Annotated in this window: 105 protein-coding genes, 2 tRNA genes, 3 pseudogenes and 1 riboswitch (2 of these 111 only partly in view); of the genes and pseudogenes, 37 read left to right on the plus strand and 73 right to left on the minus strand. The window is 72.8% G+C overall.

Translation table 11 applies throughout. The features are described 5' to 3' along the window. Positions 1–440: the 5' portion of a LacI family DNA-binding transcriptional regulator gene (locus tag ABZY33_RS02695; RefSeq protein ID WP_356489625.1), read on the minus strand. 583 nt of this gene lie to the left of the window's left edge; the window shows 440 of its 1,023 coding nt (coding positions 1–440); the start codon lies at positions 438–440; its stop codon lies off the left edge, out of view. A 258-nt stretch (positions 441–698) separates the two neighbouring features. Between ABZY33_RS02695 and ABZY33_RS02700 the strand changes: the two are divergent. Further along, positions 699–869, plus strand: a pseudogene (locus ABZY33_RS02700) (MFS transporter); the annotation flags it as partial. On the opposite strand, the gene ABZY33_RS02705 reads toward ABZY33_RS02700, so the two are convergent. After that, on the minus strand, positions 825–1,586 hold the full coding sequence (locus tag ABZY33_RS02705; protein WP_356489776.1) for a phosphatase PAP2 family protein: 762 nt from the start codon (positions 1,584–1,586) through the stop codon (positions 825–827). The pseudogene ABZY33_RS02700 and the gene ABZY33_RS02705 sit on opposite strands and share 45 nt — an antisense overlap. Before the next feature lie 137 nt (positions 1,587–1,723). Further along, positions 1,724–1,990: pseudogene (locus ABZY33_RS02710) on the minus strand (DedA family protein); the annotation flags it as partial. 43 nt (positions 1,991–2,033) lie between these two features. On the opposite strand from ABZY33_RS02710, the gene ABZY33_RS02715 reads away from it, so the two are divergent. Beyond that, complete coding sequence (locus ABZY33_RS02715; RefSeq protein ID WP_356489626.1) at positions 2,034–2,636, plus strand: SMI1/KNR4 family protein; 603 nt, start codon at positions 2,034–2,036, stop codon at positions 2,634–2,636. On the opposite strand, the gene ABZY33_RS02720 is transcribed toward ABZY33_RS02715, so the two are convergent. The 4 genes from ABZY33_RS02720 to ABZY33_RS02735 form a co-directional block, all read right to left on the minus strand. Beyond that, positions 2,627–2,779, minus strand: a complete 153-nt coding sequence (locus ABZY33_RS02720; protein WP_356489627.1) for a hypothetical protein — start codon at positions 2,777–2,779, stop codon at positions 2,627–2,629. The two genes, ABZY33_RS02715 and ABZY33_RS02720, sit on opposite strands and share 10 nt — an antisense overlap. 334 nt (positions 2,780–3,113) lie before the next feature. Then, the gene (locus tag ABZY33_RS02725) at positions 3,114–4,532 is read right to left on the minus strand and encodes a YncE family protein (protein WP_356489628.1); all 1,419 of its coding nucleotides are present in this window, start codon (positions 4,530–4,532) and stop codon (positions 3,114–3,116) included. 347 nt (positions 4,533–4,879) lie between these two features. Further along, a complete protein-coding gene (locus tag ABZY33_RS02730) occupies positions 4,880–5,521 on the minus strand; it encodes a GNAT family N-acetyltransferase (RefSeq protein WP_356489629.1) in 642 nt (213 codons plus the stop codon). Positions 5,522–5,669: 148 nt separating this feature from the next. Beyond that, on the minus strand, positions 5,670–6,563 hold the full coding sequence (locus ABZY33_RS02735) for an NAD-dependent protein deacetylase (protein ID WP_356489630.1): 894 nt from the start codon (positions 6,561–6,563) through the stop codon (positions 5,670–5,672). A 90-nt stretch (positions 6,564–6,653) separates the two neighbouring features. On the opposite strand from ABZY33_RS02735, the gene ABZY33_RS02740 reads away from it, so the two are divergent. Then, a complete protein-coding gene (locus ABZY33_RS02740) occupies positions 6,654–7,010 on the plus strand; it encodes a PRC-barrel domain containing protein (protein WP_356489631.1) in 357 nt (118 codons plus the stop codon). A 76-nt stretch (positions 7,011–7,086) separates the two neighbouring features. Further along, positions 7,087–7,230 carry a hypothetical protein gene (locus tag ABZY33_RS02745; protein WP_356489632.1) on the plus strand — a complete coding sequence of 48 codons (144 nt, stop codon included), beginning with the start codon at positions 7,087–7,089 and terminating at the stop codon, positions 7,228–7,230. 96 nt (positions 7,231–7,326) lie between these two features. On the opposite strand, the gene ABZY33_RS02750 is transcribed toward ABZY33_RS02745, so the two are convergent. Beyond that, positions 7,327–9,225: an ABC transporter ATP-binding protein gene (locus ABZY33_RS02750; RefSeq protein WP_356489633.1), complete on the minus strand. Its 1,899-nt coding sequence runs from the start codon at positions 9,223–9,225 to the stop codon at positions 7,327–7,329. A gap of 86 nt (positions 9,226–9,311) precedes the next feature. On the opposite strand from ABZY33_RS02750, the gene ABZY33_RS02755 reads away from it, so the two are divergent. Continuing rightward, a complete protein-coding gene (locus ABZY33_RS02755; RefSeq protein ID WP_356489634.1) occupies positions 9,312–10,082 on the plus strand; it encodes a crotonase/enoyl-CoA hydratase family protein in 771 nt (256 codons plus the stop codon). 35 nt (positions 10,083–10,117) lie between these two features. On the opposite strand, the gene ABZY33_RS02760 is transcribed toward ABZY33_RS02755, so the two are convergent. Then, positions 10,118–10,963, minus strand: a complete 846-nt coding sequence (locus ABZY33_RS02760; RefSeq protein WP_356489635.1) for a GNAT family N-acetyltransferase — start codon at positions 10,961–10,963, stop codon at positions 10,118–10,120. 151 nt (positions 10,964–11,114) lie between these two features. Here ABZY33_RS02760 and ABZY33_RS02765 point away from each other — a divergent pair, with 151 nt between their 5' ends. Together ABZY33_RS02765 and ABZY33_RS02770 are read left to right on the plus strand one after the other, a co-directional pair. Further along, positions 11,115–11,924, plus strand: coding sequence for an SAM-dependent methyltransferase (locus ABZY33_RS02765; protein ID WP_356489636.1), 810 nt, complete (start codon positions 11,115–11,117; stop codon positions 11,922–11,924). 91 nt (positions 11,925–12,015) lie between these two features. Then, positions 12,016–12,192, plus strand: coding sequence for a hypothetical protein (locus tag ABZY33_RS02770; RefSeq protein WP_356489637.1), 177 nt, complete (start codon positions 12,016–12,018; stop codon positions 12,190–12,192). A gap of 100 nt (positions 12,193–12,292) precedes the next feature. Here the strand turns inward: ABZY33_RS02770 and ABZY33_RS02775 are convergent, their stop codons facing one another. Together ABZY33_RS02775 and ABZY33_RS02780 are read right to left on the minus strand one after the other, a co-directional pair. Continuing rightward, the gene (locus ABZY33_RS02775; RefSeq protein ID WP_356489638.1) at positions 12,293–12,862 is read right to left on the minus strand and encodes an exonuclease SbcC; all 570 of its coding nucleotides are present in this window, start codon (positions 12,860–12,862) and stop codon (positions 12,293–12,295) included. 56 nt (positions 12,863–12,918) lie between these two features. Further along, positions 12,919–13,830, minus strand: a complete 912-nt coding sequence (locus ABZY33_RS02780) for a YceI family protein (protein WP_356489639.1) — start codon at positions 13,828–13,830, stop codon at positions 12,919–12,921. Positions 13,831–14,145: 315 nt separating this feature from the next. Between ABZY33_RS02780 and ABZY33_RS02785 the strand changes: the two genes are divergently transcribed. The 5 genes from ABZY33_RS02785 to ABZY33_RS02805 all read left to right on the plus strand — a co-directional run bounded on the left by ABZY33_RS02785 (position 14,146) and on the right by ABZY33_RS02805 (position 18,980). Continuing rightward, positions 14,146–15,300 (plus strand): ROK family transcriptional regulator, encoded by a 1,155-nt coding sequence (locus ABZY33_RS02785; RefSeq protein WP_356489640.1) that lies wholly within the window; start codon positions 14,146–14,148, stop codon positions 15,298–15,300. A gap of 41 nt (positions 15,301–15,341) precedes the next feature. Next, positions 15,342–15,563: a hypothetical protein gene (locus ABZY33_RS02790; RefSeq protein ID WP_356489641.1), complete on the plus strand. Its 222-nt coding sequence runs from the start codon at positions 15,342–15,344 to the stop codon at positions 15,561–15,563. A gap of 91 nt (positions 15,564–15,654) precedes the next feature. After that, on the plus strand, positions 15,655–16,671 hold the full coding sequence (locus tag ABZY33_RS02795; RefSeq protein WP_356489642.1) for a Gfo/Idh/MocA family oxidoreductase: 1,017 nt from the start codon (positions 15,655–15,657) through the stop codon (positions 16,669–16,671). Positions 16,672–16,676: 5 nt separating this feature from the next. Continuing rightward, a complete protein-coding gene (locus ABZY33_RS02800) occupies positions 16,677–17,690 on the plus strand; it encodes a Gfo/Idh/MocA family oxidoreductase (RefSeq protein WP_356489777.1) in 1,014 nt (337 codons plus the stop codon). Between the two features lie 195 nt (positions 17,691–17,885). After that, positions 17,886–18,980: a mechanosensitive ion channel family protein gene (locus tag ABZY33_RS02805; protein WP_356489643.1), complete on the plus strand. Its 1,095-nt coding sequence runs from the start codon at positions 17,886–17,888 to the stop codon at positions 18,978–18,980. A 6-nt stretch (positions 18,981–18,986) separates the two neighbouring features. Here ABZY33_RS02805 and ABZY33_RS02810 read toward each other — a convergent pair whose 3' ends face one another. Together ABZY33_RS02810 and ABZY33_RS02815 are read right to left on the minus strand one after the other, a co-directional pair. Then, positions 18,987–19,883: an aminoglycoside phosphotransferase family protein gene (locus tag ABZY33_RS02810; RefSeq protein ID WP_356489644.1), complete on the minus strand. Its 897-nt coding sequence runs from the start codon at positions 19,881–19,883 to the stop codon at positions 18,987–18,989. Between the two features lie 68 nt (positions 19,884–19,951). Continuing rightward, positions 19,952–20,128: a hypothetical protein gene (locus ABZY33_RS02815; RefSeq protein WP_356489645.1), complete on the minus strand. Its 177-nt coding sequence runs from the start codon at positions 20,126–20,128 to the stop codon at positions 19,952–19,954. Between the two features lie 65 nt (positions 20,129–20,193). Here ABZY33_RS02815 and ABZY33_RS02820 point away from each other — a divergent pair, with 65 nt between their 5' ends. Beyond that, a complete protein-coding gene (locus ABZY33_RS02820; RefSeq protein WP_356489646.1) occupies positions 20,194–20,646 on the plus strand; it encodes a hemerythrin domain-containing protein in 453 nt (150 codons plus the stop codon). A gap of 85 nt (positions 20,647–20,731) precedes the next feature. Here ABZY33_RS02820 and ABZY33_RS02825 read toward each other — a convergent pair. Then, a tRNA-Pro gene (locus ABZY33_RS02825) sits at positions 20,732–20,805 on the minus strand. A 119-nt stretch (positions 20,806–20,924) separates the two neighbouring features. On the opposite strand from ABZY33_RS02825, the gene ABZY33_RS02830 reads away from it, so the two are divergent. Beyond that, on the plus strand, positions 20,925–21,419 hold the full coding sequence (locus ABZY33_RS02830; protein ID WP_356489647.1) for a DUF309 domain-containing protein: 495 nt from the start codon (positions 20,925–20,927) through the stop codon (positions 21,417–21,419). A gap of 133 nt (positions 21,420–21,552) precedes the next feature. Continuing rightward, a complete protein-coding gene (locus tag ABZY33_RS02835) occupies positions 21,553–23,637 on the plus strand; it encodes an MDR family MFS transporter (protein ID WP_356489648.1) in 2,085 nt (694 codons plus the stop codon). A 15-nt stretch (positions 23,638–23,652) separates the two neighbouring features. Here ABZY33_RS02835 and ABZY33_RS02840 read toward each other — a convergent pair whose 3' ends face one another. From ABZY33_RS02840 to ABZY33_RS02860, 5 genes are all read right to left on the minus strand, one after another. Then, positions 23,653–24,417, minus strand: a complete 765-nt coding sequence (locus tag ABZY33_RS02840) for a sulfite exporter TauE/SafE family protein (protein WP_356489649.1) — start codon at positions 24,415–24,417, stop codon at positions 23,653–23,655. Positions 24,418–24,479: 62 nt separating this feature from the next. Then, a complete protein-coding gene (locus tag ABZY33_RS02845; RefSeq protein ID WP_356489650.1) occupies positions 24,480–26,009 on the minus strand; it encodes a long-chain fatty acid--CoA ligase in 1,530 nt (509 codons plus the stop codon). Between the two features lie 73 nt (positions 26,010–26,082). Continuing rightward, positions 26,083–27,270, minus strand: coding sequence for an acetyl-CoA C-acyltransferase (locus ABZY33_RS02850; protein WP_356489651.1), 1,188 nt, complete (start codon positions 27,268–27,270; stop codon positions 26,083–26,085). A 340-nt stretch (positions 27,271–27,610) separates the two neighbouring features. Beyond that, positions 27,611–28,249 (minus strand): response regulator transcription factor, encoded by a 639-nt coding sequence (locus ABZY33_RS02855; protein WP_356489778.1) that lies wholly within the window; start codon positions 28,247–28,249, stop codon positions 27,611–27,613. Beyond that, positions 28,246–30,000 carry a histidine kinase gene (locus ABZY33_RS02860; RefSeq protein WP_356489652.1) on the minus strand — a complete coding sequence of 585 codons (1,755 nt, stop codon included), beginning with the start codon at positions 29,998–30,000 and terminating at the stop codon, positions 28,246–28,248. Before ABZY33_RS02860 ends, ABZY33_RS02855 begins: the two co-directional genes overlap by 4 nt. A 308-nt stretch (positions 30,001–30,308) precedes the next feature. On the opposite strand from ABZY33_RS02860, the gene ABZY33_RS02865 reads away from it, so the two are divergent. From ABZY33_RS02865 to ABZY33_RS02880, 4 genes are all read left to right on the plus strand, one after another. Next, on the plus strand, positions 30,309–31,151 hold the full coding sequence (locus tag ABZY33_RS02865; RefSeq protein ID WP_356489653.1) for a TetR/AcrR family transcriptional regulator: 843 nt from the start codon (positions 30,309–30,311) through the stop codon (positions 31,149–31,151). 153 nt (positions 31,152–31,304) lie between these two features. After that, positions 31,305–32,201 carry a 3-keto-5-aminohexanoate cleavage protein gene (locus tag ABZY33_RS02870; protein ID WP_356489654.1) on the plus strand — a complete coding sequence of 299 codons (897 nt, stop codon included), beginning with the start codon at positions 31,305–31,307 and terminating at the stop codon, positions 32,199–32,201. Then, the gene (locus tag ABZY33_RS02875; RefSeq protein ID WP_356489655.1) at positions 32,201–33,196 is read left to right on the plus strand and encodes a 3-hydroxyacyl-CoA dehydrogenase NAD-binding domain-containing protein; all 996 of its coding nucleotides are present in this window, start codon (positions 32,201–32,203) and stop codon (positions 33,194–33,196) included. The genes ABZY33_RS02870 and ABZY33_RS02875 overlap by 1 nt, the downstream gene beginning before the upstream one ends. Then, positions 33,193–33,687, plus strand: a complete 495-nt coding sequence (locus ABZY33_RS02880; RefSeq protein WP_356489656.1) for a thioesterase family protein — start codon at positions 33,193–33,195, stop codon at positions 33,685–33,687. The genes ABZY33_RS02875 and ABZY33_RS02880 overlap by 4 nt, the downstream gene beginning before the upstream one ends. A gap of 47 nt (positions 33,688–33,734) precedes the next feature. Here the strand turns inward: ABZY33_RS02880 and ABZY33_RS02885 are convergent, their stop codons facing one another. Together ABZY33_RS02885 and ABZY33_RS02890 are read right to left on the minus strand one after the other, a co-directional pair. After that, positions 33,735–34,685: a TauD/TfdA family dioxygenase gene (locus tag ABZY33_RS02885; protein WP_356489657.1), complete on the minus strand. Its 951-nt coding sequence runs from the start codon at positions 34,683–34,685 to the stop codon at positions 33,735–33,737. Positions 34,686–34,943: 258 nt separating this feature from the next. Beyond that, complete coding sequence (locus ABZY33_RS02890; protein ID WP_356489658.1) at positions 34,944–35,894, minus strand: alpha/beta hydrolase; 951 nt, start codon at positions 35,892–35,894, stop codon at positions 34,944–34,946. A gap of 113 nt (positions 35,895–36,007) precedes the next feature. Between ABZY33_RS02890 and ABZY33_RS02895 the strand changes: the two genes are divergently transcribed. After that, positions 36,008–36,607: a TetR/AcrR family transcriptional regulator gene (locus ABZY33_RS02895; RefSeq protein ID WP_356489659.1), complete on the plus strand. Its 600-nt coding sequence runs from the start codon at positions 36,008–36,010 to the stop codon at positions 36,605–36,607. A gap of 52 nt (positions 36,608–36,659) precedes the next feature. Here the strand turns inward: ABZY33_RS02895 and ABZY33_RS02900 are convergent, their stop codons facing one another. Genes ABZY33_RS02900 through ABZY33_RS02910 form a run of 3 tightly spaced genes read right to left on the minus strand, consistent with a single transcriptional unit; the run spans position 36,660 to position 39,964 of the window. Next, on the minus strand, positions 36,660–38,120 hold the full coding sequence (locus ABZY33_RS02900) for a glyceraldehyde-3-phosphate dehydrogenase (protein WP_356489660.1): 1,461 nt from the start codon (positions 38,118–38,120) through the stop codon (positions 36,660–36,662). A 34-nt stretch (positions 38,121–38,154) separates the two neighbouring features. Beyond that, a complete protein-coding gene (locus ABZY33_RS02905; RefSeq protein WP_356489661.1) occupies positions 38,155–39,360 on the minus strand; it encodes a GDSL-type esterase/lipase family protein in 1,206 nt (401 codons plus the stop codon). 4 nt (positions 39,361–39,364) lie between these two features. Next, positions 39,365–39,964, minus strand: coding sequence for a WHG domain-containing protein (locus ABZY33_RS02910; RefSeq protein ID WP_356489662.1), 600 nt, complete (start codon positions 39,962–39,964; stop codon positions 39,365–39,367). A 76-nt stretch (positions 39,965–40,040) separates the two neighbouring features. On the opposite strand from ABZY33_RS02910, the gene ABZY33_RS02915 reads away from it, so the two are divergent. The 3 genes and pseudogenes from ABZY33_RS02915 (at position 40,041) to ABZY33_RS02925 (ending at position 42,481) form a co-directional block, all read left to right on the plus strand. Further along, entirely contained in the window at positions 40,041–40,532 is a 492-nt protein-coding gene (locus tag ABZY33_RS02915) for an FBP domain-containing protein (protein WP_356489663.1), read from the plus strand. A 129-nt stretch (positions 40,533–40,661) separates the two neighbouring features. Beyond that, a pseudogene (locus ABZY33_RS02920) lies at positions 40,662–41,762 on the plus strand (polysaccharide lyase family 1 protein); the annotation flags it as partial. Between the two features lie 113 nt (positions 41,763–41,875). Beyond that, a complete protein-coding gene (locus ABZY33_RS02925; protein ID WP_356489664.1) occupies positions 41,876–42,481 on the plus strand; it encodes a DsbA family protein in 606 nt (201 codons plus the stop codon). 23 nt (positions 42,482–42,504) lie between these two features. Here ABZY33_RS02925 and ABZY33_RS02930 read toward each other — a convergent pair whose 3' ends face one another. Further along, positions 42,505–43,233: an SDR family oxidoreductase gene (locus tag ABZY33_RS02930; RefSeq protein WP_356489665.1), complete on the minus strand. Its 729-nt coding sequence runs from the start codon at positions 43,231–43,233 to the stop codon at positions 42,505–42,507. Positions 43,234–43,417: 184 nt separating this feature from the next. On the opposite strand from ABZY33_RS02930, the gene ABZY33_RS02935 reads away from it, so the two are divergent. Then, complete coding sequence (locus ABZY33_RS02935; protein WP_356489666.1) at positions 43,418–44,326, plus strand: RNA polymerase sigma-70 factor; 909 nt, start codon at positions 43,418–43,420, stop codon at positions 44,324–44,326. A 193-nt stretch (positions 44,327–44,519) separates the two neighbouring features. Beyond that, a complete protein-coding gene (locus ABZY33_RS02940; protein ID WP_356489779.1) occupies positions 44,520–46,439 on the plus strand; it encodes an NAD-binding protein in 1,920 nt (639 codons plus the stop codon). A 68-nt stretch (positions 46,440–46,507) separates the two neighbouring features. Here ABZY33_RS02940 and kdgD read toward each other — a convergent pair whose 3' ends face one another. Then, complete coding sequence (gene kdgD / locus ABZY33_RS02945; protein ID WP_356489667.1) at positions 46,508–47,428, minus strand: 5-dehydro-4-deoxyglucarate dehydratase; 921 nt, start codon at positions 47,426–47,428, stop codon at positions 46,508–46,510. A 390-nt stretch (positions 47,429–47,818) separates the two neighbouring features. Between kdgD and ABZY33_RS02950 the strand changes: the two genes are divergently transcribed. Then, the gene (locus ABZY33_RS02950; protein WP_356489668.1) at positions 47,819–49,156 is read left to right on the plus strand and encodes a gluconate:H+ symporter; all 1,338 of its coding nucleotides are present in this window, start codon (positions 47,819–47,821) and stop codon (positions 49,154–49,156) included. A 68-nt stretch (positions 49,157–49,224) separates the two neighbouring features. Next, positions 49,225–50,559, plus strand: a complete 1,335-nt coding sequence (locus ABZY33_RS02955) for an enolase C-terminal domain-like protein (RefSeq protein WP_356489780.1) — start codon at positions 49,225–49,227, stop codon at positions 50,557–50,559. A gap of 170 nt (positions 50,560–50,729) precedes the next feature. On the opposite strand, the gene ABZY33_RS02960 is transcribed toward ABZY33_RS02955, so the two are convergent. The 15 genes from ABZY33_RS02960 to ABZY33_RS03030 form a co-directional block, all read right to left on the minus strand. After that, a complete protein-coding gene (locus ABZY33_RS02960; RefSeq protein ID WP_356489669.1) occupies positions 50,730–51,485 on the minus strand; it encodes an alpha/beta fold hydrolase in 756 nt (251 codons plus the stop codon). 220 nt (positions 51,486–51,705) lie between these two features. Then, positions 51,706–51,779 (minus strand) — tRNA-Pro (locus ABZY33_RS02965). Between the two features lie 124 nt (positions 51,780–51,903). Next, positions 51,904–53,205, minus strand: a complete 1,302-nt coding sequence (locus tag ABZY33_RS02970; RefSeq protein WP_356489670.1) for an MFS transporter — start codon at positions 53,203–53,205, stop codon at positions 51,904–51,906. A gap of 230 nt (positions 53,206–53,435) precedes the next feature. After that, on the minus strand, positions 53,436–53,795 hold the full coding sequence (locus ABZY33_RS02975) for an MmcQ/YjbR family DNA-binding protein (protein ID WP_356489671.1): 360 nt from the start codon (positions 53,793–53,795) through the stop codon (positions 53,436–53,438). Positions 53,796–53,841: 46 nt separating this feature from the next. After that, positions 53,842–54,792 carry an alpha/beta hydrolase gene (locus ABZY33_RS02980; protein WP_356489672.1) on the minus strand — a complete coding sequence of 317 codons (951 nt, stop codon included), beginning with the start codon at positions 54,790–54,792 and terminating at the stop codon, positions 53,842–53,844. Between the two features lie 64 nt (positions 54,793–54,856). Next, positions 54,857–55,417, minus strand: a complete 561-nt coding sequence (locus ABZY33_RS02985) for a GNAT family N-acetyltransferase (protein WP_356489673.1) — start codon at positions 55,415–55,417, stop codon at positions 54,857–54,859. Then, positions 55,414–56,028 carry a helix-turn-helix domain-containing protein gene (locus ABZY33_RS02990; RefSeq protein WP_356489674.1) on the minus strand — a complete coding sequence of 205 codons (615 nt, stop codon included), beginning with the start codon at positions 56,026–56,028 and terminating at the stop codon, positions 55,414–55,416. The genes ABZY33_RS02985 and ABZY33_RS02990 overlap by 4 nt, the downstream gene beginning before the upstream one ends. Before the next feature lie 63 nt (positions 56,029–56,091). Beyond that, a complete protein-coding gene (locus ABZY33_RS02995) occupies positions 56,092–56,994 on the minus strand; it encodes a LysR family transcriptional regulator (protein WP_356489675.1) in 903 nt (300 codons plus the stop codon). A gap of 88 nt (positions 56,995–57,082) precedes the next feature. Continuing rightward, positions 57,083–58,273: a glycine C-acetyltransferase gene (locus ABZY33_RS03000; RefSeq protein ID WP_356489676.1), complete on the minus strand. Its 1,191-nt coding sequence runs from the start codon at positions 58,271–58,273 to the stop codon at positions 57,083–57,085. Between the two features lie 28 nt (positions 58,274–58,301). Next, positions 58,302–59,330: an L-threonine 3-dehydrogenase gene (tdh, locus tag ABZY33_RS03005; RefSeq protein ID WP_356489677.1), complete on the minus strand. Its 1,029-nt coding sequence runs from the start codon at positions 59,328–59,330 to the stop codon at positions 58,302–58,304. Positions 59,331–59,511: 181 nt separating this feature from the next. Further along, entirely contained in the window at positions 59,512–60,081 is a 570-nt protein-coding gene (locus ABZY33_RS03010) for a GAF domain-containing protein (RefSeq protein WP_356489678.1), read from the minus strand. Between the two features lie 25 nt (positions 60,082–60,106). Further along, positions 60,107–60,706, minus strand: coding sequence for an ATP/GTP-binding protein (locus ABZY33_RS03015; protein WP_356489679.1), 600 nt, complete (start codon positions 60,704–60,706; stop codon positions 60,107–60,109). After that, positions 60,684–61,055, minus strand: coding sequence for a DUF742 domain-containing protein (locus ABZY33_RS03020; protein WP_356489680.1), 372 nt, complete (start codon positions 61,053–61,055; stop codon positions 60,684–60,686). The genes ABZY33_RS03015 and ABZY33_RS03020 overlap by 23 nt, the downstream gene beginning before the upstream one ends. A gap of 2 nt (positions 61,056–61,057) precedes the next feature. Further along, positions 61,058–61,492 (minus strand): roadblock/LC7 domain-containing protein, encoded by a 435-nt coding sequence (locus ABZY33_RS03025; protein ID WP_356489781.1) that lies wholly within the window; start codon positions 61,490–61,492, stop codon positions 61,058–61,060. Between the two features lie 113 nt (positions 61,493–61,605). Then, the gene (locus ABZY33_RS03030; protein WP_356489681.1) at positions 61,606–63,606 is read right to left on the minus strand and encodes an ATP-binding protein; all 2,001 of its coding nucleotides are present in this window, start codon (positions 63,604–63,606) and stop codon (positions 61,606–61,608) included. Positions 63,607–63,840: 234 nt separating this feature from the next. On the opposite strand from ABZY33_RS03030, the gene ABZY33_RS03035 reads away from it, so the two are divergent. Then, positions 63,841–64,503, plus strand: coding sequence for a hypothetical protein (locus ABZY33_RS03035; protein ID WP_356489682.1), 663 nt, complete (start codon positions 63,841–63,843; stop codon positions 64,501–64,503). 59 nt (positions 64,504–64,562) lie between these two features. Here the strand turns inward: ABZY33_RS03035 and ABZY33_RS03040 are convergent, their stop codons facing one another. The 4 genes from ABZY33_RS03040 to ABZY33_RS03055 form a co-directional block, all read right to left on the minus strand. After that, complete coding sequence (locus ABZY33_RS03040; RefSeq protein ID WP_356489683.1) at positions 64,563–65,753, minus strand: MBL fold metallo-hydrolase; 1,191 nt, start codon at positions 65,751–65,753, stop codon at positions 64,563–64,565. A 97-nt stretch (positions 65,754–65,850) separates the two neighbouring features. Then, positions 65,851–66,612 carry an SIMPL domain-containing protein gene (locus tag ABZY33_RS03045; RefSeq protein WP_356489684.1) on the minus strand — a complete coding sequence of 254 codons (762 nt, stop codon included), beginning with the start codon at positions 66,610–66,612 and terminating at the stop codon, positions 65,851–65,853. Positions 66,613–66,793: 181 nt separating this feature from the next. Further along, positions 66,794–67,612, minus strand: coding sequence for an SGNH/GDSL hydrolase family protein (locus ABZY33_RS03050; RefSeq protein ID WP_356489685.1), 819 nt, complete (start codon positions 67,610–67,612; stop codon positions 66,794–66,796). Between the two features lie 122 nt (positions 67,613–67,734). Next, positions 67,735–68,484 (minus strand): LysM peptidoglycan-binding domain-containing M23 family metallopeptidase, encoded by a 750-nt coding sequence (locus tag ABZY33_RS03055; protein ID WP_356489686.1) that lies wholly within the window; start codon positions 68,482–68,484, stop codon positions 67,735–67,737. Positions 68,485–68,489: 5 nt separating this feature from the next. Then, a riboswitch (cyclic di-AMP (ydaO/yuaA leader) is annotated at positions 68,490–68,655 on the minus strand. A gap of 384 nt (positions 68,656–69,039) precedes the next feature. Here ABZY33_RS03055 and ABZY33_RS03060 point away from each other — a divergent pair. After that, entirely contained in the window at positions 69,040–69,837 is a 798-nt protein-coding gene (locus ABZY33_RS03060) for a tyrosine-protein phosphatase (protein ID WP_356489687.1), read from the plus strand. A 7-nt stretch (positions 69,838–69,844) separates the two neighbouring features. On the opposite strand, the gene ABZY33_RS03065 is transcribed toward ABZY33_RS03060, so the two are convergent. From ABZY33_RS03065 to ABZY33_RS03150, 18 genes are all read right to left on the minus strand, one after another. Further along, entirely contained in the window at positions 69,845–70,009 is a 165-nt protein-coding gene (locus ABZY33_RS03065; protein ID WP_356489688.1) for a DUF6126 family protein, read from the minus strand. Between the two features lie 3 nt (positions 70,010–70,012). Further along, positions 70,013–70,639, minus strand: a complete 627-nt coding sequence (locus tag ABZY33_RS03070; RefSeq protein ID WP_356489689.1) for an XRE family transcriptional regulator — start codon at positions 70,637–70,639, stop codon at positions 70,013–70,015. Positions 70,640–70,711: 72 nt separating this feature from the next. Further along, a complete protein-coding gene (locus ABZY33_RS03075) occupies positions 70,712–72,097 on the minus strand; it encodes an aspartate aminotransferase family protein (protein ID WP_356489690.1) in 1,386 nt (461 codons plus the stop codon). Next, the gene (gene dxs / locus ABZY33_RS03080) at positions 72,094–74,001 is read right to left on the minus strand and encodes a 1-deoxy-D-xylulose-5-phosphate synthase (RefSeq protein ID WP_356489691.1); all 1,908 of its coding nucleotides are present in this window, start codon (positions 73,999–74,001) and stop codon (positions 72,094–72,096) included. The genes ABZY33_RS03075 and dxs overlap by 4 nt, the downstream gene beginning before the upstream one ends. Positions 74,002–74,132: 131 nt before the next feature. After that, a complete protein-coding gene (hpnH, locus tag ABZY33_RS03085) occupies positions 74,133–75,155 on the minus strand; it encodes an adenosyl-hopene transferase HpnH (RefSeq protein WP_356489692.1) in 1,023 nt (340 codons plus the stop codon). 5 nt (positions 75,156–75,160) lie between these two features. Further along, positions 75,161–75,820, minus strand: coding sequence for a 1-hydroxy-2-methyl-2-butenyl 4-diphosphate reductase (locus ABZY33_RS03090; protein WP_356489693.1), 660 nt, complete (start codon positions 75,818–75,820; stop codon positions 75,161–75,163). Next, positions 75,820–77,829 carry a squalene--hopene cyclase gene (gene shc / locus ABZY33_RS03095; RefSeq protein ID WP_356489694.1) on the minus strand — a complete coding sequence of 670 codons (2,010 nt, stop codon included), beginning with the start codon at positions 77,827–77,829 and terminating at the stop codon, positions 75,820–75,822. The genes ABZY33_RS03090 and shc overlap by 1 nt, the downstream gene beginning before the upstream one ends. Before the next feature lie 102 nt (positions 77,830–77,931). Next, the gene (locus ABZY33_RS03100; RefSeq protein ID WP_356489782.1) at positions 77,932–78,990 is read right to left on the minus strand and encodes a polyprenyl synthetase family protein; all 1,059 of its coding nucleotides are present in this window, start codon (positions 78,988–78,990) and stop codon (positions 77,932–77,934) included. 62 nt (positions 78,991–79,052) lie between these two features. Then, positions 79,053–80,486, minus strand: coding sequence for a hydroxysqualene dehydroxylase HpnE (gene hpnE, locus ABZY33_RS03105; protein ID WP_356489695.1), 1,434 nt, complete (start codon positions 80,484–80,486; stop codon positions 79,053–79,055). A gap of 175 nt (positions 80,487–80,661) precedes the next feature. Continuing rightward, positions 80,662–81,612 (minus strand): presqualene diphosphate synthase HpnD, encoded by a 951-nt coding sequence (gene hpnD / locus ABZY33_RS03110; RefSeq protein ID WP_356489696.1) that lies wholly within the window; start codon positions 81,610–81,612, stop codon positions 80,662–80,664. Beyond that, positions 81,609–82,520: a squalene synthase HpnC gene (gene hpnC, locus ABZY33_RS03115; RefSeq protein WP_356489697.1), complete on the minus strand. Its 912-nt coding sequence runs from the start codon at positions 82,518–82,520 to the stop codon at positions 81,609–81,611. The genes hpnD and hpnC overlap by 4 nt, the downstream gene beginning before the upstream one ends. 429 nt (positions 82,521–82,949) lie before the next feature. After that, positions 82,950–83,735, minus strand: a complete 786-nt coding sequence (locus ABZY33_RS03120; RefSeq protein ID WP_356489698.1) for an ABC transporter ATP-binding protein — start codon at positions 83,733–83,735, stop codon at positions 82,950–82,952. Next, positions 83,728–84,657: an ABC transporter permease gene (locus ABZY33_RS03125; RefSeq protein WP_356489699.1), complete on the minus strand. Its 930-nt coding sequence runs from the start codon at positions 84,655–84,657 to the stop codon at positions 83,728–83,730. The genes ABZY33_RS03120 and ABZY33_RS03125 overlap by 8 nt, the downstream gene beginning before the upstream one ends. A gap of 93 nt (positions 84,658–84,750) precedes the next feature. Continuing rightward, complete coding sequence (locus ABZY33_RS03130) at positions 84,751–85,596, minus strand: glycosyltransferase (RefSeq protein WP_356489783.1); 846 nt, start codon at positions 85,594–85,596, stop codon at positions 84,751–84,753. A gap of 44 nt (positions 85,597–85,640) precedes the next feature. Further along, on the minus strand, positions 85,641–86,420 hold the full coding sequence (locus tag ABZY33_RS03135; protein WP_356489700.1) for a CDP-alcohol phosphatidyltransferase family protein: 780 nt from the start codon (positions 86,418–86,420) through the stop codon (positions 85,641–85,643). Continuing rightward, positions 86,398–87,465: an iron-containing alcohol dehydrogenase family protein gene (locus ABZY33_RS03140; protein ID WP_356489701.1), complete on the minus strand. Its 1,068-nt coding sequence runs from the start codon at positions 87,463–87,465 to the stop codon at positions 86,398–86,400. Before ABZY33_RS03140 ends, ABZY33_RS03135 begins: the two co-directional genes overlap by 23 nt. Continuing rightward, entirely contained in the window at positions 87,453–88,205 is a 753-nt protein-coding gene (locus ABZY33_RS03145; RefSeq protein WP_356489702.1) for a phosphocholine cytidylyltransferase family protein, read from the minus strand. Before ABZY33_RS03145 ends, ABZY33_RS03140 begins: the two co-directional genes overlap by 13 nt. Next, complete coding sequence (locus ABZY33_RS03150; RefSeq protein ID WP_356489784.1) at positions 88,202–89,974, minus strand: DUF5941 domain-containing protein; 1,773 nt, start codon at positions 89,972–89,974, stop codon at positions 88,202–88,204. The genes ABZY33_RS03145 and ABZY33_RS03150 overlap by 4 nt, the downstream gene beginning before the upstream one ends. Before the next feature lie 269 nt (positions 89,975–90,243). Here ABZY33_RS03150 and galE point away from each other — a divergent pair, with 269 nt between their 5' ends. From galE to idi, 3 genes are all read left to right on the plus strand, one after another. Beyond that, entirely contained in the window at positions 90,244–91,227 is a 984-nt protein-coding gene (galE, locus tag ABZY33_RS03155; RefSeq protein ID WP_356489703.1) for a UDP-glucose 4-epimerase GalE, read from the plus strand. Between the two features lie 179 nt (positions 91,228–91,406). Next, the gene (locus ABZY33_RS03160; RefSeq protein WP_356489704.1) at positions 91,407–92,342 is read left to right on the plus strand and encodes a cation diffusion facilitator family transporter; all 936 of its coding nucleotides are present in this window, start codon (positions 91,407–91,409) and stop codon (positions 92,340–92,342) included. A 195-nt stretch (positions 92,343–92,537) separates the two neighbouring features. Next, positions 92,538–93,131 carry an isopentenyl-diphosphate Delta-isomerase gene (gene idi, locus ABZY33_RS03165; protein ID WP_356489705.1) on the plus strand — a complete coding sequence of 198 codons (594 nt, stop codon included), beginning with the start codon at positions 92,538–92,540 and terminating at the stop codon, positions 93,129–93,131. 22 nt (positions 93,132–93,153) lie between these two features. Here idi and ABZY33_RS03170 read toward each other — a convergent pair whose 3' ends face one another. Then, on the minus strand, positions 93,154–93,693 hold the full coding sequence (locus ABZY33_RS03170; RefSeq protein WP_356489706.1) for an ATP-binding protein: 540 nt from the start codon (positions 93,691–93,693) through the stop codon (positions 93,154–93,156). 209 nt (positions 93,694–93,902) lie between these two features. Between ABZY33_RS03170 and ABZY33_RS03175 the strand changes: the two genes are divergently transcribed. Next, positions 93,903–94,673 carry an enoyl-CoA hydratase/isomerase family protein gene (locus ABZY33_RS03175; protein WP_356489707.1) on the plus strand — a complete coding sequence of 257 codons (771 nt, stop codon included), beginning with the start codon at positions 93,903–93,905 and terminating at the stop codon, positions 94,671–94,673. Here the strand turns inward: ABZY33_RS03175 and ABZY33_RS03180 are convergent. Further along, positions 94,660–95,295, minus strand: coding sequence for a DJ-1/PfpI family protein (locus ABZY33_RS03180; RefSeq protein WP_356489708.1), 636 nt, complete (start codon positions 95,293–95,295; stop codon positions 94,660–94,662). The two genes, ABZY33_RS03175 and ABZY33_RS03180, sit on opposite strands and share 14 nt — an antisense overlap. A gap of 14 nt (positions 95,296–95,309) precedes the next feature. Further along, on the minus strand, positions 95,310–96,308 hold the full coding sequence (locus ABZY33_RS03185) for a GlxA family transcriptional regulator (RefSeq protein WP_356489709.1): 999 nt from the start codon (positions 96,306–96,308) through the stop codon (positions 95,310–95,312). Positions 96,309–96,424: 116 nt separating this feature from the next. Between ABZY33_RS03185 and ABZY33_RS03190 the strand changes: the two genes are divergently transcribed. Both ABZY33_RS03190 and ABZY33_RS03195 read left to right on the plus strand, forming a co-directional pair. Then, positions 96,425–97,300, plus strand: a complete 876-nt coding sequence (locus ABZY33_RS03190; protein ID WP_356489710.1) for a hypothetical protein — start codon at positions 96,425–96,427, stop codon at positions 97,298–97,300. 92 nt (positions 97,301–97,392) lie between these two features. Continuing rightward, the gene (locus ABZY33_RS03195; RefSeq protein ID WP_356489711.1) at positions 97,393–99,801 is read left to right on the plus strand and encodes a Tex family protein; all 2,409 of its coding nucleotides are present in this window, start codon (positions 97,393–97,395) and stop codon (positions 99,799–99,801) included. Positions 99,802–99,871: 70 nt separating this feature from the next. Here ABZY33_RS03195 and ABZY33_RS03200 read toward each other — a convergent pair whose 3' ends face one another. From ABZY33_RS03200 to ABZY33_RS03215, 4 genes are all read right to left on the minus strand, one after another. Next, the gene (locus ABZY33_RS03200; protein ID WP_356489712.1) at positions 99,872–101,509 is read right to left on the minus strand and encodes an ABC-F family ATP-binding cassette domain-containing protein; all 1,638 of its coding nucleotides are present in this window, start codon (positions 101,507–101,509) and stop codon (positions 99,872–99,874) included. A gap of 60 nt (positions 101,510–101,569) precedes the next feature. Further along, positions 101,570–103,189: a BCCT family transporter gene (locus ABZY33_RS03205; protein WP_356489785.1), complete on the minus strand. Its 1,620-nt coding sequence runs from the start codon at positions 103,187–103,189 to the stop codon at positions 101,570–101,572. A gap of 126 nt (positions 103,190–103,315) precedes the next feature. Next, positions 103,316–104,602 carry a M14 family metallocarboxypeptidase gene (locus ABZY33_RS03210; protein WP_356489713.1) on the minus strand — a complete coding sequence of 429 codons (1,287 nt, stop codon included), beginning with the start codon at positions 104,600–104,602 and terminating at the stop codon, positions 103,316–103,318. Beyond that, on the minus strand, positions 104,599–106,569 hold the full coding sequence (locus tag ABZY33_RS03215) for a Xaa-Pro dipeptidyl-peptidase (RefSeq protein WP_356489714.1): 1,971 nt from the start codon (positions 106,567–106,569) through the stop codon (positions 104,599–104,601). The genes ABZY33_RS03210 and ABZY33_RS03215 overlap by 4 nt, the downstream gene beginning before the upstream one ends. Positions 106,570–106,770: 201 nt before the next feature. Here ABZY33_RS03215 and ABZY33_RS03220 point away from each other — a divergent pair, with 201 nt between their 5' ends. Continuing rightward, positions 106,771–108,246, plus strand: a complete 1,476-nt coding sequence (locus tag ABZY33_RS03220; protein WP_356489715.1) for a M1 family metallopeptidase — start codon at positions 106,771–106,773, stop codon at positions 108,244–108,246. Positions 108,247–108,528: 282 nt separating this feature from the next. Here the strand turns inward: ABZY33_RS03220 and ABZY33_RS03225 are convergent, their stop codons facing one another. The 3 genes from ABZY33_RS03225 to ABZY33_RS03235 all read right to left on the minus strand — a co-directional run bounded on the left by ABZY33_RS03225 (position 108,529) and on the right by ABZY33_RS03235 (position 111,267). Then, entirely contained in the window at positions 108,529–109,368 is an 840-nt protein-coding gene (locus tag ABZY33_RS03225) for an oxygenase MpaB family protein (RefSeq protein ID WP_356489716.1), read from the minus strand. Between the two features lie 88 nt (positions 109,369–109,456). Continuing rightward, positions 109,457–109,732: a hypothetical protein gene (locus ABZY33_RS03230; RefSeq protein WP_356489717.1), complete on the minus strand. Its 276-nt coding sequence runs from the start codon at positions 109,730–109,732 to the stop codon at positions 109,457–109,459. A 62-nt stretch (positions 109,733–109,794) separates the two neighbouring features. Beyond that, on the minus strand, positions 109,795–111,267 hold the full coding sequence (locus ABZY33_RS03235; protein ID WP_356489718.1) for an amino acid permease: 1,473 nt from the start codon (positions 111,265–111,267) through the stop codon (positions 109,795–109,797). A 245-nt stretch (positions 111,268–111,512) separates the two neighbouring features. Here ABZY33_RS03235 and ABZY33_RS03240 point away from each other — a divergent pair, with 245 nt between their 5' ends. Beyond that, positions 111,513–111,929, plus strand: partial view of a MerR family transcriptional regulator gene (locus ABZY33_RS03240; protein ID WP_356489719.1) — the 5' portion only. Its footprint extends 354 nt past the window's final position; the window shows 417 of its 771 coding nt (coding positions 1–417); it begins with the start codon at positions 111,513–111,515; the stop codon falls past the right edge of the window.

Genomic DNA, 111,929 nt, shown 5'->3' on the forward strand with positions numbered 1-111,929 from the left:
TCCCCCAGCATGTCGGGCAGCCGGTCATCGGCGCGCAAGGACATCAACAGGGTGCCGTCCACCCGGCCACCGCGCGCGTACTCGACGAACCTGCGCCGCTCGACGTCCGTGCGCACCAGCGTGAGCAGCAGTTGCATCCCGGTGTCCGCCAGGGAATCGCTGACGGCCCGTACGGTCTCCGCGAAGAACGGTTCCCCGAACAGCCGCCAGTGCCGCTCCGTCATGACCAGGGCTACCGCGTCGGCGCGCCGCCCCGCGAGCGAACGCGCCGCCAGGTTGGGCACGTAGCCGAGTTCGGCGATGGCGCGCTGCACGGCCCGGCGTGTGGAGTCCCGCACGCCCGCCGCGTTGTTGACGACGCGCGAGACGGTGCCCCGCCCCACACCGGCAAGAGCGGCCACCTCCTCCAGCGTCGGACTGTCGAGACGTTGCCTGCCCACGACCAACCCCACCTCTCCCTCCCCAGGCCCGCGCCGAACCTGCCGCCCGAGCGGGGCCGGGCCCACCGGGTGCGCCCGACGATATGAGATCACGGGGGAGTTGCGGGGCCGGGACGGGCGAGCGGCGTGGGTACGCTGGTAGTTGACGTGCCGTCATCTACGGGTCATGTCGCGGGCGGCGGCCACCACCCTCCGCGGTCATCGCCAGGGCCCCGACACCGGGGGCCGTCAACTCGCGGCCCCGGCCTCGGCACCGCAGGGCTGCCCTGTGTGCTGATCGCGGCTCTCACGGCGGTCCAGCGCGAGTCCCCGGACCATCTCCCGGGCAGAGCGGCGGCCACCGCCGACCCCCTTCTCTACGCCCCCGACGCGTTGACGCCGGCGTCAGGAGCGGGGGCGCTCGCGCTCGTGGACCATCGCGTCCTGCTGATCACCGCCGGAAGTACTGCGGCCGTCGCGGGCGGGCAGCCTCCTTCTTGGCGGCCGCCCCGGGCACATGCGGCCGCGACGGGGCCGGCAGAAGCCGCGCGTGCCGTGTTCATCGCGGATCAGGAGACGTCCTCCCCCGCCGTTTCGACGCCCTACAACGACTCGCACGACCCGGCCGCCGGACCCGGGGTTCTCGTGGCGACCGCCCAGGCCCGCGCAGCACCCCTGAAGGACGTCCGGCGATGCCGGGCCGGCACCCGCGTTCTCATGGCGCCAGGATCTCCGGGGCGGCGGCGCGGCCGTGGGAACGGCGGGTCGTGCAGCGCACGACGACGGCGGCCGCACGCCGGCGACGGCCGCGCCCAGGAGGAGGTCGGCGATCACGTCGTGCGGATAGTGGGCGCCGACCCAGACGCGGGAGAAGGCCATCAGCACGGCGGCGGGCAGGGCGATCAGCGCGATGCGCCGGTCGGTGAACCACGGGGCCCCGGCCGTCGCGGCGGCGACGGCCGCATGGTTGCTGGGGAAGGACCGGTCCCCCACGCCCGGGCACGCCTGCAAGGGGATCGTGTGGAGCACCTGACAGGGCCGCACCTCGTGCAGCAGGCTCTTGACGGCATCGTTGGCGAGGAAGGCCACCGCGACGATCACCGGGGCGGCGAGCGGCGGGAGTTGCGGCCGGCCGGCGGCCCGCGCACGGAGCCAGGCCCAGATCATCAGGACGGCGAACAGGCCCAGGCCCCAGCCGGACCAGAGCGTGATGAGGCTGTTCACCGCGGCCGGGGTGTGGTCGGTCAGCCGGGCGATGCGGGTGTAGAGGGAGTCGTCGGCATGGGTGGCGGTGGTGGTGGCGGTCACGGGCGGTCTCCGGCGTCGGGGGCGGGCGCCGGTGCGGTGGCGCGGCGGCGGTTCTTGCGGTCCTTGCGGAGCTCCCGGCCCAGCGGGACGAGGGAGAGGGCCACGATGGCGGCGACCATGGGCAGCAGGTAGCGGTCGACGTCGGGCACCGAGGAGCCGAGCGCGTATCCGGCCAGGACGAGTCCCACGGTCCACAGGGCACCGCCGACGGCCTGCCACAGTGCGAAGGTGCGCGCCGGGACGTCGAGGGCGCCGGCCGGCGGACGCGCCGACGGAGCCTGCACGGCGTCTCCTTAAGCTCGCCCCATGCCCCAATCACCCCTCACCGAAGCCGACATCGTCGAGGCCGAACGGGAACTCGGTCTCCCCTTCCCCGGTGAGTACCGGGCGTACCTGCGCGAGGTGAGCGCCGGCGGGGCGCTTCTCCCCCTTGAGCGGACCGGGTGTGGCTGGTGGTGGGCCGGGAACGACGAGGTCCGGCGCGCGCTGCTGACCACTCCCTTTCCGCATCCCGACTCCTATGCCGACGCGGATGCCGAACTGATGGCGCGGGAGCCACGGCCCGGGGCGTTCGAGGACGACGCCGCGTACCAGGAGGCCCGGGGCGCCTGGGAGGACGAGGCCGACAGGTTCGAGGACGTGAAGACGGCCGGTGCGGTCGTCATCCAGGAGCACGGCTGCGGTTTCTCCACCGTGCTGGCCCTGACCGGCCCCCTGGCCGGCACGGTCTGGTGGGATGGACGGGCCACCTGCGACCTGATCGTCCCGCTGTCCCTGGACCATGCCGGTGGCGCCCAGCCCGTTCGCTTCGGGCAGTGGCTGGATCACGGTTCCTGGGCACTCCTGCCGCCGGGCTGGGGACCGTCCGTCGACGAGACAGGCGCTGGCCGCCGGGCGGCTCAGCCCTGAGCGGTGGGGCGTACCACGATGTCCGCTACGTCGACGCCCTCGGGCTGCTCGATGGCGAACGCGATGGCGCGGACCACCGCGTCCGGCGCCGGCCCCATCCGCTCCGTCTCCCCGACGATCCGGTCCCGCAGCGCCGGGAGCATGGAGTCCGCGAGTCCGTGCGGACGAACCCCGGGGAGACGACGGTGCCCTGCAGGTTCTCCCCGGCCTGCCGGCCGCCATGCCCCCGGACGCGGCCCTGCGCGCATGGACGCGGCACTTCATGGACTACGTGACCGCCTAGTTCGGAACGATCCGTGCAACGCGAGCCAGCAGATGATCCAGGCCGACCTTGCCTCCCTGAAGGAGGCCGGTGCCACGGCCGGTGTGATCCGCTCCGGCATCGGCCGGACCGCGGCCCGGCCGGCTCCCGGTCAGAGAGAACCGGCCGGTCGGAACCGGCCGCTCGACGACGGCGGATTCACCGCGTGTCCGGCCTCACGGACAGGTGACCAGGACCACGGAGAGGGCGTTGCACGTGACGGAGGCCTTGTCGTTGGCGGGGTTGGGATCGCTGGGGCTGGAAGCGGTGCGCTGGCCGGTGACCTTGATCGGGCCGAGGCTCAGCAGGTGGAGCGGGACACGGAACGTCTTGTGTGCGCTCGCGTTCTGGGCGATGGCCCCGTAGACGCAGGTCACCGTGGTGCCGGCGGCGGTGCATCCGGGGGCGAGCGCCGTGGCGGAGGCGCCCGGCGGGAGCTTCGCGGTGACGGTCGCGGAGCTGACTGCGCCGGGGCCGGTGTGGCGGGCGGTGAGGGTGTAGCTCAGGTAGGGCACCAGGAGGCTCAGGTGCGGTTGCGCCGCGAGGTCGACGTCGACGTCCGCGGGCACCTGCGACGGCGGGGAGACGAACGCGATGCCGTAGGGGCCGCTGAACCCGCCGATCGTGGCCGTGACGGTGTTCGACGAGGTGTCGATCACCGAGACGGTGCCGTCCACCACGTTGGAGACGTAGGCGGCGGTGCCGGCCGGGTCGACCTCGACCTTGGCCGGGTCGGCGCCGACCGGGACGGTGGCCGTCACGGCGTGGGTCGCCGTGTCGATCACCCGCACGTCGTCGCCGCCGCGGTCGGTGACGTAGGCCGTCGCGCCGGACGGGGCGAACGAGACGCCGTGCGGACCGGTGCCGACCGGGATGGTCGCGGTCACCGCGCGGGTCGCCGTGTCGATCACGGAGACGGAGTCGTCGCTGCTGTTGTTGGCGACGTAGGCGACAGCGCCCGAGGGGCTGACGGCCACGCCGGAGGGGGCGTTGCCGACCGGGACGGTGGCGGTCACGGCGTCGGTCGCGGTGTCGATGACCGAGACCGTGCTCCCGTAGTTGTTGGTCACGTAGACGGTGGCACCCGACGGGCTCACCGCCACGCTGTTCGGTGAGCCGCCGACCTCGACGGTGGCGGTCACCGTGTCCGTGGCGGTGTCGATGACCGAGACGGTCTCCTCGCCGCTGTTCGCGACGTACGCGCGGGCCCCGGACGGGGTGAACGCCACGCCGAGGGGGTTGCGGCCGACGCCGATGGTGCGGGTGACCGCGTCGGTCGCCGTGTCGATCACCGAGACGGTCTCGTCGTCGTAGTTCGTGACGTAGGCGTGCGTGTCAGCGGGGTCGACGGCCACGCCGGCGGGGCTGTTGCCGACCTCGATGGTGCGGCTGACCGTGTTCGTGCTCGTGTCGACGACCGTGACGGCGTCGGCGTAGAAGTTGGCGACATAGGCGAACGTGCCCTGCGCCGCGTGGGCCGGGGCGGTGAGCGCCACCACTCCGGTCAGCGTCAGCGCGCCGGCGGCGGCGCCGGATGCCAGCCGCCGCTCCCAGCGGGACGCGGCCCGGCGTGGTCGTGCGGAGTTCGAAGCCAACTGACTCCCCCTTCGTCGAGCCCGCACCCCGGCGGCGGATCCGAAGGACCCGAGGACCGGCGGCGGCGCGGTCACGCAAGTCCCGTCACCGGCGGTCGACCTGACCCCCCGGGCGACAGGCCCCCTCCCTACGTGCCGCGCACCGTCCCGGCGCCGGCCGGAACCGCGACAGCGGCCCCCCGCCGCACACCCGTGGCACCGGATCCGGCGGAGTCAGCAGCATCATCACGCGCCCCCGGCCGGCCCGGGGCGCAATCACCGCAGTTGTCTTCATACGATCAAAAACTGGCCATCCGGCGACTTGACCTTGCAGGCTCCGCCCCGGGCGGGGCGGGGCGCGGCCCGGATCACGCGTCGTCCGCACCCGGCGTGGCCTGCGTCGACCGTCCGAGGTACCAGACGGGGCCGGGATCGGACACCGGCAGGAGGCGGAAACCCAGCCGCTCGTAGAAGGTCCGGGCCCCGGTGTTCGCCCGCACCATGCACAGGTGCACGGCGGGGACGCCGTCCCGGCGCAGGGCGGCCAGGAGCGTGCGGATCAGGGCGCGGCCGTGGCCCCGGCCCTGCCAGGGCGGCAGCAGGTCGATGTGCAGGTGCGCGGGGTACGCGGCCAGCTCCGGCCGGACCATCCGCTCCGGGGTGTGCAGCAACCCCGCCATCTCCTCCGCCGGCGTGCGCGCCTCCCTCGCCGGGGCCGGGTAGCGAGCCGCCACCCGTGGCAGCCACTCCGTACGGAACCGCCGGGCGAACGTGGCGGTGTCCGGCGCCGCCAGGACGTACCCGGCCGCGCGGCCGGCACCGTCGTCGAGGACGAAGGCGAACTGCGGCGCCAGCTCCACGTAGGGATAGGCGAAGATCGACGGCATCAGCTCCGGGTCCGGGTAGCGGGACGAGGAGTCCCCGCCCTCGTGGGCCGTGCGGACGCAGACGTGGGCGAGGGCGGCGCGGTCGGACGGACGGTAGGGACGCACGAAGGGGGTCGGTTCCATGCCGGTCACGATGGCAGCATGGGAGCGCTCCCGCGCGCGGTTTCCGGGGACGCCGAAGGCGCGGCCGACTCGGGGCCACCAAGGCCCACCGAGGACAGCGGCCCGCTCTGGGTCCCCGTACACGCCGCGGGCCCCGGCCCGCTCGCGGTCAGAGCCCCAGGCGGGCCACCACGTCGGAGAGCGCCTGCCCGAGGGGCAGGCCGACGCGGTGCGCGGCGAGGGGGTCGCCGCGGCCCGGCCCCTGGTTGACGATCAGGACCGGTGTGCCCGCCTGCGCCGCCTGCCGTACGAAACGCAGCCCCGACATGACCGTCAGCGAGGAGCCGAGCACCAGCAGGCTCGTCGCCTCCGTCACCAGGCGGCGACAGGTCGCGACCCGCTCGGGCGGGACGGTCTCCCCGAAGAAGACCACGTCCGGCTTGAGCACTCCCCCGCACACCTGGCAGGGCACGAGCCGGAACCGCTCCACCGCCGCGTCGGGGAGTTCCACGTCGCCGTCCGGGTTGACGCGGGCCGCCGCCGCGTGGCGCTCGGCCGCGGCCTCGAACTCCGGGTTGGCCTGGCGCAACCGCTCGTCGAGCGTGGTGCGCGCGCTCAGGTCGCCGCAGTCCAGGCAGACCACCCGGCGCAGGCTGCCGTGGAGTTCGACGACGTCGTCCAGGCCCGCGGCCTGCTGCAGCCCGTCGACGTTCTGCGTGATCACCCCGGCGAGCAGGCCGGCGCCGGCCAGGGCGGCCACGGCCCGGTGGCCGCCGTTCGGCCGCGCCCGGGCCATGGCGCGCCAGCCGACCTGGCTGCGCGCCCAGTACCGGCGCCGCGCCCAGGCGTCGCCGGTGAACTCCTGGTACGTCATCGGGGTGTGCCGGCGCAGGGAGCCGTGCTCCCCGCGGTAGTCCGGGATGCCTGATTCGGTGGAGAGCCCGGCGCCGCTCAGCACGAGGGCGCCGCCCGCCCGCACGGCGTCGACGACCGGCGCCAGGTCGGTCGAGGCCGGGGGCAGGCCGGCCACGGGTTCCCAGGTCAACGTGGGGCGCGTACGCATGCCTGCCAGCTTACGCACCGGACCGGCCCACGTGATCGGCGCGAGAGCGGGTACCCAGAGGACAGACGCCGCGAAGAAAGAAGGTCAGGCATGATCGCCGCTGAGAACATCCGGGACTGGCGCGGGCACGACGTGGTGGACCCCGACGGGCACCGGATCGGCACGCTCGAGTCCATCTACGTCGACACCGTCTCCGACACCCCGTTCTTCTGCACCATCATCGTCGGACTGCCGACCAGACGGCGGCTCGTGTTCGCGCCGCTCATGGGGGCGTCGGTCGGCCCGGAGTACCTGAAGATCCATTACTCGAAGGACCTGGTCAAGGACGCTCCGTCGATCGATACGGACGGCGAGCTCCTCGCCGATCAGGAGTGGTCCGTCTTCGACCACTACAAGCTGCCCTTCGAGCCCGGGGCGCGCGGCGAACGCAGGCTCGCCCGGCGCTGATAGAGCGGCCGTCCGGGGGGTAGCCGGGAGGAGGCACCACGACGCGAACGACCGACCCCGACGTAAGGGAGACGCCATGGCCGGCATCCTCAACCGCATCAAGGAGTACAGCCGCACCCCGCAGGGGCAGCGGACCATCGCCACCGCGCGGCGCACCGCGGCGGATCCGCGCAAGCGGGCCCAGGCCCGCGAGTGGCTGGGACGGCTGCGCCGGCGCTGACCGGCGGGTCGCGTGGTGATCCGGCCGGCCGGGACCTCTCCCGGGCGGCCGGATCACCACGCGACCGTGGCGGCAGCCCCCGCAAGCCCCGCCCCCTCAGGCCGCTTCCCGGTCGCCGTCCGGCTCGTCCGGTGCGAACTGCGTGCGGTAGAGCTCCGCGTAGCGGCCGGGCGTGGCCAACAGGGCGGTGTGGGTGCCGCGTTCGACGATGCGGCCGTCCTCCACCACGAGGATCTGGTCGGCGGAGCGGATCGTGGAGAGGCGGTGGGCGATGACGATGGCCGTGCGCTCGGCGAGGGCCTCGGCCAGCGCCTCCTGCACCGCCGCCTCCGAGGTGTTGTCGAGGTGGGCGGTGGCCTCGTCGAGGATGACCACGCGCTGGCGGGCCAGGAGCAGCCGGGCGATCGTCATGCGCTGGCGTTCGCCGCCGGAGAGCCGGTAGCCGCGCTCGCCGACGACGGTGTCGAGTCCGTCCGGCAGCTCCCGCACGAGTGTCTCGAGGCGGGCCCGGCGCAGCACGTCCCACAGCTCGGTCTCGCTCGCCCCCGGCCGGGCCAGGAGCAGGTTGGCGCGGACCGAGTCGTGGAAGAGGTGGCCGTCCTGGGTGACCATGCCCAGGGTGGCCCGCAGCGACGGCGCGCTCAGGTCGCGTACGTCGACGCCGCCGATCCGCACGGCGCCGGCGTCGGTGTCGTAGAGGCGGGGCAGGAGCTGGGCGATGGTGGACTTGCCCGCGCCGGAGGAGCCGACCAGCGCGACGGTCTGGCCGGGTTCGGCGCGGAAGCTCACGCCGTGCAGGACCTCGGCTCCGCCGCGGGTGTCGAGCGAGGCCACCTCTTCGAGGGAGGCGAGGGAGACCTTGTCGGCGGCCGGATAGCCGAAGCGGACGTCGTCGAACTCGACCGCGACCGACCCGTCCGGGACGGCACGGGCGTCCGGCTTCTCCTCGATCAGTGGCTTGAGGTCGAGCACCTCGAAGACCCGCTCGAAGCTGACCAGCGCGCTCATGACCTCGACGCGGGCTCCGGCGAGCGAGGTCAGCGGCGCGTACAGGCGGGTGAGGAGCAGGGCGAGCGAGACGACCGTGCCGGCCCTCAGGGCGCCGTCGAGCGCGTAGTAGCCGCCCAGGCCGTAGACGAGTGCCAGGGCCAGGGCCGAGACCAGGGTGAGGGCCGTGATGAACGCGGACTGGGCCATCGCCGTGCGGACGCCGATGTCCCGGACCCGGCGCGCCCGCGCGGCGAACTCGGCCGACTCCTCCTCGGGCCGCCCGAACAGCTTGACGAGGGTGGCGCCCGGCGCGGAGAACCGCTCGGTCATCCGGGTCCCCATGGCCGCGTTGTGGGCGGCGGCCTCGCGCTGGAGCCGGGCCATCCGCCGGCCGGTGCGGCGCGCGGGCAGCACGAAGACGGGGAGCAGGACGAGGGCGAGCAGCGTGATCTGCCAGGACAGGGTGAGCATGACGGCCAGGGTCAGGACCAGGGTGACCACGTTGCCGACCACACCGGACAGGGTGTTGCTGAAGGCGCGCTGGGCGCCGATGACGTCGTTGTTGAGGCGGGAGACGAGCGCGCCGGTGCGGGTGCGGGTGAAGAACGCGACGGGCATCCGCTGGACGTGGTCGAAGACGGCGGTGCGCAGGTCCAGGATGAGACCTTCGCCGAGGTTGGCGGAGAGCCAGCGCGCGAGCAGCCCGAGCCCCGCCTCGGCGAGGGCGATGACCGCGATGAGCACGGCGAGCCGGACCACGACGCCCTTGTCGTCGCCGCGGTTGATCGCGTCGATGACGTGACCGGCGAGGAGCGGCGTCGCCACCGCGAGCAGCGCGCCGAGCACGCTCAGGATCACGAACTGGATGATCCGGCGCCGGTGCGGCCGGGCGAAGGCGGCGATCCGGCGCAGGGTCGCGCGGGCGAAGGGGCGGTGACGCGGGCCGCCGTTCTGGGCGTTCATGACGCTGTGCAGCTGCGTCCAGGCTGTCGTTTCCATGCTCATAGCGATGACAGTAGGACCTCGACCAATGTTGAGGTCAACGCTTTGCGGGCGGAAGTCCGCGGACCGGGGCGTGCGAGGATGCGGCCATGCCGTCCGTCCGTGTCACCCGCGCAGGCCACGTCACCACGGTCGCCCTCGCCCGCCCGGAGGCCCGCAACGCGGTCGACGGGCCGACCGCCACGCAACTCGCCGCCGCGTTCCGCGCGTTCGAGGCGGACGGCACTGCGCGGGTCGCGGTGCTCTGCGGCGAGGGCGGCACGTTCTGCGCGGGCGCCGACCTCAAGGCGGCCGGTACACCGCGCGGCAACCGCGTGGCGCCCGACGGTGACGGGCCGATGGGGCCGACGCGGCTGCGCCTGACGAAGCCGGTGATCGCGGCGGTCAGCGGCCATGCGGTGGCGGGCGGCCTCGAACTTGCTCTCTGGTGCGATCTGCGCGTCGCCGAGGAGGACGCGGTGTTCGGCGTCTTCTGCCGCCGCTGGGGAGTCCCGCTGATCGACGGCGGTACGGTACGGCTGCCGCGCCTCATCGGGGAGAGCCGCGCCATGGACCTGATCCTGACCGGGCGCCCGGTCCCGGCGCCCGAGGCGTACGAGATGGGGCTGGTCAACCGCCTCGTCCCGCCGGGCGGGGCGCGGGCCGCCGCCGAGGAGCTGGCCGCCCGCATCGCCGCGTTCCCGCAGGCGTGCCTGCGCAGCGACCGGGCGTCGGTGCGCGAACAGGGCGGCCTGGCGGAGGCCCCGGCCATGCGGGCCGAACTCCGCCATGGAGCGGCCGTGCTGGCGCAGGGCCTGGAGGGTGCGCGGCGGTTCGCGGGCGGAGCGGGACGGCACGGGGCGTTCGACGGCGACGCGTGACCGGAGAGCGCCCCTCGCTCAACCGCCGTCGCCCGTCAGCCGAGTTCGAGGGTGGTGACGCCGTAGACGCGGTCCTGGGCGTACGGGCGGACCGGCCCCGTGTACATCCGGGCGGTCTCGAACCCGGCCGTCAGACCGCGTGCCTCCACGAGGGCGACGGCCTCGGTGTTCGTCGCCGGTACGTCGATGCCGACCGGGCCGCCGCCGGACGCGAGGGCGTCGAAGAGGGCGCGGGCGTCGTCGGCGGTGTCCGCGAAGAGCGGGCCGATGCGCCGGCCCTCGTGCGCGGGGCGCACGACGCCGTACCCGGTGACGCGGCCGTCGACGACGCGGGCGAGCGCCGTGTGGCCCTCGGCGGCGAGCCAGGCCGCCAGGAAGCGGGGCCGGTCGGCGGGGTGGCAGGCGCTGTCGTAGGCGAGGACGGCGGCGGGTTCGGCCGCGGCCGGCACGATCCCGGCCGCGGGCGCGGCCCGGTGGGCGGCCAGACCGGTGAAGCGGATGGTGCGGTGGGCCGGGGCGAAACCGGAAGCGCGGTAGTTGTGCTGCTGCGCGACGACGCCGTCGAGTCCGACGGTGCGCTCCCCCGCGTGCCGGAGCCCGGCGCGCCAGGTGGCGAGGCCGTGGCCGCGGCCCCGCAGGTCGGGCCGGACGAGGTAGCAGCCCAGGAAGGCGTACGCGGGGCCGTAGGTGACGACGGAGACCGCCGAGACGGGCTCCCCGTCGATCCGCCCGAGGAAGAACCCGTCGGGGTCCTGCGCGAAGAAGCAGGCGCCGTCCCCAAGTCCCGGGTTCCACCCCTCGTCGGCGGCCCAGCCCTGGATCACGGGCCAGTCGGCGAACGCGGCCCGGGAGATGTCGAGACGCCGGTGGTCCTCACGCATGGGCGCGGCTCCTGACTACGCGTACGGCTGCACCGCCCGGCCGGGTCCGGTACGGGCCCATCCTTCCCGATCGCGCCCCACACGTCACACGCGTACGGCAGGATGATCGGACGTACGCGCGAACCGACGACGCAGACACCGGAGTTGACCCATGACGGAGGCGTCCCCCGCCACGCCCGCCATCGACACCAGCAAGCCGCACCCGGCCCGGGTGTACGACTGGTTCCTCGGCGGCAAGGACAACTATCCGGTGGACGAGGCGCTCGGGCGGCAGATCACGACGATGGAGCCTTCGGCCCGGTACGGGGCGCGGCACAACCGGTGGTTCATGCAGCGCGCGACGCGGATGCTCGCGGCGCGGCGCGGCGTACGCCAGTTCCTCGACATCGGGACGGGCATACCGACGGAGCCGAACCTGCACCGCATCGCGCAGGCCGCGGCGCCCGAGGCGAGCGTCGTCTACGTCGACAACGACCCGATCGTGCTGGCGCACGCCGCGGCGCTGCTGCGCGGCACGCCGGAGGGCGTGACCCGCTATCTCCAGGCGGACGCCCGCGCACCGCGGACGATCCTCGAACTGGCCGGGGAGATTCTGGATCTCGACCGCCCGGTCGCCCTCTCGCTCATCGCGCTCCTGCACTTCATCCCCGACGAGCAGGGCGCGGACGACATCATCCGCACGCTCGTGGACGCGCTCCCGTCGGGGAGTTACCTGGTCCTGTCCCAACTGGCGTCCGACCACGACCCGGAGCGCACCCGGGCCGCCGTCGACATGTACGCGGCCGGCGGGGTCACGCTGGTGCCGCGCTCACGCGCGCGGATGACGGAGTTCTTCACGGGACTGGAACTGCTGGATCCGGGCGTGGTCTGGCTGCCGGAGTGGCATCCGGAGCTGGCCGTCGACGAGGAGCGGGACGGGACCCCGGTGCCGCTGTACGCGGGTGTCGCGCGTAAACCGTGAAGGGTTGCCTGGGATGGCGAACATCACACATGGCGATACACACGTCACGGACCGGAGCACAGAGCCGCACCGATCCCCTACTCTCGTTCACATGTCCTCCATCCCCACTCCGCGCTCCGCGCGTTCCGCCGATGTCGTCAACGAGCAGATCCGTGATCTGTGGGCCCGTACGGGCGGTCAGTTGACCGCCCAGGACCGGGCGGAGTACGAGGCGCTCGTCACGGAGTGGGCGTCGGTGGCCGGTGAAGGACTCGTGCAGAGGGCATAACGCTCTCACGGTCGTGACCTGCGAATATGGCGTCCCGCAGGCTGTTGGCGGATGGTGATCGCTTCCGCGCGCGCCGTCATCACGGAAGCGGCGGGACCTCTCACCGGCGCAGGGCGGCGTCGAGTTCCCGGGTGAACTCCCCCGCACGGCCGCCGCCGGACGGCGCGGCCGGCAGCCGGCGCAGCACCGCCGTGACGGCTGCGGGCGCGTGCCCGCGCGCCCACTCCACGATCCCCGCGCCGCTGCCCGGCTCCGCCAGTTCCTGAGCGCACGCGGCATGGGCCGCGGCGCCCAGCACGTGTTTCACCTGGTGGGCGCTGGCCTTCGGGTGCAGGAACGCGGCGGCGGCCGCATGGCTGGCCGCCCGCGCGGCGTCGGCCGCGACAGGTGCACCGGCCTCGTCCGCCGCCTGGGCGGCCTTGTACGCGGCCCAGGCGGACTGCCGCAGGGCCGCCGTGCGGCGGCCGCCCCCGGCGAAGACCTCCGCCGCGGCCACGGCCTCGCGCGGGCGCGTGTCCGGCGCACCGCCGCCGCCGGGCACTGCGGAGGAGCCCGTGAGCGGACCCTCGTCGCAGAGCGGCAGCACCCGGCGGGCGCAGCGCGCCGCGAAACCCGCGATCTCGCGGAGTTCCGCCATGCTCAGCTCGATACCGTTCGCGTCGTTCGCCACGGCTCGATCCTCCCGCGAAACGGCCCCGGACTGGGCGCCCCTCAGGGCCGGGGGGCCTACTCGGGCGGCGTGGGCGTGTCGTGGCTGCGGTACATCGCCTGGATGTCGAGTTCGAGCTTGACGGTGGGGCCGACCACGGCGATCCCGCGGGCCAGCATCGTCCGCCAGTTCAGCGTGTAGTCCTCCCGGTGCAGCTCCGCCGTGGCGAGGGCGGCGCAGCGCAGCTCCTCCGCGTAGCCGCCGTTGACGACACCGAGGTAGTTCGTGTCCAGCTCGACGGTGCGGCTGACGCCGTGCATCGTCAGGGCGCCCTGGAGGGACCACCTGGAGCCGCCCCGGTAGAGGAAGCGGTCCGAGGAGAAGTGGATGTGGGGGTAGCGCTCCACGTCGAGGAAGTCGGCCGACCGCAGGTGGTTGTCGCGGGTGTTGTTGCCCGTGTCGATCGACGACGCGTCGATACGGACCTCCACCCGCGAGTCCGCCATGTCGGGTGCGACGTGGATGCCGCCCTCGAACCGGGTGAAACGGCCGTGCACATGGGCCATGCCGACGTGTTTGGCGATGAACCGGATCGCGGTGTGCGGCGGGTCGAAGAGCCAGGTGCCGGGGCCGGGCAGCTCCGGCGCGCGGCCGGGGTGGAGCTGCACCGAGGTGAGGGGGACCGTGGTGTCGGGGAGCACGTCGATCGTCTGCTGGTGCGGCTGCAGGCCCTCCGCGGCGATCAGCACGCCGTACCGGCCCGGTTGCAGCGTGAGGAAGACGAGCCCGTACGGGTCGGTCGTGGCCTTCGCGGCGACGCGGCCCGCGCCCGTGTCCGTGACGGTCACCTCGGCGCCCGGCATCGGCTGCCCGACGGGGTCGGTGACCTGGCAGTGGAAGGCGCCCGCGCCGGACGGCACGGGGTGCGCGAGGCCGGCTCCCCGGGCCGCGGAACCGGCCCGCTTCCGGCGGAACAGGGCGAGAGGCATGAGGTCGAACCTTTCCGGGGCAATTGACGTTCGGTGATCACCTTGCCACGGGCGGCGCGGTGCAATTACCGCGGAGTCTCGCATTCCGCTGTCCGCCATCAGGGGTTTCACAGGATCCACACAAATGGGGACGGTGGCGGATCGTTCGGGAGCGGCGACAGGTGTGCCGGTCCCCGGCCCGTCCTCGGCGCACCTCGTCCACGGCGATAGGCAGGAGTTCTGCGCAATATCGGTGCGCGCGGGCTTGCCACGTCACCGTGGTTCTGCAAGAGTCCTGCACAATCCGGCCGAGCGGTGTGCGGAGGCGATCGGGTCATGACGGTGCACCACGGCGTACGCGGGCACGACCTCGCGGCGCTGCGCGGCCTCAACACCTCTGTGGTGCTGCGGGAGTTGCGGCGGGAGAGCCCGCAGACCGTGGGCGGGCTCGCCGCCTCGACGGGGCTGTCCCGGCCGACGGTCGAGGCCCTGGTGGAGGAGCTGGCGGCGCGGGGATGGATCGCGGAGGCCGGTGTTCCGGCGGCCGGGCGGTCGCCGGGGCGGCCCGCGCGCCGGGTCCGGTTCCGGGCCGAGGCCGGACACGTGATCGGAGTGGACCTCGGGCGCAAGAGGCTCGTGCTGCTCCTGTCCCGGCTCGACGGCGAGATCGTGGCCCGTCACCGCGAGGAGTTCCCCGCCCGCTCCACGGGCGCCGAGCGCATCGCGCTGCTCCGCGGCCGGCTGCGCCGCTTCCTCGCGGACCAGGCGCTCGGCCCCGACGACGTGTGGGCGGTGGGGATCGGCGTGCCGGGCATGGTCGACGCCACCGGGCGGATCGTCTCGGTGGTGGTCCCGGAGTGGACCGACCTGGATCTGCCGCGCCGGCTCGCGGCGGACCTGCCCTGCCGGGTCCTGGTGGAGAACGACGTGAACCTCGCCGTGCTGGCCGAGCACTGGCGGGGCGCCGCGGTGCTGGCCGACGACGTGGCGTGCGTGCTCGTGGGGCGGCGCATCTCGTGCGGCCTGATGATCGACGGGCGGCTGCACCGGGGGCGGCGCGGCGGCGCGGGCGAGCTGGGCATCCTGCCGCAGCTGGGTCTGGAGGAGGCGGCGCGGGCGCTGGAGTGGGACGGGCAGCGGCGGGCGGGCGAGTCCGGCACCGACGCGCTCGCCCGGGCCGTGCGCGAGGGGGACCCCGGCGCCCTCGGCGTCCTCGACCGGTACCTGACCACGGTCGCCCCCGGCATCGCGGCGCTCGTCCTCGCCCTCGACCCCGAACTGCTCGTGCTGTCCGGCGCGTTGGCGCCCGTCGGGGCGCCGCTCGGACCGCTGCTCACCGACCGGCTGCGCCCCCTGACCCTGCACGTGCCGCGGATCGCGGTCAGCACGCTCGGCCGCGAGGGCGTGGCACTGGGAGCGGTGCGCCGCGCCCTGGACGCGGTGGACGCCGAACTTCCGCACGGTCCGCTCCCCGCACGGATGCGGCCCTAGCGCCTCAACTCCCGTCCCCCTTCCGACAACCGGAGACGCTCATGCACAGGAGAACGCTCATCGGTGGCGCGCTCGCGGCGGTGGTCCCGCTCGCCGCCGGGTGCGGCCGCGCCGGGGCCCCGGACGCCGCCTCGTCACGCGGGCGCACCGCCGTCTCGTACGGCATCTGGGACGTCGTCCAGGCACCCGTGCTTCAGCAAGGCCGCCCGGGGCTTCTTCTGGTCGGTCATGCTGCCGCTGATCCGGCCCGCCCTGGCGGGTGATGGTGGCGGGTTCGTTGATCGCGAGCCGGCCGCTCGTGCAGGGCAGGCTGACTCCCCCACCCCCTGGACCCTCCCGCAGGAAAGGACTTCCATGGCACGCCTCGACGTGGGACTGATCGGCGCCGGCGGTATCGCGCGCGCTCATCTGCCCGCCTGGACGGAGCTGGGCGCACGCGTCACGGTCCTGTCCGCCGACGGCCGCGCGGAGCAATTGGCCGCCCGGTACGCGCGGTTCGGTGTCACGGCCGCGCACAGCCTCGCCGAGCTGCTCGACCGCGCCGCGGTCGTGGACGTGTGCACCCCGACCTTCACCCACCGCCGCCTCGTGCTCGACGCGATCGCCGCGGGCCGGCACGTCGTCTGCGAGAAGCCGCTCGCGCTCACCGTGGAGGATGCCCGGGAGATGGCGGCCGCGGCCGAGCGCGCGGGGGTGCTGCTGTTCCCGGCGCACGTCGTGCGCTACTTCCCCGCGTACGCGGCGCTCGCGCGGTCGGTGGCGGCGGGCCGGATCGGCGCCCCTGCCGTCCTGCGCTTCACGCGCTCGGGCCGCTACCCGGTGTGGGCCCCCTGGTTCAGCGATCCCGCGCTCTCCGGCGGCATCGTGGTCGACCAGATGATCCACGACCTCGACTTCGCGCGGCTGCTCGCGGGCGAGGTCGTCCGCGTCCACGCGCGGGTCCGCGGGCGGCAGGAACCGGGCGCCGGCGACGGATCCGTGGCGGCCGGCACCGCCGTGCTCACCCACGCCTCCGGCGCGATCAGCCATGTCCTGGGCGTCTGGGGCCTGCCGGACCTGCCGTTCCGCACCACGTACCGGGTGGCGGGCCCCGGCGGCGTCCTGGAGCACGACTCGACCGCCCACACCGGGTTCCGGGTCCTCGCCCAGGGCGCCCGGACGCCCGGCGAGGGCATCCCCGGCAGCCCGATGACGGAGAGCCCGTACCTGAGCGAGCTGCGCGAGTTCGCGGCCGCCACCGCCGGCGGCCCGGCGCCCCGGGTCTCGGCGCGCGACGGCGTGGAGGCGCTCCGCATCGCCGTCGCCGCCGCCGAGTCCGCCCGCACCGGGGAAGCCGTAGAAGTGAAGCCGACCGAGGAGGCCGGGCTGTGACGGACATGAAGGTCGGCATAGCGTCGTTCGCGCACATCCACGCGGGCGGGTTCGCGCGGCTGCTCGCCGCCATGGACGGGGTGACGGTGCTGGCCGCCGACCCCGAGACGGAGCTGGCGGCGCCGGGCGAGGTCCGCGGCAAGGACTTCGCGGCCCAGCTGGGCGTGGAGTACGTGGACAGCTACGAGGAGTTGTTCGCGTGGGCGCCGGACAAGGTGGTGGTCTGCGCGGAGAACGCCCGGCACCGCCCCTTGGTCGAACTGGCCGCCGCGCACGGCGTCGACGTGCTGTGCGAGAAGCCGCTCGCCACCACACCCGAGGACGGCGCGGCGATGGTCGCGGCGTGCCGGGCGGCCGGGGTGCGGCTCGCGGTGGCGCACCCGGTGCGGTTCAGCCCCGCCTATCTCGCGGTGCGGGACGCGGTGCGCGCGGGCACGACGGGCGCGGTCCTCGCGGTGGCCGGCGCCAACAACGGCTATATGCCGGGGGCCCGGCGCCGCTGGTTCACCGACCCCGAACTGGCGGGCGGCGGCGCGTTGACGGACCACACGGTGCACCTCGCGGACCTGCTCGACGACCTCTTCGAGGGCTCCCCCGTGACATCCGTCTACGCGCAGACCAACAACGTCCTGTACGAGGGCGAGGTCCCGGTCGAGACGGCGGGGCTGCTCACGCTCACGTACGGGAACGGCGCCGTGGCCACGATCGACTGCAGCTGGAGCCAGCCGCAGCACCATCCGGCGTGGGGCGGCCTGGCGATGCAGGTGATCGGCGAGCGGGCCACCGTGGAGATGGACGCCTTCGACCAGAAGGTGCACGGCTTCAGCGAGACCTCCCGCGCCGGCATCGAACTCCCCTACGGCGTCGACCTGGACGCGCTGATGCTGCGCGCGTTCCTCTACGGGCAGGGGGACGGCCCGGTCGCCGTGCCGGACGGCGAGGCGGGGCTGCGGGCGTTGCGGGTGGTGGCGGCGGCGTACGAGTCGGCGCGGCTGGGGCGCACGGTGAGCGTGGGGTAGCGGGGACGAGCGGGCGGGGAACAGGAGGTCAAGGGGGTGCCATCGCGGCCACGGGGTGGGTCCGCGTACGGCAAAATGGGTCGGCGTGCGGCGCCCCGACCGCCACGCGGGCCCCCTATTCCCCACCGAGCAGGTACACGTGACGATTCATCACATTCCGGTCCTCTTTACCGAGGCGAGCGCGGGAGGTGCCCGGTGACCCGCGGACTCCAGCCCCATGACCTGATCATCGCGGGCGTCGCCCTCCTCACGGGGCTGCTGGCCGGGCTCCTGCTGCGGCTCGTGCTGCGCTGGCTCGGCGAGCGGGCCAGCCGGACCCGGTGGGGCGGCGACGACCTGCTCGTCGACACGGTGCGCACCCTCGTGCCCTGGGCCGCCGTCGCCGCCGGCGCCGCGGTGGGAGCCGAGGCGCTGCCGCTGACCGCCCGCACGGGACACACCGTGAACATGGCGCTGACCGCGTTCGTCATCCTGGCCGGCACGCTCACCGCGGCCCGGGTGATCACCGGCGTCGTCCGGGCGGTGGCGCAGTCCCGTGCCGCCGTGGCCGGTTCGGCGACGATCTTCGTGAACATCACCCGGGTCGTGGTCCTCGCGCTGGGCTTCCTGATCGTCCTGCAGACACTCGGCATCTCCATAGCTCCCCTGCTCACCGCCCTGGGCGTCGGCGGTCTGGCGGTGGCGCTCGCCTTGCAGGACACCCTCGCCAACCTCTTCGCGGGCGTGCACATCCTCGCCTCGAAGACCGTGCAGCCCGGCGACTACATCCGGCTCAGCAGCGGTGAGGAGGGCTACGTCGTCGACATCAACTGGCGCAACACCGTGGTGCGCCAGCTCTCCAACAACCTCGTGATCATCCCGAACACCCAGCTCTCCGGCACGAACATGACCAACTACAGCCGCCCCGAGCAGGAGATGACCCTGCTCGTCCAGGCGGGTGTGGGCTACGACAGCGACCTGGAGCACGTCGAGCGCGTGACCGTCGAGGTCGTCACGGAGACCATGCGGGACGTCGAGGGCGCGATGCCCGAGCACGAACCGGCCGTGCGCTTCCACACGTTCGGCGACTCCCGGATCGGCTTCACCGTCATCCTCGGCGTCGGGGAGTTCAGCGACCAGTACCGGATCAAGCACGAGTTCATCAAGCGGCTGCACCGGCGCTTTCGCGAGGAGGGCATCCGCATCCCCGCGCCGACCCGGACGGTGGCGCTGACGCCGGGCAGCGCGCCGCTGGTCATACCGCACCAGCGGGACGGGGCCGACACCCCGGTGATCACGCCCCCGGTATAGGGCCGGTCAGTCGCGGCCCTCGGCGAGCACCTCCCTGATGACGCGCTCGGCGGTGCCGGCCATGAACGGATTCGACTCGCGGTAGTACGCCAGCTCGTGGGCCGCGACGGTCAGGGCCCAGCCGCGGCCGCGCGTCCAGCTCTGCGCGTCGAGCCCGGCGGCGGCGCGGAAGATCCGGCGGGCCGGGGCGTCGAGTACGTACCAGGCGACGAGGAGGTCGACGGCCGGGTCGCCCACGCCCATGCACGCGAAGTCGATGACGGCGCTGAGGCGGCCCTGGTCGAGGAGGACGTTGCCGGGCTGCAGATCGGCGTGGAGCCAGACGTCCGGCAGCTCACCGCGCGGCGCCCGCACGGCGGCGTCCCAGACGGCACGGGCCGCGTCGGTGTCGATCTCGCCCGCGAGCCGGTCGAGCACCGCGCGGGTGGCGCTGTCCCGCTCCGCGAGGGGGCGCGCGCCCCGGTAGGCCGCGGGGGCGCCCGCGGTGTCGACGCGGCGCAGGGCGGTGACGAACGCGGCCAGGTCGGCGGCGAGCGCCGCCGGGTCCGCCACCTCCCCGGCGACCGGGATCGCGCCGGGCAGCCAGCGGTGCACGGCCCAGGGATGCGGGTAGCCGTGGCCGGGCCTGCCCTCCGCGACGGGTTCGGGCACGGCGACGGGCAGCCGCGCGGCCAGGAACGGCAGCCAGCGGCGCTCGCCCGCCAGGTCGGGCACCGACCCGCCGCGGCGGGGCAGCCGCAGCACGAACGCGTCGCCGAGCCGGTACAGGACGTGGGAGGTGCCGTGCGCGTCGACGTGCCGCAGCGGCTGCCCCGCCCAGTGCGGGAACTGCTCGTCGACCAGGGCCCGGACGAGGGGCTCGTCGATGTCGGCCTCGTCGGGGTGGAACTTGCGCACGCTCATGGTCACCTCTCCGCGGGAGCGCCGGTGCCGCGCGAGCATAGTCGCCGCTCGGCGACGGGCGCCCGGGGTTATCGCGGCTGCCGGACCGCTGTCCGCGGCACGCTCTCCAGCGCCCAGCCGGTCGTGCGCGGCCCGAGCACGGCGATGTCCACGCAGAGCACGCCAGCAGGACGGCGCATCCGGTGAACAGCCCCGTCGCGCCGGGCGCGGCCGAGGAGGACCTCGTACAGGTCGCACGCTGCCACGAGGGGGGCGCCACACGCCGGTGACCTCCTCGAACTCTCCCCGGGACTGACGTATCACTGACCCCATGTGCCATTACTGCGGCTGCCGGGAGATCCCCCTCATCAAGGAGTTCATCGCGGAGCACGAGCGGGTCACCGACGCCGCCGGCGACGCCCTGCGCGCGCTCGACGCCGGTGATCCGGGGCGGGCCCGCGCCCTCGTCGACGCGATGGCCGGGGAGCTGACGGCGCACTGGCGCGGGGAGGAGGACGGGCTGTTCCGGGTGATGCGCGCCGATCCCGAGTACGCGCCGTACATCGCGGCTCTGGAGGTGGAGCACCGGGAACTGGACGCACTGCTGCCCGCCTTGGACCTGACGGACCCGGCCGGCGTGCGCACGTTCACCGAGGCGGTGCGGGAGCTGCACCGGCACATCGCCAAGGAGGAGGACGGCCTGTTCCCGGCGTCGCTGACCGCGCTGTCGGGGGACGAATGGGACGCGTCGATGGCGGCCTGGCGCGCGGCGCACCCGCGGTAGCCCGGCCCCGAGGGCGGGCCACAGACGCGTGTGGGGCCGCCGCAGATCTCTCTGCGACGGCCCCACACTCCACGACTCCGTAAAGTCGGGACGACAGGATTTGAACCTGCGACCCCTTGACCCCCAGTCAAGTGCGCTACCAAGCTGCGCCACGTCCCGATGTCGGCTGCCTCGCGCAAGTCCCGTCCGGCGGCGACAGACAGAACGATACCCCAAGCTCACGGGTGGTTTGAAACCGATTCCGCGAGGGTCGGCGGACATGCGCGAGAATCGGCCGCATGAGCACTTCGCACAGCGGCGACCGGGACCGCGACGAGGCGGGGCGGGCCCGCAACGCCCGTCCCCGCGACGGTCTCGGCCGCCCCCTGCCCTACGGCTCCCCCGGCGTCGAGCGCCAGCCCGAGGGCGTCGTACGCACCCCGGCGCGGACCGTCGACGAGGCGCAGGCGCTGCTGGACGCGGGCCGTCCGTTCCACGCGCACGAGGTCTTCGAGGACGCCTGGAAGGCGGGGCCCGACTCCGAGCGCGCCCTGTGGCGGGCCCTGGCCCAGACGGCGGTGGGCCTCACCCACGCGGCCCGCGGCAACGCCAGGGGCGGCGCCCGCCTGCTGCGCCGCGGCGCGGACGGCCTGGCTGCGTGGACGGGCGAGGCCCCGGGCGAGCTGGACACGGAAGGGATCGTCCGGTGGGCGCGCGCCCTCGCGGCCCGGGTGGACCAGGGCGCCCCGGTCTCGGCGGCGGCTTCGGCACCCCGGCTCAGGTCGGCCCTTTAAGGCGCGGGGAACTGCGCGGCCGGCCGCACACGGCCCGCACCCGCCGGCCGAGGCGCACCCCACGGTGCCGGGACGTCACCAGTCCGGCCCCCGCCCACATGCGCGGCCCTCCGCCCCGGCGGACCCTGCAGAGGTGACAGCCACGGATACCCCCCAGCCCACCGCCGGGACCCCGGACCAGCCGTTCCTGGACAAGCGCCGCCGCAACGTCGTCTTCGTCACGATCATGCTGGGCATGCTGCTCGCCGCTCTCGACCAGACGATCGTCGGTACGGCCCTGCCGACGATCGTCTCGGACCTGGGCGGCGCGGCGCACATGTCCTGGGTGGTGACGGCGTACCTGCTGGCGGAGACCGTCGCCACGGTGCTGGTCGGGAAGTTCGGTGACCTGTTCGGGCGCAAGGTGGTCTTCCAGGTCTCGGCGATCGTCTTCATCACCGGTTCGTTCCTGTGCGGCCTCGCGGGCAACATGACGCTGCTGATCGCCTGGCGGGCGATGCAGGGCATCGGCGCGGGCGGTCTGATGGTGACGGCGATGGCGCTGATCGCGGACGTCATCCCGCTGCGTGAGCGCGGCAAGTACCAGGGCGCGATCGGGGCCGTCTTCGGTGTGGCCACGGTCATCGGGCCGCTCCTGGGCGGCCTCTTCACGGACCACCTGACCTGGCGCTGGGCCTTCTATGTCAACGTGCCGATCGCGATCGTCGTGGTGATCGCCGCGGCCCGCACCATCCCGGTGGTGAAGTCCGCGACCCGGCCGGTCATCGACTATCTGGGCATCGCGCTGGTCGCGGTCGGCGCGAGCGCCCTGATCCTCGCGACGAGCTGGGGCGGCAACGAGTACGCGTGGGGCTCGGCCGTCATCATCGGCCTGTTCGTGGGCGGAGTCATCGCGCTCGGCCTGTTCTGCGTCGTGGAGTCGCGCGCGGCCGAACCGATGCTGCCGATGCGCCTCTTCGCCAACCCCGTCTTCACCGTCTGCTCGGTCCTCAGCTTCGTGGTGGGCTTCGCGATGCTGGGCGCGATGACGTTCCTGCCGACGTACCTGCAGTACGTGGACGGGGACTCCGCCACGATCTCGGGCGTGCGGACGCTGCCCATGGTGATCGGCCTGCTGATCGCGTCGGTCTTCTCCGGCAACGTGGTCAGCAAGACCGGAAAGTACCGCTTCTTCCCGATCGTGGGCTCGCTCGTCATGGCGCTCGGCCTGTACCTGCTGTCTCTGATGGGCAGCGATGCGGGGGTCTGGCTGGAGTCGCTCTACATGTTCGTCCTCGGTGCCGGTATCGGGCTGTGCATGCAGGTGCTGACCATCGCCGTGCAGAACACCGTGGACTACGCGGACCTGGGTACGGCGACGTCGGGCGTCACCTTCTTCCGTACGCTCGGCAGCTCCTTCGGGACGGCCGTCTTCGGGACGATCTACGCCAACACGCTCAAGCCCCGGCTCTCCGACGGGGTGGCCGAGGCCGCCCGTGCCGGGACCGGGACCGACGCGGCGGCCCTCGCGAAGGCCGCGCAGAACCCGCAGGGGCTGCACGCGCTGCCTCCGGCCGCGCGGGGCCCGATCGTGGAGGCGTACGCGGACTCGCTGCACACGGTCTTCCTGTGCACGGTGCCGGTGGCGCTGATCGGGTTCGTCGTCGCGCTCTTCCTCAAGCAGGTGCAGCTGCGGGACAGCGCCCGGATGGGCTCCTCGGACATGGGCGAGGGCTTCGCGCAGCCCACCACCGGGGACCCCGCGCACCTGTTGCAGCGGACCGTCGGCTCCATCGTGAAATCAACCGACCTGCGGACCGCGCGGCGCATCCTCGACGAGTCCGACACCCGGCTCGACATCGCCGGGGCGTGGGCGGTGATGCAGGTGGAGTTCTTCACGCGGATGGTCGGGCACGCGAGCCTCGGCATGATCGCGGCGCGCCGCATGCTGCCGCCGGAGGTCCTGGTGCCGGTCTTCCAGCGCATGGTGGACGAGGGCTACCTGTCGCGTACGGGGACGTACTTCTCGCACACGGCTGCGGGGCGCCGGGAGGCCGAGGTGATCAACCACGCGTGGGGCGAGTGGCTGGCCGGGAAGGTCGAGGCGGATCTGGGGCGTCCCGCGGGCGAGGACCTGCGGGCGGCGGTCGACACGATCGCGAAGCGGCTGCTCGCCGAGGACCTGGAGCAGGGGCTGCCGCACCAGCCGGGTTCGGACCGCACGCTCAGCCCTGCGTAGGCGGCCCGCCGGGGGTCAGCGCAGGAGGAGCTGCAGGCCGCCCAGGATCGTGGCCGCGATGACGAGGCGTTCGAAGAGGCGCTGGTTGATGCGGTTCACAGCCCATTTGCCGATCAGCGCGCCGGGTACGACGAAGGCGACGAGGGCGGCGTCCAGAAGCAGGGAGTGCCCGTCGATGAGGCCGAGACCGACGCTGAACGGCACCTTCGCGGAGTTCACGATGAGGAAGAACCAGGCGGAGGTGCCGAGGAAGCCCAGTTTCCGGAAGCCCGCGGAGAGCAGGTAGAGCGACATCACGGGTCCGCCCGCGTTCGCCACCATGGTGGTGAACCCGCCGAGCACCCCGTAGGAGCCGGCTTTGACGCGGGCGGCGCGCGTCCCCGTGTCCGCCGCCTCGGGGGACTCACCCCGGCGGCGCCGCCAGAGGGTGACGCCGGCCATCAGCAGCAGGATCGCGCCGATGGAGGACCGGACGGCGCCGTCGCCCGCGACGGCGAGGAACGCCGTGCCGAGCACCACTCCCGCGGCGACGGCGGGGAACAGCCGCCACAGCGTGGGCCAGTGGGCGTGGCGCCGGTAGGTGAGGACGGCGAGGACGTCGCCGAAGATCAGGATCGGCAGCAGGACGCCGGTGGAGGCGCGGGCGGGCAGGACCGCGGCGAAGACGGCGAGGCTGACCGTGTTGGCGCCGCTGACGGCGGTCTTGGAGAAGCCCACCAGCAGCGCCGCGGCGGCCAGCGCGGCGAACGCCCACGGCGTGATCCCGAAAATGTGGTGCATGGCGGGCCGATGGTAGACCCGCCGGTCCGCGCCGCGTCACCGCCGCCGCATGGTGATACGCGCTACGCGGGCCCGGGGCGGTCCGCATACGTGGCCCGCAGCTCACGCTTGAGGACCTTCATGCTGGGGCCGAGCGGCAGTTGCTCCGTGAACTCGATGCGGCGCGGGTACTTGTGCTTGCCGAGGTGCTCCTTGGACCAGGCGGTGAGTCCGGCCGCGTCCAGGCAGGCGCCGGGCTTCGGGACGACCACCGCGCAGACCTCCTCGCCGTGCACGGCGTCGGGCAGGCCGATGACCGCCGCGTTGGCGACGCCGGGGTGGCGCATGAGGACCTCCTCGACCTCGCGCGGGTACACGTTGTAGCCGCCGCGGATGACGATGTCCTTCTTGCGGTCGACGATGCGCAGGTAGCCGTCCGCGTCCTTGGTGCCGAGGTCGCCGGTGCGGAACCAGCCGTCGACGAGGGCCTCCGCGGTCGCCTCGGGGCGGCCCAGGTAGCCGGTGAAGACGCAGTGGCCGCGCACGACGACCTCGCCGAGTTCGCCCGTCGGCAGCAGCTCGACGCGGTCCTCGGTCTCGGCGCGCGCGATCTCCACGTCGACGCCCCACAGCGGCTGGCCGATGGTGCCCGGGCGGGCGCCGAAGACGGGCTGGTTGGCGGCGGCGGCCGGGGAGGTCTCGGAGAGGCCGTACCCCTCGTAGACGGTGGCACCGAAGGCCTGCTCGAAGCCCTCCAGGACGGCTACGGGGAGCGAGGCGCCGCCCGAGATGCACAGGCTCAGCCGCGGCAGCTGTTCCGCCTCGGGCGCCGCCGCGAGCAGGTTCACGTACATCGTGGGGACGCCGTGGAACGTGTTGACGTTCTCGGCGACCATCAGCTCCAGTGCGCGAGCCGCATGGAAGCGGGGCAGCAGGACGAGCGTCGCGCCCGCGCGCCAGGTCGCGTTCATCGAGACGGTCTGGCCGAACGCGTGGAAGAGCGGCAGCGCGCCGAGCGCGACGTCGTCGGCGTGCACGTCGTTGGCGTCGAAGGCGCTGACCGTCGCGTTCATCACGAGGTTGAAGTGGCTCAGCTCGGCGCCCTTGGGGACGCCGGTGGTGCCGCTGGTGTAGAAGACGACGGCCGGGTCGTCCGCGTCGCGGGTGACGTAGGCCGGCAGCGGTTCGCTCGCCGCGGTGAGCTGTTCCAGCTCGCCCCCCGCGCCCAGGGTCACCATGCGCACCCCCGCGGCCCGCGCCGCGGCCGCGCCGGTCTCGGCCTGCGCCGGGTGGCACAGCAGCAGGGTCGCGCCGCTGTCCGTCAGGACGTGCCGCACCTCTTCGGCCGACAGGAGCAGGTGGACGGGGACGACGACCCCGCCCGCGGCGAGCGTCGCGTAGTAGGCGCGCGGGAACTCGGCGGTGTTGGGCGCCATCAGGGCGATCCGGTCCCCCGGCCGGACGCCGAGGCCGGTCAGGGCCGCGGCCTGCTTGCGGGCCTGGAGCCACAACTGCGCGAAGGTGAGGCGCAGTTCGCCCTCCACCAGGCCCACCTTGTGGGGGCGGCGGCGGGCGGACTCGGCGAGGATCGCGGCGAGGGAAAGGGTTGCCATGAGGGGTGGTGCTCCGTTCGGTACTGACTGCTGGTGCGGCTCCGGGCCGGGCGGCTCTGTCTGCTGCCGGGGTTCAGGCGCGCTCGACGAGCACGGCGCTGCCCTGCCCGACGCCGACGCACATGGTGGCGAGGCCCCGGGCGGCACCGGTGCGGCGCAGCCGGTGCAGCAGCGTGGTGAGGATGCGGGCGCCGGAACAGCCGAGCGGGTGGCCGAGGGCGATGGCGCCGCCGGTCGGGTTGACGAGGTCGGGGTCGATGCCGAGGGTGTCGACGCAGGCGAGCGCCTGCGCGGCGAAGGCCTCGTTGAACTCGGCCTCCTCGACGGTGTCGAGGGACCAGCCCACGCGGTCGAGCGCCTTGCGCGTGGCGGGCACCGGGCCGATGCCCATGACGTCGGGGTGGACACCGGCCGAGGCCCCGGCGACGTAGCGGCCGAGGGAGTGCAGCCCCAGGTCGTTCAGGGCCTCCTCGGAGACGAGGAGCAGGCCGGCCGCACCGTCATTCATCGGGGACGCGTTGCCCGCCGTGACCGTGCCGCCCGCGCGGAACACGGGCTTGAGGCCGCCCAGCTTCTCCAGGGAGGTGTCCGGGCGGATGCACTCGTCGGCATCGACGACGACCCCGTCGGGCCGTGTGACCGGGAGGAGTTCGGCGTCGAAGAGGCCGCTCTCGCGGGCGGCGGCGGCCCGCTGGTGGCTGCGGAGTGCGAACGCGTCCTGCCGCTCGCGCGCGACCCCGTACCGGTCCGCGACCTCCTCGGCGGTCTCCCCCATCGCGAGGACGCCGTGCAGCTTCTGCATCGCGGGGTTGACCAGCCGCCAGCCCAGGCGTGTGTCGTAGGTCTGCATCGTGTGCGGCAGCGCGTCGTCCGGGCGGGGCAGCACGAAGGGGGCGCGGCTCATGGACTCGGAGCCGCCGGCGAGCACGATGTCGGCCTCACCGGCGGCAATGGTGCGCGCGGCGGTGGTGACGGCCTCCAGGCCGGAGGCGCAGAGCCGGTTCACGGTCGCGCCCGGCACCGTCTCGGGCAGGCCCGCGAGGAGGGCCGCCATCCGGGCGACGTTGCGGTTGTCCTCGCCGGCCTGGTTGGCGGCGCCCCAGTAGATGTCGTCGACGCGGGCCGGGTCGAGCGTGGGCGCGTCCGCCAGCAGGCCCCGCATCACCGTCGCCGCGAGGTCGTCGGGGCGGATGCCGGACAGGGCCCCGCGGAGCTTCCCGATCGGGGTGCGGCGGGCGGCGGCGAAGTGAACGGGGCGCACGGTCAGCTCCAAGGACAGCGGTTAATTAGCACTGCTAGTTTTGGACTATAGACCTGGGCCCCGGCAGCTGGGAAGGGGCGCCCGGCGAAATCACCCGGGCCCCGGAGCGCGAGCCCCCCGGCAGGTTTGCGGCGATCAAATGGGGACATGCGGCGATCGAAGAGAGAGCCGCGGCTCCACATCTCAGGGCTGACCCTGATGTCCCGCCCCCCGCGCCCTGCCTACATTGGGGGTCCGGCACCGCTCCGCAGACGATGTACGGGGGACCACGGGGGAAAACGGGGGACGACGTCGTCTCCGGAGCGGACAGCCGGAACCTCTTGCGCGTACCGCGGGAGCTTCACCCGCGCAGATACGTGAGTACGGCCATGACCCGCCGGTGCTCCAGCAGGTCGGGCTCCAGGCGCAGTTTGCCGAAGATGTTGCGCACATGCGTCTCGACGGTCTTGCCGCCGATGACGAGGCGCTGGGCGATGGCCTCGTTCGAGTGGCCCTCGGCCATGAGCGTGAGAACGTCGCGCTCCCTGCCGGTCAGCTCGTCCAGCGGACCCGCCGCCCGCGGCGCGTCCATCAGCCGGGCCACCACCAGCGGGTCGAGCACGGTCTCCCCCGCGGCCACCCGCTTGAGGGCGGCGTGCAGCTCGTCGATGTCGGCGACGCGTTCCTTGAGGAGGTAGCCGAACCCCTCCGGCCGCTCGGCCAGGGCCCGCACCGTGTCCGACGTCTCCACGTACTGGGAGAGCAGCAGGACACCGGTCCCCGGATGGGCGGCGCGGATCGCGGCCGCCGCGACCAGCCCCTCGTCGGTGTGGGTGGGCGGCATCCGGATGTCCAGCAGCACGGCGTCCGGCGCGTGCCGGGCGACGAGCGCGAGCAGCGGCGCGGTGTCCGCGCACTCGGCGACCACCTCGATGCCCTCGTCGGTGAGGAGCCGCACGATGCCCTGTCGCAGCAGTGCCGAGTCCTCGGCCACGATCACCCGCACGGAAGCTCCGCCCTGATCCGGGTCCCGCCACCGGCGGGACTGTGTATGTGCAGTACGCCGTCGACGGCGGCGAGCCGGTCGGCGAGGCCGCGCAGCCCCGTGCCGCGGGCGGTGTCGGCGCCGCCGACCCCGTCGTCGACGGTCTCGATGACGAGCCGGCCGTCCTGGTGGCGCGCCGAGACGCTGACGGCGCGGGCCCCGGCGTGCTTGGCCGCGTTGGACAGCGCCTCGCAGACGGTGAAGTAGGCGGTGGTCTCGACGAGCGTGTCGTAGCGCCGGGTCTCGGCCGCGACGACGACCGGCAGCGCGGCCTCCCGCGCCAGCGCGGTGAGCGCGGGCCCGAGCCCCTCCCGGGTGAGCACGGCCGGATGGATGCCGTGGGCGATGCCGCGCAGCTCCGCGATGGCCAGGCGCAGGCTCGACTCGGCCTCCTCCGCCGCGCCGCGCAGCCGCTCGTCGGGGTGGTCGGCGAGGCCCCGCTGGACTCGCCGGACGGCCATGAGGGCGAAGACCAGGCGGGCCTGTGCCCCGTCGTGCAGGTTCCGTTCGAGCCGGCCGCGTTCGGCGTCGGCGGCCTGGACGATGCGGGTGGCGACGTCCTTGGCGCGGGTGCGCAGCCAGACGTTCTCCAGGGCGAGCCGCAGCGCCGCGGCGACGGCCTCCAGCAGCTCGGGGTCCTCGAGGAGGGCCGGGTCGTGGTGGAGCAGGGCCAGCGGGCGGCCGTCGGCGGCGTGCACCCGGGTCCGGCCGGGCCCCTCGGGGCTGACCTCGCGGCCCGCTCCGTCGATGTAGGCGCGGCGCTCCTCGCGCCACAGGCCGAGCCGCAGCGTCGGGTCGCCGAGGACGCGCACCAGCGCCTCGCGGACCCGGGACGGGTCGGGGTCCGTGCCGACGTCGATGACGAGGCCACTGACCTCGGCCCGCTGCAGACGCATGCGGAGCAGGCCGAAGAGGAAGGCGAAGGGGACGCCGACCTGGGCGAGGTCGGCGCAGAGGTACACGGCCTGTTCGCCGAGCGAGCCGACCTCGCCGAACCACGGAACGACGTAGAACAGCATGTCCCCCATCAGGAAGACGACAGCGACGCCGATGCCGATCCAGGCGGGAAGCAGTGCGCGTCTGCGCGCGGCCGACGCGTGCCGCCAGCGCAGCACGATCGCGCCGGCGGCGACCACGGAGACCGCCCATCCGGTGCCGTGGTAGACGGCGTCGAAGGTGTCGAACAGGCCGTGCCAGGCCGGGACGTAGAAGAGGTTGGGACCGCAGGCGGCACAGTCCAGGTAGGTCGCTCCGGTGTCGGTCGCCGGATCGAAGAGGAAGGTGCGCAGCAGACCGCCGACGGCGACGAGCCCGTAGGCGAACTGTGTCAGCCGCCGGGTGAGGACCGTGGTGAGGCGTCCTTCGGGGAAGGAGAGGACGAGGTGCAGGAGGACGGCCATGTTCAGCGCCTCCCACCAGGCACCGACCGTGAACAGCACCGGGATCGCGGTGCCTTGCAGGTTCCCGAGGAACCAGGTGATGCCGCAGAACACCATGAGGCGGCCGGTGTGGTTGGCGGGCCTGCGCCGCCACGCCATCAGCCCGGCGACCACGAACGCCCAGCCGACGGCGAGATCGCGCACCAGCTCGTCCGCGGACGCGCCCGCTCGCGCGTACGCCCATGAGCCCGTCGCGCCCGACACCACGGCGGCAGCGGCGGCCCCGGTCAGGCGCAGCCGAACCGCCCGCTTCCCCTGACTGTCCACCCGCCACACCGTAAGCCATTCGGGGGACCGCGGGGTACGGCGGTGGGGCCGCGGTGAGTTCGGTGCGCTCCGGGCGCGCGGGAGCCGGCGCCCCCTCGGGACGGGCTCGATGCCGTGGTCGGCCACGGCAGTCGGGGCTCCTACGGCGTTCGTGCAGCGGTCCGCGTGCCGGGAGGTACCGGAGAGGTGGGCGGGACGGGTGTTGCGCTCCTGACTGATGAGCAAGTCAGGAGCACAACAGCCCTCTGAGCAAGGAGTTGTGCGGTGCAGTGTTGAGTTCTTCTCAATGCGTGGTTAGGGTCGGGGCCGTGGAAACCGACGACGTCCCCGGCGCCCCGAGCGCCGACACCGCCGCCCGCGTCCGTGAGGTCATCGCGGCCGCGGGGGTCAGCCAGCGCGAGTTCGCGCGCCGCATCGTCATGGATCCCTCGAAGCTCTCGCGTTCGCTGAGCGGCACCCGCCGGTTCACGGCCGCCGAGCTGGCGCGGATCGCCGACGAGGGGCGGGTCGACGTCGGACGGCTGCTCGGGGCGCGGCCCCGCGAGCAGCCGCCGGCCGTCGCCGCCCCCGTCGAGGGCGGGCGTCCACTGCAGATCGTCCGGGAGACGGTCCGGCTCATCGCCGAGCACGGTTTCCACGCCGTGCGGGTCGCCGACATCGCCCGCGCCTGCGCCACCAGCTCCGCCGCGATCCACTACCACTTCCCGGGCCGCGCCGACCTGTTGGAGGCGGCGGTGCGCTGGTGCATGGACGAGGACACCGCGCGCCGCGCCGCCCTGCTCGCCTCGGCGGACGACGCGGTCGCGGAGCTGGACCAGCTCATCGCCTTGCAGACGCCGCGCACCGAACAGCAGCGCCGCCAGTGGGCGGTCTGGCTCGACCTGTGGGCCGAGGCCGCGCGCTCCACCACGGTGGGGCGGCTGCACGCCGAGTACTACCGGCAGTGGCGGGAGACCGTCGCCGACGTCGTCCGCAGAGGCGTCGCGCAGGGCGTGTTCCGCGCGAGCGCCGACCCGCAGGCGCAGGCGCTGACCCTGACGGCGCTGATCGACGGCCTGGCCACACAGGTGCTGGCGTCGGGCACCGACGCCGACGCCATGCGGTCCGCCCTGGCCGCGCACGTGCGCACCACGCTCCTGACCTCCCCGTAGGACCGTCTTCCGCGCGGACCGCGGGCGCGGTCAGCCCGCGACGAGAGACCCGCACCGCACCACCCACCACCCCACCCCCACCGGCGCGAGGGCCGCGGGGCTCCGCTCCGGACCCCGCTCGTCACCGCCGGAGGGCCGATTCCGGGAGGCTCCATGCCCTTCACCGAGAACGTCATCATCACCTGCGCCCTGACCGGCGCCGGAGACACCGTGCGCAAGAGTCCGCACGTCCCCGTGGCGCCGGAGCAGATAGCCCGCAGCGCCGTGCAGGCCGCGCAGGCGGGCGCGGCCGTCGTCCACATCCACGTCCGCGACCCCGAGTCCGGCGCGCCGTCGCGCGATCCGCGGCTCTACCGCGAGGTCGTCGAACGGGTCAAGGAGACCGGGACCGACGTCGTCATCAACCTCACCGCCGGGATGGGCGGCGACCTCGTCCTCGACCCGGACGAGCCGCTGACCCACCTGCCCGGCACCGATCTGGTCGGCGGCCTCGACCGCCTCCCGCACGTCGAGGAGTTGCTCCCCGACATCTGCACGCTCGACTGCGGCTCCCTGAACTTCGGTGACGGCTCGAACCTGTACGTCTCCACGCCGGACATGCTGCGCGCGGGCGCCCGCCGCATCCAGCAGCTCGGTGTGCGGCCCGAGTTGGAGATCTTCGACACCGGCCAGCTCTGGTTCGCCAAGCAGCTGCTGGCCGAGGGACTGCTCGACGACCCGACCGTCTTCCAGCTCTGCATGGGCATCCCCTGGGGCGCTCCAGCCGATCCCGGCGTCCTCCAGTCGATGGTCAACATGCTGCCCGACGGCGCTCGTTGGGCGAGTTTCTCGCTCGGCCGGATGCAGATGCCGTGGGTGGCGCAGTCGATCCTGCTGGGCGGCCACGTCCGGGTGGGCCTGGAGGACAATCTGTACCTCGGCAAGGGCAACAAGGTGACCAACGCCCAGCTCGTCGAGCGGGCCGTCACCATCACCGAGTCGATCGGCGCCCGCGTCGCGACCCCGGACGAGGCACGCGAGTTGCTCGGCCTGCGGAAGGCGGACCGCTGATGACCTCCTCCGCACCCGACCCGGCCCCCCTGCCCGCTTTCACCCCCGCCGTCTCCCCCGAGGACGTCCGCCGCGTGGCCTGCGTCGGCGCCGGTGTCATCGGGGGCGGCTGGGTCGCCCACTTCCTGGCCCGCGGCTACGACGTGACGGCGTGGGACCCGGCGCCCGGCGCCGAGGCGAAGCTGCGCCGCCTGGTCGACGCGGCCTGGCCCGCGCTCACCTCGCTGGGGCTCGCCGCCGGCGCGTCCCGCGACCGCCTCACGGTGACGCCGACACTGGGACTGGCCGTGGCCGACGCCCAGTTCGTGCAGGAGAGCGCTCCGGAGAAGCTCGATCTCAAGCGCGACCTGCTGGCCCGCCTGGACGCGGCGACGCCGCCGGGCACGGTCATCGCCTCGTCGACGTCCGGTTACCCGATGACGGACATGCAGACGACGGCCGTGGACCCGGCGCGTCTGGTCGTCGGGCACCCGTTCAACCCGCCGTACCTGATCCCGCTGGTCGAGGTCGTCGGCGGCGAGCACACGGCAGGGGCGGCCACCGCGTGGGCGGCCCGTTTCTACGAGGTCGCGGGCAAGTCGGTCATCACCATGGACCGCGAGGTGCCGGGCTTCATCGCGAACCGGCTCCAAGAGGCCCTGTGGCGCGAGGCGTTGCACATGGTCGCCCACGGCGAGGCGACGGTGAAGGACATCGACGCCTCGATCACCGACGGGCCCGGGCTGCGCTGGGCGGTCATGGGTCCGATGCTCACCTTCGCGCTCGCGGGCGGCGAGGGCGGCATGGCGCACATGCTGGACCACTTCGGTCCGTCCCTGAAGGCGCCCTGGACCCGCCTCGAAGCACCCGAACTGGACCGGGAGTTGTACGACGCGGTGGTCGCCGGATGCGACGAGGCGGCGGACGGGCGCACCATCGCCGAGCTGGTGGCCGAACGCGACCAGGGGGTCATCGACGTCCTGCGCGCCACGGGCCGGCTGGGAGACGGGAAATGACCGGGATCGCGCTGCTGCACCGCAGCGTCCGCCCCGAGTGGATCGACTACAACGGCCATATGAGCGAGGCGTTCTACGTGCTGGCCTTCGGGCACGCCACCGACGCCCTGATGATCGAGGTGGGGCTGGACTCCGGCTACCGCGAGGCGTCGGGCTGCTCGCTCTACACCGTGGAGTCCCACATCCGGTATCTGCGTGATGTGCCCGAGGGGGCCCATCTGGCGCTGCGGACCCGGGTGTTGGGCGCCGCCTCGAAGAAGGCCCGGTTCACGCACGAGATGTACGTGGTCCCCGACGAGGCCGCCGAGCCGGGCCCGGACGCGGCGCCGGTGGCGACGACCGAGCTGCTCGCCGTGCACGTCGACCAGCAGGCGGGCCGGGCGGCCGCCTTCCCGGACGCGGTCCGGGCCCGCCTGCGCGACCTCACGGAAGCGGCCCCGGAGTGGGCGGGACGCTCGATCGCCGCGGTGGGCCGAGGGTACGTCCCGTAGGGATCCCGGCCGCCGCCGGCCGGGGCCCGCCCGCTCGCGCCGGCACCTCAGTACGGCCGGTCCCCCGCGATGGCGACGCGCTCCGCGACCCGGCGGGCGTCGCCGTAGTCGGCCACGGCGTAGTGCTGCGTGGCGCGGTTGTCCCAGAACGCGACGTCGCCGGCCTGCCAGCGGAAGCGGACCTGGAACTCGGGCACATGCGCCTGCTGGAACAGCAGCCGCAGCAGCCGGTCACTCTCGGCCTGCTCCAGGCCGACGATACGGGTGGTGAACGAGGTGTTGACGAAGAGCATGCGCCGCCCGGTCTCGGGGTGCCGGCGCACGACCGGATGGGTCACCGGCGGGAACGCGTCCTGGAGTCCGGCGAGCCGCTCGGGAGCGTAGAACCGGCGGAAGCCGGGCAGGAAGTCGTGCTCGGCGACGGCGCCGTCGATCCGGGCCCGCACCGCGTGCGGCAGGTTGTCGTACGCGGCCGCCATGTCGGCCCACATGGTGTCGCCGCCGAACGGCGGGATCTCGCGCAGTTGCAGCACGGCGCCCATGGCCGGGCGCTCGCGGAAGGTGACGTCGGTGTGCCACACGTTCTCGAAGGACGGCGGGGCCCCGGCGCCCTTGTCGAACCGCACGACCTCGTCGCTGTCACCGCGCTCCAGGAGCGGGTTGGTCTCCAACTCGCCCCAGTTGCGGGCGAAGTCACGCTGATGCGCGCTGCTGAGGTGCTGGCCGCGGAAGAACAGCACCTTCCACTCCAGCAGGGCCCGGTTCAGCTCCTCGCGCACCGCGGCACGGAGCGGCCGGGCGAGGTCGACGCCGCGGACCTCGGCGCCGATGGTGGCGGCCTGCGGGACGATCTCGACGTGCTCGTAGGGCCGCTCCTGCCAGCCGTCGGGGGTGCGTCGCAGCAGCCGGTGCCCCTCGTAGAGGCCGTCGGCGGGGATGCGGGCGAGGCGCAGCTGAACGGTCGGGGCGGTGGAGGGGGACGTTTCCGTCACGGACATATGGACTCTCCGAAGGGCGCGCGGTGATCGCGGTCGGGGGACCGCGAGGGTGAGCCCGTACGCGCGCGGGCCACGGCAGGGGCCGGTGCGGCGACGTACGGGAAAGAAGCGACGAGGGACGCGGGTCCGCTACAAGCCGCTGCGCGCGCAACCACATCGGTCCGGCACGGTGGCCGACCCGAATGCGTGGACGCGATGCGTGAACATACCCACATCCTGCGCCGTCGGAGATCACCTGGTCAAGGTGGCCGCTTCTCGTCAACGGGTGCGAGGGCTCCCGGTTCCCGGCGCGCGGCGCGCATGGTCCTGGACGAACGCGGTCAGCGCGGCGGCGACGGCGGCGGGCTGCTCGTCAGGGATGAAGTGGCCGGAGTCGGGCACGACGACGCCGGAGACGTCGTCGGCCCAGGGGCCGAGGGAGGCCGCCATGTCCGGGACGGAGCCGTGGCCGGCGGAGATGCCGAGGACGGGCAGGGTGAGGCGCCGGCGCCGGAGCGCCTCGTGGTTCTTGCGCGCCGACTCGGCGGCGTCCCGGTAGTAGGCGAGACAGGCGCGCAGGCCGCCGTCGGCGGCGACGGCGGCCGCGTAGTGGTCGAGTTCGGCGTCCTGGAAGGTGTCGGGAGAGAGGGCCTTCGCCTTCAGGAACCAGCCGACGTACTCCCGCTCCCGGCCGGTAAGCAGCGTCTCGGGCAGCTCGGCCACGAGGTGGAAGGCGAAGTGCCAGGTCTTCCAGGCGCGTTCCGGGTCGGTGGGGATCGCGTCGGGGAGGGTGATGCCGGGGATCCCGGCGTCGAGCAGGGCGAGCCCGTGCAGGTCGCTCTCGTGGCGCAGCGCGAGGGAGAAGGCGACCCAGGCGCCGATGTCGTGGGCGGCCAGCCAGTAGGCGGGTACTCCGAGCGCCCGTACGGCGGCGTGCACCTGCTCGGCGACCGTGTGCGTGTCGTAGCCGCGCTCCGGGCGCGCGGAGTGGCCCTGGCCCGGCAGGTCGACCGCGACGACGCGGAACCGCTCGGCGAGGACAGGCATGACCGTGCGCCACGCCCACCAGCTCTGCGGGAACCCGGCGAGCAGGACGACGGCCGGGCCGTCCGGCCGGCCGCCGTCGACCGTGTGCAGGCGGACGCCACCGGCGTCGACCCAGTGGTGCGTGAAGCCCGCCAGGTCGTGCAGCGGTAGTTCGGGGACGGGGTTGCTCCGGGACATGGCCATACGGGGACGGTAACACTTCTTGAACTGAATGGTTCAAGATGGGGGTGCGGCACCGCACGGCTCGGCAGGGATCATCGGCATGGAACATCGACGCAGCGGCAAGGAAGTGCCCCGTGGCAGGCAAGAAGCAGTTCGACATGGACGCGGCACTGGACGCCGCGATGATCCAGTTCTGGCGCGCCGGTTACGCCGACACCTCGCTGGACGATCTGTCCCGGGCGACCGGTCTCAACCGCAGTTCCATCTACGCCTCGCTCGGCGACAAGGACACGCTCTTCCTGCGCTGCCTGGACCGCTACGCGGCGCGCTACGGCGACAAGTACGCGGAGGCCCTGTCGGGTGCGGGCGCGGATCCGCACGCCGCCGTCCGCGCGTTCTTCGACGTCACCCTCGCGCGCATCGCCGATCCCGAGCTGCCGGACGGCTGTCTGGTCGCCCAGTCGGCCATGGCCATCCCGGTGCTGAGTGCGGCCGTCGCGGCCCGCGCGAAGGAGGCGCTGGGGTTCCAGTGCTCGCGGCTGCGCGCCGCGCTGGCGGCGGGCGGGCTGGCCGGGCAGGAGGCCGGGGCCTTCGCCGACCACGTGGCCGCCGTGAACCAGTCCCTCGCCGTCATGAGCCGGGCCGGGGCGGGCCCGGCGCGGCTGCGGGCCGTCGTGGGGGTGACCCTCGACGCGCTCTCCCGGGCGGCGGGCCCGCCCCAGCACCGCGGGTGAGCCGTCGGCGGCTGCCGCGGCCCGGGCGGGGGCTCCCGTCCGGGCCGCTCGGTCAGGCGACCGGGACCGGGACCGGGAAGGTCGGGTACTCCACCCCGGAGACGTGCTGGACGACGCGGATGACCTGGCACGAGTAGCCGAACTCGTTGTCGTACCAGAGGTAGAGGATCGCGTTGTCGCCGTCGACCTTGGTGGCGCCCGCGTCGACGATCGAGGCGTGCCGGGAGCCGATGAAGTCGCTGGAGACGGCGTCGGGCGCGCTGATGAAGTCGATCTGGCGCTTGAGCGGCGAGGTGAGCGACACGTCGCGCAGGTGGTCCAGGACCTCCTCGCGGGTGGCTTCCCGGCCCAGGCGCAGGCTGAGGATCGCGATGGAGACGTCGGGGACCGGGACGCGGATCGAGCTGCCGGTGATGGGCGCCTTCAGGTCGGGCAGCGCCTTGGCGACGGCCGAAGCGGCGCCGGTCTCGGTGATGACCATGTTGAGCGGCGCGGAGCGGCCGCGCCGGTCGGCCGGGTGGTAATTGTCCAGCAGGTTCTGGTCGTTGGTGAACGAGTGGACCGTCTCGACGTGCCCGCGCAGCACCCCGTACTCGTCGGCCATCGCCTTCAGCGGCGGCACGATCGCGTTCGTGGTGCAGGAGGCGCAGGAGATGATCTGCTCGTCCGGCTTGATCGTGTCGTGGTTGACGCCGTGCACGATGTTGGGCACGTCGCCCTTGCCGGGGGCGGTCAGGACGACCTTGTCGATGCCCGGGCGCAGGTGCTGGGAGAGGCCCGCGCGGTCGCGCCACTTGCCGGTGTTGTCGATGAGGATCGCGTCGGCGATGCCGTACGCGGTGTAGTCGATCTCCGACGGGTCGTTCGCGTAGATCACCTTGATGGCGTTGCCGTTGGCGACGATGGTGCTGTTCGCCTCGTCGACGGTGATCGTGCCCTGGAACGGGCCGTGGATGGAGTCGCGTCGCAGCAGCGAGGCCCGCTTGACGATGTCCTCGGCGGCTCGTTCGCCGCCGCCGCGGACGACGACGGCGCGCAGCCGCAGGCCGTTGCCGGAACCGGCCTTCTCGATGAGCAGCCGGGCGACGAGCCGGCCGATGCGGCCGAAGCCGTACAGGACGACGTCGCGTCCGGCGCTCCGCTCGACCTTGGCGGCGCCCATGGCACCGGCGACGGCCTCGGCGGTGAACTCCTCGACGCCCAGGCCGCGTCCGTCGGTGCGGTAGGTCGCGGCGAGCATGCCGATATCGATCTGGGAGGGGCCGAGGTCGAGCGTGCTCAGGGCCCGCAGGAACGGCATCGTCTCGGTGACCGAGAGCTCGGCGCCGGCTATCTGCCGGGCGAATCGGTGAGTCTTGAGAATGCTGACCACCGACTTGTTCACCAAGGAGCGGCTGTGCAGCAGGACGTTCACGTCCCGCTCCCGGTGCAGCTTCCCGATGATCGGGATCATCGACTCCGCGGTCTCCTCGCGGTGCTTCCAATTGGTGAACGAGTCGTCATTGACAGTCACGTGCGTCTCTTTCGAGCTAGGCGGCGCTCATATGCTAACCCGCCCGCTCCGTCGCCCGACGTCGGGCTGGCGCGAAGGGCCGGCCGGACCCGAAGGCGAGGTCCGCGAAGCGTGCGCCGATCCGCTGATGGGCGGCGGCGTCGGGGTGGATGTCGTCGGGGAGCGGCAGCTCCGCGAAGTCGGCCTCGCCGTACAGCTCGCGGCCGTCGAGGTAGTGCAGGTGCGGGTCGTCGGCGGCGCGCTCGGCCACGATCCGGGCCAGCTCCGCGCGGATCACGTTCAGCGTGAGCTTGCCGTACGCCCGCTCCGCGGGATCGCCCATCGCCCGGAACTTCAGCTGCCCCTCGGCGAGGGTGGCGAGGTCGGGCGCTCCGGGACCCGGGGTGTCCTCGTGGATCGGGCACAGGATCGGCGAGACGACGAGCAGCGGAGCCGTCGGGTGGCCCTCGCGCAGGGTGTCGAGGAAGCCGTGGACGGCGGGGCCGAAGGCGCGCAGCCGCATCGCGTCGTAGTTGACGATGTTGATGCCGATCTTGACGCTGAGCAGGTCGGCCGGGGTGTCGCGCATCGCCCGCGCGGTGAACGGGTCGAGCAGGGCGCCGCCGCCGAACCCCAGGTTGATCAGCTCGGCGCCGCCCAGCGCGGCGGCGCGCGCGGGCCAGATGGTCGTCGGGCTCGCGGCGGCGGAGCCGTGGCTGATGGAGCTGCCGTGGTGCAGCCAGATGGGGCGGCCGTGGTCGGCGGCGGGCTCGACGGGCGCGTCGGCGCGCAGGGCGAGGAGTTCGGTGGTCTCGTCGTGCGGGAGCCAGATCTCCACGTCCTTCATGGCGCCGGGCAGGTCGGCGAAGCGCAGGGTGCCCGGGGCGCCGGGGGTGCGGTCGAAGCTCCCGGAGGCCATGTCGATGGTCAGGACGTCGCCGCCGGACACGCTGCCCTGCCGCACGAGCACCCCGTCGACCAGCAGGTCGTACGTCCCGTCGGACCTGTCCGGCACGCCCGCGTAGGCGCGCTTGGTCGGCAGGGTGTCCAGCTCCACGACGGTCGCCCGGGTGCGGAACGCGAGCCGTACGCCGGAGGGCTGGGCCTCGACCATGGCCAGCTGCCCGTCGCTGTTCTGGGCGCGGGCCCGGGCGGGGAGCCGGTGGGGCAGCAGGCCGCGTTCGGTGCGCTCGACGTCGAGGGCACCGCGCAGCAGGCCGGGGGTGAGGGGCGTGGAGATCCAGGTGTGTTCGGTGGTCATGACCTCAGCCTGTCGATCGGTCGGTGGTGGGGGCGTCCGGCCCGGGCCAGTTCCGCAGCAGCGCGTCCAGCGCCTCCAGCGTGCGCCGCCACGTCTCGTCCGAGTCGGGGGCGCTGTGGCTGAAGCCGCCGCCCATCTCCAGGCTCACGTAGCCGTGGAAGACGCTGCCGAGGAGGCGGACGGCGTGGGTCTGGTCGGGCTCGGTCAGGTCGTAGCCGCGCAGCAGGGCGCGGGTCATCTGGGAGTGCCGGACCCCGGCGCTGGCCGCGGCCGTCTCCGGGTCGAGGCGGAACTGGGCCGCGGCGTAGCGGCCGGGGTGCTCGCGGGCGTAGTCCCGGTAGACATTGCCCAGCGCGGCCAGGGCGTCCTTGCCCGCCCGGCCGGCCAGCGCCTCGGCGGCCCGGTCGGCCATCTCGGCCAGCGCGAGCTGAGCGATGCGGACCTTGAGATCGTGCGAGTTCTTCACGTGCGAGTACAGGCTCGCGACCTTGACGTCGAAACGCCGGGCGAGCGCCGAGACGGTGACGTGCTCGAAGCCGACCTCGTCGGCCAGCTCCGCCCCCGCCCGCGCCAGGCGCTCCGCGTTCAGTCCCACTCGCACCATCACCGTATGACCTCCCAGTCGACCGTCAACCATTATGCGTTTGCCTAAAACCTTTAGGCAAATTAGCCTCGCTGTTATGAAGCCACTGACCGAACGGGAGATCCGTTCCGCATTCGTGAACTGCACCAAGGGTGAGGCGAAGCGGATGCACGTACCGCACGACCTGGCCGAGCGTCCCTGGGACGACCTGGACTTCTTCGGCTGGCGGGACCCGCAGGCCCCGGACCGCGCCTACTTGGTCGCCGAGATCGACGGGCAGCTCCAGGGGGTCGCGCTGCGCTCCTCGCACTCCGCCGCCTCCCAGACGCGGCGCAGCATGTGTTCGCTGTGCGTGACCACGCACACCGGGGGCGTCGCCCTGATGGTCGCCCCGAAGGCGGGCAAGGCCGGCAAGCAGGGGAACTCGGTGGGCGCGTACATGTGCAGCGATCTCGCCTGCTCGCTGTATGTGCGCGGCAAGAAGGACGCGGGGATGGGCGCGCGGCTGCACGAGACGCTCACGACCGAGGAGAAGGTCGGGCGGACCCTGGCGAACGTCGCGACGTTCCTCGCGAAGGTCACCGCGTGAGCCTGCGCCGGCCACCTCCGCGCGAAGGGCGCCGCGTGCGCGCCTGACCCGGCAACCCATCGCGCCGTCGCGACCACTAGGGGCTGGACCGGCCCCCGCCGGCCCGCGACGACGAACTGGGAGACCAGGATGAGACGACCCATGGCACTGCGCCTGTCCGCGACGCTGACCGCGGCGGCCCTCGCCGCCGGACTCGGCACGGCCCTGTCGATGCCGCAGGCGTCCGCCGCGGCCGCCGGAGCCACCGGCTACGCGAGCCAGAACGGCGGGACCACCGGCGGCGCGGGCGGCAGGACCGTACGGGCCACCACGGGCACCCAGATCCATCAGGCCCTGTGCGAGCGCGCCGCCGACGACACCCCGATCGTCATTCAGGTCGAGGGCACGATCAACCACGGCAACACCGCCAAGGTCTCCGGCGACAGTTGCAGCACCGCCGCCGGCGTGATCGAGCTCAAGCAGATCAGCAACGTCACGCTCGTCGGCGTCGGCAGCGGCGCCGTCTTCGACCAACTGGGCATCCACATCCGCGAGTCGAGCAACATCATCATCCAGAACGTGACGGTCAAGAACGTCAAGAAGTCCGGCTCGCCCACCTCGAACGGCGGTGACGCCATCGGCATGGAGAAGAACGTCCGCAACGTCTGGGTGGACCACGTCTCCCTCGCGGCGTCCGGCGGTGAGTCCGAGGGCTACGACGGCCTGTTCGACATGAAGAACAACACCCAGTACGTGACCCTGTCCTACAGCACGCTGCGCAACTCCGGGCGCGGTGGCCTGATCGGCTCCAGCGAGAGCGACCGGTCCAACGGCTACGTCACGTTCCACCACAACCTGTACGAGAACCTGGACTCGCGCGCGCCCCTGCTGCGCGGCGGCATCGCGCACATCTACAACAACTCGTACGTCCACCTGAACGAGTCCGGCATCAACTCCCGCGCCGGCGCCAAGGCGAAGGTGGAGAACAACTACTTCAAGGACTCCAAGGACGTCCTCGGCACCTTCTACACCGACGAGGCCGGGTACTGGCAGGTCAGCGGCAACACCTTCGACAACGTGACCTGGTCCGAGCGGGGGGACGAGAACAACCCGGCGGGCCCGGCCGTCACGTCCACCACCAGCGTCTCGATCCCGTACGCCTACACGCTCGACAAGGCGAGCTGCGTACCGGCCGTCGTCAGCCGCACGGCCGGGGCGGGCACGGGCCTGAAGGTGTCGGACGGCAGCTGCTGACAGCGGCTCCCGCGTCCGGCCCGGCCGGGCCGGACGCGGCTGTAATGGCCCAATCGACAGGAAGCCGATTGGCCCGGGGAGGCGGGCCAATGGCTGCCTAGGTTGGAGCCATGACCACGACCCGAGTCGACTACTACTCCGATCCCGCCTGCCCGTTCGCCTGGATCACCTCACGCTGGATCCTGGAGGTCGAACCGCTGCGCGACCTTGACGTCCACTTCCACGTCATGAGCCTCTACCTGCACAACAAGGGCAACGAACTGCCCGCCTGGTACCGCGATCTCGTCGACCGCTCGCTCGGCCTGGTCCGCGTCGCCGTCGCGGCGGAGCAGCACTCCCCCGGCGTGCTGCGTGACCTCTACACCGCCCTCGGCACCCGCGTCCACCTGCGCGGTGAGCAGGACTTCGACGCCGTCGCCGCCGCCGCCCTCGCCGAGCTGGGGCTGCCGGCGGAGCTGGCGGGCGCCGCGGGTTCGGCCGACCACGACGCCGCGCTGCGGCGCAGCCACGACGCGGGCGGGGACCCGGCGTCGGGCGGTTACGTCGGCACGCCCACCCTGCACCTCGACGGCACGGCCTTCTTCGGGCCGGTGCTCAACAGCATCCCCCGGGGTGAGGAGGCGGCCCGCCTCTTCGACGCCGTCCGCACCCTCGCCGGGCACCCGGACTTCTTCGAGTTCAAGCGGGAGCGGACCGGGAGCCTGCGCTTCGACTGACCCGGCCGCCGCCGGGTGCGCTGTCAGGCCAGCCAGTCCGCGTAGCGGGTGGGGGCGAGATGTGCACTCCGGTCGGTGAGGACATCGCCCTCGACGGCCCCGAACATGCCGGCGGTGGGGTCGGTGACCACGGTGCGGGAGTCACCCTTGCGGGACAGGATCAACCGGCCCAGCTCGTCGAGGGTGAAGACCTCGGGACCGCCGATGTCGCGGACCCCGTTCAGCGGGGAGCCCACTGCGACCCCGGCCACCTCGGCGGCCACGTCCTTGGCGGCGATCGGCTGGATCGGCGTGGCCGGCAGCCGGACGCTGTCGTCGTCCGCGGTCCAGGAGAGCACGGAGTCCATGAACTCCATGAACTGTGTGGCCCGGACGATCGAGTACGGGACCGGGCCGGCCTTCAGGATCTCCTCCTGGAGGACCTTGGCGCGGTAGTAGTCCAGCTGCGGCACCCGGTCCACGCCGACGATCGAGAGGATGACGAAGTGCCCGGCGCCGGCCTGGTGCGCGGCGGCCAGGAGGTTGTCCATCGAGGTCCGGAAGAACGCCGGGGAGGCGTCGTCGAAGGTCGGGGAGTTGGTCAGGTTGACCACGACGTCGGCCCCGGCGACCGCCTCGTCGAGCCCCTGCCCGCTGATGACGTCGACTCCGGTGGACTGGGAGTGCGGTACGGCCTCGTGGCCGGCGGCGTCCAGGTTCCGGACGACCTGTGAGCCGATCAGTCCGGTGCCGCCGATGACTGCGATCTTCATGACACGCCTTTCCTCGGAGAGTGGGTCGGGAGGAGGGTGCCGAGCGGTCGCCCGCCACCCTCACGTCAGTGCTGACCGAACATGTCGTTCCTTTGTGACACGTACGGGTGCGCGGGTCAGGTGGCGGGCCGGGGAGCACGCCCCGCTTGTAGCATGTGGCGCACGCCGCCTGAAGGGATGATCCATGCGCGCAGGCGCCGGCGCCGGCTCGGACGCCGACGACCTCGGCCGAGCGGCTGACACCTTCCTCGCGGTGCGTTCACAGCTGTTCGGCATCGCCTACCGCGTCCTGGGCAGCGCGACCGAGGCCGAAGACGTCGTCCAGGACGCCTGGCTGCGCTGGCAGAACACGGACCGTTCGAAGGTCCTCGAACCCGCCGCCTTCCTGACCACGGTCGTCACCCGGCTGGCGCTCAACCTGGCCCAGTCCGCCCGGGTGCGCCGGGAGTCGTACGTGGGGCCCTGGCTTCCCGAGCCCGTCGACACCGCGCCGGACCCGCAGCTCGGCGCGGAGCGGGCCGAGGCGCTGGAGATGGCGGTGCTGCTGCTCCTGGAGAAGCTGAACCCCGTCGAGCGCACGGCCTACGTGCTCCGGGAAGCGTTCGACTACCCCTACGGGCGCATCGCCGAGATCCTGGAGACGAGCCAGGCCAACGCCCGTCAGCTGGTGAGCCGCGGCCGCCGGCACCTGGCAGCCGAGCGCAAGGAGCGCGTCACGCCGGCGGCACACCGGCGGTTGCTGGAGGTGTTCCTCGCCGCGGCCCGGACGGGTGACCTCGCGGTCCTGGAGGAGTTGCTCAGCGCCGACGTCGTCAGTTACTCGGACGGTGGCGGGATCCGGGGCGCGTCCAGGATCCCGGTGGTCGGACGCCCGCACGTCTCGCGGTACCTCGTGGCGTTCGCCCCGCGGTTCTGGCCGCGCTCGCAGGTCCGGTGGGTCGAGGCGAACGGCCTTCCGGCCGTCCTGGTCTTCGCCGGCGGAAAGGCGGTCGCCCTGCTCTGCGCCGACGCCTCGCCGGACGGCATCGACCGTCTCATGTGGGTGATGAACCCGGCCAAGCTGGCGCCCTACGTGGCTTCTCTGGAGGACTGAGCGGTCCGGCGGGGCCGCGGCCGAACAGCCGCGCAGAGTACGGGGGTTCGGGGCGCCCCCGAAAGAGGGGCCGGCTCCGCCCCGGTCCCGTCCCGGGCGACCCGTCCGCGCTGGACGCGGCCCCCCGCGAACCCGCACCATGACCCACGTGCCACTCCCTCACCAGGCCTCCCACCCCGCCCTGCCCCGCCACATGGTCGTCTGCGGCGACGACGCCCTGGCCGAACGGCTCGCCGCCGAGCTGCGCGTGCTGTACCGCACCCAGGTCACCATCGTCGTACCGGCCGTGCGCCCGGCCGGTACGGCCCGGCCGGACACGGGGGGCCGGATCCGCGCCGCCGCCCTGATCAGCCGCGTACAGGCCGCGATGAACCGGGCCGCCCCGGCGGTGGCCGACTCCCTGGCCGGTACGGCACCCCGCGTCATGGAAGCGCCGGTGCTCGACGAGGAGGCCCTCACCGAGGCGGGAGTGACCCGGGCCGACGCGCTGGCCCTCGTGCACGACGACGACGAGACCAACATCCGCGCCGCGCTCGCCGCCCGCCGGCTCAACCCGCGCCTGCGCCTGGTGATCCGCCTCTACGACCGCAAGCTCGGCCAGCACCTCGCGCAACTCCTGGACCAGGCGGCTGCGTTGGCGCAGCCGGGCCTGGATCCCGACGCGCTGGACACCTCCACCACCGTGCTGTCCGACGCGGACACCGCCGCCCCTGCCCTCGCCGCGACCGCCGTCGCGGGGACCAGCAAGGTCGTCCAGGCCGACGGGCTGCTGCTGCGCGCGGCGGAGCGCACCCCGCCGGGCCGGGGTGAGGTCGCCGACCCGGGTCTGTGCACGCTCGCCCTGCTGTCCGCCACCTACAACGACCCGGCGGGCACCGAGGGTTCGGACGCGTCGGGGCAGGACGGGCCCCTGCTGCTGCCCGACGACGCCACGGTCACCGCCGCCACCGGCCGCGGCACGGTGGTCCTGGACACGGTCACGCACGCGGGCCCGCACCCGGCGCCCCGGCGCCTGGCCGGCCGCGGACTGCCGCTCCGCTCGCTGTTCTCGCGCCGCCTGCGCTGGTCGCTCGCCGGTCTCGTGCTCTGCGTCCTGGGGCTCGCCCTCGCCACCTGGGCCACGACCGAGCGCCATCCGCTCAGTGCCGCGTACCTCACGCTGCTCGATCTGTTCGCCATCGACGACCCGGCGATCGGTGAGCCCGCCTCCCGCCAGGTCCTCCAACTGCTCACCGGGCTCGCGGGGTTGCTGCTCCTGCCCGTGCTGCTCGCCGCGGCCCTGGAGGCCTTCGGCACCTTCCGCACCGCCTCCGCGCTGCGCCGCCCGCCACGCGGCCTGTCCGGTCACGTCGTGCTGCTCGGACTCGGCAAGGTCGGCAGCCGTGTCCTGGCCCGGCTGCACGAACTCGGCATCCCCGTCGTGTGTGTGGAGGAGAATCCGGAGGCCCGCGGCATCCCCCTCGCCCGGCGCCTGCGGGTGCCCACCCTCATCGGCGACGTACGCGACGAAGGGGTCCTGGAGGCCGCCAAGATCCGCCGCGCCCACGCCCTGCTGGCGCTCACCAGCCACGACACCACGAACCTGGAGGCGGCGCTGTACGCGCGCTCCCTCAAGCCGGATCTGCGGGTCTCGCTGCGTCTGTACGACGACGCGTTCGCCACCGCCGTCTACCGCACCCTGCGCGCCGCCCACCCGCGCGCCCTGACCCGTAGCCGCAGCGTCTCCACGCTGGCCGCGCCCTCGTTCGCCGGGGCGATGATGGGGCGGCAGATCCTGGGCGCGATCCCCGTCGAACGCAAGGTGCTGCTGTTCGCCGCCCTGGATGTGGCCGGCCACCCCCAGCTGGAGGGACGCACCGTCACCGAGTCCTTCAGGCCCGGGGCCTGGCGGGTGCTGGCCATCGACTCGACCGCGCCGGGCGACCGCAGGCCCGACCTCGCGGCCTCCCCGGACGAGGACGCTCCCGCCGCGCCTCCCGGCCTGGTCTGGAACCTGCATCCGGGGTACGTCCTGCGCCCCAGTGACCGCGTCGTCCTCGCCGCCACGCGCCACGGGCTGGCCGAACTCCTCGCCCCGAGGCCGCGCACCGACAGCGGGGCCGCGACGCCGTGACGACGTAGCCGGGTCCCGGCGAACCGGGCCGGTCGCGCGGGCGCGCACCGGCGGTGGCAGGGCGCGGCTCAGGCGCCGGACACGCCGGCGACCAGGGCCGCCAGCTCGTCGCGCTCCCGCGCGGTGAGGTCGGTGAGCGGCGGCCGGACCGGTCCTGCGCTCCGGCCGGTCACGGTCAGCCCCGCCTTGACGATGCTGACCGCGTAGCCGGCCCGCCGGTCGCGCAGCGCGGTGTACGGCAGGACGAAGTCCGAGAGCATCGCGGTGACGTCGGCCTGGCGCTGCTCACGCACGGCGGCGTAGAAGGCGAGGGCGAACTCCGGCAGGAAGTTGAAGATGGCCGAGGAGTAGGTGGTCACGCCGAGTTGGAGGTAGGGCAGGGCGTAGGTCTCCGCGGTGGGGAGCCCGCCGATATAGGTGAGGCGGTCGCCGAGGCGGGCGTGGATGCGGGTGACGGTGTCGATGTCGCCGACGCCGTCCTTGTACCCGATGAGGTTGGGGCAGCTCTCGGCAAGGCGGGCGACGGTGTCGGCGCGGTAGACGGCGTTCGCGCGGCTGTAGAGGACGACGCCGAGCGAGGTGGCCCGGCAGACCGCCTCGACGTGCTCGGCGAGACCGTCCTGGCAGGCGTCGGTGAGGTAGGGCGGGAAGAGGAGAAGGCCGTCGGCGCCCGCGCGTTCGGCCGCGGCGGCGAACTCGGTCGCGGTGGCGGTGCCGTACCCGGCCGGGGCGAGGATCGGGGTGCCGTCCGGGGCGCTGTCGGCCGCTGCGCTCACCACCCGCTCGACCTCGGTGGGGGTCAGGGAGAAGAACTCGCCCGTGCCCCCGGCCGCGAAGAGGCCGCCGACGTCGTACTTGGACAGCCGGGCGACGTGCTCGCGGTAGGCCTCCTCGTCGAAGGAGAGGTCGTCGCGGAAGTGGGTCACCGGGAAGGACAGCAGGCCGGAGCCGATGCGGCGGCCCAGTTCTGCGGGAGAGAAAGACGTCATCGCGGCACTCCTGGAAGTCGGGGAACGGTGCGGCGCGGTGGTGCGGCGAGCCGCTGTCCTGCTACCGGTGACGCTACGGACGGCGACGATTCCCGTCCAACACAAGTTTTGGATTCGGTAATACCTGCAGGGCATCAATAGCACCGCCCGGGTCGGGCCGCGACGGGTTCCATACCGGCAGGGTATGGCAGCCAACAAAATTCGACTTAGACGTGCATCGCAACCGTCTCTACGGTCAACTCAGCCACCCGTTCCGCGGTTCTGCCGCCGTATGCGGCCCGGAGCGGACCGCCGGGCCCCGCGCTCCGGACACCCTGGCCCACCCGCCCGCCTGCGCTCGCGTCTGCGTCAGGGCGGTTGCTCCAGCCCACAGTTCAAAGAGGAGCTGACATGCCACTCGTCGTCGTCGGGATCAGTGTTCTGGTTCTGCTGTTGCTCATGACCAGGCTGAAACTGAACGGCTTCGCGGCCCTGTTGCTGGTGGCGGTCGGCGTCGGCGTCGTCCAGGGCATCCCGGTGGCGGACATCCCGGACGTCCTCGCGGAGGGCATCGGCGGCCAGATCGGCGACACGATGCTCACCATCGGGCTCGGCGCCATGGTCGGCCGCGTGCTGGGGGACTCCGGCGCGGCCCAGCGCATAGCCGGCAAGCTCCTCGACGCCTTCGGCCCCCGCGGGGTCCAGGTCGCCATGGTGGTCACGTCGATGCTGATCGGCGTGACCATGTTCTACGAGGTCGCCTTCATCATCATCGTGCCGATCGCGTTCACGCTGGTGCGGGTGACCGGCGCGAAGCTGCTGTGGGTCGGGCTGCCGATGTCGATCGCCCTGTCCACGATGCACAGCTTCCTGCCCCCGCACCCCGGCCCCACCGCCGTCGCGGCGACGTTCCACGCCTCCGTCGGACTGACCCTGTTCTACGGCCTGTTCATCGCGATCCCGGTCGGCGCGTTCATCGCGCTGCTGTGGCCGCGGCTGCCGTTCGTGCGGGCGATGAACCCGGCCATCCCCGCGGGCCTGGTGACCGAACGCGAGTTCACCGACGAGGAGATGCCCGGCCTCGGCTGGTCGCTGTCGGTGGCGCTCTTCCCCGTGGTGCTGATCGCCGGTGCCGCGGTGGTCGACATGGCGGCTTCCGGCGAGAGCCCGCTCCTGCACACCGTCGCGTTCCTCGGCTCGGCGCCGGTCGCGCTGCTGCTGACGCTGCTCCTCGCGGTCTGGGCGTTCGGACCGCGCATCGGGCGCAGCCTCGCCGAGGTCAGCTCGTCCTGCACGTCCGCGGCGCAGGCCATGGCGATGATCCTGCTGGTGATCGGCGCGGGCGGCGCCTTCAAGAACGTCCTCGTCGAGGGCGGCATCGCCGACTACATCAAGGACGTCACCCACTCCTGGTCCATCTCCCCGCTCATCCTCGCCTGGCTCATCGCGGTGATCCTGCGGATCGCCCTCGGCTCGGCCACCGTCGCCGTCGTCACCGCCTCCGGTGTGGTGCTGCCGCTGCTCGCGGGCAGCGGCGTGAGCCCCGAGATGATGGTGCTCGCCGTCTCCTGCGGTTCGATCGCGTTCTCCCACGTCAACGACCCGGGTTTCTGGCTCTTCAAGGAGTACTTCAACCTCTCGGTCACCCAGGCGATCAAGGTCCGTACGACCTACACCACGGTGCTCGCCGTCCTCGGGCTCGGCGGGGTCCTCCTCGGCGAATGGGCCGTCACTACGCTCGGGCTGTGACACCGGCGCCCGCCGCCTTTGCCTCCCTCGTCCCTCCGCACGCCGTCCAGAAGGAAACCGACCGGATCATGCGCAGCAACCAGCCCACCGTCACCGCCCTCGCCGTCTACCCCGTGGCGGGCCGCGACTGCATGGAACTGAACCTCTCCGGCGCCCACGGCCCCTACTTCACCCGCAACATCGTGGTCCTGACCGACTCCGAGGGCCGCACCGGGCTCGGCGAGGTGCCCGGCGGGGAGAAGATCACGCAGACCCTGCGCGACGCCGAGCCGCTCGTCGTCGGCGCGAAGGTCGGTGACTACCAGCGCGTCCTGCGCGAGATACAGCACCGCTTCGCCGACCGCGACACCGGCGGGCGTGGCGCCCAGACCTTCGACCTGCGCACCACGGTGCACGCCGTCACCGCCGTCGAGTCGGCGCTCCTCGACCTCCTGGGCCAGCACCTCGACGTGCCGGTCGCCGCCCTGCTCGGCGACGGACAGCAGCGCGACGCCGTACGCGTCCTCGGCTACCTCTTCTACGTCGGTGACCCCGGCCGCACGGACCTGGAGTACGTCCGGGCCCCCGACGCGACCGTCGACTGGTACCGCATCCGCCACGAGGAGGCCCTCACCCCCGAGGCGATCGTCCGCCAGGCCGAGGCCACGTACGAGTTGTACGGGTTCCGTGACTTCAAGCTCAAGGGCGGCGTGCTGGCGGGCGAGGAGGAGGTCAAGGCGGTGCGCGCGCTCAAGGAGCGGTTCCCGCAGGCCCGGATCACCCTCGACCCCAACGGCGCGTGGTCGCTGCGCGAGGCCGTCGAACTGTGCGCGCCGCTGGTCGGGACGCTCGCCTACGCCGAGGACCCCTGCGGGGCGGAGGGCGGCTACTCCGGGCGCGAGGTGCTCGCCGAGTTCCGCCGCGCCACCGGGCTGCCCACGGCGACGAACATGATCGCCACCGACTGGCGTCAGCTGACCCACGCCATCGCCCTGCAGTCGGTCTCCATCCCCCTCGCCGACCCGCACTTCTGGACCATGCAGGGCTCGGTGCGGGTGGCGCAGCTGTGCAACGCGATGGGGCTGACCTGGGGCTGCCACTCCAACAACCACTTCGACATCTCGCTGGCCATGGTCACGCACTGCGGAGCCGCGGCGCCGGGCGACTACAACGCGCTGGACACGCACTGGATCTGGCAGGAGGGCCTGGAACAGCTCACGGTCGCCCCGCCCCGCATCGAGGACGGCCAGATCGCCGTCCCCGACGCCCCGGGCCTGGGCGTCCGACTCGACATGGACCGCCTGCTCGCGGCGCACGAGCTGTACCGCTCGAAGGCCCTGGGCGCCCGCGACGACGCGGCGGCCATGCGGTACCTGGTCCCGGGGTGGGAGTTCGATGGGAAGCGGCCTTGTCTGGTGCGGTAGGGACAGCGGGGCCGGGTGCGGAGTTGTCCGGACCGCGCGGGCCGATCCCGGCCCGGGGCCCCGGCCGCACCGGCCCCTTCGGCGACTGAGGCCCTGCCGCCGGCAGCGAGACGCGACTGCCGGCGGCGGGACTGCCGCACAGTGGGCCGGGCGGCCCGCAAGGATGTCGGTCAGGACGCGACGAAGCGGGCGATCTGGCCGAGGACGGCGGTGTCGGTCAGGTACCCGATGTGGGTCTGGCAGGCCACGTTGTTGTTGGTCGCTCCGGTGAGCCGGGTGCTCGTGTAGGGGAGGATGACGCCGTCGCAGGCCGAGTACCAGGTGGCGTACTTGGTGGAGCCGGGCGTCTCGTCGCCGGAGGAGATCTGGGAGATGAACGAGGAGCCCGGGTACATCTGCTGGCAGGTCGTGTAGATCAGGCAGGCGCCGGCGGAGGTGGTGCCGTGGTTGGCGCCGGCGATCGAGGCGAGGTGGCTGACGCTGGTGTCGCCGCCCAGCACCTTCAGGTAGTACTGGCTGACCAGCCCGCCCATGGAGTGGTTGACGATCGCGACCTTGCTCGCTCCGGTCCGCGCCTTCACGGTGTTGACGTAGGTGGCGAGGCCCTGGGCGTTGGCGATGTTGTTGCCGTACGAGTTGTACTCGTAGGCGAAGAGGTTGGAACTGGACCAGCCGCTCGCGCGGAAGACGCTCATGGCGGTGACCCAGTTCGAGGCGTTGCCGGTGTAGCCGTGGACGAAGACGACCGGGGTGCTGGTGGACAGCGGCTGTGCGGCGGTGGCCTGACCGGCCGTGGTGCGCGCGGCGGCGGCGGGGGCATCCGCTGCGCCGGCCGTCGTGGCCGAGGAGAAGAGGGTGAGCGCGGCGGCGCCGGCGACGAGTACGCCGAGCAGCCGGCGCGGGGAGCGACGCGAGGTGGAGCCCATGGAGCCCTCCTGAGGGGGGATGCGGGTACGTGGTCCGACCAGGGTGGCGGGGCCGGGCTCTGGCGCCATCGGCTAAATCACCGGTGCGGGCGGGGAATTCGGGTCGCTGTCACGGAGTCGTGAGACCGCTGCCGCCGGAGGTGCGGGCGTTGGGCGGGAAACAGAAAAAGGGCCGTTCGAAAACGGCCCTTCACCTGCGACGTTCGAATGTTCGAACTTGTCGGGACGACAGGATTTGAACCTGCGACCCCTTGACCCCCAGTCAAGTGCGCTACCAAGCTGCGCCACGTCCCGGCACCCGCTGACCTGGGCTTTCCCCTGGCCGAACGTGCACCGAAACCATACCGCATTCAGGGCCGTGGTCGCGCATCCCTTACGGGGCCGGCGGTGTCAGGCAGGGGCTAGGCCCGCACCCGCTTCACCCCGCCCCCGGCCGCGCCGCCACCCCGTCGCCCTCCCGCTCCCGCTCCGGCAGCGGCGCGCCCCGGACCGGGGGCACATCCGCCCGCACCAAGCCGCGGATCGCCGGTACGGACAGCAGAGCCGCCGCGCAGGCGACCGTGACGACTCCGCCCGCGAGGAGCACATGGCGGGTGCCGAACGCCTCCGCCGCGGGACCCGCCAGTGCCTGGCCGACCGGGGCCATGGCGAGCGAGCCCGCGACGTCGTAGGCGTGGATGCGGTTGAGGACGTCGCGCGGTACCTGGGTCTGCACGCTCGTCGCCCACATCACGCCCCAGAACGACATGCCCGCGCCCGCGACGGCGCAGCCCGCCATCATGCCGGGCACGCCCAGCCCCGCGCCGACCACGGCCGGGAACAGGGCGAACGCGAACAGGGCGACGGAACCGGCGCGGAGCATGCGGCGCGGGCGCAGCCGCAGGGCGATCACGCCGCCGATGACGGTGCCCGCGCCGAGTGCGGAGTTGACCAGGCCGTAGGCGCGCGGGCCGTACTCCTGGGTGACCTGCGTCGCGATGAGGGGCAGGGCGGGGCCCGACGCGCCGATCATCAGGACGCACCAGATGGCGATCACGCCCCAGAGCCAGGTGCGCGCGCGGAACTCCCGCCAGCCCTGGCCGAGGTCCGTGCGGAACCGCTGGCGGGAAGGGCCGCTGCCGGGCGGCATCGGCGGCAGGCGCAGGAGGAGCAGGCACAGGGCGCTCAGGGCGTACGTTCCGGCGTGCGCGGCGAAGACGAGGCCCGGGGAGGCGAACGCCACGAGCAGGCCCGCGACCGCGGGGCCCGCGAGCTGGGAGCCGGACTCGGCGACGCGGATCGCGCCGTTCGCGGCCTGGACGTCGTCGGCGAGGCGGGGCACGGTGCTGGCGACGCCGGGCTGGAAGAGGGCGGAGGCCGCGCCGTTGACGGCGCCGATGACGCAGATCTGCCAGAGCACGACGTGCCCGGTGAAGAACATGACGGCGGCGAGGGACTGGGACAGCAGGCGCGTGGCATCGGCGCCGATCATCAGCCACCGGGTGCTGAAGCGGTCCGCGAAGACCCCGCCGAAGATGACGAGCCCGGCGAAGCAGCCGACGGACGCGGCCATCGCGAGGCCGACGGCGCCCGCGCCGTACCCGTACTGGAGCAGGCCCGCGGCGAGGGCGACGGGCAGCATGGTGTCGCCGAGTTTGGCGACGGCCCGCGCCGTGAAGAACAGTCCGAAGTCCCGCGACCAGATGCCCCGCGGCCGGGGCGAGGCGCCGCCGCCACTCACCTCACCCGGACGGGGCCGCCCGCCCCGGCGCCGACCCGCCCCACCCGGACGGAGCCCGGCGCCGGCCGCCCCCTCCCCCGGAACCGGAGCAGGGGGCCGGGTCCCCGGGCCCTCCCGCGAGCAACCGCTTTCCGTCCCGTCCCCGCCCATACCCGCCCCGTCTCCCTCGCACCGCGTCCACCCCGACGGGCGGATCATGCCACGCGGGCCCGGGCGGGTCCCACGGAGGTTCAGTCCGCGGGCCCCTGGGCCAACTCCGGGTGGGCGTCGAGCAGTCGGGGCGGGGCCGCCTGGCGCCAGGAGTCGGTGAGGACGGCGCGCAGCTCGTCCGTGTCGTCGAGTGCGGCGAGCCGGGCGCGGACCCACGCGAAGGACGCCTCGTGCCGGGCGATCCAGAACTTCCGCGGCTCGGCGAGGACCAGTTCGTCGCGCTCCTCCTTGGGGCAGCGCACGGCGATCGAGGTCTCCTCCTCGGGCAGCGTGGCGAACATCTTCCCCGCGACCCGGAAGGTCGGCATGGACCAGGCGGTCTTCTCCGTCGTCTCCGGCAGGGACAGGGCGATGGCGCGTACATCCTCGGCGTCCGGCATGGAAGGAACCGTAGCCAAGGGCACTGACAACCGCGCCCGGGGCCGGTCAGGGCACGCGCTTGTCCAGCCAGGCGAGAAGGTCGGCCTGGACCTCGTCGCGGTTGGTCTCGTTGAGGATCTCGTGGCGCGCCCCCTCGTAGCCCCGCCAGGTCAGGTCGGTGACACCGGCGTAGCGGAAGTCCTCCAGGAGTTCGTGGACCAGGGTCATGCGCTGGTTGCAGGGGTCCTCGGTGCCGGCCGCCACGTGGATGGGCAGGTCGGCGGGGACGCGGGCGAGGTTCGCCGGGTCGTTGATGCGGCGCACGGCCCGGACCCAGTCCAGGGCGAGGCCCGCCGAGAACGGGAAGCCGCAGCGTTCGTCGGCCACGTACGCGTCGACCTCGGCCTCGTCCCGGGAGAGCCATTCGAAGCCGGTGCGGTGCGGGTAGGGGTCGTTGAAGGAGGCGAAGAGGTCGGGGACGTAGGAGGAGAGCGCGGCCCGGCCGGAGCGGGCGATCTCCGCCTCCAGGGCGGCGATGGACCCCTCGGTGTCGGCGCCGGGCAGCGAGCGGAACGTGCCGGAGAGGATGAGGCCGACCAGGTCGTCCGCGTGCCGTTGGACGTAGTCGCGTGCCAGCAGCGAGCCGAGGCTGTGGCCGAGCAGCACGAAGGGGACGTCCGGGTACAGGGCGCGCGCCTGGTCGCCGATTGCCTTGATGTCCTCGACGACGGCGATCCAGGCGTCGACGGTGTCCGGTTCGGCGTCGTCGGTGACGCCGTAGCCGCCGGTGGTCACGGCGGTGGCGCCGTGGCCGCGGTGGTCGGAGGCGATGACACCGTAGCCATGGGCGACGAGGTGGCGGGCGAAGCGGTCGTAGCGCAGCGCGTGCTCGGCCGCGCCGTGCGCGATCTGGACGAAGGCGCGGGGCCTGCCGCCGTCGGGCAGCCAGGTGTACGTGGCCACGGCCGCGCCGTCGCCGGTGCTGAGGGCGCTGGTGGTGTAGGCGGGGTCGGTCATGGTGGGGCTCCTGATCGCCGGTGCGGTGTACGGGTCCTCTGCACCTCCCCTGCCCCGTCGGCGCTCATACCTGCTGACCGGCCGCAAGGGGCCGCGCGAGCCGCTTGTAGAACAGCGTCGTGGGCCGCGGGGTCCCGGCCGGGTCGGTCGCGTAGTCGGGGATGACGCCGGCCCGCGCCCAGCCCGCGGCGGCGTAGAGGGTCTCGGCGGGGCTGCCGGTCTCGGTGTCGAGGACGAGGAGGGTGCGGCCCGCGTCGGCGGCGGCCCGTTCGGCGGCGGCGAGGAGCGCGCGGCCGTATCCGCGGCCGCGGGCCGAGTGGTGCACCATCAGCTTGGCGATCTCGGCCCGGTGGCGGCCGTTGGCCATGTCGCCGACGGCGAGGGAGACCGTGCCGGTGCACCGGCCGGAGGCTTCGTCCAGGATCACCCAGACGGCGAGGGCGCCGCTCTCCACGGCCGGGGTGCGGGTGCGCCACCAGTCGGCGGCGGCCCGGGCGGTCAGCCCGCGCAGAAAGCCGAGGGAGTTGCCGCCGTCGACCACGTCGGCGAGCAGCTCCCCCAATGCCCCGGCGTGCGCGGCGAACTGAGCGGGTGTCAGGCGCTGGACGGGGTGCGGGGGTGTCATGGGCGGACCACCACCAGTGCGTAGCGCACGGCCTCGGGGCCCGGGCAGTGGAAGTGCGTCGGGCCCCACACCCGGAAGCGCAGGCAGTCGCCGGTCGTGAGGGTGTGCGTGGTGCCCTGGACGGTGAGCGCGAGGCGGCCGTCCAGCACCCAGATGTGCTGTTCCAGGCCGGGAAGGGGCGGCCGGTCGTAGGCGATGTCGGCGTACGGTTCGAGCCTGCCCTCGACCAGTTCGGCGCGCAGGCCCGGCAGCGGGGGCGAGACCGAGCGCCGGACGAAGCCGCTGGCGTCGTCGCGCCACACGGACTGTTCCGGGGCGCGGACGACCTGGGCCGGGGCGGACTCGACCTCGCTGAGGAGCTGGGACATGGTGCGCCCGTAGACGGCGCAGAGCCGGTTGAGGAGGGCGGCGGTCGGGCTGATCTCGGCCCGCTCGGCACGGGAGAGGGTGGAGCGGCTCACGCCGCTGCGGTCCGCCAGGTCGCCCAGGGACCAGCCGTGTTCGGCGCGCAACTCGGCCAGGCGGGCGCCGAGCCGGGCGTCGACCGGGTCGGGTCCGGTCTCGACGGCGGTGCCGGGCTCTCGTGGTGGCACATCACTCTCACGTCTCATATCCGGCACGTTATCCCGGATGTGAGACGGATGGGGTACGAAATCCGGAGGCGCCCGACCGGCTCAGCCGCGGGCCGCCTCGCCGAGCGCGTCCAGGACCGGACGAATGAGCGGGTGCGCCTCGGCCCCGTGCCGGACGGCCGCGAAGACCTTGCGGGTGGGCGCGACGCCCTCGATCGGGCGGACGACGACCTCGGAGAGGTCCATGCCGACCAGGGCCGAGCGCGGGACGAGGGCCACGCCCGCGCCCGCCGAGGCGAGGGCGACGACCGCGCGGAAGTCGTCGGAGGAGTGCTCGAACCGCGGGGAGAACCCCGCGTGTTCGCAGGCCAGGACGACCACGTCATGGCACGGATTGCCCGGGTAGGGGCCCATCCAGGTGTCCTTGGCGAGGTCGGCCACCGGTACCCGCCCGGCCTCCGCGAGCCGGTGGGCGACGGGCAGCACCGCGTCGAAGGGCTCCGCGTAGAGCGCGACCCGGGTGATCCGGTCGTCGTCCGCGTCCGGGGCGCCCCGGTACTCGACGGCGACCGCGACATCGATGCGGCGGTCGAGGAGCATCGGCAGGCTGGCGTCGCCCTCGGCGTCCTGGACCCGGACCCGGATGCCGGGCGCGGTCCCCGCGAGGCGCGCCAGGGCCGGACCGACCACCAGGCCGATGCCGGTGGCGAACGAGGCCAGCGTCACCGTGCCGGCCTCCCCCGCGCTGTACGCCGCCAGCTCCGCCTCGGCCTGTTCGAGGCGGGCCAGGACGGCGTTCGTGTGGGTGAGCAGGATCTCGCCCGCGGGGGTGAGCCGCACGCCGCGGGCGCCGCGCTCGACCAGCTTGTGGCCCGTCTCCTGTTCCAGCGCGGTCAGCTGCTGGGAGACCGCGGACGGGGTGAGGTACAGCGCGGCGGCAGCCGCCGTGACCGTACGGTGGTCGGCCACCGCCCGGAGGATGTGCAGCCGCCGCGCTTCGATCATGCCGCCGATTCTCCCAAACCCGCCGGCCGGATACGCACACCGGGTGCGAAGGCCCGCAAACCGGGCCGCATCGCCCCGGGAACCGCGGTCAGCCCAGCTCCGCGCGGGCCGCCACGAAGGCGTCCACGGCACGGTTCACGTCCTCGGTGGAGTGCGCGGCCGAGAGCTGGACGCGGATACGCGCCTGGCCCTGCGGCACGACCGGGTAGGAGAAGCCGATCACGTAGACGCCGCGCTCCAGCAGCAGCTCGGCCATCCGGGCCGCCACCGACGCGTCGCCGATCATGACGGGGGCGATCGCGTGGTCACCGGGGAGGATGTCGAAACCCTCTTCGGTCATCCGGCTGCGGAACAACTTGGTGTTGGCGGCGAGACGCTCGCGCAGCTCACCGGCGGTCTCGAGGAGGTCGATGACCTTCAGGGAGGCGGCGGCGATGACCGGGGCGAGGCTGTTGGAGAACAGGTAGGGGCGCGAGCGCTGGCGCAGCAGCGCGACGATCTCGGCGCGGGCCGCGACATAGCCGCCGGAGGCACCGCCGAGGGCCTTGCCGAGGGTGCCGGTGATGATGTCGACGCGGTCCATGACGCCGTGCAGCTCGGGGGTGCCGCGGCCGCCGGGGCCGACGAAGCCGACCGCGTGCGAGTCGTCGACCATGACCATGGCGCCGTGGCGCTCGGCGAGGTCGCAGATGGCGTCGAGCGGGGCCACGTAGCCGTCCATGGAGAAGACGCCGTCGGTGACGATCAGCTTGCGGCGGGCGTCGCCGGCCGCCTTGAGCTGGGTCTCGAGGTCGGCCATGTCGCGGTTGGCGTAGCGGAAACGCTTGGCCTTGCTCAGCCGGATACCGTCGATGATCGAGGCGTGGTTGAGGGCGTCGGAGATCACCGCGTCCTCGGGGCCGAGGAGGGTCTCGAAGACGCCGCCGTTGGCGTCGAAGCAGGAGGAGTAGAGGATCGTGTCCTCCTGGCCGAGGAACGCCGAGAGCCGCGCCTCCAGTTCCTTGTGCACCTCCTGCGTGCCGCAGATGAAGCGGACGGAGGCCATGCCGTAGCCCCAGCGGTCGAGTGCGGCGTGACCGGCGGCGATGACCTCGGGGTGGTCGGCGAGGCCCAGGTAGTTGTTGGCGCAGAAGTTCAGCACCTCACCGGGGCGCCCGCCTCCCGTCACGTCGACGGTGGCGGACTGCGGGGTGCCGATGACCCGCTCGGGCTTGTGCAGGCCCGCGGCGACGATCTCGTCGAGGGTGGCCTGGAACGCGTCGCGTACGTTGTCGAACATGCCGGAAGTCCTTGGGGGTTGAGGGAGGTCAGACGGTCCAGTCGAGGATGACCTTGCCGCCGTGGCCGCTCGCCGCGTCGTCGAAGGCCGCGTCGAAGTCGGTGTACGCGTACCGGCCGGTGATCACCGGGGCGAGGTCGAGTCCGCCTTCCAGGAGGACCGACATGGCGTACCACGTCTCGAACATCTCGCGGCCGTAGATGCCCTTGACGGTGATCATCGAGGTGACGATCCGGGCCCAGTCGACGGCGAACTCCTGTGCGGGCAGGCCGAGCATGGCGATCTTTCCGCCGTGCGTCATGTTGGCGAGCATGTCGCGCATCGCGGCCGGGTTGCCGGACATCTCCAGGCCGATGTCGAAGCCCTCGCGCAGGCCGAGCGCGCGCTGGCCGTCGGCGATGGCGGCGTCGGCGACGTTCAGGGCGAGGCTGACGCCGATCTTGCGGGCCAGGTCCAGGCGCTCCTCGCTGACGTCGGTGATCATCACGTGGCGCGCGCCGGCGTGCCGGGCGACGGCGGCGGCCATCAGGCCGATCGGTCCCGCGCCGGTGATCAGCACGTCCTCGCCGACGAGCGGGAAGGAGAGCGCGGTGTGCACGGCGTTGCCGAACGGGTCGAAGATCGCCGCCACGTCGAGGTCCACGGGGACGCGGTGCACCCAGACGTTCGCCGCGGGCAGCGCGACGTACTCGGCGAACGCGCCGTCGCGGCCCACGCCGAGACCGACCGTCGCCCGGCACAGGTGGCGCCGGCCGGCGAGGCAGTTGCGGCACTTGCCGCAGACGAGGTGGCCCTCGCCGCTGACGGTGGCGCCGACGTCGATGTCGGTGACGTCCCGGCCGGTGGCGACGACCTCGCCGGCGAACTCGTGGCCGACGACCAGCGGTGCGCGGACGGCGGACTGCGCCCAGCCGTCCCAGGCGCGGATGTGCAGATCGGTGCCGCAGATCCCGGTCCGCGCCACCTTGATCAGTACGTCACCGGGGCCGACGGCCGGCTCGGGCACGTCCGTCAGCCACAGTCCCGGTTCGGTCTTCTCCTTGACGAGCGCCTTCAACGGCTCGGCTCCTGTCGTCGCGCACCCGGACAGGGCGAAACCGCCCGGGCACGGGAAGGGTGGAAGAGTGAGGTGGCGGATCCGCCCGCCACCCCGGACTCTTCCCTACTACGGCGCCCGCGGTCCATCGAGGATTTCTTAAGCGGCGTCGCAGCTTTCCTACAGGCGGCCGGGCCCGTGGTCACACCGGCGGGCGCCCGCGCACCACGTCCATCAGCTCTCCGGCCGAGGCCTTGATGGTGGCGAGCCCGGCTCTCCCCCAGGGGCGTGGCGCCGTGTCCACCACGCACACGGTGCCGAGGGCCAGACCTGTCCGGTCGTCGAGCAGGGGTGCGCCCAGGTAGGAGCGGATTCCTATCTCGTCGACCACCGGGTTGCCCGCGAACCGCGGGTAGTCGCAGACGTCTTCCAGGACGAGTGCCTTGCGCCGCACCACTACATGGGGGCAGTACCCGTGGTCGCGCGCCAGGTAGCGGGCCCCCGTGCCGGCGCCGGCGGCCGCCGCGCCGAGGTCGCCGCCGTGGTGGGCGCCGTCAGGTGTGTGCAGCCCCGCGAAGAACTGCCGGTTCTCGTCGATGAAGTTGACCATGGCGTAGGGAGCGCCGGTCACGTGGGCGAGCCGGGCGGCGAACAGGTCGAAGGCCCGTTCCGGACGCAGCCCCAGACCGAGGGCGCGCAGCCGGCGGCCCCGCGCGGGGGCCTCCCGGTCGACGGGGGTCAGCAGCAGCCGTCCGGTCGCGTCGTACGTCATCCGTCCGCTCCCGGGCGGGCGTCCGTCATGTGTGGGCCCCGAACCCGGAGGCCGCCGGGGCGGCGTGCGCCAGCAGATGCCGGACGAGGGTGAGCAGGGTCTGGATGCCGGAGCTGGAGATGCGCGCGTCGCAGCGGACCACGGGCACCTGGGGGTCGAGGTCGATGGCGGCCCGCACCTCCTCCGGTTCGTAGCGGTAGCCGCCGTCGAACTCGTTGACGGCCACGATGAACCCCATGCCGCGCTCCTCGAAGAAGTCGACGGCGGCGAAGCAGTCCTCCAGGCGGCGGGTGTCGGCGAGGATCACCGCGCCGAGGGCGCCCTCGGACAGCTCGTCCCACATGAACCAGAACCGCTCCTGGCCCGGGGTGCCGAAGAGGTACAGCACGTGTTCGGGGTCGAGGGTGATGCGGCCGAAGTCCATGGCGACGGTCGTCTCGACCTTGTTCTCGATGCCGTCGAGGTTGTCGGTCGCGGCGCTGACGGTGGTGAGCAGCTCTTCGGTGCTGAGCGGGGCGATCTCGCTGACCGCACCGACGAACGTCGTCTTGCCGACCCCGAACCCGCCCGCCACCAGGATCTTCAGTGCGGTGGGGAAGGGGTCAGAGCTGTCGTCGTAGTCCATCGAGCACTGCCTCCAGTAGGGACCGGTCAGTGGGGTTGTCGTGGAACGTGGGGGGCTTGGTGGTGAGGGCCCCGCAGTCGACGAGGTCGGACAGGAGAACCTTGGTGACGGCCGCGGGGAGCGCGAGATGCCCGGCGAGCTCCGCGACCGACATGGGGTGCGCGCACAGTTCGAGCGCCTGGCCGTGCTCCGGACCGAGGTAGCCGAGGGGGGTCGTCCCCGTGGCCATCACCAGGGAGAGCAGATCCAGCGACGTACTGGGGCGGGTGCGCCCGTCGCTGATCGTGTACGGACGGACGAGCCGGCCCGCCGCGCCGTCGAGCCAGGGCCCCTCCTGCGGCGCCGACACCCTCAATTCCTCATCGCCGTGGGCTCGGCCGAGGGCTGGCGGGGCGCGGTCACCAAGTAGGGGCGCACGCTCTTGACGAGCATCGCCATCTCGTAGCCGAGCACGGCGGCGTCGGCGTCGCGTCCGGCGAGGACGGCGAGACAGGTGCCGGAGCCCGCGGTCGAGACGAACAGCAGGGTGGAGTCGAGTTCCACCACCACCTGCCGTACGTCGCCGCCGTCACCGAAGCGCACCCCGGCGCTGCGGCCGAGCGAGTAGAGACCGGAGGCGAGGGCCGCCATGTGGTCGGCGCTGTCGGCGTCGAGCCCGTGCACGGACTTGACGAGGCCGTCGCAGGACAGCAGCACGGCACTGTTCGTGTGGGGGACGCGCTGGACCAGGCCGCTCATCAGCCAGTCGAGATCGGACACATGACCCGTCGGCACATTGCTCGCCATGGGGATCGACTCCTTGGTGGACTGCTCGGTGTGGTGCTGGTCGGGGGGACGGGCCGCGGCGGGGCGGGGCCCGCCGGGTATCGCCGCGCGGTGCGGACGCGCCCGGGCAGCCGTCATCCGGCGCTGCCGCTCTCGCCGCCCCCGGGCCCCGGCGTCCCGGGCAGCTCGCGCGGTGCGGCCTCGTCGGTGCGTTCGGCCGCTTCGGCGAGCGTGATGCCGCGCTGGAAGGCGGCCATGAGCCCGGGGTCGTGACCGACCGGCGGCTCGTCGTCCTGCCGGGGCGCGGGGCCGCCGCGCAGTTGCGGGGCGAGATGTTCCTGGGCCCGGCGCCGGGGCAGCCGGGGCCGCTCCATGGTGCCGCGCACCGTGCCGTGCGATGTGCCGTGCGGGGCCGCCTGGTGCTCGGCCGCGCTCTGCCGGTCCTCGGGGCGGATGCCGGGCACGGCGTCGGCGGGGGTGGGCCGCGAGTTGCCCGGGTGGCGCTGGGGCAGGGGCGCGGCACCGGGCGGCTGGTGGAGCCGCAGCTGCGGGGACGGTCCGGTACGGAGCTGATCCGCGCCGGCCCGCTCGGTACGGGCCTGCGCCGTGCGAGTCATGTCCGTGCGAGGCGCATCCGTACGAGACGTGTCCGCGCCGGACGCATCCGTGCGGGCCGCTCCCGGGTGGGCCGGTTCCTGGGGGGATGGTGCCCGGTGGGCCGGTTCGGTGCGGGGGCGCGGGACCCCGGTGATGCCTCCGTGCAGCGGGGCCGGGGCAGCGGGCGTCGCGGGGAGGGCCGCGGGGGGTGTGGCCTCGCCCGGGTGCGGGAGCGCGCTGCGCCCGTGCGCGGCGGCGGCCCCGGGTGGCAGCACGCTGTCCGCGGTCGCCGCCGCGGCGGCCCGGCGCACCCGGGGCACCTGCTCGCTCTGGTCCGCGCCGAGCAGCGCCTGCGGCAGCACGAGAACGGCTTGGACGCCGCCGTAGATGTTGGTCCGCAGCCGTACGGTGATGCCGTGCCGCCGGGCGAGCTGCGACACGACGAACAGGCCGATGCGGCCGTCCTGGAGCAGGCTGTCCACGTTGACCTGGTCGGGGTCGGCGAGCAGCGCGTTCATCCGGTTCTGTTCGGTCACCGGCATCCCGAGGCCGCGGTCCTCGACCTCGATGGCGAGGCCGGAGGTCACCAGGTCGGCGCGGAGCAGCACTTGGGTGTGCGGGGCGGAGAACACGGTGGCGTTCTCGACGAGTTCGGCGAGCAGATGGATGCAGTCGGCGACGGCGTGCCCGCGCAGGGTGCCCTCGATCGGCGGGACGAGCTTGACCCGCGCGTACTGCTCGACCTCGGCGATGGCAGAGCGCATCACCTCGGTCATGGAGACGGGGTGGCTCCACTGCCGCCGCGAGACGGCGCCGCCGAGCACCGCGAGGTTCTCGGCGTGCCGGCGGATGCGGGTGGCGAGGTGGTCGACGTGGAAGAGGCCCTTGAGCAGGTCGGGGTCCTCGACGTCGTTCTCCAGGTCGTCGAGGAGGGAGATCTCGCGGTGGACCAGGGACTGCAGGCGGCGGGCGAGGTTGACGAAGACCTCGACCTTCTGGTGGCTGCCCGCCTGGCCGGAGAGCTGGGTGGCCTGGACGACGGCCGTGACGGCGGCGTCCTGGGCCCGCGTCAGGTCGGCGGCGAGCCGGTCGAACTCGTCGGCGCCGGGCGCGAGCGCCTTGGGGGCACGGCGCGGCGGTGGCCCTTCGCCCTTGCGCAACTGCTCGACGAGACCCCGCAGTTCGGCCTGGCCGCGGGCGGTGGTGCGGCGCAGGCCGAGAACCCGGTCGCGGACGGTGGCGGCGGCGCGGTCGGCGGCGACGGCCGCGATGACGATGCCGGCGAGGGTGACGCAGCAGGCCCCGGTGAGCACGCCCCACAGGGCGGGGCCGGGCCGCGCCCCGGTGGAGCGCACGGTGAACAGCACGGCCGCGCAGGCGCTGAGCGCCACGGCCACGGGCGGCAGGACGGCCAGGCGCAGCAGCTGAGGCCGTATGTGGGTCTCGGCGGGACGCGGCGCGGACCGCCCCGTCGGCCTGCCGTGCCGCCCGCCTTCGCGGCGGTCTGCGCGGGCGGCCGGCTGGCGGAGCTGAGACATACGGCGTCCTCGTCCTCGGTTCTCTCGGGGTGGGCGGAAGCGCAGGGCGGCACAGCGGAGATCGACCGGGCGTCGCACGGCGAGCACTCACGGTAGTCGGCATCGCCGTATGTGCGTCGGGCAGTTGCCGAACTCCGGCGGCCGACGTCCCGCTCTGGTATGAGCCACCGAACAGGTGACTGATTACGCGCCCGCGCGACCGCCCTTCCCACCCGGGTGGCCCTCGGCGGTCGCATGTCATACCGTCAGATGCCGCTGGCGCGCCGCAGTTCAGCGCGCCGCTTCCCGGGCCGCGCCGCCGCCACGGCCGCACCCCAGCCCACCGTCACGGTGACGAAGACCGCCGCAGCCGAGCCCGCGCGGCACGAAGCGGCCGAACCGGCCGACGACGCCGAGCCGGCCGCGGACGCGCCGAAGAAGGCGACCGTCCCCGACTTCGTGGGCATGGGCCTGCAGTCGGCACAGGACAAGGCGCAGAAAACTGGTTTCTTCGGGCTCGCTTCGCACGACGCGCTGTGTCGCGAGCGCATGCAGGCGTTCGACCGGAACTGGAAGGTGTGCAGTCAGAACGTGAAGGCCGGCACCTCCAGGTCGACCGGCACCGACTTCGACTTCGGAGCGGTGAAGCTGGAGGAGGACTGCCCGGCGAAGGACGAGAAGCCCGCGACGGCGACCGGTGACACCATGCCGGACTTCGGCGGCAGGTCCGTGAAGGCCGTGCGTTCCGCCCTGGAGTCCGGCGCCTCCCTCACGGTGCGGGACGCCCTGCCGGACGACCGCTGGGTACTGGTCGAGTCGAACTGGAAGGTGCGCACCCAGAACCCGGCGGCGGGCGCGGCCCTCCACGGGCAGCCGGTCACGCTCACCGCGGTGAAGTCCGAGGAGTCCTGTCCCTGAACCGCCGCTCGTGCAGCGGCGGCAGGGCACTTCAGGGGACTCAGATCACGGGGCCGGCCTCAGCGCTCGCCCGCAAGATCAAGCTCTCCCTTGCTCGTCCCGGCCCCGGCCCCGTCCTCGACGATCCGGGGGCGGCGCCACGGGTGGGTGAGGGGGTGGGAGACCGGGCGCCACCACGGCTCGTCCGGCAGCGGCCCCGCCGGTTCGAAGGGCTCGCCCGGGCGCGGGAAGGCCGCCGCCTGGCTCGCCTCCTCGGCCACGTCCCGCATCCACTCCCCCGGCTCCGCCCACGCGTGCGGCGCCAGGTTGAACGTGCCCCAGTGGATCGGCAGCAGCACGCCGTGCGGCTCGCCGCCCTGGAGGTCGAGGTGGGCGCGCAGCCCCTCCTGCGGTGTCATGTGGATGTCGGGCCAGAACTCCGCGTACGCGCCGACCTGGATCATGGTCACGTCGAACGGGCCGTGCTGCGCGCCGATGTCCCGGAAACCCTGGAAGTACCCGGTGTCACCGCTGTGGTAGATGCGGTGCTCCGGCCCGGTGACGGCCCAGGACGCCCAGAGGGTGTGCTGCGGGTTGCGCAGACCGCGGCCGCAGAAGTGGCGGGCGGGCGTCGCCGTGAGCGTCACCGCGCCGACCTCGGCCGACTCCTGCCAGTCCAGCTCGCGCAGCCGGTCGGCCGGCACTCCCCAGTGCTCCAGGTGCGCGCCGACGCCGAGCGGCACGGCGAAGACGGTGTCCGTACCGGCGAGCGCCTTGATGGTGGGCAGGTCGAGATGGTCGTAGTGGTCGTGCGAGATGACGACCACGTCGACCGGGCCGAGCGCCGCGAGGGGCAGCGGCGCGGGGTGCAGCCGCCGGGGTCCGGCGAAGGCGAACGGGGAGCAGCGCTCGCCCCAGACCGGGTCGAAGAGCACCCGGACCCCGTCGATCTCCGCCAGCACGCTGGAGTGCCCCATCCAGGTGATGCGCAGACCGCTCGCGGACGGCTTCGACAGGTCCGCGAGGGTCGTGGCGTGGACCGGGACGGTGCCCGTGGGAGCGCGGCGGGCCCGCTCCTCCTTGCGGAAGTACACCTTGGCGAGGTCGAGCATGGAGCCGTCGGGCCGGGTGCGGGCTCCGAGGGGGTTCTGGAACTGTCCGTCGGCGAAATTCGGCGACCTGCGGATCCGCTCCAGCCGCGCGCCGGTGGCCTCGGCGCCGAACGCGGCAGGCTGCAACGAGCGCAGACCGGGACTCAAGGAACGTGGCACAGCGCCTCCCGTTGATCGATCAGAGTCCCATTATGTGCCGCCCCTCCGGCAGCGGCCCGCACCGCCCCCGCACCCAGCGCCCGGCCCGGGCCCGGCCTCAGTTCAGCTCGTACACCGCCGTCACGGTGACCTCGTCCTCGATCTCGCCGGCCGCCACCGGGACCTTCTGCGCGGTATCGGCGAAGGCCGCGGCGGGGACCGCCACCGGGCGCGGCCTGCCGTTCGGGCTCTCCTCGAGCGAGACCAGGCGGCCGAGCTTGTGCCCGCTCACCTTGGCGTACTGGACGGCCTTCTCATGGGCGTCGGCGTGCGCGGCCGCCCGGGCAGCGGAGCGCAGCCGGCTCGGGTCGGCGACGTCGAAGACGACGGAGTCGATCCGGACGTCGTCGCCCGCCGCGTCGGCCATCGCCTGGATGACCTCACCGGTCCGCTCGAGGTGGCGGACCTTGACGGAGAACGACTGGGTGGCCCGGTACCCGGCGACGCGCGTGGCCGCGCCCGGCTCCGGACCGCTCTCGTAGACGGCGGAGGCCGAGAGGTTCTCCGTGCGGATGTCCCGCTCGGCGACGCCCGCCTTGCGCACGGCCGCGAGCAGCGCGTCCGCGGTCCGGCTCTGGGTGGCCAGGGCGGCCTTCGCGGTGGGCCCGTTCGCCTCGACGCCCGCGGTGACGGTCGCCATGTCCGGCGCCGTACTGGCCCGGCCCTCGCCGGTCACGGTCAGGGTCGCGGGCCGGGGCGCGGAGGCGGCGGCGGGGGCGGTGTGCGGTGCCCCCTGGGCGGCGGCGGCCGGAAGCGCCGGCAGGGTGAGGGCGAGCAGAGCGCCGACGAGTGCGGCGCGGTGGCGGGGACGTACAGGCATGGGAGCGGGGTCCTTCCCGGTCGGGCCCGCCGACGCGGCGGGCAGCCGACATCCCAGCACCCGCGCCCGGCCCGGCGGGTGACGCCACTCCGCCCGGTCACCTCGATGAGCGCTTTGGAACGGCTGTGCGCGCCACTTGGAGGAGAGAGGAGACCGGACCGGCGCTACGGCGCCACGTGGTTCAGGACGCGGACTCCAGGTGCAGCTTGATCAGGTGCGGGTCCACGAACCCCTTGGCCATCACGCGGTCCCCGGAGGACTCGCCGCGCAGCCGCCGCCCGATCCACGGCACCAGGAACTCGCGCGCCCAGTGGATGTCGTCGCGCCGCACCGCGAACGTGCCGCGCGGCGGCAGCAGCGGCCAGGCCTGCTCCGGGTCGGCGGGGACCTCGATGCCGAGCGCCTGCGCCGCGCGCAGGGCGACCCGGGTGTGCCCCTCGGCGGAGAGGTGGAGCCGGTCCTCGTCCCAGGCCCGGCGGTCCTGGACGGAGCGCAGGGACCACAGGTCGAGCACGGGGCAGCCGTACCGGTCGGCGATGGCGCGCACATGCATGTTGTACGTGGCGATCTTGCCGCGCAGGTGCTTGAGCACGGCCACGTCGCGGGTGTCGAAGCCGGTGGCCACCATGACGGTGCCGCAGGCCTCGGCGAGCCGCGCGACGGCCTTCTCGAACCGTTCGGCCACGTCGTCCGGGTCGGTGCCGGGCCGGATGATGTCGTTGCCGCCGGCGACCAGGGTCACCAGGTCGGGGGCGAGTTCGACGGCCCGCGGGACCTGGTCGGCGACGATCTGGTCGATGAGTTTGCCGCGCACGGCGAGGTTCGCGTACTGGAAGGTGTCCTCGGCGACGCGATCGTCCAGGAGGACGGCGAGCCGGTCCGCCCAGCCTACGTAACTGCCGTCGGGTCCGGGGTCCCCGACGCCTTCGGTGAAGCTGTCCCCCACCGCCGCGTAGGACCGAATCGTGCCGCTGCCGAGTGATCTCGATTCGTTTGCCACGACCACACATCTTTCACCTCGGCGTGTGACCTACGCCAACGTAACCAGGGGTTGACGTGGGGTGAGAAAACGCACGCGGCGCCCGGGGAATAACCCCGGGCGCCGCAAGGATCGCGCGTGGCTCAGAGGGTGACGCCGTGGTCGCGCAGGTACGTCAGCGGGTCGATGTCGGAGCCGTACTGCGGCGAGGTGCGGATCTCGAAGTGCAGGTGCGGTCCGGTGACGTTGCCGGTGGCCCCGGAGAGGCCGATCTGCTGGCCGGCGGTGACGGTCTGCCCGGCCGAGACGCCGATCGAGGACAGGTGGGCGTACTGCGAGTAGTCGCCGTCGGCGTGCTTGATGACGACCTCGTTGCCGTAGCTGCCGTCCCAGCCGGCGGAGACGACGGTGCCGGCGCCGACGGCCTTGACGGCGGTACCGGTGGAGACCACGAAGTCGGTGCCGGTGTGGTAGCCGCTGGACCACGAGGAGCCGGAGGCGTGGTACGCCGTGCCGACGGGTCCGTCGACCGGCTTCACGTAGTCGGCGGTGGCGGTGCTCGTCGTGGTGGCGGCAGCCGGGGCCGCGCCCTCGAGCGTGAGCTGCTGGCCGGGCTTGATGAGGCCCGCGTCGGCGCCGACGACCTTCTTGTTGGCCTCGTACAGCTTCTGCCAGCCGCCGTCGACGTGCTGCGCGGCGGCGATCTTCGCGAGCGTGTCACCGGCCTTGACCGTGTACGTCGTGGCGGCCGGGGCGGCGTCGCCGGTCGCCGCGTGGGCGCCGGTGGCGCCGATCAGCGGCAGGGCGAGCGCGGCCCCGCCGGCCGAGGCGACGGCGGCGGCGCGGGTGAGGCGCTGGGTCGTGGAACGGCGGTGCTTTCCCTTGGCGGGCATGGCGCTTTTCCTCTCCGTCGCCTACGAGGTGAGCTGTCGGGTTCGGGCTGGAGCTGCCCGGCCGGACCCGCGGACGGATTCGGCTTCACCCCTAGCCGCATGGGGAATTCCCGGCGGCGTCCTGCCTGTGGGTCCCCCGTTCCTGCCGTCACGGGTCGTCATGGTGGGAATCCGGGCGGCGGCAGGATTAGGCGTTCCGTCCGGATGGAAGGGCGACAGTAAGCCGGTCGACAAGACGGCGACAAGCGCCGAATTCACCGGCGGGGTTGCTTTCTTGATCGTCCGGGAGTTCGCCGTGTCACCCTGCGTGGATAACGGCGCTTTGCCCAGCCCTTACCTTCCGGGAATTTCCGCCGCGAGAATTCGGGACGGCCGCTACGGGCCGTCACGGTTATGAGCCTGCTCACGCGAACCACCCAATGCCCTTTTATTTATGGATGGTTATTAATAAAAGGTCCGAAACGGACAGAAGGTTGCCTCGGGAACTCATGTCGTATCGTCAGGACCGCGTTCGCCGGCGAGGAACGCCGGTGACCCGATCGCGAGGAGCCCCCTGTGACGCAGCACGTCCCGTCCACCGAGCCCGAGCTGTCCGGAGTGCGCAACTTCCGTGACGTGGGCGGTCTGCCGACCGTGGACGGCCGGCGCGTGCGCCCGGGTGTGCTCTTCCGCAGCGGCCACCTCGCCCACGCCACCGCCGAGGACGCCGCGTTCCTCGCGGGGCTCGGCCTGCACACGGTCTTCGACTTCCGCAACGCCGCCGACCAGCGCCTGGAGGGCGCCGACGTCGCCCTGCCCGGGACGCGCAACGTGAACCTGCCGCTGACCGACCCGGCGGACGGCGCCGAGTTCTGGCAGATGGTCCGCGACGGTGACATAGACCAGCTGCGCGCCCTGCTCTCCCAGGGCCGCGCGGCGAACCGCATGATCACGTCGTACCGCGCGATCATCTCGCGGCGCACCGCGGAGCACAGCCGCGTCCTGCACGCGCTCGCCGAGGACAGCACGCCCGCCCTCATGCACTGCGCGGCCGGCAAGGACCGCGCGGGCCTGTCGATCGCGGTGACGCTGCTCGCCGTCGGCGTGGAGCGCGACGCCATCGAGGCGGACTACCTGGCGTCGAACGCCACGCACCGCCGCTACAAGGTGCGCCGCACCTCCACCTCGGGCGACGCCTACGCCCCCGAGGTCATGGAGCTGCTCAGCCCCCTCTTCGACGCGCGTGCGAGCTATCTGCACGCCGCCTTCGAGACCATCGCACAGACCTGGGGAACCGTGGACCGCTACTTCGAGGAGGGCCTGCGGTTCGGCGCGGCCGACCGCGACCGGCTGCGCGAGCGCCTCCTCGACTGACGGCGGGCTACTGGCCGCCCCCCAGGGTGAAGAGCATGTAGATGAAGGCCGCGAGCGCGTGCCCCGCGAAGACGTACACGAGGACCCGCACCCAGATGCCGCGCGGCAGCTTGTCCTCGATGTCCCGCCGGGCGGGCCGCTCCTCCGGGGTGGGCTCGGTGGCGTCGCTCATGATTCAGACCTCCCGGACGGGGCCGGCCGCCGGGCCGAGACACAGCGCGGCGATCGGGCTCTGCAACAAGGTGTGGACGAAGAGCAGCTCGGCCCCGTCCCCGTCCGCGGCGGCGATCCGGTGCGGGGTGAGCGAGTCGAAGTGCGCGCTGTCCCCGGGGTCGAGCTGGTAGGACGTGTCCCCCAGGCGCAGCCGTAGCCGCCCTTCGAGGACGTAGAGCCACTCCTCGCCGGGGTGGACGCGGACGATGTCGCCCTGCGAGCCGTACGGCACGTGGACCCGCAGCGCCTGCATGCCGCGGCCCGGGGAGCCCGCCTGGTAGTACGTCCAGCCGCCGGCCTCGGTCGCCTCCATGGCGCGGGACCTGACCACGGCGTCCCGGTCGGCGGGGGTCTCGCCCAGCAGTTCGGAGACGGTCGTACCGTAGATACGCGCGAGGGCGAGCAGCATCGGCAGCGACGGCTGGCGCTGTCCCGTCTCCAGGCGCGACAGATGCGCCGGCGACAGGCCGGCGGAGCGCGCCGCGGCTTCGAGGGTGAGCGCGGCGCGGCGGCGCAGGGCGCGCAGCTGGGGAGCGACGGTGGGCAGCTCCGGGGGGACCGGAGCCTCCTCCGGGAGGGCAGGGCTCATGGTGCGATCACACCAGAGCCCTGTCTGCCAGGCAATTTTCTTGCCTCAGAGGCAAACCGGGCGGGTGTCCCGTCAGCGGTTCGCCACCGCCTGCTTGATCAGGGTCTTGCCGAAGTCCCACATCAGCCCGCCCCCGCTGTGCGCCTCGTCCATCACGGCCGTGAACGCCTCCACGAACCGCTCCACGTCGGCCTCGTCCACCACCAGCGGCGGAATCAGCTTGATCACCTCCAGGTGGTCGCCGGAGACCTGGGTGAGGATGCGGTGCTTCTGCAGCAGCGGCACGACCACCATCTGTGCGAACAGCCCCTTGCGCGCGGCCTGCAGCATGGTCCAGCGGCTGCGCAGTTTCAGGGACGTGGGGCGGCCGAACTCGATGCCGATCATCAGGCCGCGGCCCCGGACGTCGCTGAGCAGCTCGTAGCGGTCGATGAGCGCGGTGAGGCGCGCCGCGAGCAGCTCTCCCATGACGCGGGCGTGCGCGACGGTCTCCTCGTCCTCCATCACCGTGAGGACCGCGAGTCCCGCCGCCATGGCCTGCGCGTTGGCCCCGAAGCTCGCCGAGTGGACGAGGACGCGATCCATGGACGAGTAGACCTTCTTGAAGATCCAGTCCCTGCCGAGCGTCGCGCCGACCGGCACATAGCCGCCGGAGAGCGCCTTGGCCACGCAGACCAGGTCCGGTTCGACACCGTCCTCGTGCTGGTAGGCGTAGAAGTCGCCGGTGCGGCCGAGGCCGGTCTGTACCTCGTCGGCGATGAGCAGCGCCTTGTGCCGGTGCAGGAGCTCCTGCGCGGCCCGCAGGTAGCCGGGCGGCGCCGCGTGTACGCCCTTGCCCTGGATCGGCTCGACGATCAGCCCGGCGACGTCGCCCTTCTTCAGCTCCCGGGCCAGCGCGTCGAGATCACCGAGCGGTACGGCCGTGTCGGGCAGCAGCGGTGCGAAGCCGTCGCGGAACCCGTCCTCGCCGTTGACCGACAGCGAGCCGGTGGTCAGGCCGTGGAAGGCGTGCGTGCAGTACAGGACGCGGGGCCTGCCGGTGGCGTAGCGGGCGAACTTCAGCGCGGTCTCCACCGCCTCCGTCCCGCTGTTGCCGAAGAAGACCCGGTCCAGGTGCGGGCTGTGGGTCAGCAGCTTCTCGGCGAGCAGCCCGGGCAGGGGCTGGCAGTCGAACCGGGTCAGGTCGGCGAGCGAGGCGTCCAGGACGTCGTGCAGCGCCTTGCGGACGACCGGGTGGTGGCGCCCCAGACCCATGACGCCGAAGCCCGCGAGCATGTCCAGGTAGTCGTTGCCTTCCGCGTCCCAGAAGTGCGCGCCCTCGGCCCGCTCGTACACCCGGTCGAAGCCGATGGTGTGGAGCATCTTGGGCAGCTGGTGGTTGAGGTACTTGGCGTGCAGCTCGTACCGTTCGGCGCCGCGCTCGGCCAGCAGTTTGCCGAGGTCGAACTCCTTGCTCATACGTCGTTCTCCTTGCCGGCCTTCTCGGATGTGCTGGCTTTCAGGTTCAGGCTCGTGCTGATGCGGCCCGCGATCTCCACCGGCGTCAGTCCGATGTCGGCGAGCACCTCGGCCCGTTTCGCGTGGCCCAGGAACTGCTCGGGGATCCCGAACCGGCGTACGGGCACGTCGACCTCGGCCTCGCCGAGGGCGAGCGCGACCGCCGATCCGACGCCCGCGGCCCGGCTGTTGTCCTCGACGACGGCGACGAGGTCGTGCCGGGCCGCCAGCGGCGCGAGGCCGGGGTCGACCGGTTTGACCCAGCGCGGGTCCACCACCGTGCAGGCGATGCCGCGGGCCTCCAGGAGTTCGGCGGCCCGCAGGCAGACGGGTGCCATCACGCCGACGGAGACGAGCAGGACGCGGGCCGCCTCGGAGCGGTGCAGGACGTCGATGCCGCCGATCCGGTCGAGGGCCGGGAGGGGCGCTCCGACGGACTCCTTGGGGAAGCGCAGCAGGGTCGGCGCGTCGTCCACCGCGACCGCCTCCCGCAGCTGGGCCCGCAGCTGGTCGGCGTCGCGCGGCGCGGCGATCCGCAGGCCGGGCACGACCTGGAGGACCGACAGGTCCCACATGCCGTTGTGCGAGGCGCCGTCGACGCCGGTGACGCCGGCCCGGTCCAGGACGAAGGTGACACCGCACTTGTGCAGCGCGACGTCCATCAGGAGCTGGTCGAAGGCGCGGTTGAGGAAGGTCGCGTAGACGGCGACGACCGGGTGGAGTCCGCCGGTCGCGAGGCCCGCGGCGCAGACGGCGGCGTGCTGCTCGGCGATCCCGACGTCCCAGATACGGTCCGGGAACTCCTGCGCGAACTTCGTCAGGCCCACCGGGTGGAGCATGGCCGCGGTGAGGGCGACGACGTCCTCGCGTTCGCGTCCGATGGCCGCCATCTCGTCGCCGAACACCGACGTCCAGGACGGTCCGGCGGCGGGGGTGAGCGGCTCGCACGTCAGCGGGTCCATCACACCCACGGTGTGGAAGCGGTCGGCCTCGTCGGCGAGGGCGGGTTCGTAGCCGCGCCCCTTCTCGGTCAGGCAGTGCACGAGGACCGGCCCGTGGAAGCGCTTGGCCCGGCGCAGCGCGGACTCCACGGCGTCCACGTCGTGTCCGTCGACCGGGCCGACGTACTTCAGGCCGAGGTCCTCGAACATGCCCTGCGGCGCGAACGCGTCCTTGAAACCCTTCTTGGCGCCGTGCAGCGACTCGTAGACCGTCGTTCCGACGACGGGGGTGCGCAGCAGGACGTCCTTGCCCCAGGCGAGCACCTTCTCGTAGCCGTCGGTCGTGCGCAGGGCGGCGAGGTGGTCGGCGAGGCCGCCGATGGTCGGGGCGTAGGAGCGCTCGTTGTCGTTGACGACGATGATCAGCGGCCGGTCCCGGGCGGCCGCGATGTTGTTCAGCGCCTCCCAGGCCATGCCGCCGGTGAGCGCGCCGTCGCCGATGACGGCGACGACGTGGCCGCGCTCGCCCCGTACCTGCCGGGCCTTGGCGAGGCCGTCGGCCCAGCCGAGGGCGGTGGAGGCGTGGCTGTTCTCCACGATGTCGTGCGCGGACTCCTCGCGCGAGGGGTAGCCGGAGAGGCCGCCCTTGCCGCGCAGCTTGGAGAAGTCCTGCCGTCCGGTCAGCAGTTTGTGGACGTAGCTCTGGTGGCCGGTGTCCCAGACCAGCCGGTCGACGGGCGACTCGAAGACCCGGTGGAGCGCGATGGTGAGTTCCACCACGCCCAGGTTGGGTCCGAGGTGTCCGCCGGTCCTGGCGACCGCGTGGATCAGGAACTGCCTGATCTCCCCAGCCAGTTCACCGAGCTCCTCCCCGCTCAGCGCCTTCAGGTCGCGCGGCCCCCGGATGGTTTCCAGCATCGTCACGCTCGAGCCCCCTTCCCGTCCGTACCTCACAGACTCGGCGCGCGGCGCTCGTGCGTCGCCGCGCCGGAGCCCGTCCCACCGGCACCTCGCAATGTGCCGGTGAGACGGGCTCTGCGGAACTCGTGGCAGCGTCAGCCACGGTTCCCGGCGACGGTCTCCGTCATCGCGCGCAGGGACTCCTTGAGGGAGCCCATGGTGGCTAGGACGGCGGTCGGCTCGTAGCCGCAGTGCGCCATGCAGTTGGCGCACCGCGGGTCCTTGCCGCGGCCGTACGCTTCCCAGTCGGTCTTCTCGATGAGCTCCCGGTACGTCGGCACGTAGCCGTCGCTCATCAGGTAGCAGGGCTTCTGCCAGCCGAAGAGCGAGTAGTTCGGGATGGCCCACGCGGTGCAGGGGAAGTCGACCTTGCCCTCGAGGAAGTCGAGGAACAGGGGCGAGTGGTTGAGCCGCCAGCGCCGCCGGTTGCCACCCGCGAAGGCCTTCTTGAACAGTTCGCGGGTCTGCGTGACACCCAGGAAGTGCTCCTGGTCGGGGGCCTTCTCATAGGCGTACGCGGGCGAGATCATCATCTCGTCGACGGCGAGGTCGTCGTTGAGGTAGTTCATCACCTCGATGATGTTCTGCGGGGTGTCGTTGTTGAAGAAGGTCGAGTTCGTGGTGACCCGGAAGCCGCGCTTCTTGGCCTCCTTGATCGCCTCCACCGCCTCGTCGAAGACGCCTTCCTTGGCGACGGACTCGTCGTGGCGCTCGCGCATGCCGTCGATGTGCACGGTGAACGCGAAGAACGGCGAGGGGGTGAACTTCTCCATTTTCTTGCGCAGCAGCATCGCATTGGTGCACAGGAAGACGTATTTCTTCTTGGCCACCAATTGCCGCACGATCTCATCGATCTGAGGGTGCATCAGCGGCTCGCCGCCGGCGATCGAGACCATCGGCGCGCCCGATTCCAGGACGGCGCCCACCGCCTGGGCGACGGGCATGCGCTGCTTGAGCACGCCGGCCGGGTGCTGGATCTTCCCGCAGCCCTCGCACTTCAGGTTGCAGGCGAAGAGCGGCTCCAGTTCGACAATGAGCGGGAACTTCTCCCGCCTGCGGATCTTCTGTTCAGCGAGATACGTCGCAACCTTGATGGACTGACGAAGCGGCATGACCATCTGGCTCACCTCCGAGGGAGCAGCAAAGAACGGTGCCATTCGAAAAAAGCGGGCAGGACGGCACGCAGGACGCGGAAGGCCGATACTCCACCGCGCAACGTGCCGATCCGGACGAGTTCATGTTCTGGAGCGTCGACGACCACTCGGACAGCCGCAACCGGACGTCCGTCGGCCGTGCCGGACGCCGTGGCCGCGCGCAGGGTGGCCGCCGATTCCATGTCGACCGCGATCGCGCCGGTCGCCAGGAGGTCGGCGCGCTCGTGACCACGGATCACGTGGTCGGAGCCGGTCAGCGGGCCGGTGTGCACGGTCCGGCCGGGCACCGCTCTGACCAGCTCTTTCACCAGCAGATCCGTGCCCGCGCAGGGGGTGTGCCCATGCGTGTCCCGGGTCTGGTCGGCCACGACGAGGTCGCCGGGGTGCATCCCGGGCGCGAGCCCGGCACAGAAGCCGGTGGCGACCACGGCGGCGTCGTCGAAAGCGGCGCCCGAGAGGACGCGCGCCATGGCCCGTTCGGCGGCGCGGGGGCCCATGCCCGTGCGCACCACGGTCACCGGGGCGGTGGCCCCGGCACGGCTGCCCGTGCGCAGGGCGAACCGCTCGATGCCCAGCGCGCAGGCGACGAGCAGCGGGGTGGCGTCCCGCGGCGCCCCGCCCCGCGGCATCAGCGTCCCTCGGCCGCGCGGGCGGCCGAGTCGGCGAACGGCTCGCCGTGCACGTACCGGCCGAGCGCCGTCAGCGGGAAGACGTGCCGGTACAGGTGGTAGTTGATCGAGAAGTCCCAGGGGAAGCCGGTCCCGGTGAAGTACGGCTCGTCCCAGGTGCCGTCCTCGGTCTGGGTGCCGGTGAGGAACTCGATCCCCCGCTCGACCGCCTTGGAGTCCCGCTCCCCGGCCGCGAGCAGCGCCATCAGCGCCCAGGCGGTCTGGGAGGCGGTGGAGACGCCGTGGCCCTTCCAGTCCTCGTAGCGGTAGGAGCGCAGGTCCTCGCCCCAGCCGCCGTCCTCGTTCTGGACGGAGGTGAGCCAGGTGACCGCGCGCCGGATCGCCGGGTGGGTGACGGGCAGCCCCGCGGCGGTCAGCGCCGGTACCACCGAGCCGGTGCCGTAGATGTAGTTGACGCCCCAGCGGCCGAACCAGGCGCCGTTCTCCTCCTGTTCGGTGAGGAGCCACTCGATGCCGCGCCGGGTCCGCGGGTCGTTCGACCGGCCCTCGACGGCGAGCATCTCGACGACGTGCCCGGTGACGTCCGCGGAGGGCGGGTCGATGACCTCGCCGAAGTCGCAGAACGGCAGCCGGTTGGGGAACGGGCTGGTGTTGTCGACGTCGAAGGCGGCCCAGGCCCCGTTCTTCGACTGCATCCCGACGCTCCAGCGCACCCCGCGCTCGATGGCCTTCTCCAGCCGCGGGCGGTCCGGATGGTCCACGCGGCGCAGGGCGAGCACCACCTCGGCGGTGTCGTCGATGTCGGGGTAGTTGTCGTTCTCGAACTCGAACGCCCAGCCGCCGGAGTCCAGGCGCGGCCGGCGCACGGACCAGTCGCCGGGCCGGTCGACCTGCTCGTCCATCATCCACGTCGCGGCCTTGATCAGGCTCGGATGGTCGGCGGGCAGGCCGGCGTCGGCGAGCGCGACGGTCGCCAGGCAGGTGTCCCAGACCGGGGACTGGCAGGCCTCGATCATCCGGGCCCCGTCCTCGCGCCACACGGTGAACCGGTCGAGCGAGGCCAGCCCGGCCTTGAGCACCGGGTGGCGCAGGTCGTACCCGAGCAGGTGCAGGGCGATCACGGAGTAGACGGCGGGCGGCTGGATCCCTCCCCAGCAGCCGTCGTTCTCCTGGCGCTGGATGATCCAGCGGGCCGCGGTGTTGATGGCGGAGGCGCGCAACCGCTTGAGGGCGACCTTGCGGTAGCCGTGCATGATTTTGTCGAGCCGCTGGAAGGCTCCGTCCCAACTTCCCACCGGGGCGAGCGGCTTGGCCGGGTTGGGGTCGCGCGCGTCGGTGTGCAGCTCGTCCAGCGAGAACGGCGCGGGCCGCACCGGGCGCTTCGCGGACACGATGGTGAGCGGCACGATGGTCTGCCGCGCCCAGCAGCCGAAGTCGTAGATGTTGAGCGGCATCCACTTGGGGAAGTAGATGAGTTCCGGCGGGAGTTCGGGGAGGTCGTCCCACTTCCACCAGCCGAACAGGGCCAGCCAGATCCGGGTGAAGACGCGGCTGGCGGCGATGCCGCCGCGCTCGCGGACCCACGCGGAGGCCCGGGCCATGTGCGGGTCGTCGGGAGCGTCCCCGGCGAGGCGCAGGGCGACGTAGGCCTCGATGGTGGCGGAGAGGTCGCCGGGGCCGCCGTAGAAGGTGGCCCAGGTGCCGTCCGCGCGCTGCTCCCCGCGGATGAACAGGGCGGCGGCATCGGTGGTGGCCCGGTCCCGGATGCCCAGGAACTGACGGAGCAGCAGGTCCTCGGCGTCCATCGTCACGTTCGTGTCGAGATCGCCCTTCCACCAGCCCTGGGCGTCCTGCCGGGCGAGCAGGAAGTCCGTGGCGCGCTGTATGGCTCGGCCGGCGGCGCTGGGTGTCCCGGCCGCCTCGGGGGTCGTTTCGGTCAGGGGGGCAGTGGTGGCCGAGGTCGCCTCGGGAGTCACGGCTCCGGTGCTTCCGTCGGTCGTCGCTGTCATGGCTATCCCTTCGTGCAGTGGTTCTTCTCTGCTGGGTAACCGTCGGCCGATGCCCTGGCGGGACACCGGCCGGCGACGCGCGTCATATACGGCCGATAGTGATCATCTCTTTCGTACGACGACAAAGTCGGCGAGCGCCGCGAACTGGGCGCGCACCGGGTCCGGCATCTGGACGGAGTCCAGGGCTTCGAGGGCGACGGCGTGCTGGCGCCGGGCCTCCTCGCTGGTCCACTCGCGCCCGCCGGCCTCCTCGATGAGCGCGGCGCGGGCGGCGAACTCCGCCTCGGAGAACGTGTCGAAGTCACTGTTCTTCGCGTCCGCGGCGAGCAGTTCGCCGAGCCGCTCGGAGGCCGGGCCGCCCGCGGCGAGCGCGGCGACGACCGGCAGCGACTTCTTGCGCTGGCGCAGGTCGCTCCAGGTCTGCTTGCCGGTGGCCTCGGGGTCGCCCCAGATGCCCAGCAGGTCGTCGACGGCCTGGAAGGCGAGGCCGAGGTGGTAGCCGTACGTCTCCAGGGCGTCGGCGGTGGCGTCGTCGGCGCCGCCGAGGACCGCGCCGACGGAGGAGGCGACGGCCAGCAGGGCGCCCGTCTTGTTGCCCTCCATCTCCAGGCACTCCTCGACACTGACGCGCTCGCGGTGCTCGTAGGAGATGTCCTGCGCCTGACCGTCGATCAGGGCGCGGCTGGCGGTGGTCAGGCGGCGGGTGGCGCGGCCCGCGTCGACCGAGGCGATCTCCAGGAGCACCTCGTTGGCGAGGGCGAACAGGGCGTCGCCGACCAGGATGGCCTGCGCGGGCCCGTGCACCTTCCACACGGTGTCGCGGTGGCGGCGCTGCTCGTCGCCGTCCATCAGGTCGTCGTGGAGCAGCGAGAAGTTGTGGACGAGCTCGACCGCGACGGCGCCGGGCACCCCGACCTCGGGGGCGGCGCCCGCGGCCTGCGCGGAGAGCACGGCGAGGGCCGGGCGTACGGCCTTGCCGCCGTCGCCGTCGGCGGGGTTGCCCTGCGCGTCGATCCAGCCGAAGTGGTAGGCGGCGACGGTGTCCATGGGGGACGCGAGACGGCCCACCGCTTTTTTGAGCACGGGCGTGGCCAGGGTTCGGCCGCGCTCCAGAAGCGCGGTCACGTCCACCGCGTCGGCGGCCGTTCCGGCCGAGGGCACAGGTGGCACAGTCTCTCCTAGTTTGACCGATGTCGGCGTTGCTGCCGGGGTGCGTGCGCTGCTCACGTCGCCTCCCGGAAAAGGTGGCCGCGCGGGCGGCCGAGTGCGGCCAGCGCCGCGTCCGCGGCGCTGGTGCCGCTGCGCACCGCGCCCTCCATGGTCGCGGGCCATCCGGTGGCGGTCCACGCACCGGCCAGGTAGAGGCCGGGGGCGTTGGTGCGGGCCGGGGGCCGCAGGGCGCCGACGCCGGGGGTGGGGGCGAAGGTCGCCGTCCGCTCGCGGGTGACGAAGAAGTCGTGCACCTTGGCGCCGCGCGCGGCGGGCAGCAGCCGCTCCAGTTCGGGCAGGTAGCGCTCGCGCAGGGCGGCGACGGGCTCGTCGATGTCGTCCTGCGCGGCCGACTGCGACACCGCCAGGTACTGGCCCTCGGTCAGCCCGGAGGCGTCCGTGCGGTCGAAGACCCACTGGACCGGGGAGCCGAGCGCGGCGAAGAAGGGACGCTTGAGGACCTTGCGGCCATAGACGACGTGCAGGTTCAGGATCGGCGCGGTGCCGATGGCGAGCAGTCGGCCGGGGTCGTCGAGCGCGCCGTCGGGCAGCAGGTCGTGCGCCTCGCGCTGCGGTACGGCGAGCACCACGGTGTCCGGGTTGAGGATCTGGCCCGGACCGTCCGGTCCTGCGGGAACTTCGACGGCCCAACGTCCGTTCTCCATACGGGAGATGGAGGTGACGCGGGTACGCAGTCCGGTGCGCACGCCGGCGGAGTCGAGCGCTTTGCGGGCGAGGGTGTCGTGGAGTTCGCCGAGGGGCACGCGGGCCCAGCCGATGTCGGCGGCCCCGGGGTCGGAGAGGAGTCCGGTCTTGAACACCATGGCAGCGAGGGCCAGCGAGGAGTGCCCCGCGACCGCGTTCAGGGTCGCGACGCCCACCAGGTCCCAGAGCGCCTCGACGGCCCGCCGCGACTGGCCGTGCTCCGCGAGCCAGGAGCCGAAGTCGCGTTCGTCGAGGGCCGGGTCGTCGAGGTCGAGCCCCTTGAGGGCGAGCGCGGCGCGTCCGACGCTCGCGCGTTCGGCGAGCGAGAGATGCGGGTAGGTGGCCAGGCTCCTGGCCAGGTGGAGCGGGACGGGCAGCGCGTCGCGCCGCAGCCGGCCCAGCCGGTTGCGCTCCGCGTCGAGGACGGGCACGTCGAGACGTTCCTGCACGGGTGCGAGCGAGGCGGCGTCGATGCGGTCGAGGAACCACCGGTAGGCGGCGCAGCAGCGCAGGTACACGTGCTGGCCGTTGTCGACGGTGAGGTCGCCGCGCTTGAAGGAGAAGGCGAGTCCGCCCAGGCGGGGCCGGCCCTCTAGGAGGGTCACGTCCAGGCCGCCGTCGGCGAGCGCGAGGGCCGCGGTCACCCCGGCGAGGCCGCCGCCGACGACCACGGCGGTGGGGCTCGGCGGGGACGTGCCGGGGTCCGCGTCGTGCGCTTGCGGTGCCGTGTTGCCGGTGCTCATGCGTCCTCTCCCTCGGTGCTGCCCAGGGGGCGTACGGCCGGCGTGCGGCGGGGAGCCGCGGAGGCCGCGGGTGGGGCGGACGCGCGACAGGCCGTTGCCTCCAGGGACGCCGCGCCACCCTGGAGGGTTGCGCGCCCCTTCGCGGCGGAGCCGACGCGGAGCACCGGACGGCTCATCAGGCGCGCCTCCTGAGCGCGGCCCGGGAGACGGTACGCGCGTCGAGGCCGGACAGGCCGCGCACGGCGACGTACGCCTTCTCGTGGCCGGGCAGCGAGACGCGGCCGCGGAGCACGGCCTGCGGTTCGCGCTCGATACGGTCGAGCAGCCGCCGGTAGATTCCGGCCATCGCGGCGACGCAGGCGCCGGAGCGGCGGTCGAGCAGCGGAAGCAGCCGGTAGCCCTCGGCGAAGAGGGCGCGGGCGCGCCGCACTTCGTAGTGGACGAGCCCCTCGAAGTCGGAGCCGGCCGGCATCACCGGGCTCTTGAACCCGTCCGCGCAGCCGAACTTGGCGAGGTCCTCGGCGGGCAGGTAGGTGCGCCCGTCGGCGGCGTCCTCGCGGACGTCGCGCAGGATGTTGGTCAGTTGGAGCGCGAGCCCGAGCGTGTCGGCATACTCCGGCGCGCGGTCGGCGCCGCGCGCCCCCGGTTCGGTCCCGAACACGCCCAGCGAGACCCGCCCGATGGCACCGGCGACGCACCGGCAGTACACCGCCAGGTCGTCCCAGGTCTCGTAGGTCTGGCCGCGCAGGTCCATCAGGACCCCGTCGATCAGCTCGTCGAGCCCGCCGAGCGGGATCGGGAACCGGCCGGCGGCGTGCGCGAGCGCGACGGCCACCGGATCGGTGTCGTCCTCGTCGACCTCGCCCGCGCGGACCCGGCCGAGCAGCGCCCGGGTCTCTTCGAGCCGCTGCGCCTTCACCTCCGGTGCCAGCGTGCCGTCGCCGATGTCGTCCACGCGGCGCGAGAACGCGTACACCGCCGACATGGCGCGCCGCTTCGCGGTCGGCAGCAGTCGGATGCCGTAGGCGAAGTTGCGGGCCTGTTGGCCGGTGACGGTCTCGCAGTAGCTGTATGCGGCGAGCACCGGTGCCGGCGTCTGCTGGTCGAACTCCACGGTTCTGCTCACCCCTCTCCTCGCAGAGTCGCTCCCACCTCGCGCAGCAGTTGGAGCTTGGTGGGCCTGGGCGGTCCAGGAAGGACGTCGTACGAAGCGGCGGTGATCGCGTGCACCGCCGCCTTCCCCCCGGCCACGAACCCGGCCAGCAACAGCTTCAGCCTGCCGTGGACGCTACCCACGAGGGAGGTGCCTTCATTCAGGAGCCGGAGGGCGCGTTCCGCTTCGAACGCGACCAGAGCGCGCACCGACGCGCCCGCGGTCGGTGCGGCGAGATCCGACTCCTGGACGTGGAACTGTTTCATGTCTTCGGCCGGCAGGTAGACGCGGTCCCGGCCGAGATCCTCGGCGACGTCCTGCAGATGCTCGACGATCTGCAGCCCCGTGCAGACCGCGTCCGAGCGGCGGATGCGCTCGGGGGTCGCGGTGCCGGTGAGGGCGAGGACGAGGCGGCCGACCGGGTTGGCGGACAGCTCACAGTAGGCGAGCAGGTCGTCGTAGGTCTCGTAGCGGGTGACGAGCTGGTCCTGGCGGTTGGCCTCGATCAGGCCGAGGAACGGCTCGGGGGTGAGCGAGCGGCGCCGGACGGTGGGCTGCAGGGCGCACAGCAGCGGGTGGCGGGGGGTCGCGTCGAAGACCCGGCGCAGGTCCGCCTCGAAGGCGTCGAGCATCGCCAGGCGGTCGTCGGCCCGTTCGGGTGAGACGCCGAGGAGGCGGGCGTCGGCGCCACCGGGGGCGAGGTCCCCGTCGCCGATGTCGTCGACCAGACGGGCGAAGCCGTAGACGGCCATCAGGTCGTCGCGCCAGGCGCGCGGCAGGAAGAAGGGGGCGACCGGGAAGTTCTCGTCGGCGGCCTTGTCGAGGGTGGCGGTCGCCGGGCTCTGCGGGGAGTCCGGGCGCTCACGGGACGCCGCGGTCACCGGGCGCTGTCCGCGTCCCGGACGACGGCGAAAGCCTCGTGGACCTGGAGAGTTTCCGTAGCCATTGCCGTCACGTCTCCCGTTCTACACTGCGGACCCAATACATCCTATTTCGGACACGCCGCCCGGTCGTCCGCACGACCGGCCCTCCCCCATCAGGCCGGGACATCGCGCAGTATCGCCCCACTTGCCGCGAATAAGCACCGGTACAGCTTACGTTGTACAACGATGGCCGCCGCGGCGGGGTGTTCGGCACATCACAACAACACACCGATCGATGCCAAGATTCCTTACGCACAAGGAAGTTGACCCACCCTTGACCGTGATCGCCAGGGATCCGGCCCCATAGGTGGCCGATACAGTCATATCGGAGGCCCCACCGGTGGAGTCCGGTGGGGCCTCATATGACGCGGCCGGGACGGTGGAGGGTCACCTGCCCGTGAACTTCTCGTACTCCTTCAGCACCTCGGCCGTCGGACCGTCCATCCGCAGCTCGCCGCGCTCCAGCCACAGCACGCGGTCGCAGGTGTCCCGGATCGACTTGTTGTTGTGACTCACCAGGAAGACCGTGCCGGCCTCCTTGCGCAGCTCGCGGATGCGGGCCTCCGAGCGCTTCTGGAAGGAGCGGTCGCCGGTCGCCAGGGCCTCGTCGATCATCAGCACGTCGTGGTCCTTGGCGGCCGCGATGGAGAACCGCAGGCGCGCCGCCATGCCGGACGAGTACGTGCGCATCGGCAGGGTGATGAAGTCGCCCTTCTCGTTGATGCCCGAGAAGTCGACGATGTCCTGGTAGCGCTCCTTGATCTCCTCACGGGACATGCCCATGGCGAGACCGCCCAGGATGACGTTGCGCTCGCCCGTCAGGTCGTTCATCAGCGCCGCGTTCACGCCGAGCAGCGAGGGCTGGCCGTCGGTGTAGACCTTGCCCTTCTCCGCGGGCAGCAGTCCGGCGATGGCGCGCAGCAGCGTCGACTTGCCGGAGCCGTTCGAGCCGATGAGCCCGATCGCCTCGCCGCGGTAGGAGGTGAAGGAGACGCCGCGCACGGCGTGCACCTTGCGGACCCCGCGCTCCTCACCGCGCTTGAGTATGCGGCTCAGGGCGGAGGTGGCGCTGCCCTTGCCGGTCTTGGCGCCGTTGACGCGGTACACGATGTGCAACTCGTCGGCGATGACCGTCGGGATGCGCGCGTCGGTCTTCTTGTCGAGATCAGCCACGGCCGTACCGCTCCTCGGACTTCCAGAAGTAGATGAAGCCACCGATGGCCACGAGAACGGCCCAGCCGAGGGCGACCGCCCAGACGTGCGGCGGCAGCCACCCGCGGGGATAGCCGTCGATCAGCGCGAAGCGCATCAGGTCCATGTAGATGGCGGCGGGGTTCCACTGCAGGACGTCCGCGATCCACTGCGGCTTGTCCTTGAGCATGATCGGGATGGCGAACATGACGCCGGACGCGTACATCCACGTACGCATCACGAACGGCATGAGCTGGGCGAGGTCGGGGGTCTTGGCACCGGCCCGCGCCATGATCAGGGCCAGTCCCACGTTGAAGAGGAACTGCAGCACCAGGGCCGGGACGATCAACAGCCAGCGCATGCCGGGGAAGCTGCCGAAGGCGCACGCCACGATGAACAGCACGATCATCGAGAACAGCAGCTGCTGGAGCTGCTGGAGCGCGAAGGAGACGGGCAGCGAGGCGCGCGGGAAGTGCAGGGCCCGCACGAGGCCGAGGTTGCCGGAGATCGCCCGCACACCGGCCATGACCGAGCTCTGCGTGAAGGTGAAGACGAAGACCCCGGTCACCAGGAAGGGGACGTAGACCTCCCGCTCCATGCCCCGGTTGGCGCCGAGGATCAGGCCGAAGATCAGGTAGTAGACGAGCGCGTTCAGCAGCGGTGTCGCCACCTGCCAGACCTGGCCGAGCTTGGCCTGGCTGTACTGGGCGGTCAGCTTCGCCTGGGAGAAGGCGATGATGAAGTGCCGCCGGCTCCACAGCTGCCGTACGTACTCGAACAGGCCGGGGCGGGCACCGCTGACGGACAGGCCGTACTTGGCGGCGAGCTCGGCCGGGGCGAGTCCGTCGTCGGGCGACGGCGCCGCGCTCACCGCGACCGGCCCGTCATGCGTTGTCTCACTCACAAGAGGAACTTTCGTCTTCAAAAGTGCAGCCTGATCGGCAGAGGCGAGGGCCTGGGGCCGGGGTTCGGCCGCATGCTCTCAGACCCGAGCTTGTCAGATGACGGGAGGTCGGCCCAGTCGGGTCAGGCGCCACACCGTACGCCACTTCATCGGGCGCCTGGGCCCGCAGCCGGTCGTCCAGCCCTCCTTGAAGCCGCCGAGCCAGGCCCGCAGGGCCGGCCCCGAGGGGCGGCGGGCCAGTGTGAGCAGCAGCCACACCCCCAGGTAGAGGGGGACGAGGGGCGCGGGCAGGTTGCGGCGGGCGAGCCAGACGCGGTTGCGGGCGACCATGCGGTGGTAGACCGCGTGCCGGGAGGGGGCGGTGGTCGGGTGGTTCAGGACCATGTCGGCGCGGTAGTCGATCATCCAGCCCGCGTCCAGGGCCCGCCAGGCGAGGTCGGTCTCCTCGTGGGCGTAGAAGAACGACTCGGGCAGCGGGCCGACCTCGGCGATGACGCGGGTGCGCACCGCGTTGGCGCCGCCCAGGAACGTCGTCACGCGCGAGGAGCGCATCGGGTCGGCGGCGCGCAGTCGCGGCACGTGGCGGCGCTGCGTCTCGCCGGTCTCCGGGTCCGCGATGCGGAAGCTGATGATGCCGAGCTTCGGGTCGGCGGCGAAGGCCTCGCGGCACAGCTCGGCCGTGTCGGTCAGCGGCAGCAGCCCGTCGTCGTCGAGGAAGAGCAGGATGTCCACGTCGGAGCCCGAGGGCCCGAAGGCCTCGATACCGACGTTGCGCCCGCCGGGGATGCCGAGGTTCTCGGGCAGCTCCACGGTCCGCACGCCGTCGGGGACGTCCGGGACGGGCGAGCCGTTGCCCACCACGACCACCTCGACCGGGTCGCCGTCCTGCTTGGCGACCGAGTCGAGGAGGGCGCGCAGCTCGGCCGGGCGATTGCCCATGGTGATGATCACCGCGCCGACCCTGGCGGACCGGGTGGAGGTGCTCACTTCAGCCTGCTCGACGCGAGGATGGACACGAGGTGGAGCAGGGTCTGCAGCAGCGCGATGCCCGCGAGCACGGCCACGCCGAGGCGCGTGAAGAACAGGTCGCCGCGGATCTGGTCGACGATCGCGAGGACCAGGATGAGCAGGGTCGCCTCGATGCCGAGGATGAGGCGGTGGAACTTCAGCGCGGACGCCGCCCTGCGGGCCAGCGCCATGCCGGACGCCTTGATCTCGGAGGCGGACTCCTTGACCTGCTCGCGGCCGCTCTGCGCGCGGGCGACAGCGACCAGGTCCGTCTCGGCCTTGATCAGGATGGCGCCGAGCGCGGCGAGCGTGCCGAGGAAGGCCCACAGCCAGTCGATACGGCCGGTGCCGAACAGGTCGGCGGCGCGCAGGCCGAAACCGACCAGGACGGCGGCGTCGGTGAGGTACGCGCCGACGCGGTCCATCCAGACGCCGGTGAGCGAGTACTGCTTGCGCCAGCGGGCGATCTCACCGTCGACACAGTCGAGCAGCAGGTACAGCTGGACCGCGACGACGCCGACGACGGCGCCCCAGATGCCCGGCACGAGCAGGGCGGGCGCGGCCAGGACGCCGCAGACGGTCATCAGGTAGGTCAGCTGGTTGGGCGTGACCTTGGTGTTCACCAGGTGGCGGTCGACACGCAGCGAGATCTCGCGCATGTAGAGCCGCCCGCCCCAGTGTTCGCCGCTGCGTCGGTCCTTCACCCCCGCGGGGTGAACGACCGGGCGGAGCTCAGCTACCGATGGCTTGTGCATAGTCGGCGTAGGCGTCCCTGATCTGGTCGGAGGTGAGGGCGAGGTGTTCGAGGATCGTGTAGCGGCCCGGCCGGGTCTGCGGAGCGAACTCCACGACCTTGACGAACTCCTCCACGGTGAAGCCGATCTCGTCGGGCAGCACCGGCAGGCCGTGGCGGCGCAGCACCGAGACCATGTAGGCGGACTCCTCGCGGGCACCGCGCAGGTGCATCGCGAAGGCAGCACCCAGGCCGCACTGCTCGCCGTGGCTGGCGGCGCGCTTGGGGTAGAGGAGGTCGAAGGCGTGGTTGATCTCGTGGCAGGCGCCGGAGGCGGGCCGCGAGTCGCCGGAGACCGACATGGCGATGCCGGTGAGGACCAGCCCCTCGGCGAGGACCTGGAGGAAGGCGTCGTCGCCGACCCCGCCGGGGTGGCGCAGCACCGCCTCGCCGGCCTGGCGGGCCATGGCGGCGGCCAGCCCGTCGATGTCCTCGCCGCGCTCGCGGGCGGCCAGCTCCCAGTCCGCGATGGCGGAGATGTTGGAGACGGCGTCGCCGATACCGGAGCGCACGAAGCGGACCGGTGCCTCGCGGATGATGTCGAGGTCGATGACGACCGCTATGGGGTTCGGCACGCCGTAGGAGCCGCGGCCCGCGTCGTTGTCGAGGGTCGCGACGGGCGAGCAGAGGCCGTCGTGCGACAGGTTCGTCGCGACGGCGACCAGCGGCAGGCCCACCCGCGCCGCGGCGAACTTGCCGCAGTCGATGATCTTGCCGCCGCCGAGCCCGACGATCGCGTCGTAGCGGCCGGCCTTCTTGACGTCGTCGGCGAGCTGGATCGCGTCGTCGAGGGTGCCGCCGCCGACCTCGAACCAGTCGGCGCGGGGCAGCGAGGGCTCCAGGCGGGCCCGCAGCGCCGCGCCCGACCCGCCGCTGATGGCGATGGCGAGACGGCCCGTGGACGACGAGATCCTCTGGTCGGCGAGGACCCCGGCCAGGTCGTTGAGCGCCCCCGGCCGGATGTCGACGACGACCGGCGAGGGGATGAGCCTCGTCAGTACTGGCACGCGATCTCCCGGGCCTTGGCGAGGTCCTCGTGGTTGTCGATCTCGACCCACTTCACGTCGCCGATCGGGGCGACGTCGACCTTGAAGCCGCGGTTGACGAGCTCCTGGTAGCCGTCCTCGTAGTACAGCTGCGGGTCGCGCTCGTACGTGGCCTTGAGAGCGTCGGCCAGCTCGTCGGCGGCCTCGCCCTCGATGAGGGTGAGACCGATGTACTCGCCGGTGGCCTCGGCCGGGTCCATCAGCTTCGTGATCTTCTGGACACCGCGCTCGGGGTCGACGACGACCTTCATCTCCTCCTCGCCGAGGTCCTTCACCGTGTCCAGGGCGAGAATGATCTTCTTGCCGTCGCCGCGGGCGGCGAGCAGCGTCTTCTCGACGGAGACCGGGTGCACGGTGTCGCCGTTGGCGAGGATCACCGAGTGCTTGATGGCGTCACGGCCGCACCACAGCGAGTAGGCGTTGTTCCACTTCTCGGCGATGTCGTTCTCGATCAGCGTCAGCTTCAGGCCGTACTTCGCCTCCAGGGCGGCCTTCCGCTCGTGCACGACCTCCTTGCGGTAGCCGACGATGATGCCGACCTCCGTGAGGCCGATCTCGGCGAAGTTCTTGAGCGTGAGGTCGAGGACGGAGAGCTCGTTCTCGGTTCCCTCGCCCGCGACGGGCACGAGCGCCTTGGGGAGCGTCTCGGTGTAGGGGCGAAGCCGGCTGCCGGCGCCGGCGGCCAGGACGAGGCCGATCATGCGGGTTCTCCTTCATCGTGTACGGCGGGTGCTCCGCGTCGAGCGGACGCGACCCAGAAGCGGATGCTCTCGGCGAGCACCACGAGTGCCACGAGCACGGCGAGCACCGTGAGCGCGAGCGGGAAATCAGTCGGTGCGAGCAGCGCGGCCGCCAGTGTGACCAGCAGCGTTCTGCCGTCGTGCCCGCCGATGGCCTGGACGAGCCATCGCGGGGGCGCGCCGGTGCCACCGCGGATGCGGTACACCGTGTCGTAGTGATGGTAGGCGACGGCCGCCACCAGCCCGAAAGCCGCGGGCAACGCCCCGTTCACGTCCGCCTCGGCGGCGAGCAGCAGCACCGTGCCGTACTCGGCGGCCCGGAAGACCGGCGGGACCAGCCAGTCCAGGGGGCCGGTGAGCGGTCCGGAGACGGCGAGCGAGGCGAGCAGCACGTAGACGCAGGCCGAGGCGAAGACGCTCCAGGACCCGTAGCCGGTGACCGCCGCGTCGATCACGAGCTGGGCGGCGGCGAGGAGGGCGAGCAGCGGGGCGGCGTACCCGCCGCCGCGCAGCTTGCGGATGGTGCCGCCGGAGAGCCAGCCGGTGTCGGCGAGGTCGGCGAGCGCCTGGGCGGCGCGCGGGGTGCGCTGTGCCTTGCGGGTCAGCGAGCGCAGGACGCGGCCCGCGGTGGTGTAGCAGGCGGCGAGGGCGCAGCCGACAAGCAGGACGTAGAAGGTGATGCGGGGGGTGGTCACCGCGGTGAGGACGGCGATCAGCGCCCAGCGTTCGCCGATCGGCAGGACGATCATCCGGCGCACCCAGACCGTCCAGCCGACGCTGTCGAGCCTGTCGGAGAGCGCGGCGGTGGGGCTGGTGTTGGCGCTCGCGTCGTGATTCGCCTCGTTGAAGGAGAAGTCGACGACGTGCCGGCAGGTCTGGAGGACCATCGCGCCGAGGGCCAGGGCCCATACGTCGTCGCCGGTCGCGTTGGCCGCGCCGAGCGCGAGGCCCGCGTAGTACGCGTACTCCTTGGCGCGGTCGAAGGTGGCGTCGAGCCAGGCGCCGAGCGTCGAGTACTGCAGGGAGTAGCGGGCGAGCTGCCCGTCGGTGCAGTCCAGGACGAAGGAGAAGAGCAGCAGCAACCCCGCGGCGACGAAGCCGGGCCGGGTCCCGGTCGCCGCGCAGCCGGCCGCGACCAGGGCGGTGAGCAGCGACGCGGTGGTGACCTGGTTCGGGGTCAGGCCGCGCCGCGCGCACCAGCGGGCGAGGTAGCGGGAGTAGGGGCTGATGCAGTACGTGGTGAAGAAGCCGTCCCGCGCCTTGACCGCGGTGCGCAGCCGGATCGCCTCGTCGTCGACGGCGGCGACGGCCTGGCGGGTCTCGTTGCGGGCCTGCGGGTCGGCGGGGACCGCGGCGACGAGGTCGCCGAGCTCGGGGCGGTGCACGTCGGTGCCGGCCGCCTCCAGGCTCGCGGCCACGGCGTCGGGGTCGGCGCCGCTCACCTCGACCGCCCGGTGCAGGGCCGGGCGGCCCGCGGGCTGCGCGGTGACGGCGCCGGGGATGGCGGCCGCGGGGAAGCGGGGGTCGGTGAGGCCGAGGCGCAGGGCGTGGACGTGGCCCACGAAGCCCGCGTCGACGACCGCGACCCGCTGGTCGCCGGGGACGGCCGCGAGCGCCGCTTCGGCGCCCGCCGCGTCCGGGGCGAGTCGCACGTCGAAGCCGAGGGTCCGCAGATCGCCCTCCAGGGGCGACCCGGGAACCGGCTGACCGGTGACGATGGCGGTCGACAGACGAACTCACTCCTTGGGTGCCGACGCGAGCGCGCCGGGCTCATGCACGGTGGAGGCGCCCGGCAGAACGGTCCCCGCGAGGGGTGGCCGGGCGGCATGTCGGCAGAGGCTATCGGATGGTGCACAGCGGCCGTTCACCGCCCGTTCACGGCCCGATGGGCCGCTGTCCCACGCGGTCCGCGTGGTCCAGGCAGCCCGTGCATCATTGACGATCAAGGCCCCGGCCCACAAACCCGCGGCCACGGTTGTCCCGCTTAGGGTGGTGCGTCATGACATGGCTGATCACCGGCGGAGCCGGATACATCGGGGCACACGTGGCGCGGGCGATGGCCGGCGCCGGGGAGCGCGTGGTCGTCCTCGACAATGTGACGTCCGGGGTGCCCGACCGGCTGCCCGCGCAGGTTCCGCTCGTACGGGGTTCGGCCCTCGACGCCGACCTGGTGCGCCGGGTCTGCGCCGAGCACGAGGTGACCGGCGTCGTGCACCTCGCCGCGCACAAGCAGGTCGGCGAATCCGTCGAGCGGCCCGAGCCGTACTACCGGGACAACGTGGGCGGCCTCGCGACGCTCCTGGAGACGGTCGCCGCGGCGGGCGTGCGCCGCTTCGTCTTCTCCTCGTCCGCCGCGGTGTACGGGAACCCCGACACCGACCTCATCACCGAGTCGACCCCGTGCGCCCCCGTGAACCCGTACGGCGAGACGAAGCTGGCGGGCGAGTGGCTGGTGCGGGCCGCCGGGCATGCGCACGGCATGGCGACGGTGTGCCTGCGCTACTTCAACGTGGCGGGCGCCACCGAGCCGCGCCTCGCCGACATCGGCGTCTTCAACGTGGTCCCGATGGTCTTCGACCGGCTCACCCGCGGCGAGGCCCCGCGCATCTTCGGTGACGACTACCCGACGCCGGACGGCACGTGCGTGCGCGACTACATCCACGTCGCCGACCTCGCCGAGGCGCATCTGGCGGCGGCCCGCCGGCTGGCGCGGCCGGACGCGCGCGGGGACCTGACCCTCAACATCGGCACCGGCCGGGGCGTCTCGGTGCGGGAGCTGGTCGACGTGATCGCGGACGTCACCGGCAACCCCACGCCCGCGCGGGTCGAGCCGCGCCGCCCGGGCGACGCGCCGCGCGCGGTCGCCTCCTCGGTACGCGCCGAGAAGGAGCTCGGGTGGACGGCGACGCGCGGAGTGCGCGAGATGGTCGAGTCGGCCTGGGCCGGCTGGTGCCTGCGCCATCCCGAGGCCGCCGCCGGGTGAGCGTGCCACCGCCCTGACCTGCGCGCATGCGAAAACTCGGCGGACCGGGCGTTTTCGCAGGTCAGGGCAGATGACAACGGTGTTCACTGCCGTGTTTGCGGATACCCCTCCCCCGTAGTTCACTGTGATCGCCGCCCCGCACGGCTGCGGGCGGCGAACCGGAACGGAGGGCGGTTTCCATGGGGGCCGGACACGACCACGGGCACAGCCACGGGCCGACGACCGGCACCGCCGCGGCCGCCCACCGGGGCCGTCTGCGCATCGCGCTCTCGATCACCCTGGCGGTGATGGTGGTGGAGATCGTCGGCGGCCTCCTGGCCGACTCGCTCGCCCTGATCGCCGACGCCGCGCACATGGCCACGGACGCGCTGGGCCTGGCCATGGCCCTGCTCGCGATCCACTTCGCCAACCGCCCCGCCAGCGACCAGCGCACGTTCGGCTACGCGCGCGCCGAGATCCTGGCCGCGCTCGCCAACTGCCTGCTGCTGCTCGGCGTCGGCGGCTACGTCCTGTACGAGGCGGTCCAGCGCTTCATGGAGCCGGTGCACACGGCGGGCCGTCTGACCATCGTCTACGGTCTCATCGGCCTGGTGGCGAACATGATCTCGCTCTCCCTGCTCGCCAAGGGCCAGCAGGAGAGCCTGAACGTGCGCGGCGCCTTCCTTGAGGTGGCGGCGGACGCCCTCGGGTCCCTCGCGGTGCTGATCTCCGCCGTCGTCATCCTGACCACGGGCTGGCAGGCCGCGGACCCGATCGCCTCGCTGGTCATCGGCGTCATGATCGTCCCGCGCACGGTGAAGCTGCTCCGCGAGACGCTGAACGTGCTGCTGGAGTCGGCCCCGAAGGGCGTCGACATGGCGCAGGTGCGCTCGCACATCCTGGCGCTGCCGGGGGTCGAGGACGTCCACGACCTGCACGCCTGGACGATCACCTCGGGGATGCCGGTGCTCTCCGCGCACGTGGTCGTCAGCCAGGACGTGCTGACCACGATCGGCAACGAGAAGCTCCTGCACGAGCTGCAGGGCTGCCTCGGCGACCACTTCGACGTGGAGCACTGCACCTTCCAGCTGGAGCCGACCGGCCATGCGGAGCACGAGGCGAAGCTCTGCCACTGACTGGCTGCTGACCGCCGAGACCGGCGGCCCGGCCTGCAGCACCGGTGTCACACCGCGCTCGCACGGTGCAAGCCCCTGCCCAGTGCGCGCGGAGCCGGTGACGCGGCCGGACGGGACATGCGGGACGTGGCCGCGTCGGGGACTGCCCGTTCCGTACGGCAGACTGGGGGCCGAGGACCGAAGCGAAGGATGGGTATGCCGACCACACCTGCCACCGCGGCGCACAGCTCGTCGAACGGCACCGGAGAAGCGATCTTGCTGGAACTCGTCGACGAGGACGGCAGGACGATCGGCACCGCGGAGAAGCTCTCCGCCCACCAGCCCCCCGGCCGCCTGCACAGAGCGTTCTCGGTGTTCCTCTTCGACGAACAGGGGCGGCTGCTGCTCCAGCAGCGGGCGCTCGGCAAGTACCACTCCCCCGGCGTGTGGTCGAACACCTGCTGCGGTCACCCGTACCCCGGCGAGGCCCCGTTCGCGGCGGCCGCCCGGCGCACCTTCGAGGAGCTGGGTGTCTCGCCGTCGCTGATGGCGGAGGCCGGCACCGTGCGCTACAACCACCCGGACCCCGAATCGGGTCTGGTGGAGCAGGAGTTCAATCACCTTTTCGTGGGAATGGTGCAGGCGCCGCTGGCCCCCGACCCGGAGGAGGTCGGGGCGACCGCCTTCGTGACCGCCGCGGAGCTGCTCGAGCGGCACGGCCGGGATCCGTTCTCGGCGTGGTTCATGACCGTGCTCGACGCGGCGCGGCCGGCCGTGCGGGAGCTGACGGGCCCGGCCGCGGGCTGGTAGCCAACTCGCGGGCGACGGGGACTCACCGAAAGCCGCTGAGGGGCAGGGCGGCCCAGATCACCTTGCCCCCGCTCGCCGTGTGCTCGACGTCGCAGGCGCCGCCCGCCTCCGCGGTGATCTCCCGGACGAGCAGCAGCCCGCGGCCGCCGGTCTGACCGCTGGTGGCTTCGAGCGCGGTCGGCCGGTAGGGGTGGTCGTCCTCGACGGAGACCCGGACCCACTCCGCCCCGACGGCGACCTCCACGGCCAGCATCGGAGAGAGCAGGGCGGCGTGCTTCACCGCGTTCGTGACGAGCTCGGAGACGATCACGAGCAGGCCGTGGACCAGGTCCTCGTCGACGGGCACCTGTTGCCGCACGAGCAGCTCGCGCACCGCCCGGCGGGCCTGGGGCACGGAGGCGTCGACCGCCTGCGCCGTGAACCGCCAGACGCCCTCGTACGGCAGCGGCCCCGGCGCCGCGCACCCGGGAGGCGCTCCATGGTCGCCCTCAGGAAGTGCGCGGGCCCCCGGCCCGTCGTCACCCATCGCCCGGTCGCCGCCCCTGCGCTCGATTGTCACCACCCTCCGAGTGTTGGCACCCCGAAGGTCCGGACCGGACTACTGACCAGAAGTCAGCGGGAATCGGCGGAATCTGCCCACGGGTGTCCGATCACGTCGAATGTGTGACTGACCTTGTCGCGACCGTTCCGCTTTCCTGCTCTCTTCGGCGTTCCGTCCGGGGCCGCGGGCACCTGTTCGCCCGGGCGGGCCCGGCGGATACCATCCGGCGCATGGCTTCCTCGTCCGCGCCGCAGCTCACGTACACCGTCACCGACGGGGTCGCCACCCTGGTCATCGACCATCCGGCCAAGCGCAACGCCATGACCGATCCGATGTGGGCCGCGCTGCCACCGCTGCTGAAGGCGCTCGGCGACGACCCGGACGTGCGGGTGCTGGTGCTCACCGGCGCCGGGGACACGTTCTGCGCCGGGGCGGACATCTCCACGCTCGCCGCGGGCGCGGGCGCCGCGCAACAGCTGGCCGCCGCGGCGGAGGAGGCGCTCGCCGCCTTCCCGAAGCCGACCCTCGCGGTGGTGCGGGGCTACTGCGTGGGCGGCGGCTGTCAGCTGGCGGCGGCGTGCGATCTGCGGTTCGCCGCCGAGGACGCCCTCTTCGGGGTGACTCCGGCGAAGCTCGGCATCGTCTACCCGGCCTCCTCGACCCGCCGTCTCGCGGCGCTGACCGGTCCCGCGACCGCCAAGTACCTGCTTTTCTCCGGCGAGTTGATCGCGACCGAGCGGGCGCTGCGCACCGGGCTGCTGGACGAGGTGTGGCCCGGCGCGGAACTGGACGAGCGTGTCGCGGAGTTCACCCGCATCCTGGCCGGCCGCTCCCAGCTGACGCAGGCGGCGGCGAAGGAGTTCGCGGCCGGCCGCACCGACCGGGACGCGTACTGGAGGGAGCAGGCGCGCGGCAGCGGCGACACCGCGGAGGGGGTCGCCGCCTTCCTGGAGCGCAGGGCGCCGCGTTTCGGCTGGTCCGTACCGGCTACGTCAGGCTGAACCGGCTCCCGGAGCGCAGCTCCTCGACGAGCCGGGCGGGCGCCTTGTGCGGCGAGCCGGCGTCGTAGGGCGGCTGCGGGTCGTACTCGGTCAGGAGTTGCACGGCCTGTGCGTGCTCGTCGCCCGCGATCCTGCCGAGCAGCGTCAGGCCCATGTCGATGCCGGCCGAGACGCCGGCCGCGGTGACGTACTTGTCCGCGATGACGACGCGTTCCTCCACCGGCTGCGCCCCGAACTCCTTCAGGAGGTCCAGCGCGAGCCAGTGCGAGGTGGCGCGCCGCCCCCGCAGCAGGCCCGCGGCGGCGAGCAGGAGGGAGCCCGTGCACACCGAGGTGGTCCAGGTGCTGGCCGCGTCGGCCGTGCGCAGCCAGGTGAGCAGGGTCTCGTTCGCCATCTGGGCGCTCTGTCCCGGGCCGCCGGGGACGACCACGATGTCCGGGCGGGTCACCTCCTCCAGGGTCCGGTCCGCGGTGAGCGCGAGGGCGCCCGTGTCGCTGCGGACCGGGCCCCTGTGTTCGGCGACGAAGACGAGGTCGGCGCCGGGGAGGCGGCCGAGGGTCTCGTAGGGGCCCACGGCGTCGAGCGCGGTGAAGCGGTCGAACAGGACGACGGCGATCTGCACGGTGTTTCCTCTCGTCAGGACGCGGCGGCCCGGCGGGCCGGTCGGCGCGGGGAGGCGGGCGTGTGGAACCGGCGGCGGTACTCGGCCGGTGACGTGCCCAGGATCTTCAGGAAGGCGCGGCGCATCGCCTCCGGTGTGCCGTAGCCGCCGGCGCGGGAGATCTCCTCGACGCCGTCGCAGGTGTCCTCCAGGAGGCGCCGGGCGTGCTCGACGCGGACGCGTTCCACGTACCTGCCGGGGGTCAGGCCGGTCTCGGCCTGGAAGGCGCGGGCGAAGTGGCGCGGCGACAGGCGGGCGCGGGCCGCCAGCGACTCCACGCTCAGGTCGGCCTCGGGGTGCTCGGTGATCCACTGCTGGACCTCGCGCAGCGGTTCCCTGCGAGCCGTCTGCGCGGCGAGCTGGGCGCTGAACTGGGCCTGGTTCCCGGGTCGCCGCAGGAAGACGACCAGGTGGCGGGCGACCGTCAGCGCCGTGTCGCGGCCGTGGTCCTCCTCGACGAGCGCGAGGGCGAGGTCGATGCCGGCGCTCACTCCGGCGGACGTGGCCACGTTCCCGTCGCGGACGAAGATGGGGTCCGGGTCGACCTCGACCCGGGGGTGGTCGCGGGCGAGCAGCGCGCAGTACGCCCAGTGCGTGGTGGCCCGGCGGCCGTCCAGCAGGCCGGCCCGCGCGAGGAGGAGCGCGCCGGTGCAGACCGAGACGATCCGCTCGGCGGCCGGCGCGTGTGCCCGCAGCCAGTCGGTGAGCCGCGGATCGGGCCTGCGGGTGCCCTCGCCGCCGGGGACCAGCACCGTGTGCGGGGCGGGGGCGCCGGCGAGGGCGTGGTCCGGGACCAGGGTCAGACCGCTGGACGTCCGCACGGCGGCGCCGTCGAGGGAGGCGGTGCGCACGCGGTAGCCGGGGTCGGCGGGGCCCACGGCGAGCGTGGCGCCGGTGAAGACCTCGACGGGGCCGGTGACGTCCAGGCTCTGGACGCCGTCGTAGAGGAGGACGAGCACGGTGCGGGGCGGCATGGACCTCATTCTTCGCGGGCCACGCACAGGGCCGCAATGACGAATACCCCACCTTTCCTGCCGTCGTCCGCCGCCCCGCACTCCACCCCGTACCAACCGGTCGGTAACGTACGGGGATGAGCCCTGACCCGCGCCTGCGCGCCGCCCGCCGCTGTCACAACGTCCTCAACCCGTTCCACTCCACGCATTACTTCTCGCCCGACCTGGCCGCGGAGATGGCCGCCATCGGGATCGAGGACCGCAGCGCCGCCTACTTCGCGGCGCGTGCCGCGGCGATGGGCGCCGTCGGCGCCGGGACGGTGACCGCCGCCTTCTACAACTTCAAGCACGACCTGGTGGCCCGGCACGTGCCGGCCGTGTGGGAGGTGGCGTCGCCGCGGGCAGTGCTCGCGGCACGCGCGCGTGCCGTCGACTCCACCCTGCGGCGGCTGCTCGGCGAGGAGGCGCTCGCCTCCGCGGAGATGGCGGAGGCGGCCCGGCTGGCGCTGCGCGCCACGGAGGGCTGCACGCGGCACGCCCGCCCCCTGTACGCGGCCCACGCGGACCTGCCCGTCCCGCAGGAGCCGCACCTCGCGTACTGGCACGCGACCACGCTGCTGCGCGAGCACCGCGGCGACGGGCACCTCGCCGCGCTGCTCGCCGCGGATCTCGACCCGGTGGAGGCGCTCGTCAGCCATGTCGCGACCGGCAAGGGCATGGCCCCGAAGTGGCTGCTCACCACGCGCGGCTGGACCCGCGGCGAGTTCGACGAGGCGGCCGAGCGGCTGCGCGCGCGGAACCTGCTCACCCGTGACGGGGAGCTGACGCTCACCGAGGAGGGCGTCGCGCTGCGGGCCGCCCTGGAGGAGCGCACGGACGCCCTCGACCGGGCGCCCTACGAGCACCTCGGCGAGGCGGGCACGGCCCGGCTGACCGAACTGGCCACGGGCTTCGCCGGAGCGGCGCTGGGCAACGGGGCGTTCCCCGAGGACCTCATCGGCAAAGCCGCCTGACCGGCGCGCGGCTCCGCGCCCTGATCCCCTGTTGTCGGTGCCGCCTGCCACAATTGCCGCGCAACCTCATTCGACATAGGCGGTACGGGATCGTGGCGACACCCACTGTTGGGTCCATCGAAGGCAGGATCGCCGAGGAACTCGGCGTACGGGAGCGGCAGGTGAAGGCCGCCGTGGAGCTGCTGGACGGCGGTTCGACGGTGCCCTTCATCGCCCGCTACCGCAAGGAGGCGACGGAGTCCCTCGACGACGCGCAGCTGCGCACCCTGGAGGAGCGGCTGCGCTACCTGCGCGAACTGGAGGAGCGGCGCGCGTCGGTCCTCGACTCGGTGCGCGAGCAGGGCAAGCTCACCGAGGAGCTGGCGGCGCGGATCCGCGCCGCCGACACCAAGGCGCGCCTGGAGGACATCTACCTGCCCTTCAAGCCGAAGCGGCGCACGAAGGCGCAGATCGCGCGCGAGGCGGGTCTGGAGCCGCTGGCGGACGGCCTGTTCGGGGACCCGTCGGTGGAGCCCCTGGCCGCCGCCGCGGCCTTCGTCGACGCCGACAAGGGCGTCGCCGATCCGCAGGCCGCGCTGGACGGCGCCCGCGCCATCCTCACCGAGCGGTTCTCCGAGGACGCCGACCTCATCGGTGAGCTGCGGGAGCGGATGTGGACCCGCGGTCGGCTCGTCGCGAAGGTGAAGTCCGGAAAGGAGGAGGCGGGGGCCAAGTTCGCCGACTACTTCGACTTCGCCCAGCCCTTCACGGAGCTGCCCTCGCACCGCGTCCTGGCGATGCTGCGCGGCGAGAAGGAAGACGCTCTCGAACTGGTCCTGGAGCCCGAGGAGCCGGCCGAGGACGGCGGGCCGTCCTCGTACGAGCCGATCATCGCCGGCCGGTTCGGCATCCGGAACCAGGGACGGCCGGGCGACAAGTGGCTCGCGGACACGGTCCGCTGGTCCTGGCGCACGCGCATCCTGGTGCACCTCGGCATCGATCTGCGGCTGCGGCTGCGCACGGCCGCCGAGGACGAGGCGGTCAAGGTCTTCGCGGCGAACCTGCGGGACCTGCTGCTCGCCGCGCCCGCCGGCACGCGCGCGACGCTGGGGCTGGACCCCGGTTTCCGTACGGGCGTGAAGGTCGCGGTCGTGGAGGCGACGGGCAAGGTCGTGGCGACCGACGTCATCCACCCGCACGTCCCGGCCAACCGCTGGGACGAGGCGATCGCGAAGCTGGCGCGGCTCGCCGAGGAGCACGCGGTCGACCTGATCGCCATCGGCAACGGCACGGCGTCCCGCGAGACCGACAAGCTCGCCGGTGAACTCATCGACAAGCACCCGGAGTTGCGGCTCACCAAGGTGATGGTCTCCGAGGCCGGGGCATCGGTGTACTCGGCGTCGGCGTTCGCCTCGCAGGAGCTGCCGGACATGGACGTGTCGCTGCGCGGCGCCGTCTCCATCGCCCGGCGTCTCCAGGACCCGCTCGCCGAACTGGTCAAGATCGACCCGAAGTCGATCGGCGTCGGCCAGTACCAGCACGACCTCAGCGAGGTGAAGCTCTCGCGCTCCCTGGACGCGGTGGTCGAGGACTGTGTGAACGGCGTGGGGGTGGACGTCAACACCGCCTCCGCCCCGCTGCTCGCCCGGGTCTCCGGCATCGGCGCGGGACTCGCGGAGAACATCGTGGCGCACCGCGACGCCAACGGCCCCTTCGGCAACCGCAAGGGCCTCAAGGACGTGGCGCGGCTCGGTCCGAAGGCGTACGAGCAGTGCGCGGGCTTCCTGCGCATCCGCGGCGGCGACGACCCGCTGGACGCGTCGGCCGTGCACCCCGAGGCGTATCCGCTGGTGCGGCGGATGGCCAAGTCGACCGGCGGCGCGGTCGGTTCGCTGATCGGCGACACGGGGACGCTGCGCTCGCTGAAGCCGGCCGAGTACGTGGACGACACGTTCGGTCTGCCGACCGTGACGGACATCCTGAAGGAGCTGGAGAAGCCGGGGCGCGACCCGCGGCCCGCCTTCAAAACGGCCACCTTCAAGGAGGGCGTCGAGAAGATCGGCGACCTGGAGCCGGGGATGATCCTGGAGGGCGTCGTGACGAACGTGGCCGCGTTCGGGGCGTTCATCGACATCGGCGTGCACCAGGACGGCCTCGCCCACGTCTCGGCCCTGTCCCGGACGTTCGTGAAGGACCCGCGGGACGTCGTGAAGCCCGGCGACATCGTGAAGGTCAAGGTCCTCGAAGTGGATGTGGCGCGCAAGCGGATCTCGCTGACGCTGCGGCTCGACGACGAGAAGGCCGCGCCCTCCGGGGGTGAGCGGGGTGGCAGGCAGCGGCCGCCTCAGCAGAAGTCGCGGCAGAACCGGGGCGGCTCGGGCAGCGCCCATGCCGGTGGCAACTCCGGTGGTGGCACTTCCGGTGGTGGCGCTTCCGGTGGCGGCAAGGGCAAGGGGCGGACTGCTCCGGCGCCTGCCAACTCCGCGATGCTGGATGCGTTGCGCAAGGCGGGGCTGGCGTAAGCGCCGTCGCGGCAAGGGAAGTGGGGAGCTGCGCGTCGGCTCGTGGCTGAGCGCGCAGTTCCCCGCGCCCCTAGGCGGCTGTCACTTTTCCGGCGTTCACTTCGAAGCGGCGCGTCGTGCGGACCGCTTCCAGCATCCTGCGGTCGTGCGTGACCAGCAGCAGCGTGCCGTGGTACGAGTCCAGGGCCGACTCCAGCTGCTCGATGGCGGGCAGGTCCAGGTGGTTGGTCGGCTCGTCCAGGACCAGCAGGTTGACGCCCTTGCCCTGGAGCAGGGCGAGGGCGGCGCGGGTGCGCTCGCCGGGTGAGAGGGTCGCGGCCGGGCGCAGGACGTGCTCGGCCTTCAGGCCGAACTTGGCGAGCAGGGTACGGACCTCGGCCGGTTCCGTCTCGGGGACGGCCGCGCAGAACGCGTCGAGCAGCGTCTCCGGGCCGTGGAAGAGGGCGCGGGCCTGGTCGACCTCGCCGACCACGACGCCGGAGCCGAGCGTCGCGTGCCCCGAGTCGAGCGGGAGCCGGCCGAGCAGGGCGCCCAGCAGCGTCGACTTGCCGGAGCCGTTCACGCCGGTGATCGCGACACGGTCGGCCCAGTCGACCTGGAGCGTCACCGGGCCGAACGTGAAGTCCCCGCGCCGCAGCACGGCGTCCCGGAGGGAGGCGACGACCGCGCCGGAGCGGGGCGCCGCCGCGATCTCCATGCGCAGCTCCCACTCCTTGCGGGGCTCGTCGACGACGTCGAGCCGCTCGATCATGCGCTGTGTCTGGCGCGCCTTGGCGGCCTGCTTCTCGCTGGCCTCGCTGCGGAACTTGCGGCCGATCTTGTCGTTGTCGGTCGCCTTGCGCCGGGCGTTCTTGACGCCCTTGTCCATCCAGCCCCGCTGCATCTGGGCGCGGCCTTCCAGCGCCGACTTCTTGTCGGCGTACTCCTCGAACTCCTCGCGCGCGTGGCGCCGGGCGACGTCGCGCTCCTCCAGGTAGGCGTCGTAACCGCCGCCGTAGAGGTTGATCTGCTGCTGGGCGAGGTCCAGCTCCAGCACCTTGGTGACCGTGCGGCTGAGGAACTCGCGGTCGTGGCTGACGACGACGGTGCCCGCGCGCAGGCCCCGGACGAACGCCTCCAGGCGCTCCAGGCCCGCCAGGTCGAGGTCGTTGGTCGGCTCGTCCAGGAGGAAGACGTCGTAGCGGGACAGGAGCAGGGAGGCGAGGCCCGCGCGGGCGGCCTGGCCGCCGGAGAGCGAGGTCATCGTCTGGTCGAGGTCCACGCCCAGGCCGAGCTGGGCAGCGACCTCCTCGGCGCGCTCGTCGAGGTCGGCGCCGCCCAGGTCCAGCCAGCGCTCCAGGCTGCCCGCGTACGCGTCGTCGGCGCCCGGGGCCCCGTCGACGAGGGCCTGGGTGGCCTCGTCCATGCGGCGCTGGGCCTCGTCCACGCCGGTGCGGCGGGCGAGGAACTGCCGGATGCTCTCGCCGGGCCTGCGCTCCGGTTCCTGCGGGAGGTGGCCGACGGTCGCGCTCGGCGGGGAGAGCCGCAGGTCGCCCTCCTCCGGGGCGGTGAGGCCGGCGAGGAGGCGCAGGAGGGTGGATTTGCCGGCTCCGTTGGCGCCGACGAGTCCGATCACGTCGCCGGGAGCGACGACGAGGTCGAGCCCGGCGAACAGGGCCCGGTCCCCGTGTCCGGCGGCGAGGTTCTTGGCTACGAGGGTGGCAGTCATCAGGGATGTGATCCTAATCGGGACGCCGGCGCCGGGCGGACGGCGGCGTCCCGTCGGACCTCAGTGCTTCTCCAGGGGGTCGCCCTCCGTCTCCAGGCCCTCACCGGGGCCGATGGTGATCTCGAACTCGCCGCCGTACTTCTCGTGCCCGGCGACCACGGCCGCGGCGACGACCTCGGTGCCCATGTCGCCGCGGACGATGAGCGGGTCCTGGCGCAGGTCGCGCATGAGGGCGACGCACATGCCGATCATCACCAGGGTGAAGGGGGCCGCCACCAGGATGGTGAGGTTCTGCAGGCCGGTCAGCGCGTTCCCCGAGCCGTTGCCGATGAGCAGCATGACGGCGGCCACCGCGCCCGTCACCACGCCCCAGAAGACGACGACGAACCGGCCGGGTTCGAGCGCGCCCCGCTGCGACAGGGTGCCCATGACGATCGACGCGGCGTCCGCGCCGGAGACGAAGAAGATGCCGACGAGAATCATGACGAGCAGGCTCGTGGCGGTGGCGATCGGGAACTCGTGCAGCACGCCGAAGAGCTGGGCCTCCTGGGTGGTGGCCCCGGTGAGCTGCCCGTGCTCCTGCATCTTCATCGCCGTACCGCCGAAGATCGCGAACCAGAGCAGGCTCACCGTGGACGGGACGAGGATGACGCCGCCGACGAACTGGCGGATGGTGCGGCCGCGGCTGATGCGCGCGATGAACATGCCGACGAAGGGCGTCCAGGAGATCCACCACGCCCAGTAGAAGACGGTCCAGCTGCCGAGCCAGTCGGCGACGCCCTTGCCGCTGGAGGCCTCGGTGCGGCCGATGAGCTGGGGCAGGTCGCCGAGGTAGGAGCCGAGCGAGGTGGGCAGCAGGTCCAGGACGGTGATCGTGGGCCCGGCCACGAAGACGAAGACCGCCAGGATGAGCGCGAGCACCATGTTGATGTTCGACAGCCACTGGATGCCCTTCTCCACGCCGGAGACCGCCGAGGCGACGAACGCCACGGTCAGGACGGCGATGATGGAGACGAGCAGCCCGGTGCCGGCCTTGTCCATCCAGTCCAGCTCCTCGAATCCGGAGCCGATCTGCAGCGCGCCGAGGCCGAGGGAGGCCGCCGAGCCGAAGAGCGTGGCGAAGATCGCGATGATGTCGATGACCCGGCCCCACGCCCCGTGGGCGTGCTTCTCGCCGATGAGCGGCACGAAGACGGAGGAGATCGTCTGCCGCCTGCGCCGCCGGAAGGTGCTGTAGGCGATGGCGAGTCCGACGACCGCGTAGATCGCCCAGGGGTGCAGCGTCCAGTGGAAGAGGGTGGTCGCCATCGCGGTCTGCATGGCGTCGGCGGGGTCGGCCGGGTCGGTGCCCGGCGGGGGCGTCGTGAAGTGTGCGAGGGGTTCGCTCACGCCGTAGAACATCAGGCCGATGCCCATGCCGGCGCTGAACATCATGGCGACCCAGGAGACGGTACGGAACTCCGGTTCCTCGCCCTCCTTGCCCAGCGTGATCTTCCCGTAGCGGCTGACGGCCAGCCACAGTGCGAAGACGACGAAGCCGGTGGCGGCGAGCATGAAGGCCCAACCGCCGTTGTGGATCAGCCCTTTCAGCGCTCTGGTGGAGACGCTCTCCAGGTTGTCGGTCGCGACGGAGCCCCAGACCACGAAGGCCAGGGTGAGCACGGCGGTGACACCGAACACGATCCTGTCGGTGGCGGGGCCGCGGCCGCCGGGGGCGTCCTGCGCGGGCGGGGACGCGTCGGGTGCGGGTTTCTGAGGGGTTGACACCCCTCAGGGCCTACCACATCCGACACGTCCCACACCTGTTCAACAGCGGGTGTCGGGCGTCCCTTCCGCCAGGTGGTACGGGGCGCGGGCGTCGAGCAGCAGCGCCACCAGCGCCCGCGCGGACTGCCGCAGCGGTACGTACGCTCCCCCGCCCGTCCTGCGCACGGTGATGCCGTGCAGCGCCAACTCGTCCCGGTACTCGGCGAACTGGGCGGCGGTGAGGTGGTAGCCGCAGGGCGGGTCCTGGAGGGTCTCGGCGGGTTCGGCCGGGTCGTTGTCGGCGCCGCCGAGGTAGACCGGACCCGTCGCCCGGTACCCGGCGGCGCGGGCAACGTCGGTCACCGCCTCGATCCGTCCGGCCTGCTCCCCGGTGAAGCGGAACAGTCCGCCGAGCGCCGCGAGTTGGGAGTCGCGGCGGCGCCGGTTGTTGAGCGCCTCGTCGGCCGCCTCGGCGGGGGTGCCGGGGTCGACGCGGCTCTCGATGAGCAGACCGAGCGCGTGTTTGACCCCGGACATGTTGCGCAGGATGCGCTCCTGCCCGTCGCCCGCGGTCTGCTTGACGGGCTCGCCGGTGACCGGGTCGGTCCAGATGCCGTACGTGCCCGTGGAGTACCCGGCGGCGTTCGCGGCGGGCCGGACGTAGCCCAGGGAGAGTTCCTCGGCCGCGTCGTGGACCGCGGGGTCGGTGTTGAGGTTGCGCGGCCACAGGTCGAACAGGGCCTTGTCGTAGTACTGGGGCGTGGCCCCGTACTCGTGCAGGTCGTAGATGACGTCGGGTGTGCGGTCGCGGATGACGGCCGCCATGGCGCGGGCCTCCGCCGTCTTCAGGGCGAGGTGGTCGCGGTTGATGTCGATGCCGTCGGAGTTGCCGCGGGTGTCGGCGGCGCGGCCGTCGGGGTTGGCGGTGGGCACCACGAGGAGGGTGGTGCGGGCCAGGAAGGCACGGGTGGCCTTGTCCTTGGCGTAGGCGAGGTCGCGGACGCGCGTGAGGCACGCCTCGCGGCCGGAGGGTTCGTCGCCGTGCTGGCTGCAGACCAGCAGCACGGTGCGGGCGGAGCGGGGCGCGCCGACGCGCACCAGCTGGAGGGGGCGGCCCTGCTTCGTCGTGCCGATACGGGCGACGGAGACCCGCGCCGACGCCTTGTCGACGGCGGCGAGCAGCTCTTGCTCCTCGGGTTGGCTGGTCCAGCGGGCGCCGTTCGTCCGCTCGAAGCCGGTCCGGGGCACGGTGGCCGTCGCCTGCGCGGGGGCGCTCGCCACGAGGGGCGCGGCGAGCGCCGCGACGGCGGCGGTGGTCAGGGCGAGGGTGCGCTTGCGCGGATTCATCCGGTGCTGCCTCCGGGGACGGGGCGGGCCTGACGGTAGGGGCTGACGCCGTCGGCGCCGGTCGCGTGCGGGGTGGCGCGGTGGGACCCGGCGGTGGCCGCCGCGAAGGCGCGGGCGCCGCCGACGACGGGGACGCGGGCCACTGTGCGCGACAGGTCGACGGTCAGGGTCGGCCTGGTCGACGGCGGGTCGATGAGGTCCTTGTCCGTCCCGGCGACGATCAGGGCGAGCCGGTGGCCCTTGGGCACGACGTGGTCGCTGGCGGCGAGCTGGAGCGTGAGCGTGTACGCCTTGCCGGGGGTCAGCGGGCGGCCCTTGTCCGGGTTCGCATACGTGCCGAGGTCGGCCCAGCCGCGGCTGAAGACCGTGGAGTTGACGTCCTCGGTGGCGGCCCGGGTGGTCAGGTAGCAGGAACTGTCCCCGGCGGTACTGGGGCCGTAGCAGCTGCGGTCGGTGAGGGTCGTGATGCCTTCGCCCGCGCCCGCGTAGTCGCGGACGGTGGCCGGGCCGAGGTCGACCAGGACGGCGCTCAGGTGTGCGCTCGCGGTGGTCGGGGTCGCGGTGACCGTCACCTTCGAGGAACCGGACAGGCGCAGGTCCTTGCCGAGCGGGCGGCTGATGAAACCGGCCTTGCCGGGGGTCGGGGCGTCGGTCCGCGCGGCCCAGTCGGTCTCGCTCAGGGCCGGGTCGTCGGTGAACGTCTCGGTGCCGCGGCCGGCCTTCAGACCGAGGGTGCCGACACCCGGGGCGGTGCCCGTGCCGGGGCGCAGCGTGGTCGGGGCGGCGGTGCGCGCGGGCCAGACCCGGTCGGTGCTCCAGTGGTCGGGGGTGCGCTCGATGTCGGCCATGGGCTCGCGGTCGATGCCGTTGTCGTAGCCGAGGAGTTCATGGTCGAACCAGCGGTGCAAGGTGGTGACCCAGGCGTCGCGGCGGTAGTCGAACGGGTCGACGTGGCCGGTCTGGGAGAGCCAGATCTTGCGCTCGACGCCGTGTCGGGCGAGCGCGTCCCACCACTGCCCGAAGTGCTTGGCGCGGACGTTCAGGTCCTGCATGCCGTGGGCGACGAAGACGCTGGCCTTCACCTTGTGGGCGTCCTTGACGTAGTCACGCTCCTGCCACAGGGAGGTCCAGTCACCGCTGCGGGGCGCTTCGTCGACAAGTCGCTTCTGGACGGCGGCGCAGCGGGCGCGGGCCTCGGGGCTTTCGACGTAGTCGGAGAGCCACTCGGGGCCGGAGTCGTAGAGCGGGGCGCCCTGCTGGAAGTAGTAGTCGTACCAGGAGGAGATCGCGCTGATCGGGACGATGGTCTTCAGGCCCTCGACGCCGGTGGCGGCGACGCCGTTGGCGATGGTGCCGTCGTAGCTCTTGCCGATCATGCCGGTGCGGCCGTTGGTCCAGCCGGCCCCGGCGCGCTCGCCGCCGGTGCGGGTGGTGTACCCCTTGGCGCGGCCGTTCAGCCAGTCGACGACGGCCTTGGCGGACTGGACGTCGGAGCGGCCGCCGACGTCGACGCAGCCGTCGGAGCGGTTGGTGCCGGCCAGGTCGACGGCGACGAACGCGTAGCCGCGGGGCACGAAGTAGTTGTCGTAGTAGAGCGGCATCTGCACGACGTCGCCGTTCGCGTCGTACGTCTTCAGCTGCGACTCGTTGCCGCGTCCGCAGCAGGAGTAGTACGGGCTGGCGTCCATGATCACGGGTATCTTGCGGCCCTGCGCGGCGGGTTCGCGCGGGCGGACGATGTCGACGGCGACCCGGTCGGTCCTCCCGTCGTCGTCCCCGTCGACGCGGGTGTCGACCCAGACGGACTCGCGGATCGCGTTCCCGTACGAGTAGACGGGCTGGGAGACCCGGGCGGCGGGGGCCGCCTGGGCGGCACCGGGGGCGACGAGAACGGCGAGCAGGGCCGCGGTGGCCGCGCCGGCGAACGTTCTCCAGAGGCGGTGGCTGCGTCTGGCAGATATCGGCATGGCGCGGAAGGTACACGGGTCGACTCCCGCGCGACAGGGGGCCGTACGCACCGATGACAGGCGCGTGGGGCCGGAAGGCACATGTCGGCCGAATGGCGATCGTGTGACAGCTGCGGCCATGGACATGACCGGGGCGGCCGGTGCTGAATAGGCTCGCGGACGAGATCAATCCTCGGCCTGTCCCTACGACTTGGAGCTTTCGTGTACCGCAGACTCATCGCCCCCGGCGCGCTGGCGGTCTCCCTTCTGCTGGCGATCCCGGCGTCGGCCGCCGACTTCCAGCCGGGTGCCCCGGGCATCGGCGACCCCTACTACCCGACGTACGGGAACGGCGGCTACGACGTCTCCCACTACGACCTGCGGCTGAAGTACCAGCCGAAGACGGACCTGCTGGAGGGCACGGCGACGATCCTCGCCACCTCCACACAGGACCTCTCCCGGTTCGACCTCGACTTCGGGCTCACCGCGAGCGAGGTCCGGGTGAACGGCAAGAAGGCGGCGTTCGCCAGGACCGGGGTGCAGGAGCTGGCGGTGACGCCCGCGGCGGGGCTGGTCAAGGGCGTCCCGTTCACGGTCGTCGTGAAGTACGCGGGCAAGCCGTCCGAGGTGAAGCTGTGGGGCTTCACGTCCTGGCAGCGCACCCCGGACGGCGGCGTCGCCGCCAACGAGCCGGAGGCGGCCGCCTGGTGGTTCCCCGGCAACGACCACCCGCGCGACAAGGCCACGTACGACGTGTCGGTGGCCGTACCGGACGGGACGCAGGCGATCTCCAACGGCACGCTGCAGTCGCAGAGTTCGAAACTCGGCTGGACCCGCTTCAACTGGCGCTCCAGCAAGCCGCAGGCCACGTACCTCGCGACGCTCGCGGTCGGCAAGTTCGACATCACGACCGACACGACCGCGGACGGCCTGCCCGTCGTCAACGCCTACAGCAAGGACCTCGGCGCGAACGAGGGCGCCGCCAAGGCGAGCGTCGAGCGTACGACCGAGGTCGCCGAGTGGCTGGAGACGGTCTTCGGGAAGTACCCCTTCGAGGCGCTCGGCGGGTACGTGCCGAACGTGCCGTCGTCGTTCGCGCTGGAGACGCAGACCCGGCCGTTCTACTCGCCCAAGCAGTTCGCGAGCGGCTCGAACGTGTCCGTCGTCGTCCATGAGCTGGCCCACCAGTGGTACGGCGACAGCGTCTCCGTCGACAACTGGAAGGACATCTGGATCAACGAAGGCTTCGCCCGCTACAGCCAGTGGCTGTGGTCCGAGAAGGAGGGCGAGGGCACGGCCCAGGAGCTCGCGGACTACGTGTACGCGCAGCACCCGGCGGACGACCCGTTCTGGCAGGTCGCGCCGGGTGACCCGGGGGCGGAGAACCAGTTCGACGCGGCCGTCTACGACCGGGGGGCCGTCGCGATACAGGCGCTGCGCAACGCGGTCGGCGAGAAGAAGTTCTTCAAGATCCTCAAGGGGTGGCCGTCGGTCCACGCCTACGGCAACGCGAGCGTCTCCGACTTCGTGCAGTACGCGGAGAAGGTGTCCGGGAAGCCGCTTGCGGGGCTGTTCGACACGTGGCTGTACCAGCCGGTGAAGCCGTCCGCGTCCGCGCTGGGGGCTGGGTCGGCGCCGAAGCAGCCTAAGTCCTGGAAGAAGATCGCCGCCACGAATGGGGTGCATGCGGAGCGCTGAGCGGGTGCGGGTCGGTGGGGGCGTCTCGCGCAGTTCCCCGCGCCCCTGAGCAGTCCGTCGGCTGACGGCCGGTGGGGGCTTCTCGCGCCGTTCCCCGCGCCCCCGAACAGTTCGTCGGCTGCCGGCCGGTGGGGCTTCTCGCGCCGTTCCCCGCGACCCTGGGGCGTGCGGTTTCGCCGCCGCCCCCAGGGTCCCCTGAGATGGCGCACGCAGTGCGTATTTCAGGGGCGCGGGGAACTGCGCGACCAGCCACGACGCGGCGCGCGCCCGGCGACGTGCCGGTCACCGCAGGCGCGCCGCCGTTCTCGCCCGGCGCGCGAGCGGCAGGTAGCGGAGGCGCTCGGGGAGGCGCGGGGCCAGCCAGCGCACCAGCACCGCCACGCGGCGCAGGCGGCGCTCCTGGCGCGGGGTCCAGGGCAGGCCGACCGCCTCCCGCGCCTCCGGCGGGAGCAGGCCGATCGACAGGAACCGGAGCACCCGGGTGAGCGCGGGGCGCAGCGCGGGCCACAGCAGCCGCAGGGCGGGGTGGCCCGGGGGCGGCGGGACGGCGCGGTCGCGGGCGGTCAGTTCGTCGACCACCGCGTTCCGCCCGACCTCCTGGTCGAGCATGGCGCGGTAGTACGGCCAGAACTCCGCGGTCGTCCGCGGCATGTCCCGGTCGTGGATACCGAGGATCCGGCCGACCATCAGCCACTCCGCGTAGAACCGCTCGTCCTCCCCGGGCGTGAAGGGCCGGGCGAAGTAGCGGCGGGCGTAGCGGGCCACGGGGTAGCCCGTGGCGTGGACCCAGGCGTAGTACGCCGGGGTCAGCGCGTGGTAGCGGCGGCCGCCGGCGTCCGTGCCCTGGATCGTGCGGTGCAGGCGGCGCAGCCTGCGGCCCTCCTCGGCCGCCGCCTCGCCGCCGTAGACCCACCGCAGGACCGAGGTGAGCGAGCGCTGCCCGCGGCCCCAGGGGTCGGTGCGGAACACCGAGTGGTCGTCGACGCCGGCGCCGACGGCGGGGTGCGCGACCTGGAGCACGAAGGCGGCGGGCAGGGCGAGCAGCGAGCGGACGTCTCCCGCGGTCTCCCAGAGGATGCCGCCGGCCGGGGGCGGCGGCGGGTCCGGCGCGGGGTGCTTCATGCGGCGTGCGGCTTTCTGCGGGACGTGCGGGGCTGCTGCTGTCTGTGTCCCAGTATGCGCCGCACGGCGCGCCCGGTGCCGACAGCCCCTAGAGCTCGCCTCCGTAGCGTTTGGCCAGGTCGGAGGCGAGTTCGGAGACGCAGGTGCACAGGTCGGTGACGGCGGCGGTGTGCGCGGTGCCGGCCGGGGCGGGGTGGGGCGGGACGACGAGGGCCCGCAGCTGCGAGCGGGCCGGCGGGGCGGGTGCCCCCGCCGCCCGGCGGGGGCGCCGCCGCACGGAGGTGAGCAGCACTGCCGTCAACGCGGTCGCGAACACCGCCAGTTGACCCGCCTTGAGGTCGACGTCCCACGGAACCAGGCCCATGCCCGGTTTCCTACCCGGCCGGCCGCCGCACGCAACGCGCGGAGCCGGCCGGGACCGGCGCCCTACTCGCCCTTGCGGCTGTCGGTCAGCTCCTGGGCCGCGTCGCGGGCGATACGGCGGCGGGCGGCGAACCAGCCGCCCACGAGCAGGACCGCGACGACGGGGATCAGGGAGAGGGTCTTGCGGCCGGTCTCCGCGTCGTTCCACATGAGGCCGAGGACGGCGATCAGGAAGACGATGGTGACGATCTCGGTGACCGGGGACCCGGGGAGGCGGAACGCGGGGCGCTGGACCAGGCCCTGCTTGGCGCGGCGGACGAACGCCAGGTGGGCCACCATGATCATGACCCAGGTGCCGATGATGCCGATGGAGGAGACCTCGATGACGATCTCGAAGGCGTCGTGCGGCAGCAGGTAGTTCAGGCCGACGCCGAGGACGCCGACGCCCGCGGTGAGCAGGATGCCGCCGTAGGGGACCTGGCTGCGGTTCATCCGGGCGGTGAACTTCGGCGCGGAGCCGGACATCGCCATGGAGCGCAGGATGCGGCCGGTGGAGTACAGGCCGGAGTTGAGCGAGGACATGGCCGCGGTCAGCACGACCAGGTTCATGATGTCGCCGATGCCGCCGATGCCCAGCTTGCTGAAGACGGTGACGAACGGGCTCTCGTCGGAGGAGTACACCGTCGACGGGAGCAGCAGGGCGAGCAGCACCACCGAGCCGCAGTAGAACAGGCCCACCCGCCACATGATCGAGTTCACCGCGCGCGGGACGACCTTGTGCGGCTCCGCCGTCTCGCCGGCCGCGACGCCCACCAGTTCCAGGGCCGCGTAGGCGAAGACGACGCCCTGCATGACGAGGACCACGGACATCAGGCCGCTCGGCATGAATCCGCCGTGGTCCGTGATCATGTGCAGACCGGGTGTCTGGCCGTCGATCGGGTGCTGGGTGGCGAGCAGGAAGATCCCCACCAGGAGGAAGACCACGAGCGTGGCCACCTTGACGATCGCGAACCAGAACTCCATCTCGCCGAAGTACTTCACCGAGACGAGGTTCACGGCGAGCACGACGGCGAGGGCGATCAGCGCCAGCACCCACTGCGGAATGCTGGTGAAGGCGCTCCAGTACTGCGTGTAGAGCGCGATGGCCGTGATGTCCGCGATGCCGGTCATCGACCAGTTCAGGAAGTACATCCAGCCGGCGACGTAGGCGCCCTTCTCGCCGAGGAACTCGCGCGCGTACGACACGAAGGAACCGGAGGAGGGCCGGTAGACGACCATCTCCCCGAGGGCGCGCACCACGAGGTACGCGAAGACCCCGCAGACGAGATACGCGACAGCCAGGGCGGGGCCCGCCGAGTGGAGGCGGCCGCCCGCCCCCAGGAAGAGTCCGGTGCCGATCGCGCCACCGATCGCGATCATGTTGACGTGGCGGGCCTTGAGGTCCTTGCTGTAACCGGCGTCGCCCGCGTCGGCGGGCACCTGCGGCGCATCAGTGGGGGATGCGTCCAGGGCCGTGTTGACGGCGTCCTTGCTCACGTGGGGGTGTCCACTCTGTGGTGCCCGGCGACACACGGGTCGGCCGGGGTCCGGATGTGCTGCGGCCCGCGACACCCCTGACAGCGCCCGGACCGACTGTGCACCTTCCCCCAGAGATCACCCCACACGCGGTGGCGGAGATCACATAGCGGTTTTTCTCACAAAGCGCTAAGGCGTCGCCTCCGGCACTTTCACAACATCGGTGTGTCAGCAATACTGTTGAACCCGATCGACCCGAGGCGGACATGACGACGGACATCACGACGTACACCGAGGACGCTGAGGACGCCGATGGGGCGTCCGCCCCCACGCTGACCGTCGACGAGCTGGCCGCGCGCGCGGGCGTCACCGTCCGCACGATCCGCTTCTACAGCACGCGCGGGCTGCTCCCGCCGCCCGTGATCGGCCCGCGCCGGGTCGGCCGCTACGGGCAGGACCACCTCTCCCGGCTCGCCCTCATCGAGGAGTTGCAGCACCAGGGCATGACGCTCGCCGCGATCGAGCGCTACGTGGAGCACCTGCCGGCGGACCTGAGCGCGCACGACCTGGCCATCCACCGCGCGGTGGTGGCGAGCTGGGCGCCGGACGCGGCCGAGGACATGGGGCGCGCCGAGCTGGAGAAGCGGGCGGGCCGCGCGCTGTCCGGCACGGATCTGGACCGG

The organism is Streptomyces sp. NPDC006552, from assembly GCF_040611655.1.
Lineage (GTDB): Bacteria > Actinomycetota > Actinomycetes > Streptomycetales > Streptomycetaceae > Streptomyces.

Coding starts and splice junctions, on each gene's coding strand:
- ABZY33_RS02755 (WP_356489634.1), top strand. CDS start 9,312: ATGCCGTCCGTCCGTGTCACCCGCGCAGGCCACGTCACCACGGTCGCC.
- ABZY33_RS02975 (WP_356489671.1), bottom strand. CDS start 53,795: ATGCCGGACGCCGAGGATGTACGCGCCATCGCCCTGTCCCTGCCGGAG.
- ABZY33_RS03010 (WP_356489678.1), bottom strand. CDS start 60,081: ATGACGTACGACGCGACCGGACGGCTGCTGCTGACCCCCGTCGACCGG.
- ABZY33_RS02800 (WP_356489777.1), top strand. CDS start 16,677: ATGAAGGTCGGCATAGCGTCGTTCGCGCACATCCACGCGGGCGGGTTC.
- ABZY33_RS03055 (WP_356489686.1), bottom strand. CDS start 68,484: ATGCCCGCCAAGGGAAAGCACCGCCGTTCCACGACCCAGCGCCTCACC.
- ABZY33_RS02990 (WP_356489674.1), bottom strand. CDS start 56,028: ATGAGACGTGAGAGTGATGTGCCACCACGAGAGCCCGGCACCGCCGTC.
- ABZY33_RS02910 (WP_356489662.1), bottom strand. CDS start 39,964: ATGGTGCGAGTGGGACTGAACGCGGAGCGCCTGGCGCGGGCGGGGGCG.
- ABZY33_RS03185 (WP_356489709.1), bottom strand. CDS start 96,308: ATGCCGCCCCGCACCGTGCTCGTCCTCCTCTACGACGGCGTCCAGAGC.
- ABZY33_RS03225 (WP_356489716.1), bottom strand. CDS start 109,368: ATGAAGCACCCCGCGCCGGACCCGCCGCCGCCCCCGGCCGGCGGCATC.
- ABZY33_RS03190 (WP_356489710.1), top strand. CDS start 96,425: ATGAGCCCTGACCCGCGCCTGCGCGCCGCCCGCCGCTGTCACAACGTC.
- ABZY33_RS02845 (WP_356489650.1), bottom strand. CDS start 26,009: ATGGCAACCCTTTCCCTCGCCGCGATCCTCGCCGAGTCCGCCCGCCGC.
- ABZY33_RS02730 (WP_356489629.1), bottom strand. CDS start 5,521: ATGGAACCGACCCCCTTCGTGCGTCCCTACCGTCCGTCCGACCGCGCC.
- ABZY33_RS02780 (WP_356489639.1), bottom strand. CDS start 13,830: ATGCCTCTCGCCCTGTTCCGCCGGAAGCGGGCCGGTTCCGCGGCCCGG.
- ABZY33_RS03215 (WP_356489714.1), bottom strand. CDS start 106,569: ATGCCGATATCTGCCAGACGCAGCCACCGCCTCTGGAGAACGTTCGCC.
- ABZY33_RS02765 (WP_356489636.1), top strand. CDS start 11,115: ATGACGGAGGCGTCCCCCGCCACGCCCGCCATCGACACCAGCAAGCCG.
- hpnE (WP_356489695.1), bottom strand. CDS start 80,486: ATGAGCACCGGCAACACGGCACCGCAAGCGCACGACGCGGACCCCGGC.
- ABZY33_RS02715 (WP_356489626.1), top strand. CDS start 2,034: ATGCCCCAATCACCCCTCACCGAAGCCGACATCGTCGAGGCCGAACGG.
- ABZY33_RS02760 (WP_356489635.1), bottom strand. CDS start 10,963: ATGCGTGAGGACCACCGGCGTCTCGACATCTCCCGGGCCGCGTTCGCC.
- ABZY33_RS02880 (WP_356489656.1), top strand. CDS start 33,193: ATGACCGGGATCGCGCTGCTGCACCGCAGCGTCCGCCCCGAGTGGATC.
- ABZY33_RS03130 (WP_356489783.1), bottom strand. CDS start 85,596: ATGGGCAATCGCCCGGCCGAGCTGCGCGCCCTCCTCGACTCGGTCGCC.
- ABZY33_RS03025 (WP_356489781.1), bottom strand. CDS start 61,492: ATGGCGAGCAATGTGCCGACGGGTCATGTGTCCGATCTCGACTGGCTG.
- ABZY33_RS02785 (WP_356489640.1), top strand. CDS start 14,146: ATGACGGTGCACCACGGCGTACGCGGGCACGACCTCGCGGCGCTGCGC.
- ABZY33_RS02810 (WP_356489644.1), bottom strand. CDS start 19,883: ATGAGCGTGCGCAAGTTCCACCCCGACGAGGCCGACATCGACGAGCCC.
- ABZY33_RS02995 (WP_356489675.1), bottom strand. CDS start 56,994: ATGATCGAAGCGCGGCGGCTGCACATCCTCCGGGCGGTGGCCGACCAC.
- ABZY33_RS03175 (WP_356489707.1), top strand. CDS start 93,903: ATGGCTTCCTCGTCCGCGCCGCAGCTCACGTACACCGTCACCGACGGG.
- ABZY33_RS02925 (WP_356489664.1), top strand. CDS start 41,876: ATGACCACGACCCGAGTCGACTACTACTCCGATCCCGCCTGCCCGTTC.
- ABZY33_RS02750 (WP_356489633.1), bottom strand. CDS start 9,225: ATGAGCATGGAAACGACAGCCTGGACGCAGCTGCACAGCGTCATGAAC.
- ABZY33_RS02935 (WP_356489666.1), top strand. CDS start 43,418: ATGCGCGCAGGCGCCGGCGCCGGCTCGGACGCCGACGACCTCGGCCGA.
- galE (WP_356489703.1), top strand. CDS start 90,244: ATGACATGGCTGATCACCGGCGGAGCCGGATACATCGGGGCACACGTG.
- ABZY33_RS02915 (WP_356489663.1), top strand. CDS start 40,041: ATGAAGCCACTGACCGAACGGGAGATCCGTTCCGCATTCGTGAACTGC.
- ABZY33_RS03135 (WP_356489700.1), bottom strand. CDS start 86,420: ATGCACAAGCCATCGGTAGCTGAGCTCCGCCCGGTCGTTCACCCCGCG.
- ABZY33_RS03030 (WP_356489681.1), bottom strand. CDS start 63,606: ATGTCTCAGCTCCGCCAGCCGGCCGCCCGCGCAGACCGCCGCGAAGGC.
- ABZY33_RS02980 (WP_356489672.1), bottom strand. CDS start 54,792: ATGACCGACCCCGCCTACACCACCAGCGCCCTCAGCACCGGCGACGGC.
- ABZY33_RS02870 (WP_356489654.1), top strand. CDS start 31,305: ATGCCCTTCACCGAGAACGTCATCATCACCTGCGCCCTGACCGGCGCC.
- idi (WP_356489705.1), top strand. CDS start 92,538: ATGCCGACCACACCTGCCACCGCGGCGCACAGCTCGTCGAACGGCACC.
- ABZY33_RS03065 (WP_356489688.1), bottom strand. CDS start 70,009: ATGAGCGACGCCACCGAGCCCACCCCGGAGGAGCGGCCCGCCCGGCGG.
- ABZY33_RS02960 (WP_356489669.1), bottom strand. CDS start 51,485: ATGGGCTCCACCTCGCGTCGCTCCCCGCGCCGGCTGCTCGGCGTACTC.
- ABZY33_RS03045 (WP_356489684.1), bottom strand. CDS start 66,612: ATGCCTGTACGTCCCCGCCACCGCGCCGCACTCGTCGGCGCTCTGCTC.
- ABZY33_RS03035 (WP_356489682.1), top strand. CDS start 63,841: ATGTCATACCGTCAGATGCCGCTGGCGCGCCGCAGTTCAGCGCGCCGC.
- ABZY33_RS02795 (WP_356489642.1), top strand. CDS start 15,655: ATGGCACGCCTCGACGTGGGACTGATCGGCGCCGGCGGTATCGCGCGC.
- ABZY33_RS02745 (WP_356489632.1), top strand. CDS start 7,087: ATGGCCGGCATCCTCAACCGCATCAAGGAGTACAGCCGCACCCCGCAG.
- ABZY33_RS02875 (WP_356489655.1), top strand. CDS start 32,201: ATGACCTCCTCCGCACCCGACCCGGCCCCCCTGCCCGCTTTCACCCCC.
- ABZY33_RS02770 (WP_356489637.1), top strand. CDS start 12,016: ATGTCCTCCATCCCCACTCCGCGCTCCGCGCGTTCCGCCGATGTCGTC.
- ABZY33_RS02950 (WP_356489668.1), top strand. CDS start 47,819: ATGCCACTCGTCGTCGTCGGGATCAGTGTTCTGGTTCTGCTGTTGCTC.
- ABZY33_RS02840 (WP_356489649.1), bottom strand. CDS start 24,417: ATGCACCACATTTTCGGGATCACGCCGTGGGCGTTCGCCGCGCTGGCC.
- ABZY33_RS03230 (WP_356489717.1), bottom strand. CDS start 109,732: ATGGGCCTGGTTCCGTGGGACGTCGACCTCAAGGCGGGTCAACTGGCG.
- ABZY33_RS03075 (WP_356489690.1), bottom strand. CDS start 72,097: ATGAGCAAGGAGTTCGACCTCGGCAAACTGCTGGCCGAGCGCGGCGCC.
- ABZY33_RS02905 (WP_356489661.1), bottom strand. CDS start 39,360: ATGACCACCGAACACACCTGGATCTCCACGCCCCTCACCCCCGGCCTG.
- ABZY33_RS02790 (WP_356489641.1), top strand. CDS start 15,342: ATGCACAGGAGAACGCTCATCGGTGGCGCGCTCGCGGCGGTGGTCCCG.
- ABZY33_RS02985 (WP_356489673.1), bottom strand. CDS start 55,417: ATGACACCCCCGCACCCCGTCCAGCGCCTGACACCCGCTCAGTTCGCC.
- ABZY33_RS02930 (WP_356489665.1), bottom strand. CDS start 43,233: ATGAAGATCGCAGTCATCGGCGGCACCGGACTGATCGGCTCACAGGTC.
- ABZY33_RS02720 (WP_356489627.1), bottom strand. CDS start 2,779: ATGCTCCCGGCGCTGCGGGACCGGATCGTCGGGGAGACGGAGCGGATG.
- kdgD (WP_356489667.1), bottom strand. CDS start 47,428: ATGACGTCTTTCTCTCCCGCAGAACTGGGCCGCCGCATCGGCTCCGGC.
- ABZY33_RS02885 (WP_356489657.1), bottom strand. CDS start 34,685: ATGTCCGTGACGGAAACGTCCCCCTCCACCGCCCCGACCGTTCAGCTG.
- ABZY33_RS03200 (WP_356489712.1), bottom strand. CDS start 101,509: ATGACTGCCACCCTCGTAGCCAAGAACCTCGCCGCCGGACACGGGGAC.
- ABZY33_RS03000 (WP_356489676.1), bottom strand. CDS start 58,273: ATGTTCGACAACGTACGCGACGCGTTCCAGGCCACCCTCGACGAGATC.
- ABZY33_RS02735 (WP_356489630.1), bottom strand. CDS start 6,563: ATGCGTACGCGCCCCACGTTGACCTGGGAACCCGTGGCCGGCCTGCCC.
- ABZY33_RS02705 (WP_356489776.1), bottom strand. CDS start 1,586: ATGATCTGGGCCTGGCTCCGTGCGCGGGCCGCCGGCCGGCCGCAACTC.
- ABZY33_RS02820 (WP_356489646.1), top strand. CDS start 20,194: ATGTGCCATTACTGCGGCTGCCGGGAGATCCCCCTCATCAAGGAGTTC.
- hpnH (WP_356489692.1), bottom strand. CDS start 75,155: ATGGTCATGCCGCTTCGTCAGTCCATCAAGGTTGCGACGTATCTCGCT.
- ABZY33_RS03145 (WP_356489702.1), bottom strand. CDS start 88,205: ATGATCGGCCTCGTCCTGGCCGCCGGCGCCGGCAGCCGGCTTCGCCCC.
- ABZY33_RS03070 (WP_356489689.1), bottom strand. CDS start 70,639: ATGAGCCCTGCCCTCCCGGAGGAGGCTCCGGTCCCCCCGGAGCTGCCC.
- ABZY33_RS03015 (WP_356489679.1), bottom strand. CDS start 60,706: ATGGACTACGACGACAGCTCTGACCCCTTCCCCACCGCACTGAAGATC.
- ABZY33_RS02890 (WP_356489658.1), bottom strand. CDS start 35,894: ATGGCCATGTCCCGGAGCAACCCCGTCCCCGAACTACCGCTGCACGAC.
- ABZY33_RS02940 (WP_356489779.1), top strand. CDS start 44,520: ATGGTCGTCTGCGGCGACGACGCCCTGGCCGAACGGCTCGCCGCCGAG.
- shc (WP_356489694.1), bottom strand. CDS start 77,829: ATGACAGCGACGACCGACGGAAGCACCGGAGCCGTGACTCCCGAGGCG.
- ABZY33_RS02955 (WP_356489780.1), top strand. CDS start 49,225: ATGCGCAGCAACCAGCCCACCGTCACCGCCCTCGCCGTCTACCCCGTG.
- ABZY33_RS03210 (WP_356489713.1), bottom strand. CDS start 104,602: ATGAATCCGCGCAAGCGCACCCTCGCCCTGACCACCGCCGCCGTCGCG.
- ABZY33_RS02740 (WP_356489631.1), top strand. CDS start 6,654: ATGATCGCCGCTGAGAACATCCGGGACTGGCGCGGGCACGACGTGGTG.
- ABZY33_RS03090 (WP_356489693.1), bottom strand. CDS start 75,820: ATGCCGCGGGGCGGGGCGCCGCGGGACGCCACCCCGCTGCTCGTCGCC.
- ABZY33_RS03160 (WP_356489704.1), top strand. CDS start 91,407: ATGGGGGCCGGACACGACCACGGGCACAGCCACGGGCCGACGACCGGC.
- ABZY33_RS02830 (WP_356489647.1), top strand. CDS start 20,925: ATGAGCACTTCGCACAGCGGCGACCGGGACCGCGACGAGGCGGGGCGG.